General features: G+C 57.3%; 89 protein-coding genes (2 of these 89 running past the window's edge). 49 read left to right on the top strand and 40 right to left on the bottom strand.

The annotated features are described in order from the left end of the window. The 3 genes from OHL22_RS17635 to OHL22_RS17625 all read left to right on the top strand — a co-directional run. Nucleotides 1-401 carry the 3' portion of an aspartate carbamoyltransferase catalytic subunit gene (locus OHL22_RS17635; protein ID WP_263340215.1) on the top strand. The gene continues 622 nt to the left of window position 1, outside the view, so only the last 401 of its 1,023 coding nucleotides appear in the window; its start codon lies off the left edge, out of view; its stop codon occupies nt 399-401. Next, nucleotides 398-1,786 carry a dihydroorotase gene (locus OHL22_RS17630; protein WP_263340211.1) on the top strand — a complete coding sequence of 463 codons (1,389 nt, stop codon included), beginning with the start codon at nt 398-400 and terminating at the stop codon, nt 1,784-1,786. The genes OHL22_RS17635 and OHL22_RS17630 overlap by 4 nt, the downstream gene beginning before the upstream one ends. Nucleotides 1,787-1,905: 119 nt before the next feature. Beyond that, on the top strand, nt 1,906-3,585 hold the full coding sequence (locus OHL22_RS17625; protein ID WP_263340208.1) for a hypothetical protein: 1,680 nt from the start codon (nt 1,906-1,908) through the stop codon (nt 3,583-3,585). A 197-nt stretch (nt 3,586-3,782) separates the two neighbouring features. Here the strand turns inward: OHL22_RS17625 and OHL22_RS17620 are convergent, their stop codons facing one another. Next, on the bottom strand, nt 3,783-4,589 hold the full coding sequence (locus tag OHL22_RS17620) for a hypothetical protein (RefSeq protein ID WP_263340205.1): 807 nt from the start codon (nt 4,587-4,589) through the stop codon (nt 3,783-3,785). Nucleotides 4,590-4,651: 62 nt separating this feature from the next. Here OHL22_RS17620 and OHL22_RS17615 point away from each other — a divergent pair, with 62 nt between their 5' ends. The 5 genes from OHL22_RS17615 to OHL22_RS17595 all read left to right on the top strand — a co-directional run bounded on the left by OHL22_RS17615 (nt 4,652) and on the right by OHL22_RS17595 (nt 8,140). Further along, nucleotides 4,652-4,993 (top strand): hypothetical protein, encoded by a 342-nt coding sequence (locus OHL22_RS17615; RefSeq protein WP_263340202.1) that lies wholly within the window; start codon nt 4,652-4,654, stop codon nt 4,991-4,993. A gap of 149 nt (nt 4,994-5,142) precedes the next feature. Then, nucleotides 5,143-6,825 (top strand): D-alanyl-D-alanine carboxypeptidase/D-alanyl-D-alanine endopeptidase, encoded by a 1,683-nt coding sequence (gene dacB, locus OHL22_RS17610; RefSeq protein WP_263340200.1) that lies wholly within the window; start codon nt 5,143-5,145, stop codon nt 6,823-6,825. Between the two features lie 64 nt (nt 6,826-6,889). Further along, a complete protein-coding gene (locus tag OHL22_RS17605) occupies nt 6,890-7,261 on the top strand; it encodes a c-type cytochrome (protein WP_263340198.1) in 372 nt (123 codons plus the stop codon). Beyond that, nucleotides 7,258-7,632, top strand: coding sequence for a hypothetical protein (locus OHL22_RS17600; protein WP_263340196.1), 375 nt, complete (start codon nt 7,258-7,260; stop codon nt 7,630-7,632). Before OHL22_RS17605 ends, OHL22_RS17600 begins: the two co-directional genes overlap by 4 nt. Before the next feature lie 139 nt (nt 7,633-7,771). Next, entirely contained in the window at nt 7,772-8,140 is a 369-nt protein-coding gene (locus OHL22_RS17595; protein ID WP_263340194.1) for a hypothetical protein, read from the top strand. Between the two features lie 92 nt (nt 8,141-8,232). On the opposite strand, the gene OHL22_RS17590 is transcribed toward OHL22_RS17595, so the two are convergent. Next, a complete protein-coding gene (locus OHL22_RS17590; protein ID WP_263340191.1) occupies nt 8,233-10,791 on the bottom strand; it encodes an LPS-assembly protein LptD in 2,559 nt (852 codons plus the stop codon). Nucleotides 10,792-11,133: 342 nt separating this feature from the next. Between OHL22_RS17590 and OHL22_RS17585 the strand changes: the two genes are divergently transcribed. Further along, nucleotides 11,134-12,705: an RDD family protein gene (locus tag OHL22_RS17585; protein ID WP_263340188.1), complete on the top strand. Its 1,572-nt coding sequence runs from the start codon at nt 11,134-11,136 to the stop codon at nt 12,703-12,705. 71 nt (nt 12,706-12,776) lie between these two features. Here OHL22_RS17585 and OHL22_RS17580 read toward each other — a convergent pair whose 3' ends face one another. The 3 genes from OHL22_RS17580 to OHL22_RS17570 form a co-directional block, all read right to left on the bottom strand. After that, nucleotides 12,777-13,688: an ROK family protein gene (locus OHL22_RS17580; protein WP_263340186.1), complete on the bottom strand. Its 912-nt coding sequence runs from the start codon at nt 13,686-13,688 to the stop codon at nt 12,777-12,779. Nucleotides 13,689-13,782: 94 nt separating this feature from the next. After that, on the bottom strand, nt 13,783-15,180 hold the full coding sequence (gene sthA, locus OHL22_RS17575) for a Si-specific NAD(P)(+) transhydrogenase (protein WP_263340183.1): 1,398 nt from the start codon (nt 15,178-15,180) through the stop codon (nt 13,783-13,785). Between the two features lie 210 nt (nt 15,181-15,390). Next, a complete protein-coding gene (locus OHL22_RS17570) occupies nt 15,391-17,097 on the bottom strand; it encodes a methyl-accepting chemotaxis protein (RefSeq protein WP_263340181.1) in 1,707 nt (568 codons plus the stop codon). A gap of 9 nt (nt 17,098-17,106) precedes the next feature. Between OHL22_RS17570 and OHL22_RS17565 the strand changes: the two genes are divergently transcribed. The 5 genes from OHL22_RS17565 (at nt 17,107) to OHL22_RS25120 (ending at nt 19,489) form a co-directional block, all read left to right on the top strand. Further along, nucleotides 17,107-17,235 (top strand): hypothetical protein, encoded by a 129-nt coding sequence (locus tag OHL22_RS17565; RefSeq protein WP_263340179.1) that lies wholly within the window; start codon nt 17,107-17,109, stop codon nt 17,233-17,235. Between the two features lie 41 nt (nt 17,236-17,276). Beyond that, nucleotides 17,277-17,828, top strand: a complete 552-nt coding sequence (locus tag OHL22_RS17560) for a YceD family protein (protein ID WP_263340177.1) — start codon at nt 17,277-17,279, stop codon at nt 17,826-17,828. 160 nt (nt 17,829-17,988) lie between these two features. After that, nucleotides 17,989-18,180: a 50S ribosomal protein L32 gene (rpmF, locus tag OHL22_RS17555; RefSeq protein ID WP_263340174.1), complete on the top strand. Its 192-nt coding sequence runs from the start codon at nt 17,989-17,991 to the stop codon at nt 18,178-18,180. A 19-nt stretch (nt 18,181-18,199) separates the two neighbouring features. Beyond that, the gene (plsX, locus tag OHL22_RS17550; RefSeq protein ID WP_263340171.1) at nt 18,200-19,285 is read left to right on the top strand and encodes a phosphate acyltransferase PlsX; all 1,086 of its coding nucleotides are present in this window, start codon (nt 18,200-18,202) and stop codon (nt 19,283-19,285) included. 6 nt (nt 19,286-19,291) lie between these two features. Next, nucleotides 19,292-19,489, top strand: coding sequence for a Trm112 family protein (locus tag OHL22_RS25120; protein ID WP_377819697.1), 198 nt, complete (start codon nt 19,292-19,294; stop codon nt 19,487-19,489). Here OHL22_RS25120 and OHL22_RS17545 read toward each other — a convergent pair. From OHL22_RS17545 to OHL22_RS17490, 12 genes are all read right to left on the bottom strand, one after another. Next, nucleotides 19,481-19,879: a type II toxin-antitoxin system VapC family toxin gene (locus tag OHL22_RS17545; protein ID WP_263340539.1), complete on the bottom strand. Its 399-nt coding sequence runs from the start codon at nt 19,877-19,879 to the stop codon at nt 19,481-19,483. The genes OHL22_RS25120 and OHL22_RS17545 overlap by 9 nt on opposite strands. A gap of 17 nt (nt 19,880-19,896) precedes the next feature. Further along, nucleotides 19,897-20,211, bottom strand: coding sequence for an AbrB/MazE/SpoVT family DNA-binding domain-containing protein (locus OHL22_RS17540; protein ID WP_263340168.1), 315 nt, complete (start codon nt 20,209-20,211; stop codon nt 19,897-19,899). 64 nt (nt 20,212-20,275) lie between these two features. Beyond that, nucleotides 20,276-20,437: a hypothetical protein gene (locus OHL22_RS17535; protein WP_263340163.1), complete on the bottom strand. Its 162-nt coding sequence runs from the start codon at nt 20,435-20,437 to the stop codon at nt 20,276-20,278. Next, the gene (locus tag OHL22_RS17530) at nt 20,430-21,761 is read right to left on the bottom strand and encodes an ABC transporter permease (protein WP_263340160.1); all 1,332 of its coding nucleotides are present in this window, start codon (nt 21,759-21,761) and stop codon (nt 20,430-20,432) included. Before OHL22_RS17530 ends, OHL22_RS17535 begins: the two co-directional genes overlap by 8 nt. 158 nt (nt 21,762-21,919) lie before the next feature. Continuing rightward, nucleotides 21,920-24,112 (bottom strand): S9 family peptidase, encoded by a 2,193-nt coding sequence (locus OHL22_RS17525; protein WP_263340158.1) that lies wholly within the window; start codon nt 24,110-24,112, stop codon nt 21,920-21,922. Between the two features lie 168 nt (nt 24,113-24,280). Then, entirely contained in the window at nt 24,281-28,147 is a 3,867-nt protein-coding gene (locus tag OHL22_RS17520; RefSeq protein WP_263340155.1) for a TonB-dependent receptor, read from the bottom strand. Nucleotides 28,148-28,453: 306 nt separating this feature from the next. Beyond that, nucleotides 28,454-29,437, bottom strand: a complete 984-nt coding sequence (locus tag OHL22_RS17515) for a transglutaminase family protein (protein ID WP_263340152.1) — start codon at nt 29,435-29,437, stop codon at nt 28,454-28,456. Between the two features lie 20 nt (nt 29,438-29,457). Further along, nucleotides 29,458-29,751 carry a DUF1905 domain-containing protein gene (locus OHL22_RS17510; RefSeq protein WP_263340150.1) on the bottom strand — a complete coding sequence of 98 codons (294 nt, stop codon included), beginning with the start codon at nt 29,749-29,751 and terminating at the stop codon, nt 29,458-29,460. Nucleotides 29,752-29,782: 31 nt separating this feature from the next. Beyond that, nucleotides 29,783-30,745, bottom strand: a complete 963-nt coding sequence (locus OHL22_RS17505; protein WP_263340147.1) for an alpha-E domain-containing protein — start codon at nt 30,743-30,745, stop codon at nt 29,783-29,785. A 61-nt stretch (nt 30,746-30,806) separates the two neighbouring features. Next, nucleotides 30,807-32,285, bottom strand: coding sequence for a circularly permuted type 2 ATP-grasp protein (locus OHL22_RS17500; protein WP_263340536.1), 1,479 nt, complete (start codon nt 32,283-32,285; stop codon nt 30,807-30,809). A gap of 226 nt (nt 32,286-32,511) precedes the next feature. Beyond that, nucleotides 32,512-34,827 (bottom strand): GH92 family glycosyl hydrolase, encoded by a 2,316-nt coding sequence (locus tag OHL22_RS17495; RefSeq protein ID WP_263340145.1) that lies wholly within the window; start codon nt 34,825-34,827, stop codon nt 32,512-32,514. Between the two features lie 111 nt (nt 34,828-34,938). After that, nucleotides 34,939-36,369, bottom strand: a complete 1,431-nt coding sequence (locus tag OHL22_RS17490) for a glutamine synthetase family protein (protein WP_263340143.1) — start codon at nt 36,367-36,369, stop codon at nt 34,939-34,941. Between the two features lie 187 nt (nt 36,370-36,556). Between OHL22_RS17490 and OHL22_RS17485 the strand changes: the two genes are divergently transcribed. Beyond that, a complete protein-coding gene (locus tag OHL22_RS17485) occupies nt 36,557-38,515 on the top strand; it encodes a M61 family metallopeptidase (protein ID WP_263340141.1) in 1,959 nt (652 codons plus the stop codon). Nucleotides 38,516-38,619: 104 nt separating this feature from the next. Here OHL22_RS17485 and OHL22_RS17480 read toward each other — a convergent pair whose 3' ends face one another. Beyond that, entirely contained in the window at nt 38,620-39,654 is a 1,035-nt protein-coding gene (locus OHL22_RS17480) for a YncE family protein (RefSeq protein ID WP_263340138.1), read from the bottom strand. A gap of 474 nt (nt 39,655-40,128) precedes the next feature. Between OHL22_RS17480 and OHL22_RS17475 the strand changes: the two genes are divergently transcribed. Both OHL22_RS17475 and OHL22_RS17470 read left to right on the top strand, forming a co-directional pair. Next, a complete protein-coding gene (locus OHL22_RS17475) occupies nt 40,129-41,355 on the top strand; it encodes a protein kinase domain-containing protein (RefSeq protein ID WP_263340136.1) in 1,227 nt (408 codons plus the stop codon). A gap of 59 nt (nt 41,356-41,414) precedes the next feature. Then, nucleotides 41,415-43,361, top strand: coding sequence for a CocE/NonD family hydrolase (locus tag OHL22_RS17470; RefSeq protein WP_263340134.1), 1,947 nt, complete (start codon nt 41,415-41,417; stop codon nt 43,359-43,361). An 81-nt stretch (nt 43,362-43,442) separates the two neighbouring features. On the opposite strand, the gene OHL22_RS17465 is transcribed toward OHL22_RS17470, so the two are convergent. The 3 genes from OHL22_RS17465 to OHL22_RS17455 all read right to left on the bottom strand — a co-directional run bounded on the left by OHL22_RS17465 (nt 43,443) and on the right by OHL22_RS17455 (nt 46,544). Continuing rightward, complete coding sequence (locus tag OHL22_RS17465; RefSeq protein ID WP_263340131.1) at nt 43,443-43,979, bottom strand: TlpA family protein disulfide reductase; 537 nt, start codon at nt 43,977-43,979, stop codon at nt 43,443-43,445. A gap of 73 nt (nt 43,980-44,052) precedes the next feature. Then, nucleotides 44,053-45,186, bottom strand: coding sequence for a hypothetical protein (locus tag OHL22_RS17460; protein WP_263340129.1), 1,134 nt, complete (start codon nt 45,184-45,186; stop codon nt 44,053-44,055). Nucleotides 45,187-45,515: 329 nt separating this feature from the next. Further along, entirely contained in the window at nt 45,516-46,544 is a 1,029-nt protein-coding gene (locus OHL22_RS17455; protein WP_263340127.1) for an Ig-like domain-containing protein, read from the bottom strand. A 300-nt stretch (nt 46,545-46,844) separates the two neighbouring features. On the opposite strand from OHL22_RS17455, the gene ruvA reads away from it, so the two are divergent. The 5 genes from ruvA (at nt 46,845) to OHL22_RS17430 (ending at nt 50,026) form a co-directional block, all read left to right on the top strand. Beyond that, nucleotides 46,845-47,435, top strand: a complete 591-nt coding sequence (ruvA, locus tag OHL22_RS17450; RefSeq protein WP_263340124.1) for a Holliday junction branch migration protein RuvA — start codon at nt 46,845-46,847, stop codon at nt 47,433-47,435. Between the two features lie 320 nt (nt 47,436-47,755). Further along, on the top strand, nt 47,756-48,133 hold the full coding sequence (locus OHL22_RS17445) for a hypothetical protein (RefSeq protein WP_263340122.1): 378 nt from the start codon (nt 47,756-47,758) through the stop codon (nt 48,131-48,133). A gap of 36 nt (nt 48,134-48,169) precedes the next feature. Further along, nucleotides 48,170-48,964, top strand: a complete 795-nt coding sequence (locus OHL22_RS17440; RefSeq protein ID WP_263340119.1) for a DUF2461 domain-containing protein — start codon at nt 48,170-48,172, stop codon at nt 48,962-48,964. 260 nt (nt 48,965-49,224) lie between these two features. Beyond that, on the top strand, nt 49,225-49,521 hold the full coding sequence (locus OHL22_RS17435; protein ID WP_263340116.1) for an HU family DNA-binding protein: 297 nt from the start codon (nt 49,225-49,227) through the stop codon (nt 49,519-49,521). 100 nt (nt 49,522-49,621) lie between these two features. Next, complete coding sequence (locus OHL22_RS17430; protein WP_263340114.1) at nt 49,622-50,026, top strand: DUF4260 domain-containing protein; 405 nt, start codon at nt 49,622-49,624, stop codon at nt 50,024-50,026. Here the strand turns inward: OHL22_RS17430 and OHL22_RS17425 are convergent. Further along, nucleotides 49,995-51,095: an oxidoreductase gene (locus tag OHL22_RS17425; RefSeq protein ID WP_263340113.1), complete on the bottom strand. Its 1,101-nt coding sequence runs from the start codon at nt 51,093-51,095 to the stop codon at nt 49,995-49,997. The genes OHL22_RS17430 and OHL22_RS17425 overlap by 32 nt on opposite strands. A 208-nt stretch (nt 51,096-51,303) precedes the next feature. Here OHL22_RS17425 and OHL22_RS17420 point away from each other — a divergent pair, with 208 nt between their 5' ends. Then, nucleotides 51,304-51,684 (top strand): hypothetical protein, encoded by a 381-nt coding sequence (locus OHL22_RS17420; RefSeq protein WP_263340110.1) that lies wholly within the window; start codon nt 51,304-51,306, stop codon nt 51,682-51,684. Here the strand turns inward: OHL22_RS17420 and OHL22_RS17415 are convergent. Continuing rightward, a complete protein-coding gene (locus OHL22_RS17415) occupies nt 51,681-52,421 on the bottom strand; it encodes a methyltransferase family protein (RefSeq protein WP_263340107.1) in 741 nt (246 codons plus the stop codon). The genes OHL22_RS17420 and OHL22_RS17415 overlap by 4 nt on opposite strands. Before the next feature lie 61 nt (nt 52,422-52,482). Between OHL22_RS17415 and mnmE the strand changes: the two genes are divergently transcribed. From mnmE to OHL22_RS17395, 4 genes are all read left to right on the top strand, one after another. Then, the gene (gene mnmE / locus OHL22_RS17410; protein ID WP_263340103.1) at nt 52,483-53,940 is read left to right on the top strand and encodes a tRNA uridine-5-carboxymethylaminomethyl(34) synthesis GTPase MnmE; all 1,458 of its coding nucleotides are present in this window, start codon (nt 52,483-52,485) and stop codon (nt 53,938-53,940) included. Between the two features lie 98 nt (nt 53,941-54,038). Further along, nucleotides 54,039-54,938: a methylisocitrate lyase gene (gene prpB, locus OHL22_RS17405; RefSeq protein ID WP_263340101.1), complete on the top strand. Its 900-nt coding sequence runs from the start codon at nt 54,039-54,041 to the stop codon at nt 54,936-54,938. After that, complete coding sequence (gene prpC / locus OHL22_RS17400; RefSeq protein WP_263340098.1) at nt 54,938-56,092, top strand: bifunctional 2-methylcitrate synthase/citrate synthase; 1,155 nt, start codon at nt 54,938-54,940, stop codon at nt 56,090-56,092. Before prpB ends, prpC begins: the two co-directional genes overlap by 1 nt. Before the next feature lie 44 nt (nt 56,093-56,136). Then, the gene (locus OHL22_RS17395; protein ID WP_263340095.1) at nt 56,137-57,591 is read left to right on the top strand and encodes a bifunctional 2-methylcitrate dehydratase/aconitate hydratase; all 1,455 of its coding nucleotides are present in this window, start codon (nt 56,137-56,139) and stop codon (nt 57,589-57,591) included. 241 nt (nt 57,592-57,832) lie between these two features. Here OHL22_RS17395 and OHL22_RS17390 read toward each other — a convergent pair whose 3' ends face one another. Then, nucleotides 57,833-61,507: a TonB-dependent receptor gene (locus tag OHL22_RS17390; RefSeq protein WP_263340093.1), complete on the bottom strand. Its 3,675-nt coding sequence runs from the start codon at nt 61,505-61,507 to the stop codon at nt 57,833-57,835. Between the two features lie 195 nt (nt 61,508-61,702). Between OHL22_RS17390 and OHL22_RS17385 the strand changes: the two genes are divergently transcribed. From OHL22_RS17385 to OHL22_RS17375, 3 genes are read left to right on the top strand one after another with little or no spacing between them, the layout of a single operon-like run. Beyond that, nucleotides 61,703-62,812, top strand: coding sequence for a LacI family DNA-binding transcriptional regulator (locus OHL22_RS17385; protein ID WP_263340091.1), 1,110 nt, complete (start codon nt 61,703-61,705; stop codon nt 62,810-62,812). Nucleotides 62,813-62,829: 17 nt separating this feature from the next. After that, entirely contained in the window at nt 62,830-65,532 is a 2,703-nt protein-coding gene (locus OHL22_RS17380) for a glycoside hydrolase family 2 protein (RefSeq protein ID WP_263340089.1), read from the top strand. Between the two features lie 9 nt (nt 65,533-65,541). After that, on the top strand, nt 65,542-66,876 hold the full coding sequence (locus OHL22_RS17375; protein WP_263340087.1) for an APC family permease: 1,335 nt from the start codon (nt 65,542-65,544) through the stop codon (nt 66,874-66,876). Nucleotides 66,877-66,884: 8 nt separating this feature from the next. Here the strand turns inward: OHL22_RS17375 and OHL22_RS17370 are convergent, their stop codons facing one another. The 3 genes from OHL22_RS17370 to OHL22_RS17360 all read right to left on the bottom strand — a co-directional run bounded on the left by OHL22_RS17370 (nt 66,885) and on the right by OHL22_RS17360 (nt 69,853). Further along, nucleotides 66,885-68,264: an FAD-containing oxidoreductase gene (locus OHL22_RS17370; RefSeq protein ID WP_263340085.1), complete on the bottom strand. Its 1,380-nt coding sequence runs from the start codon at nt 68,262-68,264 to the stop codon at nt 66,885-66,887. Nucleotides 68,265-68,357: 93 nt separating this feature from the next. Continuing rightward, a complete protein-coding gene (locus tag OHL22_RS17365; RefSeq protein WP_263340083.1) occupies nt 68,358-68,834 on the bottom strand; it encodes a hypothetical protein in 477 nt (158 codons plus the stop codon). 119 nt (nt 68,835-68,953) lie between these two features. Then, complete coding sequence (locus OHL22_RS17360) at nt 68,954-69,853, bottom strand: Fpg/Nei family DNA glycosylase (protein ID WP_263340082.1); 900 nt, start codon at nt 69,851-69,853, stop codon at nt 68,954-68,956. Between the two features lie 106 nt (nt 69,854-69,959). On the opposite strand from OHL22_RS17360, the gene OHL22_RS17355 reads away from it, so the two are divergent. The 3 genes from OHL22_RS17355 to OHL22_RS17345 are packed head-to-tail and all read left to right on the top strand — an operon-like array spanning nt 69,960 to nt 72,910. Beyond that, nucleotides 69,960-71,030, top strand: coding sequence for a galactitol-1-phosphate 5-dehydrogenase (locus OHL22_RS17355; RefSeq protein WP_263340080.1), 1,071 nt, complete (start codon nt 69,960-69,962; stop codon nt 71,028-71,030). After that, nucleotides 71,027-71,818 carry an SDR family NAD(P)-dependent oxidoreductase gene (locus OHL22_RS17350; RefSeq protein ID WP_263340078.1) on the top strand — a complete coding sequence of 264 codons (792 nt, stop codon included), beginning with the start codon at nt 71,027-71,029 and terminating at the stop codon, nt 71,816-71,818. The genes OHL22_RS17355 and OHL22_RS17350 overlap by 4 nt, the downstream gene beginning before the upstream one ends. Before the next feature lie 39 nt (nt 71,819-71,857). Then, nucleotides 71,858-72,910 carry a ComEC/Rec2 family competence protein gene (locus tag OHL22_RS17345; RefSeq protein WP_263340075.1) on the top strand — a complete coding sequence of 351 codons (1,053 nt, stop codon included), beginning with the start codon at nt 71,858-71,860 and terminating at the stop codon, nt 72,908-72,910. A gap of 57 nt (nt 72,911-72,967) precedes the next feature. Here the strand turns inward: OHL22_RS17345 and OHL22_RS17340 are convergent, their stop codons facing one another. Then, complete coding sequence (locus OHL22_RS17340) at nt 72,968-74,263, bottom strand: MFS transporter (protein ID WP_263340073.1); 1,296 nt, start codon at nt 74,261-74,263, stop codon at nt 72,968-72,970. A 120-nt stretch (nt 74,264-74,383) separates the two neighbouring features. Here OHL22_RS17340 and OHL22_RS17335 point away from each other — a divergent pair, with 120 nt between their 5' ends. After that, nucleotides 74,384-74,644 (top strand): hypothetical protein, encoded by a 261-nt coding sequence (locus OHL22_RS17335; RefSeq protein WP_263340070.1) that lies wholly within the window; start codon nt 74,384-74,386, stop codon nt 74,642-74,644. A gap of 37 nt (nt 74,645-74,681) precedes the next feature. Here OHL22_RS17335 and OHL22_RS17330 read toward each other — a convergent pair whose 3' ends face one another. Next, entirely contained in the window at nt 74,682-75,281 is a 600-nt protein-coding gene (locus OHL22_RS17330; RefSeq protein ID WP_263340066.1) for an RNA polymerase sigma factor, read from the bottom strand. 380 nt (nt 75,282-75,661) lie between these two features. Between OHL22_RS17330 and OHL22_RS17325 the strand changes: the two genes are divergently transcribed. Together OHL22_RS17325 and OHL22_RS17320 are read left to right on the top strand one after the other, a co-directional pair. Continuing rightward, entirely contained in the window at nt 75,662-76,420 is a 759-nt protein-coding gene (locus OHL22_RS17325) for a response regulator transcription factor (RefSeq protein ID WP_263340065.1), read from the top strand. A 6-nt stretch (nt 76,421-76,426) separates the two neighbouring features. After that, nucleotides 76,427-77,887 carry an ATP-binding protein gene (locus OHL22_RS17320; protein WP_263340063.1) on the top strand — a complete coding sequence of 487 codons (1,461 nt, stop codon included), beginning with the start codon at nt 76,427-76,429 and terminating at the stop codon, nt 77,885-77,887. Between the two features lie 26 nt (nt 77,888-77,913). Here the strand turns inward: OHL22_RS17320 and OHL22_RS17315 are convergent, their stop codons facing one another. From OHL22_RS17315 to OHL22_RS17295, 5 genes are all read right to left on the bottom strand, one after another. Continuing rightward, nucleotides 77,914-78,801 (bottom strand): hydroxypyruvate isomerase family protein, encoded by an 888-nt coding sequence (locus OHL22_RS17315; protein WP_263340061.1) that lies wholly within the window; start codon nt 78,799-78,801, stop codon nt 77,914-77,916. Between the two features lie 149 nt (nt 78,802-78,950). Continuing rightward, nucleotides 78,951-80,882, bottom strand: a complete 1,932-nt coding sequence (locus OHL22_RS17310) for a S1 RNA-binding domain-containing protein (protein ID WP_263340058.1) — start codon at nt 80,880-80,882, stop codon at nt 78,951-78,953. A 72-nt stretch (nt 80,883-80,954) separates the two neighbouring features. Continuing rightward, nucleotides 80,955-82,088 (bottom strand): aromatic ring-hydroxylating oxygenase subunit alpha, encoded by a 1,134-nt coding sequence (locus tag OHL22_RS17305; protein WP_263340057.1) that lies wholly within the window; start codon nt 82,086-82,088, stop codon nt 80,955-80,957. 24 nt (nt 82,089-82,112) lie between these two features. Further along, nucleotides 82,113-83,600: an APC family permease gene (locus OHL22_RS17300; RefSeq protein ID WP_263340056.1), complete on the bottom strand. Its 1,488-nt coding sequence runs from the start codon at nt 83,598-83,600 to the stop codon at nt 82,113-82,115. A 39-nt stretch (nt 83,601-83,639) separates the two neighbouring features. Beyond that, nucleotides 83,640-85,280, bottom strand: coding sequence for a phytoene desaturase family protein (locus OHL22_RS17295; protein WP_263340054.1), 1,641 nt, complete (start codon nt 85,278-85,280; stop codon nt 83,640-83,642). Between the two features lie 193 nt (nt 85,281-85,473). On the opposite strand from OHL22_RS17295, the gene OHL22_RS17290 reads away from it, so the two are divergent. Next, nucleotides 85,474-86,049: a DNA-3-methyladenine glycosylase I gene (locus tag OHL22_RS17290; protein WP_263340051.1), complete on the top strand. Its 576-nt coding sequence runs from the start codon at nt 85,474-85,476 to the stop codon at nt 86,047-86,049. 30 nt (nt 86,050-86,079) lie between these two features. Here OHL22_RS17290 and OHL22_RS17285 read toward each other — a convergent pair whose 3' ends face one another. The 3 genes from OHL22_RS17285 to OHL22_RS17275 all read right to left on the bottom strand — a co-directional run bounded on the left by OHL22_RS17285 (nt 86,080) and on the right by OHL22_RS17275 (nt 88,849). Then, on the bottom strand, nt 86,080-86,925 hold the full coding sequence (locus OHL22_RS17285; RefSeq protein ID WP_263340048.1) for a zf-HC2 domain-containing protein: 846 nt from the start codon (nt 86,923-86,925) through the stop codon (nt 86,080-86,082). 1 nt (nt 86,926) lies between these two features. Then, complete coding sequence (locus tag OHL22_RS17280; RefSeq protein ID WP_263340046.1) at nt 86,927-87,502, bottom strand: RNA polymerase sigma factor; 576 nt, start codon at nt 87,500-87,502, stop codon at nt 86,927-86,929. Between the two features lie 105 nt (nt 87,503-87,607). Beyond that, the gene (locus tag OHL22_RS17275; RefSeq protein ID WP_263340043.1) at nt 87,608-88,849 is read right to left on the bottom strand and encodes an MFS transporter; all 1,242 of its coding nucleotides are present in this window, start codon (nt 88,847-88,849) and stop codon (nt 87,608-87,610) included. A gap of 98 nt (nt 88,850-88,947) precedes the next feature. Between OHL22_RS17275 and OHL22_RS17270 the strand changes: the two genes are divergently transcribed. Further along, on the top strand, nt 88,948-90,969 hold the full coding sequence (locus OHL22_RS17270; protein ID WP_263340040.1) for a hydantoinase/oxoprolinase family protein: 2,022 nt from the start codon (nt 88,948-88,950) through the stop codon (nt 90,967-90,969). Continuing rightward, nucleotides 90,966-92,561, top strand: a complete 1,596-nt coding sequence (locus OHL22_RS17265; protein WP_263340037.1) for a hydantoinase B/oxoprolinase family protein — start codon at nt 90,966-90,968, stop codon at nt 92,559-92,561. Before OHL22_RS17270 ends, OHL22_RS17265 begins: the two co-directional genes overlap by 4 nt. 49 nt (nt 92,562-92,610) lie before the next feature. Here the strand turns inward: OHL22_RS17265 and OHL22_RS17260 are convergent, their stop codons facing one another. The 3 genes from OHL22_RS17260 to OHL22_RS17250 all read right to left on the bottom strand — a co-directional run bounded on the left by OHL22_RS17260 (nt 92,611) and on the right by OHL22_RS17250 (nt 102,026). After that, nucleotides 92,611-95,439, bottom strand: a complete 2,829-nt coding sequence (locus OHL22_RS17260) for a beta-propeller fold lactonase family protein (protein ID WP_263340035.1) — start codon at nt 95,437-95,439, stop codon at nt 92,611-92,613. 245 nt (nt 95,440-95,684) lie between these two features. Beyond that, entirely contained in the window at nt 95,685-98,309 is a 2,625-nt protein-coding gene (locus OHL22_RS17255; RefSeq protein ID WP_263340032.1) for a M1 family metallopeptidase, read from the bottom strand. Between the two features lie 630 nt (nt 98,310-98,939). After that, on the bottom strand, nt 98,940-102,026 hold the full coding sequence (locus tag OHL22_RS17250; protein ID WP_263340030.1) for a bifunctional YncE family protein/alkaline phosphatase family protein: 3,087 nt from the start codon (nt 102,024-102,026) through the stop codon (nt 98,940-98,942). Between the two features lie 804 nt (nt 102,027-102,830). Here OHL22_RS17250 and OHL22_RS17245 point away from each other — a divergent pair. The 10 genes from OHL22_RS17245 to OHL22_RS17200 all read left to right on the top strand — a co-directional run. Next, the gene (locus OHL22_RS17245; protein ID WP_263340029.1) at nt 102,831-105,986 is read left to right on the top strand and encodes a TonB-dependent receptor; all 3,156 of its coding nucleotides are present in this window, start codon (nt 102,831-102,833) and stop codon (nt 105,984-105,986) included. An 80-nt stretch (nt 105,987-106,066) separates the two neighbouring features. Further along, nucleotides 106,067-106,597, top strand: a complete 531-nt coding sequence (locus OHL22_RS17240; protein ID WP_263340026.1) for a hypothetical protein — start codon at nt 106,067-106,069, stop codon at nt 106,595-106,597. Between the two features lie 17 nt (nt 106,598-106,614). Continuing rightward, nucleotides 106,615-107,289, top strand: coding sequence for a heavy metal response regulator transcription factor (locus tag OHL22_RS17235; protein ID WP_263340023.1), 675 nt, complete (start codon nt 106,615-106,617; stop codon nt 107,287-107,289). After that, nucleotides 107,267-108,718 (top strand): heavy metal sensor histidine kinase, encoded by a 1,452-nt coding sequence (locus tag OHL22_RS17230; protein WP_263340019.1) that lies wholly within the window; start codon nt 107,267-107,269, stop codon nt 108,716-108,718. The genes OHL22_RS17235 and OHL22_RS17230 overlap by 23 nt, the downstream gene beginning before the upstream one ends. Nucleotides 108,719-109,121: 403 nt before the next feature. Then, nucleotides 109,122-109,994, top strand: a complete 873-nt coding sequence (locus OHL22_RS17225) for an STAS domain-containing protein (RefSeq protein WP_263340017.1) — start codon at nt 109,122-109,124, stop codon at nt 109,992-109,994. Nucleotides 109,995-109,997: 3 nt separating this feature from the next. Continuing rightward, entirely contained in the window at nt 109,998-110,393 is a 396-nt protein-coding gene (locus tag OHL22_RS17220) for an STAS domain-containing protein (protein WP_263340014.1), read from the top strand. Next, a complete protein-coding gene (locus OHL22_RS17215; protein ID WP_263340012.1) occupies nt 110,377-110,778 on the top strand; it encodes an anti-sigma regulatory factor in 402 nt (133 codons plus the stop codon). The genes OHL22_RS17220 and OHL22_RS17215 overlap by 17 nt, the downstream gene beginning before the upstream one ends. A gap of 34 nt (nt 110,779-110,812) precedes the next feature. Beyond that, the gene (locus OHL22_RS17210; protein ID WP_263340010.1) at nt 110,813-111,790 is read left to right on the top strand and encodes an ATP-binding SpoIIE family protein phosphatase; all 978 of its coding nucleotides are present in this window, start codon (nt 110,813-110,815) and stop codon (nt 111,788-111,790) included. Next, nucleotides 111,787-113,922, top strand: a complete 2,136-nt coding sequence (locus tag OHL22_RS17205; protein WP_263340008.1) for an ATP-binding protein — start codon at nt 111,787-111,789, stop codon at nt 113,920-113,922. Before OHL22_RS17210 ends, OHL22_RS17205 begins: the two co-directional genes overlap by 4 nt. Continuing rightward, on the top strand, nt 113,891-115,343 hold the 5' portion of the coding sequence (locus tag OHL22_RS17200; RefSeq protein ID WP_263340006.1) for an ATP-binding response regulator. 62 nt of this gene lie beyond the right edge of the window; 1,453 of the gene's 1,515 nt are visible here — the first part of the coding sequence; the start codon lies at nt 113,891-113,893; the stop codon falls past the right edge of the window. Before OHL22_RS17205 ends, OHL22_RS17200 begins: the two co-directional genes overlap by 32 nt.

The following is a 115,343-nucleotide window of genomic DNA, read 5'->3' as shown; positions in this document are numbered from 1 at the left end:
TGCCGAAGCTAGGTGCTCGGGTGGTGCTGTGCGGGCCGAAAGAATTGCTGCCGGATCTGGCGACTGAAGCGGGACCGGGAGTTGAGATCGAGCGGGATTTTCATAAGGCTCTAGAGCAAGCGCAGGTGGTGATGATGCTGCGCATTCAGGCAGAGCGGCTGGCCGGCTTGCAGCTTGATCTTGAGGAGTACAAGGCAAAGTACCAGTTAACGGAGGCGCTGCTGGCGGCTCATGCGCCGAAGGCGCTGGTGATGCATCCGGGGCCGATCATTCGCGGGCTGGAGTTGACGGGCGAGGTGGCAGATGGGCCGCAGTCGGCGATTCTGGAGCAGGTACGGCATGGAGTGGCGATTCGGATGGCGCTGGTGGAACGGGCGCTCACGGCGGGGGTGAAGGCATGAGCGCGAGCACTATTCTGATTCGCGGTGGACATCTGATCGATCCGGCGGCTGGTGTGGAAAGCCGCAAGGACCTGGTGCTGCGGGATGGACGGGTCTCGGAAGTTACCGATCCGGGAAAGACGAGCCTTGAAAAGGTCAAGAACGGTAAAAGCAAAGCGGGTAACGGGACGAACGGCGGCGGATCAAATGGAGCCGAGACGTTCGAAGTCATCGACGCCACCGGACTGACCGTTGCGCCGGGATTGATCGATATTCATGTGCATCTGCGTGAACCGGGACAGGGGCATAAGGAGACGATTGCTACCGGAACTGCGGCGGCCGCTGCGGGTGGATTTACGGCTGTGGCGGCGATGCCGAACACTGTGCCAACAAACGATTCGCCGGAGATTACGCGGTGGATGCAGGCTCCAGAGCGTGGGGCATCGGTGCGGGTGTTTCCGATTGGGGCGGCAACGCGCGGGCTGAAGGGCGAGGTGCTGAATGATTTTCCGGCACTGAAGGCCGCGGGTGCAGTCGCGGTAACGGACGATGGACACCCGATCCTGAAGGACGGGACCATGCGCGAGGTGCTGATCCAGGCGACACGCGCGGGGCTGAGCGTGGTGCAGCATGCGGAGGATACACGCATGACGGGCGGTTGCAGCATGAATTACGGCCCGACAGCTTTCCGGCTGGGGCTGCGCGGCATGCCTCCAGCGGCGGAGTATGGGCTGGTGGAGCGCGATATCCGGCTGGTGACGGAGTTGTCGGCCAACGGCAAGGGACGTGGCGGGCATTCGCCGCATTTACACGTGGCGCATACCTCGACAGCTCAGGCTGTGGCAGCGGTGCGGCAGGCGCGGCGCAATGGGCTGCGAGTAACGTGCGAGGTGGCTCCGCATCATTTTCTGCTGACGGAAGAGCACGTGGCGGCGTACGACACGCATGCGAAGATGAATCCGCCGCTGCGGTCGGAGGCGGACCGGGATGCGATGATTCAGGGCATTCTGGATGGCGTGGTGGACGCGATTGCTACGGATCATGCGCCACATGCCGCATTTGAGAAGGAAGTGGAGTTTGAGCGGGCTCCGAATGGCATTACGGGCCTCGAAACCGCGCTGGGACTGAGCTTGAAGTGGCTGCATGGCGAATGGAAGCTGCCGCTGGGCCGGGTGCTGAGCCTGTTAAGCGCGCAGCCAGCGGCGCTGCTTGGTTTCCGCGGGCGCGGGACGCTGACGGTGGGCAGTTTTGCCGACGTGGTGATTTTCGATCCGAAAGCGGAGTGGGCTTTTCGCGCGAAGGATTCGAAATCGAAGTCGAAGAACACGCCGTTTGACGGGTGGACGATGCGCGGGAAGGTGCGGTGGACGATCAGCGAGGGACGGGTGGTCTTTCAAGGCAGCTAGAACCAGCGGAGAACGTTGAGCAGACCAGGTTGAGACGCGAAAGTCCGTGTGGGCGCAGCTTGCATGTGCTATAGTCGGACGCGTTTCCCAGAGGTTTGCATTCACTGGCGAGGTGTAGTTTGCCCGGCAACTCTCCAGCAAAGGTCCGGCTGCGTATCAGTTCGAGCGCCACGATGCGGATAGCGCCGTTTGTCTATCTGGCGGCGACGCTGGTGCTGACGACAATTGGCGTCTTCCAGATCTTTCAATTTGCGGCCCTATCGGACGAGGTAATTGCCAAGGCGCAGCAACCGGCTGCGCAAACAACAGCTTCGCAGGGCGCGAGTAGTGCGTCTGAGCCGACGGTCGGCGGCAATCGAAGCTACATTGTGAGGCGTACGACGCAGGGATCTCCGGTGCAAGTCAATGTCTCGCCGGCTGCGGCAAATGCGGCTGACGGCTCGAAGCCCCTTGACCTGAGCGCGTTGGAAACAAAGCTCAACGACTTTCGCTGGATCTTGACGCTGATTCTGGCTTCGGCGGGACTGTTTACGGTGGTGCAAGGAATCGCGGCGGGATTTAACGCGCAGAACTTTCAGAAGCAGGCGGAGAGCGCGATCAAGCAGCTTGAGCTGGAATCGACGCGAGCTCTGGAGAACCTGGAGACTAAGTCGAGCAAGGCGCTGACTGACTTTGAGACGACTTCTAACGAGAAGTCGCAGGATGCGCTTGCGCATCTGAACGAGGAATTTCAGTCGGCGATGAAAGATCTCGATCAGGAAGCAAACTCGCGGGTGCAACGGCTGGAGGAGCTTGAACAACAGGTTGTGACGCACTACCCGCTGTTTGAGAAGGATCGGGCGCATGCATTCAGCGCACTTCAAAACCGGATCGCGCGATTTTCACTGGTGAAGAATTCGGCGGATGGATTTGACCAGCGACGGAAATTCTATGAGCGAATCGATCTTGGCGAGCGGCAGGAGATACTTGCGGTCGACCGGGCGCTGGCGTATGAGATTGCCGGGCAGAACGATCCGCCGGCGGTTTTTGCCGACCAGGCGCGGCAGCTTGCGCAGTTCTACTGGTCAAAGTTCATCTATGAGAAGAGCCTGGGTTATGGATCGCTGGACGATCTGGAGCGGGCGGAGCATCTGCTGGAAATTGCCAGAAGAAAGACTGCGGCCGATAAGCAGTTCCAGCTTTTGAATGTGCTGGGCAATGTGCGCCTGGAACGACACAAGGCGAAGGTGGCTGCCGCCCGATTTCCGGCGGGACAGACACCTGCGGATGATGGGGACCTGGCAGGGGCGAAGACGGCGTTTGAGACGAGCATCGAGCAGCATCCGGACCAGATCCGCGGGTATCACAATCTGGCAGTGATCGGTGTGTATTACAACTACCTCACTGACGAGGCTGCGCTGACGGCGCAGCTCAGGAGGGCAGTACGGGTCCTGGAGCAGGGGCTTTCTCACCAGAACTGGGAGACGCAGCCAGTTCCTGAGTTTCGCTGCGGGACGCTGTACAACCTGGCTTGTGTGCATGCGCGACTGGCAGTACTAGACGCAGGCACGCGTAGGCAGGAGTGCGAAGCAGCGCTGGCCCGGTTGAGTGAAGCGGCCGAGCTGGGGTTTGTTCCGCAGGAAGATGTGGATGGCGATTACGACAAGGAATCGGGAGACATCTATCCGCTGCTGCACGGAAAGAAAATCAAAGCAGCGGATGGCGGAATGGTGACAGAGGAAATCTGCGACGCGGAGATGCGCGGTAAGATTCTGAATCTAAAGCGGAAACTATGTATGAATTCGCCCGCTCAGCAGTGAGCGGCGGGTTGGCAAAAGAGATCGCGAACGCGCATCCGCAACGGATGCGGTTCCAGCGGAATTATGTGTTCTGTACGCCCTGGATCATAGTTCGTCCCTTCTGAGTGCTCCCAGTATACGCCGAACCGGGAATATTGGGAGCAATTCCTATACCCCATTGGATGCGGATATCGGCTGCAGGGCGCAAAGCGTGAACTTTAGCCTTTGCGCCGGTAGAGGATCTGGAACTCGTAGCCATCGTTGGCCGGGAAAAGCGAGGCGACGTGACGCAGACGCTCCGCCAGTGCCGGTGCGGCGAGGAGCGGGTATTCGCGCTCGCGCAGGTCGTGGTAGTCAAAGTCGAGGGCCAGCGAGAGCATGTAGATAGCGAGAGTGTCGGAAAAGGCTGATTCTTCGTAGTTTTTGCGGGCGCGCTCGTCAGGCGGCGCCGGCTTGCCATCGCTGCTGGTGATGGGTTCGACAGCGCGGCGGCGGGCCTCCCAGGCGTCCTGGCTGGTTTCGCCACGGACGCCGGATTGGGCCTGCGACCAGGTGAGATCGGCGAAGCTTTCAGGGACGCCCACGGCATCGACGAAGTTGTGGGCGACGTTGATGAAGAATTCGAAGGCTAAACCGAAGCGGTCTTCGACGAGGCGCGTGGAGATGAATACGGCTTCGATAGAGCCGAGGGAGACGTTGCGATGGCAGACGGCGCGGTCGCCGAGTTCGACGGAATAGTTGGGCGCGGCGATGGAGTGGTCGCCCTCGACCATGATGAGGGGAACGAAATAGTAATAGCGCTTGCCGAGCGCCGGGGCCAGCGCGCCGGGTACTGCACCGACGAGACGCTCAAGCTCTGGCTGAGGAACGCGCACTTCGCCCCAGGCGGCGTAGTGGACGCCGTTTGGAGCCTGGAGAGCGGGGATATTGGCTGCTACCTTATCCGCTGACCAGGGACCTGGAGGGAGGACCTGGCTGGACGGATCCGCGGAAGACTGAGACGTGCTTTGTACTTGGGTGGACACAACTCCTTATACTAAAGCGGAGCGGCGGCTCGTGCGCGCTGTGCGCACGGCGGGAGGGTGGAATGACGAGTAAAGGCGCGACCTGGAACGAGGATGGACTGGCTGGGAATACCGGTGGCGGAAATTCCAAGCGATTTTTAGGCTTCCCGCTGGAGGGATTTGGCCTGTTTACCAGCCTGCTGCTGACGGTGAGCTCTGGAGTACTTACGTTTTGGTTGATGACCGGGGTGGGCATCTTCGGGCTGCTGATCTGGAACCAGATGCTGCATCACCATGTGAATTATGCGGATAGCTATTTGTATGTAGGATTGCCGTCGTCGATTATCGTTCTGGTGATTGCTGCCGCGATCTTCGGCACGCTTTGGGTGCGGGCTATGATGGCGCGCGCTCGTCACCAGTTCTAGTTCCCTTCCCCGAGAGCGGCGGGATCAAATCTGTGTAATACACTCGGCCCATGTCCTGCATGGGCTTTTGTATTTCTTCCCGTATGCGCGATTTCCGGTTTCGCGGTTTCCGACCTGTTCGATCAACGGCGTTATGGATTGCGGCTGGAGTGAGCTGCTTTGCCGGGCTGGCTCCAGTGCCGATTTATGCGGCGCATAAGCATGCACGCTCTGCGGCTCCCAGGATTGCCGAGGCGATCGATGCGGTGCTGGCCGAGCCTGCGCTGCAGCATGCGCATTTTGGCATCAGCGTGACTGCGATTGATGGGCAGAGGCTGTACGGGCTGAACGATGCGCAGCTTTTTATCCCGGCTTCCAATGCGAAGCTGCTGGCGACGGCAACGGCGTTTGCCATGCTGCCAGTGGACAGGCTGACGTGGACGACGAACCTGGTGACGAGCGGGACGGTGGATGCCACGGGCGTGCTGCATGGGGATCTGGTGCTGCTGGGTGCGGGCGATCCAACGATCAGCGGAAGGAAGTATCCGTATGCGGCGCCGGACCGGAACAAGCCAGTAACTTCAGCGGCAGAGACGCCGAAGCCCGATCCGCTGGCTGCACTGGAGGCGATGGCGGACCAGATCAAGGCGCAGGGGATCAAGAGCGTAGCGGGCGATATTGTGGGCGACGACACGTTCTTTTTGAGCGAGCCGTATGGGACTGGATGGAGCTGGGAAGACCTGATGTGGAGCGATGGCGCTCCGGCGTCGGCGTTGACGGTGAATGACAACACAGTGAAGCTGCAGATGCTGTCGCCTGTCGCGGAGACGCCCGTGAATGGTGCGGGTACTGGTGCGCAAGGAGCGGCTCCTGCAACGCCGGCTTCCACGGCGTTGGGTGCGCAGGCTTCCTGGGCTCCGGATACGCCGTATTACATGCTGCAGGGAACGATGGTGCTGGCGGCACCGGGAGTAAAGGCTGCTCCGGGTATGGGGCCGGGGATGGATCGAGCACTTGGATCGCGCGTGGTGCGGGTGTGGGGAACGGCACCAGCGGAGGGTTTTCGTGCTTCGATCGCGATAGACGATCCGGCGGAGTACGCGGCGCGGTCATTGCTGGCGATGCTGACGGCGCGTGGCATTACAGTGGCGGGCACGGCGCGGGCGCGGCATCGCTTTGAGACGACGGAGCCGCAGTTTGACGCAGCGCAGACAGCACAGCTTACGCCGCTGTCGTTGACGACTGTGGAGGCTCCGTTGGAGGGGCGCAGAGTGCTGGCAAGCCATGTGTCGATTCCCATGGCGGAAGATCTGACGATGACCGACAAGGTGAGCCAGAACCTGCATGCTGAGCTGCTGCTGAGGCTGTTGGGACGGCTGCTTGCGCCGGAGTCGGGTCCGCAAGCTCCGCATACGGCTGAAGAGGGCGGCAGTCTTGCGGGCGGGACATGGGTGGTGAGGCAGTTTTTGCGCGAGGCCGGTGTTGATCAGGATGATTTTTATTTCTTCGATGGATCAGGTATGAGCGCGAACGACCTGATTGCGCCACGGGCCTACACAACGCTGCTGACGTATGCGGCACGGCAGTCGTGGGGCGAAGCGTGGAAGGCGACTTTCCCCATTGCGGGTGTGGATGGGACGCTGGGGCATCGCTTTGAGAATTCGTCGCTCAAGGGGAGATTGTTTGCGAAGACGGGAACGTTGATGGAGGTGAATGCGCTCTCGGGGTATCTGACGGCGAAGAGTGGAAAGACTGTGGCGTTTTCGATCCTGGTGAATGGACATCTGCCGGGAAGTGAGGCTGAGATTCACGCGATTGACCGGATATGCGAGGCGATTGCGGCGGCGGAGTGACGGGTTGCGATGAGATGTGTACGAGTGGCGCAAGCTATCATCGAAACAGATGTTCTTGCAGACCATGCGAAGAAAAATTGGGACAGGCCTGATGGTCTGCGGGGTTGCTCTCAGCGTATTTGCAATGGCGGGGGCGCTATCGGGTTGCAAGCCTCTGCCGCCGTCGAAAGATCCGAAGCTGTTTACGCCAGAAGAGGCCAGAGGCGCACAGGTCTTTCAGACAAAATGTGCGCGATGCCACTATCCCACAACGACACGCGGGTTACACGGGCCGGGATTGCAGGCGATCACCAAGGTGAAGTCGATGCCCTCGGGAGCACCACCGACAGATGAACGGCTGACTGCAACGATTCTGCATGGGCACGGAATGATGGAGCCGGTACCGATGAAGGATGAGGACATGCCGTATCTGCTGGCCTATCTGCACACGTTATGAGTAAAGAGCTGGAAGACAAGAATCCGGAAACGATAGATAGCAGCGCGAAGAAGATTCCGCTGCCGGGCATGGTGGCGATCGCGCTCTACATGCTGGTGCTGGCAGCAACTGTTGCGTTTGGCGTTGTTGGTAAACATCTGCCGTGGATGATGATCGTCCTGATGCCCGTCTTTGTTGTTGCCGCTTTTGGGCTGCTTCGGCTGTTTCGCTGGGCATGGGCGCTGACGATCTCGGCATGCTTTCTGCTGATGACCTACAACGTGTGGCTGTTTCTGGAGCAGAAGCAAGCGGCAGGTGCGATCCAGGGGTTTCTGAATCTGCTGTTCTTCTTCTACCTGGTGCGCGAGGATGTGCGGTCGCGGCTGCGGTAGCTCCATAACTAAAGTAATTGCGTTCCTCATCTCTAAGTAGATTGTGAGCTATATACTCGTGCGTGCCCGATTGTGCAGTGAGGATTTTGCACGAACCGGAGCATAACTTCGGGGCATATCGATCTAAAGGAGAGTACTTATGGCGAGCGACGGAAAACCGCTTCCTTCTCAGACGGGTCCTTCGATTCACGAATCAGCATCTTTTCGCAGCTACGATCCAGGACAAACCGACTATAGGCCGCACTTTACTCGGTTCCTGTCATCCAGTCCCACTGGCTCAGATCGTTGTGCGGTTACGGTCGTCGGACAGATGAATAAGGAGATGGTGCGTAAAGGGGTGCCGATGAGCAAGGAGCACTATGATGCCGCGACCGATTCGCTATCGCGAGGCGACAAGCTCTGCGGATTTCTGCAGGCTGAAAACAGCCATGTACTAAAGAGCAACGGTACGGGTTTTGTATATAACGCCGGGAAGGGCTTTCATTTTGTTCTTTCCTATTTCAAGTAGTGGAGAGATATTTCGAGGTCTGCTGCATCGTGCGAGCTTGTTGCAGCAGACCTCGGCGATTGTGTCACGATCCGGCCCGCAAAGTGGAACGCTCAATACATCAGCTTGAGCATAGCCGGCGTGGGGAAAATGGAATTGGAACGATGAATGTCACCGGCGGTGCCGATACCGGCAAGAGTGAATCCCCACAGCCACTCGGGCTCGTCGCGTGATGAGCCCAGCTCAATGCGACGATAGCCGAACTGCAATCCGCAGCAGTTCCAGTTGTAGATAGCCTCTGCGCCGCCGTACTGGAGAGAGCTGCTGGTGAAGTTGTAGCTGCCGGTGAGGCCGACGCTGAGGCCTGGATCGGAAGGTTTACCGAAATACAGGAATGGCTGCACGAGCTGGGTCTGGATGACGGAGGCGGAGCTGCCGCTTTCATCGGCGGCGTTGAGCAGGGCGTGGCTGAGGCCGATGGTCGTGCGGCCAAAGCTGTATCCGGCAAAGAGATTGTCGGCGCTGAAGCGGCCAGCGATGGTGTCGTAGTCAAGATCCCACTCGATGCGGAGGTTATCGACGGCTTCAAAGCGCATGCGCGAAACTAGGGGAGCAATATTTCGCGGCCCGGTTAGGTAGGAGATACCGGTCAGATCGAGCGTGGAATCGAAGACGTTGCGGCGGTTGGGAATGAGGGCACCGCCGAAATTGGGATCGATGAAGAACTTCTGTGCGATCTGCCAGCTCGCCCATTCGCGGGCCTGCGGCTGGCAGGTTGGGGTTTCCGCACCGTCGTTGCGGACGCGGGCAGGCGGGCCGCCGACTTCCTCGCCGAGGGAGTCGAGATTGGGAACGGGCTGGTTGGCGGATGACTGCGAATCATTGTCTTCCGTGGCCTCGCAGGGTTTGGCCTGCGTATCGCGCATATAGAGACGTTGAACTAAGGAGAAGCCAGCTTCGTTTGTATTGGTCGCGATATCGGAAGTATCGAACTGCAGCACGTCTGGCGCATTGTGGATGCCGGTGACGTAGCGATAAAAGATGTCTGGCTCGATGACATGACGAAGCTGACGGTGCATGCCGGGCAAGTTGTAATCACGTTCAAGCGCCGGAGGACGGATATCGAGGGAGAATTCGACATCGGAGCGGTTAAGACCGTTATGCTGCACGGAAGGGATGCCGGAATTTGCGCCGGTGAGGTCCGGGGTCTGACTGCCGGAATATTCGGTCGACCGGACCGCAAATTCAGGCAGAACGTTCCAGTCGCCGAGGTGCAACGGCCACTCGATATGTGGATAGATGTCGACACGTCCCACGTTGCGGGCATGGAACTGCGGCTCGGCGCGGTCCATGTCGCCTACCGATGAAGAGAGGCCCCAGTAGAACGGATGTTGGGCGAGACCAACCGGCAGAGGACGGTCCACTGCATCGAAGCGGATCATCGGCAGGTGCAGGATGCGAGCTTCGGGGACATCAACCACCGGTGTATTGGAGTTAGCTGAGATGCCGGCAAAGGTCTGGAATCGCTCCATCACGAAAGCTGGCACGTAGCCGTTGTGGTTGTGCGTGAATTCAAGATCGCTCTGCACCTGAGAGCTGGTTGCCTGTGCCAGATTTTCATCGAAGGCAAGTCGATAGATGTAACTGGAGAGATATTCGACGGAGCCTGAGACGCGTGTTTCGGGGCCGAAATATTTGCGGCCAAAGACGAGGACATCGGCACCGCCCTGATTGACGAGCTGCGGGGTGGTCTGGCCCGGAAGCGTTTCGTGAATGCCGCGATCGATGAGGCCGTCCCAGCGTGCGGTGAAGGCGTCGAGGCCAGGACCGCGGTAGCGGAAATTGCCATTGGGTGCGTAGCCGCGCTTGCTCCAGTATTGAGCGCCCATGAGCATATCCATGCTGCGGTTGATCGCCCAGTAATATTGCTCGCCGAAGACGAGGCCTTTGACTCCGGAGTCTTCCGCGCCGTCGAACATGAGACCCGATTCGCGGCCGGTTTCATCGAGATTGCGTCGTAAAAAAGGCAGGTAGGCGAGCGGGACACGCCAGAACTCGAAAAAGGTGTTGCGCGTGGTGGCTTTGTTGTTCGCCACCTCAATGGAACGAGAGATCAACCGCCAGTCCGGATGGGGAAGACGGCAGGAAGTCATGGAGCCATCGACGATGCGATAGGCGTTTTCGCCTGTCTGAAGGAGGATGCGGCCAGTGAAGATGAAAGGATCGGGAGTGCTGTAGATGGTGGTGCGTCCCATGTGACGGACACCGAGGGTACCGGTGACGTCGTAGAAAGCGGCGGTGTTGTCGTGAACGTGAATTTCGCCGTGCGAGGCTGTGAGAACGATATCGCTGGAGCCTCCCTGCAACTGGAGGTGCCCCTCGGCGGTGACGGTGTCAGTGGAATGGTCGTACACGACCTTGTCGGCGTGCAAAACGTAATTTTTGTAGTAGACGACAACGTCGCCGTTGAGCGTGGATATTTCGCCGGCGTGGGTCTGCTCGCGGGCTTCCCAACGGATGGGCGTACCAGTCTGAGGAAGCGGTTCAGGACGAGCGATGGGTAGAAGCTGCTGGCTGGGATCGTCCGGCACCTGGGGTGAATTGGAAGCTGTTGACGCGGCCTGAGTTGCGGCCTCGGTCGAGGTACCCGCGACAGGTAACGTGTTAGTCAACACCTGCGCCTGACTCTGCTCATGACAGAGCATTAGCAGCGTGATACACAGGAAATAGCAAGAACGCTTCACCGAGTCCTAGCCCAGCATAGCAAAGCAGTTGGGTGGTACTTAGATGAGACGCAACTTGCACTGCTCTGGCTGCAAAGAAAAGCCGGCTCTCTCACACTGCGCTGCGGTCACGCGTGACCGAACTCGCATGATAAGGAGTGTTTTGGCCCATCCTGTTTTCTCTGTGATTTCTTCTCTTCGATGCCAGGAATGTCCGGGTGCCCGAGTAGAAGCGGGTGAGTACCGGCGAGCAGTAGCAGCGCATGCGCTGCCAAAGAAGGGAAACAGGTTTTGAGCAAATCGGCGACAGCCCACCAACAGCAAATCCAGCCGCACTTTGATGAGTTTGACGCGCAGGCCGCGAAAGCTCGTGGAGCGGAGCCTGCATGGAAGCAGGAAGTGAATCAGCGGCTGGCTGCGCACCGCAACCGCAAGCCTGAATCACAGGATGCGAACGCACAAACAAACAACGCGGCGCGACCGACGACAGGGCGCGCGGCGGAGGCTGCGGCGCGTGTTGCCGCGCGGTATGCGAAGGCCCCTAGCTATCAGCAGGTGCTGGCCGGCGCGGACGCAGCAGTGCGGGCTGCTGGTGCAGCGGCAGAAGCAGCGCGGAGCGCCCATGCGGCGGCGCAGGCAGTGCTCGCAGGGCTTGAATCCGTTGACACGCAGCCGCAGCAGGCTGCGGCATCGTCACGCTGGCAGGATCAGCCACCGGCCCAGCTTCGAATGGAACAGACTCGTGTGGAACAGGAAAGCCCACGGCTGACTCCATGGTCTGGAGCGCAATCCCGGTGGGAAGATGCCGTGCCGGTTGTCGAAGCAGTGCCTGAGCCGGTTGCGGACGTCTGGACAGATATGCGGGTGCAGCCCGACCCGGAGCTTAATTATCGACGGGAGGAACAGCACTACTACCGGCGGGGTAATGAGCCGGTTGAGAAGGAGCTGTTCACGGATGAGCCATTCGATGAATATAGGACGGGAGACGCGGTTTCGCATGCAACCATCGAGCCGGTGCAACATCTGCCGGCGAATCTGATCGAATTTCCTAGAGAACTGGTGGCAACGCGCAAGGCGCGACCGCGGCGCGCTGAGGGACCGCTGTACGATCCTGAACACGAAGATCCGCAGTTGAACATCTTTGACATTGAGCCACAGATGGAAGTTCCCGTGGTAGTAGTTGCGGAAGCAGTGGCACCACCAGAATGGGCTTCGATTGAGCTGGATCATCCCGAACAAGGGTATGAACAATTTGCGCACGTTGAGGCGCATCCAGGGTACGTCTACACGCGTATGCCGGAGATCAGCACGGCTTATGAACTTTCGGCTGGAGCAGCGGCGGTAGCGGTTGAGGAACTGCCGCTGACGCAGCAGAAGGCCGCTCGACCAGCAGAGAATGTTGCGCCCGAAAGCCGCATTCGAAACGCCGTAGTGGCTTTGCCTGAGTATGAGCTGATGGTGGCCAGCTGGAGCGACAGGCTGCTGGCGCTGATTGTCGATGGAGCGCTGGTGACGCTGGCGTTTCTGGCAGCATCGATGGTGGTGATCTCGGCCACAGCGCATCCTCCATCTGGGAAGTTTGCGATGATTGCGGCGATCTGCGGCTGGCTGGTCTTTGCGCAGGTTTATCAGCTTCTGTTTCTGAGCTATGCGGAAGAAGGTACGCCGGGGATGCGATATGCGCGCATTGCGCTGTGCACTTTTGAGGATGACAATCCGACACCGGCACAGATGCGGAAGCGGATTCCGGCGATGCTGACGAGCATATTGCCAGCGGGACTGGGCTTGATGTGGGCGCTATGGGATAAGGATCATCTCGGCTGGCACGACCGGATGACGAAGACCTATCAGCGCAAGTATTAAGTCGAAACCAGATCTACAAACAGAAGCGGCAGAGGCCAGGCCTCTGCCGCTTCTGTTTTGCGTGGAGTTCCTTACCAGCTTTGCGCGCGTAGAGCAGCGACGCCGGCGCCGAGGATGCTAATCGAATCATCGGGCGGAAGGACTTCGAGGGAATAGCTTAGCAGCGGGCTCATCCGGACCATGGGCTCAAGGAAGCTGCGCAGGATGGGCAGTTCAAGGAAGCGGATATTCAGGCCTGTGTAATAGAACTTGCCAGGCCCACCGAGATGAATCATCGATGCCGTGGCGGCTGCAAGAGCTCTGTGCCACAAATCGACGAATTCGCGGCAGCGAGCGTCACCCTGCTTAGCGAGGGTAAAGATTTCTTCGGGCTCGAGGTCGAGGAAGCGCAGGCGCATGGCGCGGTTGCCCATGATGCCTTCAAGATGGCCTGTACCGCCGCAGCCGCAGTAGCGTTCTTTGGGGTCGAGGGTGACGACAGTGTGCCCGCCCTCCCAGACGCCATCGGATTGAGGCCAGCGGCCGTAGCCGATGCCGTTGCCGAGAGTCCAGACGCGGATGAGGCGATCGAGGTGACCGCCCGTGCCTACAAGACCCGCGGCGACAGCGTCGGCGTCGTTCAAAACGTGTACCGATGCCTTGATGCCTTTGGACACAAGCACCTCACCGAGAGCCTCGGCCATGCGGACACCCTTGATTTGCTGCAGGTTGGGTGAGTCCTCAACCACTCCATTACGCACGATGCCCGGTACAGCCACGCCGATGGCGGACACTGGCTCGTTGGCTGCGGCAGCGAGAGGCGCGATTTCACTGGCCAGAACCTCATAAAGTTCACCGGCAGGCAAACCGATCAGAGCTTCAGATTCGAGGGGATCGGAGGGATAGCGCAGGATCTCGCCTTCTAACTTCTGTTGACCGAGCGAGCCGGTAAGGCGTCCGGCTACGATGTGTTCGGTCATCACTACGCCAATTGCTGTAGTCATCGGGGTCTCCGGTTCGATGCTGACGATAGTACCGCTTTGTATGTCGAATGAGCCAACGTCGAGAACGCTCCTGATGGACGCGCAGGGATTACGTCTACTGGTAGCGGTGCAGCCTGCCGAGTCCATTGAACGCTGCAACCTTGTAGCACTCGGCCAGCGTGGGATAGTTGAAGACGGTCTCGATGAAATAATCCACGGTACCGTCGAGAGTCATAACGGCCTGGCCGATGTGCACCAGCTCACTGGCTCCTTCGCCGATGATGTGCACGCCAAGCACCTTGCGTGTATCGCGATGGAAGATGAGCTTGAGGCGGCCGGTGGTATCGCCACGAATCTGGCCGCGAGCCACTTCACGGTAGTACGCCATTCCGACTTCGTAGGGAACATCCTCTTCGGTGAGCTGCTCTTCGGTTTTACCGATGAAGCTGATCTCCGGAATGGTGTAGATGCCGTAGGGGTAAAAGCTGGGATTCGAGACAGTGTGCATGTCCTCGAAGGCACGGGCGACGGAGATTCTTCCCTGCTCCATGGAAACAGAAGCGAGAGACGGAAAGCCGATGACATCGCCTACCGCGTAGATGTTAGGCACGGTGGTCTGGAAGTTTTCATCGACAGGAATGCGGCCGCGGGAGTCAGCCTGAAGGCCCGCATTCTCGAGCTTGAGATCGTCGACGTTGCCCTGACGGCCTACTGCGTATAACAGTGCGTCGCCTGAAACCTTCTTGTGGCTCTTGAGGTTGGCAACTACGGTCCCGTCGGGAAGCTCTTCAACGCTTTCGAGCTCCTCGCCAAGACGCATGGTCACGCGGCTGTCGCGCAGGTGATAGCTGAGCGTTTCGACGATCTCCTGATCGCAGAACTCGAGCAGCTTGCCGCGTTTTTCGATGACGGTACAGCGAACGCCGAGCACAGCAAACATGCAAGTGTATTCGACGCCAATGACGCCGCCGCCTACGATGATCAGGGTTCGCGGCAGTTTGGGCAGATCCATGATCTGGTCGCTGTTGATGATGGTGCGGCCGTTGATGGGAACCTGCGGCGAAGTTGCTGGGCGCGTACCGACGGCGATGACGATACGGCTGGCTTCGAGTGTGGTGTCGGTTTCAGGTCCCTCGACACGAATGCTCTCAGGGGTGAGGAAGTGAGCAATGCCGTGGATGACATCGATGCCGTTGCGTGACAACTGAGCTTCTGTGACGTCGATTTCGGTCTTGATGACGCCCTGAACCCTGAAGGCCAGGTCGGCCATGGTGATCTTTTCCTTGACCCGGTAATTCATGCCGTACACGTTCCGGTAGTTGTACCCGGAGAGATGCAGTACGGCCTCGCGCATGGTCTTGGATGGAATGGTTCCGGTGTTGACGCAGACGCCGCCGACAACGGAACGGGATTCGATGATGGCAACTTTTTTCTTGAGCTTGGAAGCGGCTACCGCGGCGCGCTGCCCGGAAGGTCCGGAGCCGATCACGATCAGGTCATACTTGGCGCTCATGCGTTCTTCTCCCAGCGATACGAGGATTGAGGCGCGTGGTGGCGGCTTTGCGCCTCAGTAACCCTCCACTCCCGGAGGCTAACACATGCAGGGCAGCTAGGAGTCAGGAGGCGAAACAGGATTTGCGCGTGTTTCACAGAATTCACATAGTTGAGGATGCAGCGCGCATGCAAACGGTTTCGCTCCTGGCTTCTGTTTTGACAAACCGGGTCAGGCTGTGCGGAGCGAATGGATTGGAGCAGCGCCGGACCGCATGCTGAGATTTGCGCCCGCCTGATTTTCCTGCGCGAGACGGAATTGACGGATGATGCCATCGAGTTCGTTGGCCAGAACCGAGAGCTGCTTGCATCCGTCGGCAGTTTCCTCGGCAGCATGCGAATTTTCGATGGCAAGTTGAGAGATGTGGGTGGCGGATTCGGAGATTTCTCCGGCGGCTGAGGTCTGTTCGGTGGCTGCGGTGGCAATGAGGTTGATCATGTGTTCCACATTGCGTGCCGAATCGATGATGGCTTCGAGGCTCTGGCGAGCGCGGCTGGTTTCGTTGATACCGCTATCAACCGCCGTATGGCTCTGCTCCATCATGTCGAGAGTGTGGCGCGTTTCGTCCTGAATGCTGCGGATGGTGCCGGAGATCTCTTCGGTGGCGCTGCGGGTGCGCTCGGCCAGGCGGCGCACTTCGCCGGCGACGACTGCGAAACCGCGGCCATGTTCGCCAGCGCGGGCAGCCTCGATGGCTGCGTTAAGGGCGAGCAGATTGGTTTGCTCGCTGATGTCCTGAATGACGGTGACTACTTTGCCGATCTCTTCAGAGCGCGCTGCAAGCTTGGTCATGCGCTCGGCAACGGAACTGGTGGCAGCGGAGATTTTCTCCATGGTGAGAGCCGCGGCCTGCATCACCTGTCCGCCCTCTGTGGCCTTTGTGGCGGAGGTGCGACTGGCCAGTGCGGCATTTTCCGCGTTGTGGCTGATCTCGCCAATGGTGGCGGTCATCTCCTGCGCTGCGGCTGCGATCTGATTCGTTTTGTCCGATTGGGATTGCGCATTGCCGTTGGCTTCGAGAGAACGGGCACTCATCTGAACGGTGGCTGCGGATAGATTCTGCGCTCCCTGGGCGACGGTGCCGAGAACCGAGCGCATGGCGGCAACGCTCGTATTCAACGCTGAGCAAAGACGGCCGATTTCGTCGGCAGCTTCGAAATCGACGGAAACGGTCAGGTCTCTTTCCGCCACCTGCTCCAGAGCCGCGGTTGCAGCGCGCAGAGGAGTGGCGATGATCCGTGTGAGGAAGAAGCCGATCATGGCGCACAACAGAGCGATGGCCGTGACGATCCCAACGGTAATCCATTGCGCTCTGGCGGACGACTCGACCGCGCTGTGAGCGCCTTCAGTTCCCAGTTTGGCATTCAGGTCAAAATCCGCATCGACGGCAGTGAGGACAGTCTGAAAAACGGCGGTTGCATTGTCAGAACCGATCGTGTCGAAGGCATCGCTTGCCTTGCCGGCCTGAAGCGAAGCGAGCCCCTTGTTGCTCATGGCCTCATATTGCGCGACGGCAGCCTCAAATTTCTCGAACGCTTCGCGCTCCGCAGGACTGCTCACCAGCCTGGCGTAGGCCTGAACATCTTCCTGATATTTCTGCAGCGCGGCGCTTCTGCTGGCGGTATTGCGGCTGGTGCATGCCGCATCCTGACAGAGCAGGAGATTGATGTCCTGGCGACGCCAGGTGTTCAGTTCCCCGCGGATGCCTGAGAGGGCGAGCACCGAGGGCATGGAATCGTCGCTGACGCCGGCGCATTTTGATTCCACATTGCGAAAGGTGGAGAAGATGAATGCTCCGAGGCAGAGGCACAGGCCGCAGATGGCGCCGAAGGTCAGAAGGAATTTGCGAGACACGGACAGGTTGCGAAAGGAGTTCATGGCGGCGAAATGGTTCCTCCGGAATTGATGAGCTTCCGCGCCGGAGCCGGTGGCGAACTGGCCGAAAGCCTGGACACAAGCGTCATCGGCAAGTGCGGCGCAAACTTGACGGCGCCCGGAGTATCGACGCAGTGTTAACCCGGATTGACGAGCCGGATTCCGCGCCGTAGGCTCATACCATGTTCTTTGCAATTCCAGATCTGGAACGGGAACCGATTCAGTTTTCGGTCGCGCTGCCGCCCAAGGCGATCGATTTCGGCGGCGAGGCGGAGCAAGTGGGGGATCTGACCTCCGAAGGACGCGCAGAGGTGCTGCACGAACACCGCGGCCCCAAGGAGATCGTCCCGGATATCCGGTTGAAAGGCAGCCTCAGAGGAACGTTCGAGGCGCCCTGCGCACGGTGCGTGGAACCGGTCCGGAACGAGGTTGCGGGCGACTTTGACTTGCTTTTCCGGCCTTCGGGGGTGGATGCGGAGGGTTCGGAGCACTCAATCTCCACGCCAGAGACAGAAATCGGGTATTATGAAAAGGATGGCCTGGCGCTGGAAGATGTGCTGAGGGAGCAGGTTTTGCTGTCTCTGCCGGCTCGTTCACTATGCCAGCCGGATTGCAAGGGGCTTTGCCCGCGCTGCGGACAGAATCGGAACGAGGTGGCCTGCTCGTGCGAGCAGGGACCTGACGACCCGCGATGGGAAGCATTGTCGGGGTTGGGCAGCCGGATCAAGCACTAAGAGTTCAGGAAAGAGACCCGGATGGGTCTCTTTTGAGTGTCGGCACCGGAGACGGAACTTCTTGCGAATCGGCAGGCTGCCACGTCAGGACGGAGATTAAGCACCGGATGGATTTCCGGCTGCGTGCGGCAGATAGCCGCAGGAAGAAAGGAATTGCATCATGCCTAATCCAAAACGGCGGCACTCAAAGCGCCGCACTGGAAATCGCCGCGCTCACGACTTTTTGACCGCTGGCTCTCTTTCGGTTTGCCCCAACTGCCAGGAAAAGAAGCTTCCGCATCGGGCGTGCCCCAAGTGTGGTGAGTACCGGGGCCGTGCGGTTCTGGAAAACACAACCGCGGCAGCCAGCTAACAGTTCCTTCTGAAAGCTCATGCAGCCAGTGCATAAGCACACCGCTTCCACGCTGATGGATATCGCCCTGGACGCCTTTGGCTCGGACAAGGCTCCGGAGCCGGAGATTCGTGGCGCCATTCAGGCATGCCGCGCGCTACCTGTGCGTGTGCACCTGGTGGGGCCGGAGCGCGAGCTTCGCGACCTGCTGGATGAGCATCTCGAAGACGAAGACTTGCCTATCGTCATTCACCACGCCTCGGAAAAGATCGGCATGGATGAGAAGGCTGCGCACGCTGTCCGGGCAAAAAAGGATAGCTCGATGCGCGTTGGGTTGAAGCTGGTTCGCGAGAAGAAAGTGGCAGGGTTCATCACCGCCGGCAATACGGGCGCAGCAATGGTGACGGCCAAGATGGTGCTGGGAGAATTGCCCGGCGTGGACCGCCCTGCCCTGACGGCGCGCATGCCCACTGTAACCGGATCGCCCTGCGTGCTGCTGGACGTAGGCGCAAACGTGGACTGCAAAGCGCATAACCTGGAGCAGTTTGCAGTGATGGGCGAGATCTTTGCCCGATCCATTCTGAGGATTCACAGACCTAAGGTTGGCCTGCTTTCCATCGGTGAGGAGGAGAGCAAGGGCAACGAACTCACCCGCGAGGCATTTCCACTGCTGAAGGCGCTGCCGATCCACTTCATCGGAAATGTGGAAGGGCGGGATATCTTCAATGGCGCGGCGGATGTCATTGTCTGCGACGGTTTTGTAGGCAATGTGGCGCTGAAGACGGGCGAAGGTATCGGCCGGCTCTTTCGCGATCTGCTTCGCGAGTCACTGACGACTACGGTGACGGCGCAGGTGGGCGCGATGCTGTCGCGGAAAGCCTTCAACGATTTCCGCCGACGGCTGGATTACAACGAATACGGTGGAGCACCGCTGCTGGGCGTGCGCGGTGTGTGCATCATCGGGCACGGCTCATCGAACGAGACTGCTATCTATAACAGCATTCGCGTGGCGATGGAGTTTGCCAAGGCTGGCATCAACACCAGCATCGAACAGGAGTTGGCGAATCGTCCGCAGCATCCGCCGAAGCCGCCGAAAGACCAGCATCCCGATGGTTCGGTGCAGTAGCTCTTCATGGACAATCAAAAGGCCGAAATACTGAACTCGGATTGGGATGAGCGGGTTTTGGAACTGCTTGTATGTCCGGTGTGCCGGGGAAGTCTCCATCCGGAGCCTGACACTTTGCGAATCTCCTGCATAGCTTGCGGACGGAAATATCCGTTAGAAGATGGCATTCCGGTACTGATTGTGGAGCGGGCTGCTTCAAAGTGAAACGATCCGGAGTCCCGGAAAGGCGGCTCCGTACAGGCGCTGATCCGCAGTCAAAAGCGAGTAGCCGCGCAAAGACGCGTGTGCGCCGATAAGGAAGTCGGTGACAATGCGACGAGGCAATCCGCCTCCGCTCGCTCGCCTTCGGCTGACGTACCCCTGATATGCTTCTCCAGCCAATTGCCAATCCGCGGAATCGAATTTCCACTCGATACTGATCTCAAGCTCATCAAACCAATCGATCAGCTCTTTGCTGCTTCTGCCCGGGAGTCCAAGCATTTCCGCAAATACCGCTCCACAGATGGATAGCGGTCCTTGCAAGGCAGCGTTCCTGAGAGCGTCAGCAGCCAATTGACTTGCTAACCTGTCTGTACTGCGCAGGGCGATCAGCATATTCGTATCAAGTGCGGTCATCTACGGTCCGTGCCAAAAATCTGGTCATCTATTTCGTCATGGCCGCGCATCTCACGGAGGTAACGAACGATGCCGTCGACGCTCTCATCCATCTCTGGAATTCCGACGCCGATGCCACGCATCCGCTCGAAGCGGTCTTCGTCTACCTGCCGCACCAAGCGAATACCATCGCCACTAGGCTCAAACACCAGCACATCCCCCGGTCCAGCTCCGAGAGAACGGCGGATCTCAACAGGAATCGTGATCTGACCTTTGCTAGTGATCTTGGCTCTGACGGCTTTGGATGGAACCGGTTTGGGAATAGACGCCATACGGCACTCCTTACCTTTTTCAGTATACGCCTTACCTGGAACTAGAGAAGCAATGTACCTGACATTAGCGCCGGATATAAAAAGGCCAGACAATCATGGCGGCTACGGCTCCGGCGATTAGTAAGCCCAATACAAGCAGCGCGTAGATGAGTAGCAGGTTTGGACCTTTAGACGGATCTTCCTCAGATTCCCGGTCCTGACCGCGAGGCGTGGATGAATCACTCATACTTGAGCGATTCTACCGGGTCCATCTGCGCAGCGCGGGTAGCGGGGACCGTGCCGAAGATGACACCGACGATAAGCGAGACGCCGAGCGCCGCGATGATAGACCAGGGTGAAATGGGAATTGCGTAGTCCGTAAAAAGACGGACGGAGAGCGGGAGCGTCAGACCCAGGATGGTACCGACAATTCCTCCGGCAAGCGAGATCATGATGGCTTCCGTTAAAAACTGCAGGCGGATCTCACGGGAGGTGGCTCCAAGCGCTTTACGGATGCCGATCTCGCGGATGCGGGAACGGACATTGGCGAGCATGATGTTCATGATGCCGACGCCGCCTACGGCAAGAGTCACCATGGCTACGGCAATAAGCACGGCGGTGAGGCCGTTGGCGATGAGGGCTGCCGTAGTCAGGAGCTCCTTCAGATCGGTCGTTTTGTAGACCGAGTTGGGCTTGTGGCGGCTTTTGACGATCTGGAGGATGGACTTGGAAGCATCGGGAACATCGGCCATGCTGCGCAGTGAGAAATAAATCTGCTTTACGTTATCGGTTCCGGTGAAGTAGCGAGCGACTGAGTACGGAATAAGAATCGTGTTATCAGTCAATTCAGACTGGCCGAAATCGTCAACGCTCTCTCTGAATGTGCCGATGATGGTGAACGGAATGCCGCTGATCTGGAAGTTCTGTCCCACGGCCGCGTCGGCACTGCCGAACATCTCGTGGGCGAATGGAAGAGTAACGACAGCGCATTTGATGTGGGCAGCTGCGTCGTTGTCATCGAAGAAGCGGCCTTGCGTGACAATGAGGTTGCGTACATTTTTGTAAGCCGGTTCAACGCCGAGTACGAGGGTATCCTTGACGACGCCGCCACCAAAGCTGATGCGGTCATGCGTTTCCAGTACTGGAGACGAGAACATGATGCTCGGTACCTGGGTATCGACCGCACGCTCGTCATCGCGTGTGAGGTAATCGTTGTAAACGGCGCTCTCAGTCCCGGTTGCGCCACCGCCTGCATATTCGACCTCGACCATGTTGGTGCCAATTTTTTCGATGAGCCCAAGGGCATAGTCGCGGCCGGTCATACCGATGGTGACAACGAGAATTACAGAAGCGGAACCGATGACCATTCCGAGTGCGGTGAGCGCGAAGCGGCCTTTGCTGGCGCGAAAGCTGTCGATCGCCAGCCGCATGGTCTCGCTGAACTTGATGGTGCGGCGAGCGCTGAGCAGGGTGCGGCGAAACGAATCCTGATGCGCCTCAGACTGCGCCCGGCGCTGGGCGGCCAGCCGTTCTTCCTGACTTACGACGCGTTCCTGTTCCGTCTCGATCATGCGGTCATACCGTTGGATGCAGCGAGCGAAGAGCCGCTTCCCAAAAACTGCTCAGACTTCCCCGCTGCCTCATCCAAGTTTCAGTGAACGGCGCGGTTTTCAGACCGCGCCTGTGGCTGGCGCGGCTTTCTCTAATCAGATTAACGGGTTATTCGACTCTATTGGGGATCATACTTATCGAGCCATTTGAGTTCTTCGCGCAATTTTATGTAACCATGCCAGGGATTGTTGGCAAGACTATGCCCTTCTCCTGGGAATACGAGGAAGCTATGAGGAATGCCAAGTTGCTCTAAGGCGCGTTCCAATGTGACCCCCTCAAGGTAGCTGACACGAACATCTGCGTTGCCTTGCACGATGTGCGTAGGTGTCTTGACGCGATTCATGCGGAAGAGTGCGGCCTCGGACTGGTATAGTTCGGGGGTTTCCCACGGTTTGCCGTTGAGATACCAGGCGTCGTCCCAGGTGACGTCGTCGTTGCCCCAGTTAGCGGCATGCTCTACGGCTCCGGCGCCGGTTACGGCGGCTTTGAAGCGTGTGGTCTCGGTGATGAGCCAGTTGGTCATATAACCGCCATAGCTGTATCCGCCGATGGCGAGTTTGTCAGGATCGGCATAGCCGTCTTTTACCAACGCATCGACTCCGGCGAGAATGTCTTCGCCGGGCTTTGAGACCAGATGTGGCGCGATCTGGAGCATGAAGTCGTCGCCGTATCCGGATGAGCCGCGATAGTTAGGACGGAAGACGAGCCAGCCGTGAGAAGCGGCAAGCGTGGCCCAGTCATACCAGTCGGCTCCGAAACGATTACCATCGGCATCGGCCGGGCCGCCATGGATAAACGTGAGCATGCGCAGGTGTTTCGCGTCCTTTTGTCCTGGAGGAAAGATCAGGACTCCTTCGGCCGGTGTGCCGTCTTTGGACTTCCAGGTGTAGGTCCGCCATTCGGGCTGGGCGCGTTGAGCAAAGATTGGGTTGAAATGCGTAAGCTGGGTAGCCTGATCTGGATGCAGTGCGTCGGTGGCTAGATATACCTGGCCTGGATGGTTGATCGAGGACTGGCGCACCAGAAGCGCAGTGCCGTTTTTTGGCGCCGAGAATCCGGCGTAGCTGCCTGCGATGCCTGGCAGTTTTGTCGTTTTTGCTCCGTCGATCTGGTAGATCTGCTGCTCCGTGCCTTTGAGACCGAGAGCGATGAGTTGTCCGCTGGGCAGGAGCTCAAAGTCTTCGAGAGAGCCGGTGAAATCGGCACCGAGACGCTCGATTTTGCCATCTGTGAGATTCAGGCGATAGAGCCTGCCCTCCACGTCGCGATAGCTGCCCTCGAGCGATCCGCCGGCGGCGTGCACGACGAAATAGATGGATTGGCTGTCTGAGGACCATTTGAGGCCGGCTTCGAGAGCCTGATTGTGGGTGATCTGGCGAGTTGCACCGCCATTTGTGGGAACCTCGAAGATTTCTATATCGGCGGGATCTTCCATCCGATGGCTTACCGACTGGGTCAGGAAAGCAACGTTGGCGCCGTCAGGCGAAGGGGCAATTTCCTGAATGGCAAGCCGGGTTGTGGAGAGGGTCTGCGCACCTTGCGGTAAGCGGGGCTCATCTTTTTTCGACTGACCGGTTTTAGAGGACTCACCGGATACGTGGGCAGGCGACAGAGCCGAGGCGTTGGCGAGAGAAATTGCAACGGGAAGCGATAAGAGCAAATCTCCGCGCTCCTGCTCGCGCCAGCGAATGACGTCCTTCCACTCCTCTTTTTTTGTTTCTTCCTGCTCATGCGTGAGCGGAGCCGTGACGGAAAAGTAGATCGTTTTTCCATCAGAGGACCAGGCAAAGGCATGCACATCAAGATTCTCGCGGAAAAGCGGCTGTGCTTCTCCACCGGCAGGTGAAATGAGCCAGATTCGGGTCGTCTTGTCGTCGGAGTGCGCGTCGCGCTGGCCGGTTGCTGAACGCGGACCAGCGTCCCCGCTGCCTTCGCTCCCATCGTCTCGGCCATCTCCGCCGCTCAAAGAACGGTCCGAAAGAAAGGCGATCCACTTGCCATCAGGGCTCCATTGAGCATCATCATCGCTGCCGGATTGCGTGAGCGGGCGCAGGCCATCGCGGGTGGTCCAAAGCCAAAGAGCGTGTCTAAAATTATTGTTCTTCCAGTCTGGAGACTCGGTTCCGATGACGGCCGCGGAACCATCGGGCGAGATGCGCGCGCCAGTGATATCGGTGGTGTTGAGGTATTCGTCGAGTGTGATGGGCGGTAGATTTACCTGGGCCTTGGACGGAATCGAGTGAAGGGCAGCAATGATGAGAAACGCGAATACCAAACGAGAGCAAAGAGAAGAGCCTGCAATGCGCTTCATGCGCGAAGATGTGTCCTTCCAAAAGAAGTGAGAAACGCCTTGCACCATTGTCCATCATGAGAACGGGATGGGCTGTGTTTTGACGTAAATTGCAAAATCAAAGGCTGTCAAAACAAAAACGCCGAAGGAGCCACAGCTCCTCCGGCGTTGACAAAGTACGCAACAAAGTTAGAAGTCGAAACGCAGACCGAACTGCATGCGACGGTAGGTTGTGAGTACACCCTGATAATTTCCGAGTGTACCGGAGGTCAAACCACTGCTGAGGTTGAGAGGGCTTACGTCAAAGCGGACATTGTTGCCCACGTTGTACACTTCAGCCGCAAATTTGAGGCGCATCTCTTCATGCAATGCCCAGGTTTTGGCCAATGCTGAATCGATATCAAAGTAACCATCCCCGCGGAAGTTATTGCGCTCGCCAGCTTCACCTGGATACGGCAAGCGGATGGGACTGCCTGTTGCAACCCCAGTGTTGATTGCGGCAGCGCTGTTTCCTGCGAAGACCTGCGGCACTCCATCCAGCAAGTGCTTGTGCGTTTGAACAGGAGCCGTCACCACACTGTACCCTTCCAACTGCCAGTTGGTCTGCCATCCCGGAGAAGTCAGAGAGAACGGCAACCCGCTGGCCCAGCGGTACAAACCGGAGAACTGCCAGCCGCCCACAACTGCGTCTATCAGACGGTTGCTATCACCCAGTAGCGCTTTGCCGCGGCCTACAGGCAACACATAAACCAGATCAGCCGTCACGAGGTTGCGCGTGTCGAAGTCAGCTACGGCTTTATTGAGCTTGGGATTCCAGGAGTTCTGAATGCCATCATTTCCGCCGTAGGAGTCATTCGAATATTCGTTGGAGCGCTCCGCACCCGAGCCCATATCAAGCGACTTGGAGAGCGTATAACTCACATCGACGGTGAGGCCATGACTCGATGGATGACGTAATGTGAACTGCAATGCGTTGTAAGAACTGTTGCCAATGGACGACCAGGCATAGAGAGACGAAAACTGCTGCTGCCAGAAGCGCGAGGTGGCCGGGCAGTTGTAGTTGACGCCGAATGTGCCGTTGTAGCAGTACTCGTCGAGATTGGCCAGCGCCGTAGTTTCGCCGGCTCCCATGCGGTTGGGGGCCCACTCATAGGTGTATACCGCCTGAGTTGCCGAGGCGTTTGGCGTGGGACATGGGTTGGGTGTAACTCCATCGGACTCAACGGCTGGATTGAAGCCTGCCATGTAGCTGAAGACATGCTCGAAGTAGGGGATTGCCGGAACATTCGCGCAGCCATTCTGACCGTTGGCATCGACCAATTTGGAAAGCTGGCTTGCTGCGGAGAAATAGTCGCCGCCCCCGTTGGGATCGACAAAATTAACAGGCTCTGCAAGATCAAGCTGCTGCATCAGATGCCGTCCCAGACGGCCTACGTATGCTTCCTCAAACAACCAGCCTCCGGGAAATTCATGCTGAATGGAGAAATCCAGTCCGTATGAATAAGGCGTCTTCAGGTGATTGTCGATGCCCCAGGTAATGGCAAAACCACAAGTAGAGCCAGATGGAGGAGCATACGGATACGGAATCGTTGAGTTCAGAGCACAGCTTCCGGCCAATGGCGGAATATCATGCCCTCCGGTAAACCGAGGAGAGTTCTGCGGAGTGTATTCTCCGGCAGGGCCCTCGATAGAGGTCGTCAACCCAAACGACCCCTGTTGATCGAAGGAATTGACGATGCCCTGGCCGAAGTGATCGAAGTACATACCGGCGCCGGCGCGAACCGTCGTACGCGGGTTAGGCGAATAAACAGCGGCTAAGCGAGGAGCAAAATTGGCCTTCTGCTTGGCCCAGTATCCAGGCGCGTGATTTTCTTTGCCGCTGGGCTGGAACTCCAGCGCGTCTTCGAAGACCTGGCCAGAGCTGGCGGCTTGTCCTCTTTGGACGAACCAGTCGTGGGTGTCGACCGTAGGAGAAACCTGCTGCCCATGTGTCTCATATGGAGCCTGCAGAATGGAGTGACGTACGCCAAAGGTCACGGTGAGATTCGGCTTGATCTGCCATGAATCCTGCGCGTAATACTCGAACTCATTTGCGCGGAAATGGCGCGTGATAAAGGTGCCATCCGGGAATAACGTGCCACTGGTTGGATCGGTTACGTCGTAGTTAAACTGCGCAGTCGTGGAGGGCACAGCTCCGATGAGGGTGTCGTAAGCGATTTCGTAGCTGTTCGCGAAACCCGAGCCAAGATCGGGAGGCGCTGGCGGAGCATTGGCCAGCCAGTATGGGTTGGAACTGGCGGTCGAGTAGGAATTGGAATCTGTGCCGCGATTGTTGGTAATGCCGCGCCAATTGCCTCCGAAGCTCAGGGTATGTCGTCCCTTCGTCCAGGTGAGGTTATCGACGATGTTGTTCACGGGCACGCTGACGATTTCCGACAGTGCATGAGAGGACGGCTGATCGATGAAGCGGAAGACAACCCAGTCTCCCTGTCCTGAGCCGACACCGCGGGTTGAGAATCCCTGACGGATGTAGGCGTAACGAGCATCGTTTACCAGATTCGGGCTGATTGTCCAGGTGTGACCGACAGCAAAGCCCTTTGTGTTGTCCTCCGAAGTGGAGGCGTTGGCCTGACCGGGAAGATTTTCCAGACCGCAGCTTGTAGCGGCAATGGTTCCGGCGCAGGAGCTGAAGCCGGTTTGCAGGTTGCCAGTGTCTTTCTGAAGGTTGCCGCGAAAGAAGATGTGCTGCTTAGGGGTCAGGTCGTAGTCGATCTTGCCAATGCTGGTGTTAAAGGTAACCGGAGCCGGCGAGGCAAAGGTATAGCCAGCGTTATTGATTCCATCACCCGCGGTTGGAGAGGTACCGTAAATTCCGGCTGCTGCAAGCGGCTGATAGTATGCGATCACATTCGGATTAGGACCGCAGGGAGCATTGTACGGATAAGGATTTGTGCTGGACTGGGAACCTGCGTTCGCCGGCGCGCAACCGGCATCCAGATTCGCTACCTGGGCAGCGCTCAGAATCTGCGTGTTGCCATTGACGTCCTGATATCCGAGTGCACCGCTATAAAACTGCTGGGTTGGCAGCGTACGGGTAATGACATCATCCACCGCCTGACGCTTGCCCTCGTAGTTAAAGAAGAAGAATAGCTTGTCTTTCTTGATCGGACCGCCGAGCGCCCCGCCGAAGGTGTTCAGAACATATTTCTGCGGCGTGTTGGGCTCGCCAAGGGTCAATTGCTCGTACTTGTTAAACCACTCATTCGCGACGGTATTAGTTGGCCGGTAGTATTCGTAAAGAGCACCGTGCAGCTTATTGGTACCGGTCTTGGTGACCAAGGCAACCTGAGCGCCCGAGCTGCGGCCTGAGTTTGCATTTCCATTGGAAGTGGTAACACGAAACTCCTCGGTTGAATCGAGTGTGGAGCGCAACACTCCAGTGAACGCCGTGCCATTAACCTGATCGTTGTCGTCCATGCCGTCGAGGGTGATATTGCCCTGATCGGAACGGCTGCCATTCACCGATCCGCTGCGGCTATCTTCGGTATCGTTCTCGGCTGGATTTCCGAGATACAGTACCCCTGGCTGAAGCGTGAGTAGAGAAATCGGATCGCGGCCCTCCATCGGGAGCGCCTGGATGGTCTCATTCCCGACCGAATCACCGAGAGTCGCGTCGGTGGTATTGAGGGTCTGTGCACTGGCCGAGACGTCAACGGTCACTGCACTCGATTGAATGGACAAACTGAAATCGATGGTCGCGGGCTGATCTACAAGCAGTTCTGCCGACTTCGATTGTGTCCCAAGCCCCTGAGCCGTTACGGTGATCACATACTTCGCGGGAGGAATCTGCGGAAACTGATAGATTCCCTCCTGATTCGTAACAGACGTGAGGGTCTTGCCGTTTGCATTATCGGCAATGGTGACGGTTGCGTTCGGAATCAGAGCTCCGCTCGGATCTTTCACCGTACCGCGAAGTGAGGTGCTCGCCTGGCCAAAGGCGAGACTGCAAGTGGTGAGGATGCAGAGAAGCATCACTCCCAAAGGGAATCGTTTCACGTCAATTCCTCCAAAAGCTTGTACTGCTTGTTACTTAAAGTGAAAGCGCCACCATCGTACAGGTGGTCTAGTGGGTGGACCCATGTGGGACTGATGCTTTATCGTGCCCACTTGGCTATTGCCTCAATTTTGCAGGAATTTCATTTCCTTTTCAACAGGTTTCGCTCTCGAAGCAATCCTTGCAGTTTAGTGACAAACTGACGAAGTGGTCAGTCAAAATAGCCCTTCAGCGGGTATTGGCTAAGCCAATCAGTTTTCGCAGATAGTAGAAAAGCAGACGCAGCGCACAGCCTCCTGGCAAATACGCTATTGCTGCTGTTGCATTTGCTGCGCATCGAGCACTGGAACCGCGCGTTCGGGGGCATATTGCGCACGTTCGACGAGCACAGACCAGTCATCCGGAATTGGCAGCTTGCGGTCGAGCGGAGGCGGTTCTTCGCTGGCCTGGACCTGCACCGCGACATACAATTCGCTCTCCGTACTGCCTCGAAAAATTCCATGCGTGGGTGGAACATCGGCATAATCACGTCCTATGGCGGTGCGAATATGCCGGTTGTGAGCCACCAGATCGTTCGTAGGATCAAAACCAATCCAGTTCACATAGGGCAGAAAGGCTTCGACCCATGCGTGTGAAACATCGGGAGTGGAACGATCCAGACTTTCCTGGCTGCGATAAAGGTAACCGCTGACATAGCGGGCTGGAATTCCGATGTGACGCAGGAGAGCGATCATCGTGTGCGCGAAATCCTGACAGACGCCTGCGTGATTGGCGATGGCCTCGTCGATGGGCGAATCAACACGGGTGGAGCGGGGAACATAGTCAAAATAATCGTAGAGACGCTTATTGAGCTCCTGAACGACAAGCAAGGGATCATCACGGCGGACGACTTCGAGCTTTGCCGCGAGATCGAGAAGAGCAGGAGTTGGCTTGGCAAAGATGCTGGGAAGAAGCATCTCGCCGTAATCGCCTTCGGCAATTAATGCATCCAGCGCACCCCACGCATCGGAAGATAAGAAGTTGGGAAGGTCCTGTTGCGGCTGCTGCTCAACGAGCGACTCTGCGACGATCATGAGCTGGTCGTGTTCGCCGGGGATATCGAAGTGGTGGACATTGTTGCCATATTGATCGCGATAGGTAAATGCCCTGCAACGCGGGCTGACGGAAAGCGAGAACGAGAGGCAGTGCTGGTTGGAGTCCGAGCGCGGATGCATGCGGACTTCCATAATGCTTTCGCTGACCGGCTGCTTGTAGCGGAAGCGGGTGAGATGGCGGATGGAGTAGAAGTTCATGCTTGCTCCCGAGAGTGTGTTCACGCCGCGCGATTTGGCTTGCGCTCTATCCGCTGTTCCAGAACTACCGTCACTAAATCCCCAGCTTTTTTGCCAATTTTCGCAAGTAGATCCGATTTCATCGGCAGTTTGTGCCGTCCGTCTCCAAGAGCCATGAATGAGCTTTCAAAGCGATGGCCATCGACCTTACCGCGGACCTTAACCAAACCGCGAGTCTGGAAGAACTCAACCGAATCCGCCCAAACCACATAGGTCCAGCCTCCCTTACTAGCGCTCTTTTCTAGTTGTGCTGTGAAGGTTTTGTCGAGCTTCATAAGAAGACCCTCCCGCAGAGATTGGATCAGCTTAAACGGCAAGCGCGGATTGAATCGAATAGTGGATGTAGTAGCGGTAGATGAGTTCGTGGATGCGGAGACACTGTTCGCGAATGGAATGCAGGAAGCGGCCCGGGCTGCCGTCGAGGATCTCTTCGATCGTGGTATAGCGCAGCATGGAGTGCAGCCGGCCTGCGGTGGCGAGCAGTTCCTCGGGTGGACGGCGGCCGCCCGTACGTTGAATGGCATCGAGGGACTGGCGTACACCATCGATCGAATAACGCAACGCATGGGGAAAGTCACGATTGAGAACGAGGAACTCGAGGATGCGGTCGGGGGTGAGATCGGCGGTGTAGACCTGACAGTAGGCTTCGAAAGAAGTGCAACATCGAAGCAGGCCAACAAGTTCTAGGTATTGGTATCCGGAGTGCTCACGCTCGGGAAGATTGAGCAAACTTTCCTGATAGACCTCAAGCAGCGTCGCTGTCGCGTAAGCGCGTTCGAGATAGCGGCCGAGGCGGATGAACTGCCATCCCTCGCCATGGATCATCGTAGTATCACTTACACCTTTGAAGAGATGAATGCCATCGATTATGGTGGCGAGAAAGTCGTTCATGTTGGAGCGGAACTGATTTTGCGCCTGCGGCGAGCGGATGTGATGATAGAGCCGATTGACGCGCTGCCATTGCTCGCTGGAGATTTCTTCGCGAACCTGGCGTGCGTTTTCGCGCGCTAAGTTGATACAGGATGTAACCGAAGACGGTTGGACAGGATCGAAGATGAGCGTGCGCGTCAGCTCATCGGGATCGCCTGTCCACGTCAGCCCCGGCGGATTGCCTAGCGCCGCGAGCAGACGCAGCCAGCGTGTTTCCGCGGTGGTTGATGAGGTGTCGAGAAGCAGACTAAGCGTTACATCGAGTTGGCGTACGGTGTTTTCGGAGCGCTCGAGGTAGCGGCTCATCCAATAAAGGCTATCGGCAACGCGGGAAAGCATTCTTACTCCTCCCATGGGTCGTCGAACTACGGCACTGCTCACTGCTGTACTCCACTGCTCTTTATTCGCTGAACTGCACTGCTTCGCCTTGCGATTCAAGTACCCAGGTATCTTTGCTGCCGCCGCCCTGCGATGAATTGACGACCAGAGAACCCTTTTCAAGTGCTACGCGTGTCAGGCCGCCGGGCACGATGTTTACTTTGTCTCCAAAAAGGATGTACGGACGCAGATCGACGTGGCGCGGCTCGATGTGGTTGCCGAAGAGGCAGGGGGCACGCGAGAAATCGAGCGTTGGCTGTGCGATGTAGTTGCGCGGATTGGCTTCTATAGCTGCGCGAAACTCTTCGCGCTGCTTTGCAGTCGATTGCGGACCGATAAGCATGCCGTATCCGCCGCTTTCGCCTACGGCTTTGACGACGAGCTTGTCGAGGTTGTCGAGCACATGCTGGCGCGATGCATCTTCGGTGAGCAGATAGGTTTCGACATTGTTCAGAATCGGATCTTCGTCTAGGTAGTACTTGATGATGCGCGGCACGTATGCGTACATGGCTTTGTCATCCGCAAGACCGGTGCCGAAGGCGTTGGTCACTGTGACGTTGCCGGCGCGATAGGCGTTGAAGAGGCCCGCGCAGCCGAGCGTCGAATCGGCGCGAAAGATGAGAGGGTCACTGAAATCATCGTCAACCCGGCGGTAAATGACGTCGACGCGCTTGAGCCCATCGGTGGTGCGCATGTAGACGATATTGTCGTGGGTGACGAGGTCGCGGCCTTCGACAAGATCGATTCCCATCTGGCGGGCAAGATATGTGTGTTCGAAATAAGCGGAGTTATAGACGCCGGGGGTGAGGAGGACGATGTTGGGCTCGGGGCGCCCTTCGGGAGCAAGCGAGCGCAGCGTGTTGAGCAGGAGCTGCGGGTAGTGCTCGATGGGTTTGACTCCATAACTATGAAAGAGCTTGGGAAAGGTGCGTTTCATGACGCGGCGGTTGGTGAGCATGTAGCTCACGCCCGAGGGCACGCGCAGATTGTCTTCTAGCACGACGTATTCGCCGGTGCGCAGGCGCAGCAGATCGCTGCCGACAACGGCGATGTAGACGCCGCGCGGGACATCGAGGCCGCGCATCTGGCGGCGGTAGTGCTTGCAGCTGTACACGAGGTCGCGGGGAATGATGCGGTCGCGGAGGATTTTCTCTTCGCTGTAGATGTCGCGCAGGAAATGATTGAGCGCGGTGATGCGTTGGGTAAGGCCGTGCTCGATGCGGTCCCACTCGTCGGCGGAGATGAGCCGGGGCAGCAGATCGTAGGGAAAGATGCGCTCGGTGCCTTCTTCGCGGCCATAGACGGTGAAGGTTATGCCTTGGGTGAGAAACGAGAGATCGGCAGACTGCTTGCGGCGTAGGAGCTCATCCGGTGGCAGGTTGGCGATGGTTTCCATCAGCGCGCGATAGTGAGGGCGGATGGCTCCATCTTGAGTGCGCATCTCGTCGTATGCGTCGTCGAGCAGATAGTCGCCGAAGAGGCTGCTCAGGTCACGTTCCATCCGCGCAGAGGTGCTATCCGCCTGATTGCGGGATGGAAGGTTGTCGAGAGATACGGGCTCCTGTGCACTCATCCGGTCGATGGCGAATCCTTTGGTGAGTTGTCGTAAATGGCGGCAGAAGCAGCGGGTTTCCGCTGCGGTTCACAATAGAGTACACCGACTTAGCGGAATCACCAGTGTTTCCGAGGCTTGATCTTTTTACTTCATGGAATGATTCAGCAAACTTCTAATGGGAGTCAGTATCAGAACTCGACGGCGGAGGTTGACCGGTGGCCCAGTTTGCGGGCTTTGGACCCATCTGAAAGACAATACGGCCGCCGGAGGTGATTTCTTCCTGCGTCAGCCATGCGCGTGTGAAGGGTTTGCCGTTGAGCATCGCGCTCTGAATGTATTGGTTCGCTGCGGAAGTGTCTTTCGCTTCGATGGTGAAGGTCTTGCCGTCCCCGACGTGCAACGTGACCTCGGGAACTGCCGGACTGCCGATGAGATATACATCCTGCCCGGCGTTGGGGTAGATGCCGATGAGGCCGAAGATGTACCAGGCGGAGATGGCGCCAGCGTCATCGTTGCCGGGGATGCCGTCCGGCTGCGGGCGATAGCGCGAGGCAAGGATATGGCGGACTTCGGCGGCGGTTTTGTCCTGACGGCCTGCCCAGATATAGAGATACGGCGTCAGGAAGCCGGGTTCATTGCCAGCATCGAAGCCATGTGGGGAACTGAAGAACTCGTCGAGGCGATGGATGAAGGCGTCTTTGCCGCCGCACTTCTCAATTAGGCCATGTACGTCCTGCGGAACATCGAGCGAGTAGGTGCGCGAGTTGTCTTCGTAGAAGTCGTCGCCTCCCCACGTGCCCTGCTGATCTGCGTTAAAGTTGGGTTTCCATGAGCCGTCGTGATTGCGCGGACGGATGAAGCCGTGAATACCAGCTTCGGAATAGCTTGCGTCCCAGAGGTTTTGCCAGTTGCCAGAGCGTTGGAGATATTTGCCATAGTCGGCTTCGCGGCCTAACCCTTTAGCCATTAACGCAAGTTCATAGTCGTTGGCGGCGTACTCCATGGTTTTGGAAGCCGGGCGATCAGAGCCCTGGATGCTGACGTACCCGATGCTCTTCCAGTCATCGATGCCGCCGCGGCCTTCGCGCATAGGCTCAGGTGGGGTGGCTTCGGCGTCCTTCTGCATGGCTTCGTATGCGGCGTTCCAGTCGATGCCGGGCAGGTGTTTAGCGTAAGCGTCGCCGAGCACCATTTCGGCGTTGCTGCCACCCTGCGTGTTGCCGGTGAAGTTGCCGCTGCGCCCATCGGGCAGCCAGCCTTCGTGGCGCCATGTGTCAATTAGCGAACGGACAATGTCGCGTTCGCGACCGGGAGCGATGAGCGTGAGTAGAGGATTGGTGGTGCGGAAGGTGTCCCAGAGGGTATAGAAGTCGTCATAGTACGGCTCCTGCGATTGCCACAGTGGGTTTTCACCAGTACGGTCTACGGGCATCAGCATCGCGTGATAGAGCGCGGTATAGAACATGGTGGCCTGCGCGTCAGTCGCACTGTGCAGATCGATGGCGCTCAGTTCCCTGCTCCACGTGGCGATGTTCCGCTCGCGTACCTGGGCGAAGTCGAAAGCTGGAATTTCTGTGAGTAGATTTTTGCGGGCCTGTTCCTCGCTTATGAACGAGATGCCGATCTTCAGCGTGACCTGTTGATTGGCATGGGTTGCAAACTGCAGCCATGCGCCGGTCTTTTCGAATTCGCCGCCTTTGGTCTGCTTTGAGCCGCTGCTCAGTTCATTTCCCTGCCATGTTCCGAAGGTTGCGGCGGGTGTATCGGTAACGGCGTCGAAATAGACGGTGTATGTGTTGGTCTGGCGATTCCAGCCTCCAGTAATCGTGGTTGAGCCTGCAACCTCTGTGGGCGAGACAATATGAGCCTCGGAGGCCGTTACGTGCTGCGACTCTTCGATTGGCTTCTCGCCTGATTGCGGAGCTGTATCGCATGCGTCGCCGGGATGACGCTGGCGCGTGAGGCAGTGGCTGGTATCGAAGAGGATGTTGGCTTTGCCGGTTTCGGGATAGGTGAAGCGGTAGATGGCCGCGCGAGTGGAAGAAGCGATCTCAGCGCGAACGTTGTAGCGCGCAAGTGTGACAGCGTAAGAGCCAAGCTCGATCTGTTCATCCTGACGCGGAGAGCTGTAGGCCGTTGATTGCACTTCTCCCACGGTTGGCTGGATGAGAATGTTGCCGTACTTCGGGCCGCCGCCAGTGCCGCTGACGTGGGTCTGGCTGAATCCGTTGATGTCGCCTTTCGCGGACCAGCCCGAATTCTCATTGTTACGGCCTACATCGGGGCCGGGCTTGACCATGCCGAAGGGCATGGCCGGTCCGGGGATTGTAGCTCCATCGCCGCCGGCAGCTATGCGTGGATCGACAAAGCGCGTGGCCTGCGCATGAACGGCAGATGCCTTAAACGAAAGGAGCAGGGTTGCAATCAATAAGGCGCGAAATATGGATGAGTGGTTAGAGACTCGCAACACGATTCCCAATTTATACATGGCAGCCTGTATACCGTGTGCGTCTTCAGCTATGCCACGCAATATCGGCACCAAAACAAGAAGGCCCGGCGCGAAGCCGGGCCTTCTTACACGTCATGACCAGAACGCAGTCTAGAACTCGTTCCAAAGGGCCTGGTTGTAGACCTCGTGATGATACTGCACTTCCGAGGGCTTGACGAAGGTGCCGAGCAGGCGCGGTGAGCGGTCTGCTGAACCCTTCTTCAGATCAACGAAACGGCCCTGCACATCGGCACCGAGAATCTTCGCGATCCACTCTGACTTTTCGAAGTCGCCGATGGCGCTGTAGATATTGTCGGGCAGGTAGCGCTGCGCCTGACGCAGGTTGTCGATGGAAGCGATCTCGCCGTCGATGCCGGTCTTGAAGAGCGAGTAGAGCACCAGATACGGATTCGCATCCGGAGCTACCGAGCGGCACTCAACGCGCATGGAGCGCGAGTTGCCGATGGGCACGCGGATCATCGAGCCGCGATCGGTTGCCGAAGCCTTGATCTGGTTCGGCGCTTCGAAGTGGGGATCAAGGCGGCGATAGCTGTTCACGCTGGGGTTCAGGATCAGGCAGATATCGAGCGCGTGCGAGAGAATGCGGTCGATGTACTCCCAACCGAAAGACGATAGCTGCTCCTGTCCTTTGGGATCCCAGAAGAGATTCGTCTTGTCCTTAGTGATGGACATGTTGGTGTGCATGCCGCTGCCGTTGACGCCGACCACTGGCTTAGGAAGGAACGATGCCGTGTAGCCCAGGTTATTGGCGATCTGGCGGGTGAGCAGCTTGTAGAGCTGAATCTGGTCGGCTGCAGCTACGACTTCGCCGTAGCTGTAGTTGATCTCGAACTGGCTGGGCGCGACTTCCGGGTGATCCTTTTCGTTCTGGAAGCCCATGGCGCGCTGCACTTCAGCTGCTGTGTCGATAAAGCGGCGCAGCGGATCGAGCGGCAGCGAATGGTAGTAACCACCGGTGTTTACGTAATCGAAACGGCCGGTCTGGGCGAACTTCTTCTCAGCGTCGACGCCGGCAAAAAGGAAGCCCTCGATTTCATTGGCGGCGTTAAGCGTGTAACCTTTTTCGGCGTAGAGCGAGTCAGAGTAATTCTTGAGTACACCGCGCAGATCGCCGGAGTAAGGCTCGCCGTTCTTGTCGATAACGATACCGAAAACCAGCACTTTGCCGGTGCCGAAAATATCCGCCGGCACCCAGTAAAAGGCGCTCCAGTCGATACCGAGACGCAGATCGCTTTCCTTCTGCGCGGTAAAGCCGCGAATCGAAGAACCGTCGAAGGTCAGATTGTCGTAGCTGGAGAGAAGGAACTTTTTGTCGTAGTCGAGCAGGTGCAGACGGCCTTCGAGGTCGCTGAAGAGCACGGTGACGGCTTTGATATGCGTCTGGTCCTTCAGATCCTTGAGCCGCTTTTCGCGAATTTCGTCCGCGGAAACACGATTCAGGCGGTCGGCCTTGATAGCCAGGTTCTTCTCTTCCAGCTCCTCGTAGCTCAGGGCTAGAAAATTCCGGTAATTGTCAGACACGTATCTCTCCCTTTTTGGCAAATTCTGAAATGTAGTCAGTGGCACAGCACGGCGGGGGGCTGCGAATGATTGTGAACATAGGGTAACGCGCCACACCCGGCCTCGCATAAGGAAAACGTAAGCCGGAGGCGCGGAGCGGGCCGGATGGCTGCTGTACCCTTATGTTTTCAGGAGAATTGCCCTCAAAATGCCGAAGCTGTTTCCCTTCCCCACCCAGGTGGCCTGGTTGCTGGCCGCTGCGGGTTTCGTTTCCAGTGCAAGTCTTGGTCTAGCCGCCCCCGCCAAAACCCCGATACAGATCACAGCCGATCTGAGCGACGCGCCCCGCAAGATCTACCACGCAGAGATTGACTTCCCGGTAACGGCAGGCCCGCTATCTCTTACGACTCCCGAGTGGATTCCCGGCAATCACATGCCGACCGGACCCGTATCTGAAATCGTTGGCGTGGTTTTCACTGCAAATGGCCAAAAGCTGCAATGGCGGCGCGATGACACGGACCTTTACCAGTTCCATGTGGAGATTCCCAAGGGTGTTACGACATTGCATGCGCATCTGGACTGCATTGCGACCACGCGCGTCTCGCAGAAACTGGCTGTGCTGGAGTGGGAGAGGCTGCTGATGTATCCGGCAGGCGTGCCGGTGCGGGATATTCCGATTCAGGCATCGCTGATTGTTCCGGCAGGCTGGGGTGTGGGCACGGCGCTTACCCCGGAGGGATCGGGTGCATGGCCAGTGCCTGCGACCGCGAACGACCGGCAGTCGGTAACGACAAAGTTTGCGGCAACCAACGTGGAGCAGCTTGAGGATTCTCCCATCATCACGGGCCAGTATTTTCACGAGTTTCCGCTGGCTCCGGAGATTACGCCGAAGCACTACATTGACGTTGCTTCAGATGCGCCGGAAGACTCGAATCTGCGCCCGGCAGCACTGGCCGAGATCAGCAATCTGGTGCGCGAAGCGAGCGTCGAATACGCCTCGCACCACTATCACGTCTATCACTTTCTGTTGACGCTCTCCGATGTTGCGGGCGGCGAAGGGTTGGAGCATGGGCAATCGTCCGACAACGGCGTGGCTGAAAAAGCATTTTCCGATGACAAGCGCATGCTGGCCGATGCGGATCTGCTGGCGCACGAGTTCACGCATAGCTGGAATGGCAAGTACCGCAGGCCGTTCAACCTGTATCAGAAGGACTTTGCCACCATGCAGCAGGGCTCGCTGCTGTGGGTATATGAGGGGCTTACGCAGTACCTGGGCAACGTAATGGCGGCCCGTGCCGGACTACGCAATCAGGATCAATACCGCGACATGCTGGCGATGACGGCGGCCGATCTCGACTACAAGACTGGCCGCTTGTGGCGTCCGACAGAAGATACCGCCGTCTCCGCAAGCATTCTGCGTGGCGGCAACCCGGCATGGGTCAACTGGCGGCGCAGCCAGGACTACTACGATGAAGGCGAACTGCTGTGGCTCGACGTCGACACACTGATCCGCCAACAGACAAATAATCAAAAGTCGATTGATGACTTTCTCAAGATATTTCTCGGGCTTGGAGGCAATACCGGCCCAGAGATCGTGACCTACAACCGCGAAGAGTTGATCAAGGACCTGAACGGGGTTGTGCCTTATGACTGGGCGAAGTTCCTGCATGAGCGGGTAGACCTAATTAATCCGCATGCGGATGTAGCTGGAATCGAGCGTGGCGGTTTCCGGCTGGTCTATCGCGACAAGCCGACTGAATCAGAAAACGCCGTCCGGGCTGATTTTCACGATGGACCGGATTTCTGGTACTCGGTGGGTGTAACGATCAGCGATAGCGGCGTGCTGCGTGATGTGCGCTGGAACGGACCGGCGGACAAGGCGCGGCTGGCTCCCGGATACAAGATCATCGCAGTGGATGGGCATATCTACTCGGCGGATGCGCTGAAGGACGCGATCAAGGCAGCCAAGGGCACGCAAGACCCGATTCACCTGATCGTGCAGGCCGACACTTTTGTTTCCAACTACGAAATCGGCTATCACGATGGGCTGCGCTACCCTGCGCTTGAGCGGGCAAACGGTACGACTGATTTTCTGGACGATATAACTAAGCCGCGCACCACTCCAGAGAAGGTCGCGGACAATAAAACCAGCGAAGACGACAACTAGAGAGCACGAAGAATAAGAGAGCAAAGAAACGGCTGCTTTCCGGGCTTCCAACCGGAAAGCAGCCGTTGGGTTTTTGCCGATAGAGATGCAGGACCAACTAGCGCTTATTCTGTGTTCAAAGTCCAGATGATGAGTGAGTTGGTGTTATCGTCTACGGCAGCGAAGATCGCCTTGTCATCGAGCGAACGTACGGCCATGCCAAAGGCACCCCCCGGTGCCGGATCCACCGACAGTTCTTTCACAAACTCGCCCTGATTGGTAAATTCGACGATTTCGCTGGGCTGGTTAGGGTCAGGATTGATGCCGTCATTGTTACTGACCAGGAGATGGCCGTTGGGCGCTTCGATCATTCCAAGCGGGCCATGCAGGTGCGTGTTATCGGTGTAAATCACCTGGCCCACCCCTGCGTTTGAGTTGCGCGATGCAGCGTCAGGAACGGCGAAGACCGCATTGTCGCCCGTTGACGCTACGTAGAGCAGATCATGCCTTTCGTCATAGACCAGGCCCGTAGGAGCTACAAACAGCGTGACGGGGTCGCCTCGGTTCACATAACCGGAGGCAATCACCTTTGCGTTCTCGAGCTTTAGTCCCCAGGAGTAGACGTGAAACTTCAGGCGTGTAACCGTACCATTGAGAGCATTCGTCACAAAAGCGATGGCAGATTCACCGTGATCGATTAACGCCATGTCCCAGGGATATTGAATCGTCGGATCGGTGATGGATTGAATGAGCTTCCCCTGATTGTTGATAACCAGGAGCGATCCGGCGGTTGCGGTTCCAGAGGTGCCGTCAGCGGTCGGTCCATTGCCCACCACGACAAAACCAGCATGCAGAGTTCCAAGAGCCGTAGTGAGGCCTAGAGGCGCGGTGCCTTGAAAGAACACCGAAACCGCGCCTTTCCTGGGCACACGGACGATCGTTGTGCCTGTGCCCTGTAAACCCTGGCCGTTGTTGAAGTTTGAGACGAGGACATCACCGGGATGCAGCGGTCCGGAGCCGGTTAAAAAATCCCTTGGCACGAACGCAACGCCATATGGATTGCCGTCGCCGTTGGGAGGGACAGTGGAGACGGTACGCACAGGGCTCGGCAGAAAGGCAGCGTCCGGATCGAACCGCTGACCTGAAGCTGCAGTAGCCACGCCAAAGAGTACGGATGCGGCGCAAAGACAAGAAAAAGTCCGGCGCCAGCGAAACATGTTCGCCGGTAAATTTCTCGGAAATACAGATACTTGCATGACGTCAGTCCTCGCGGTGAGGGCGGCTGCTGAGTTGAGACACCGCATGACCCATTTCTCAGCGGCAGACCGAAGGATCGCACGCTTTTTTGAACCTAGGATCGGCCCGCGATTGGCCAAAGACTCACATTTGCCGAAAGATGCTTCGATCCGCCGGGTGCGATGCTAATCTTCCGCAGCAGGGACACTGTCACCCGATTGTCATTTCTTTGTCAGTTTCTTGAATAAATCGCCCTTCTTTTTGTGCTGAATTACAGTCGCGGGCCGGTCATGCGGGCGAGATGCACTGAATTTCATGCAAAGTCCTTGGTTTGCACGGCCGCGGCTAACTGATATTTTGAGAGGAAAGCGCGAGAGCATTTAGAGGTGCCCCGTACCATGGGTTCCAGGCGTAAGACCGTTTTTCGGACGGCATTTGACACCTATACGGCCCAGGCCGAGCTCGGCAAAGGCCCCAGTGGTGCGGTTTTTGACGCAGTAGATGATTGCGGCCAGCCCTGCGCCGTCAAGCTGCTCAACCCTGCTTTGACCGGGCCCTCCGCATTAAAGCGCGCTGCCGATGAGCTACGCTTCTGCTCGCGCAGGCCGCATAAGAATATTTTGCCGATACTCGATCGTGGTCTCCATGGAACCAAGGGCGCTTTCTACGTGGCGCCACTTTACGCACGCTCTCTGCGTGAGGCGATAGACGAGGGCATTCCGCAGGAAAATGTATTGCGGTTGTTCGGACAGATTCTCGACGGAGTCGAAGCCGCGCATCTTTACGAAATCTGCCATGGCGACCTCAAGCCGGAAAACATTCTGCTCAGCGAGGATGCTCGCGACGTCGTTGTTGCCGATTTCGGGATGAAGCATTTTCTGCGCACAGAACGCCAGCCCGCGGACACGCCTCAAGCACAAGGCGCCAATCCTTTCCCCTACGTCGCACCGGAGGAGCCACACGAAGTCACCGGCAAAGCCGATGTGTTCGCGCTCGGAATTATGCTGCACGAGATGTTCACCCGCACCTCAGCCACCGGGCCAGGTGATCTGGAGATTGCTGATGTCGCGCCAGAGTTTGCCTATCTCGACTGGACGGTTAAACGGATGACGCATCCCGATCCGAAGCAGCGGCTGACGGTGACGGAAGTGAAGCGGGAGCTGATTGCACGAGGCAATGAGTTTCTGTGCCTGCAGCGCCTCAATGTGTTGAAGAACGAAATACTACTCGAAACGGAAGTAGACGACCCGCTGTTGCGCGATCCGGTTGGGTTACAGTCTGTAGATTTCCGCGCCGACACGCTCTATCTCACGCTCAATCAGGCGCCGCCGGCGGATTGGGTCGCGGCCTTTCATGGCTCAGGACGCCCATTTCATTTGAATGGATATGGCCCCGAGCGATTCGTTTTCATGGGCCGGCTGGCGCATCTGCGCGTCGCGCGGGGCGTCGATCCGCAGCAGTTGCTCGATCAGGCGAAAGCCTATGTGACCGCTGCAAATCAGGCCTATGCCGAGGGAGCACGGGCGCGGCATCGTGCCCACCTGGAACAAGAGCGCGAACTGAAGCGGGCGCAGATTGCCATGGAAGAACGCCGTCACGAAGTATTGTCGCGTCTGCGCCTGTAACTTCTGCCGCTTGCGCATCTGTGCGTTAGTCTAGGGTCTCAGGAGAATTGAGACCCCAGATGCGTCATAACATGATGCCCCGTAATCCAATGCTGCCGTTTGCCTGTTGCGCCATGCTGCTTGCCGCTGCATTGGCGCCCTGTCTTCATGCGCAATCATCCGATGACGCGCAGGAGAGTTTCGTCAAATCGCACTATACCAAGTACGAGTACCGCATCCCCATGCGTGACGGAAAGCGGCTCTTTACCTCCGTGTATGTGCCAAAAGCGAGTGCGTTTCCTGAAGATCGTGGGCCGTATCCGATCCTGATGGACCGAACCCCATACAGCGTCGGTCCGTATGGCGAAGACCAGTACAAGGAGCATCTCGGACCATCGGATGAGTTCGAGAAGGGCGGCTATATCTTCGTGTACCAGGACGTGCGAGGACGCTGGATGAGCGAAGGCAGCTTCGTCGAGATGACACCGCACATCGACGAAAAGAAGTCGCCGCAGGATGTGGATGATTCTTCGGACACGCACGACACGATCGACTACCTGCTCAAGCATGTAGCGAACAACAACGGCAAGGTTGGCATCTGGGGCATCTCCTATCCCGGCTTCTACACTTCGTCGAGCATCATCGACTCACATCCCGCGCTTGTTGCTGCAAGCCCGCAGGCACCGATGACGGATCTCTTCAAGGGAGACGATAGCTACCATGGCGGCGCATTCATGCTTTCGGCCAACTTCGGCTTCTACGTTTTCTTCTATCCGCAGACCGAACCGCAGCAGCCGAAGCACAACATCGAGTTCGACTTTGGCACACCCGATTCGTATGACTTCTATCTGCACGCCGGCAGCCTCTCCGATATGGAGAAGCAGTATCTCAAGGGCCGCAACTGGCTTTACAGCGACCAGATGAAGCATGACACCTATGACAACTACTGGAAGATACGCGACCTGTCGCAGCACATGAAGAATGTGAAGTGCGCAGTGCTGGTGGTTGGCGGATGGTATGACGCGGAAGATCTTGAGGGGCCATATCGGACGTCGAATGCAATCGCCAAATTCAATCCAGATACGCCGGTCACGCTGGTAGAAGGACCTTGGGTGCACGGTGGATGGGCGCGCAGCAAGGGCGACCGCCTCGGCGATATCGAGTTCAATGCCAATACGGCTGAATACTTTCGCCGCGATGTGCAGTTCCCTTTCTTTGAGCACTATCTCAAAGGCAAAGGCGAGGCCATGCCGCGCGCTGTTGTGTTTGAGACCGGAACAAACGTGTGGCACAACCTCGACAGTTGGCCGCCGAAGGACGCCGCGCCGAAGACACTCTACTTCCACGCAGACGGCAAGCTGAGCTTCGATCCGCCGACAGAAGCCTCCAGTTCCGACAGTTATCTCAGCGATCCTGCGCACCCGGTGCCCTTCGTCGGCTACACCACAGACACAGTGCCGCAGCGTTACATGGTCGATGATCAGCGCTTCGCCAGCTATCGTCCTGACGTGTTGGTGTACGAGAGCGATGTGCTGACGGAAGATGTGACGATCGCGGGACCAATTTCACCGAAGCTGACGATTGCATCCACTGCGACCGACTCAGACTTCGATGTGAAGCTCATCGACGTATATCCGAATGACACGCCCGACCCGCAGGAACAAAAGCAGGGCAAACGAGTGCTCGATACTCCCCCGCTACACATGGGCGGCTATCAAGAATTGGTGCGCGGCGAGCCATTCCGTGCGAAGTTCCGCAACAGCATGGAGAAGCCGGAAGCACTGACGCCGGGCAAGAAGACCGAGATCGACTTCACCATGCCCGATCTCTACCACACCTTCCGTGCTGGGCATCGCATCATGGTGCAGGTGCAATCAAGCTGGTTCCCGCTCGTTGACCGTAACCCGCAGACCTTCACCGATATCCCTTTTGCAAAGCCCGATCAGTTTGTGAAGGCGACGGAGACGGTGTATCACGAGAAAGATGCGGCTTCTGGTGTAGAGGTACTGGTTATGCCCAAACAATAAGAGCGACACTGCAAAAGCGTGTTGGGTCGCCAAGGAACAAAACCGCCGGAGATGATTCACATCTCCGGCGGTTTTGCTTTGCTAGTACCGCTTCACCGATGCGGGAGGTGGTGGACCCGTTTTTCCATTCAACAGCCACTCGATAGGAGCTTTCACATCTTCCTCATGCGCCTGCCCCATGATTCGCGCAATGATCTCGCCGTTCTCATCAAGAATGACTGTAGCGGGCAATACATTGCCAAGCTGCAGGCGATCGAGTGATCCGAGATCCGCACCTAACCATATTTCCATTGCTGGTTTCTGAACATCCAGGAATTGATCAATTTTTGCGCGGTTTTTCTTGTTGCCGGGATCTTCATCCGCGGAGACTGCTACGAAACGAACTTTCTTACCGGCATAATCTTGCGTCAGCTTTGAAAGCATAGGCATCTCTTCCCGGCAAGGTCCGCAAAAGGTAGCCCAGAAATTAACGACCACGATAGAGCCGCGGAGATCCGCGAACTTTACTTCGGTTCCAGTGAGGTTCTTGAACTCAAGATTGGGCGCCTTTTTGGCAAACGCATAAGAGGCCACGCTGACCACGCATAGTAATACAGCAACCCGAAAAACAATCTTCATCCTGCTTCTCCTGATGATGAGAAGCCCTGCCGTGCGGTAACGCACGACAGGGTAGTTGCATACAACGATGGCGTTAGAAGCGGTGCGTCAGGCTTGCCAGCCAAACATACTGCGCAAAAGCTGCATCGCCATGCGCGCCATACACCGAGTCCGGATAGCTCACGGTGCGGTCACGGCGAACGGCCTTGTACACGCCAGCGGTGAGAATCTCGTGACCATGCGTGTACTCGGCACCGGGGCCTAGTGTGACAGCATAGCCAGGGCGACGGAAGCCATCATTGCTGACTGGGAACAGGTTGTGCGCAGGCACGCCTTCATCACGCGGGCCGAACGTAGCTCCAAGTCCCTTGGCATGCGGCACCGGAAACTCAACACCTGCCTCAAGCAAATACTGATCCGAGATGGCAACGTAGTTGTTCAGGGGCTGTGTCGAACTGAGCGTGGCGCCCCGTTGCACACCGTTGGTGCCACCCTGCGTTGCAATGTAGTCGCCGTCAAAATAGAAAACCATGTTGCTGTTGATGCGCTGATAGCCCATCCATTGCATCACCAGGCCCCAACCGCCGTTACCGGGCTGAATAGAGTAGTCGACTGGTGCGGTAACTTCGACAGGAGACCCCGTGCCGGTCGTGTTGGTGTTGACGTTGTTCTGAACATCGTCATTACCGGTCGGAATCAGAATGCCAAGTCCGCCTGAGATGTTGTTGCGCGCAGCGTGCTGCGGATTACGCAGCCACGAATTGACGCCGATGATGGTATCGCCCACGCCGGTCGCCTGGTATTTGATTGGCGAATTAGCGCTCTTACGCGAAGCAAAGAGCCACGGCGCATCGATCTCGACGCTGACTCGCGGCGTGATCTGATAGGTAAGATTTGCGGTCACGAGATTGATGCGATTCTCGACCTCAGTGTGCTGCTGTTCGCGATACTCCTGGTACACATCGCCAACGTAATGCTGGTAGCTGAACTGGTGACGCTCGCCGATGCTGAGTTGATAGTGCCCTGGCTCAAGCACGCCGCCCTGGCCGGTGGGCAGTCCGCCTACCTCTGGCGAACGGGCGAGAATGCAGCCTTGCGCTGCCGCCTGCTGAATTGCGATTGAGCCGCATGCGGCAACAAGCGCAATGGTAAGTATCAAGCGCGGCGTAGATACAGCACGCCGGAACACACGGCCCCGAAGGCCTTGTGCAGGCAAAGATATTGGCATGGTATGACCTCTCTCAAAAGAAGAAATGACTATCTCGGATCATCGATTGCGCAGCAATACACGCACTGATTCGGTGGCGTCAGGGAAGAGCACACCGGTAATGCGCACACGATCGAAACTGCTGTTGTGACCCGGAGATAACCTTATGAGGTCTTTCGCACAAGCGCATCAAGCGAAACGTGGAGTGTTTATTCGAACCTTGGTTGGAGGCTGCCATCAACATTACAAAAAGAACACGGCCCGCACAGGCAGGCCGTCGTCGAAAATGCGCAAAGCAGGCCACGCCATTCTGGCGCGAAAAGCACCCGGTTGTTCGTTTATTGTTCCGCTTATTGAACCGTGAGTGTGAGGCTCACCGACTGCGTGGTCGCGGTCACGCCATTACTGGTCTGTGCCGTTACCAGCAGCGGATAGGTTCCCGGCTGTGTTCCAGTAAAGGTGGGCTGATGCTTCAGGTAGCTGTAGCGGGGATTGCACGCGGTCATTCCTAATGACCCGATGAGAAGCAGCACGACAAACAGGCCAGCGCGCATCCAGACCTTCCGCCTGCGGCCAATGAAGAAAGCAATACCTACACCTGGAATCAGGACGGCAAGAAAGACCGGCCGCGAATTGGAAATAGCCTGCGGCATACCAGACTCAGGATTGGTGTTTTGTCCAATCTGTGAACCCGTCGTAGTTTGCAGGACCATGTCGGCAGTCGCGGTAGTCGTACTCGCCGTAATTTCCAGATTCGCCGGGGTAAAGGTGCAGCCTACGCCAACGGGGAGCGTCGTACCGCCCGAGGTACTGGTCGTCCCTCCGGTTCCTGAACACGACAAGCTGATGAAACCGGTAAATCCATTTTGAGGCGTGATGGTCGCAACCAACGAACCGGCATCGCCGGGAGTTGCAACGGTAATGGTGGAGGGATTGATCGACAGCGAGAAGGTCGGCGCGGCTGTCGCATCGGCATGCACGGCGACCAGATCAGACTGAGACGCCGCGTGTGCCGTGTCTCCCGCATACGCGGCCTGCAAAGAGTGGTCGCCGGTCAGATTGTCGGCGCGGATTTCACCATGGCCTGAAGAATCAAGCACGGTTGCGGCGACTGCTTTGCCATGCTCTTCAAGCCGAACAATCCCGGTTGCGGGGGTGCCATCCTCCGCCGTAACTGCAACGTTATACGTGAGCAGGGTGTGATCTCCGCTGGCGTGGGCCTGCGCAGTCAGTGTGGTGTGGGTGGCAATCTGCGAGGCTTGCGCGAAAGCCGGAAGGGAAGCGCACTGAAAAGCGGCCAACGCCACCGAAGAAACGACGGCCCAGGCCGCAATCCTAGCTTTGCGCGCCCAGTGGCGCGAACCGATCCTGTGTGTCACCCGCACTCAACCTCAATCCCGAGAACTTGCTCCGCCGCACTCTCATCAGAACGCCGCGCTATGTTTGAGCCTTTGCATTCATTGTATCCGCCCGCCCCGGCAAGGGCGATCAGACAGGCTTTCCCGTCGCTCCGAGGCCGCCCTGCAACCAATGGGAGCCTTTCCGAGTGCGAGACGTACCTGACAGACGGAAAACTCGTCTCAAAGTAAGCGAAACCGAAGCTCGGGATCGGGCAATTTCGGGGCCGGCATACGGTTCATCCCGTATGCTTCCCTTATGCTTATGGATCAGGAACAGGCATGATCGCTCATCTTCGCGGAAAGCTGATTCACAAGCAGCCCGGCCAGGCCATCGTCGAGGCAGGCGGCGTGGGCTATGACGTAACCATCTCCGTACCCACTTTCACAGCCCTTCCCTCGGTCGGCGCCGAGGCGGCGCTGCATGTCCATACCCAGGTACGCGAAGACCAGATTGCACTTTTCGGCTTCCTGGAGCGCGACGAAAAACGGCTTTTTGAACGGCTGATTACCGTCACCGGTGTCGGCTCCAAGCTGGCCATTACACTGCTCAGCGGTCTCTCGCCGGAGCGGGCTGTCTCCGCCATCCGTGCGCAGGACCATACCTCGCTTACGCGAATTCCCGGCGTCGGCAAGAAACTCGCTGAGCGGCTGGTGCTGGAACTGAAGGACAAGCTGGACGATTTCGCGGCAGCTCCGGCTCCCGCCATAGCCAAGGGCGTTGCCGTCGAGGATGTGTTGAGCGCTCTCACTAACCTTGGGTACCAGCGCCAGGCGGCGGAAAAGGCTGTGCAGCACGCGGTCGAAAAGGATCCTGTGCTTGGAGCGGATTTCGATGCGCTCTTCCGGACTGCGTTGAAGGTGATTCGCTGATTATCGCTTCAACTGACTATTCTGCCTAAACAATGCTTCGCCGCCTCCTCAAACTCCTCAATGCACAAAGCGAACCGCTCTCGCTTCATTTGGAGATAGCTTCGCCTGAAAGAACACACCTTCTAGACGGAACTTCCACGAAGGCATTTAAGGAGCTTGATCGCTCTAACGTTCCACCGCCCGATCCTCCGCTGACACCGCTCCTGTTAGCCGCGCGCTGGATCAGTGATGGTTTATACGGAGAACAGATGCCCGCTCTTGCCGCGGATTTGCTCGAAGCGGGATACGAAACTCCAACCTTAATACGGCTCGCTGGAGAGATGAACGTCAACTCCACTGCCGATGTGGAACCGCTGGTCAGCAAAGCCTTCCAAGAACTGGGAGTGAGATGGCCTCTCTCTGAGGTCACAGCTAAACTCATCATCACGCGTCAGATCGCACGAGAAGTCATCGCTGGTCAGCGTGATCTTTTGCGCGCAGCGTCGGATATTAAAGTTTGGTTGTGGCGTTGGCTTCCAACCACATCGGACCTCGAGTTTCTCCTTGTTCTGAATGATGAGCCATCCTGGAACGACGAGTATCAGCGGTACATTCCCGCAATCGCCAATGATCAGCTCGAAACATTTGTTCGTCTCGCCTGCCTGACAGATGAACAAATTGCCTCGGAATCCCAGCGTTCTGCTAGCACGATGAAGTAAGCGGCAATCTCGCCATCCTGCTAAACTCCGTTTCGTATGCGTAGCGCAGCAAAAACCCCATCCGCACAGCCCTACTTCCGCAAAGAAGGCATAGCCTTTCTCAAAAACCTAGCCAAGTTCAACAACGGCGACCCCGTCGCCGCACGCGAGTGGTTCAACGCCAACAAAGCTGCCTATGAAGCCGAAGTCAAAGAACCAATGCTCGCCGCCATCCGCAAGGTGACGGACGCCATGATGGATTTTGCCCCCGAGCATGTTCGCCCAGCGGAAAAATCTCTCTTCCGCATCTACCGCGATACGCGCTTCTCCAACGACAAGCGCCCCTACAAAGACCACCTTGGCGCGTGGTGGACGCATACCGGCCTCGACAAAACCTCTGGCGCAGGCTACTACTTCCATGTCTCACCCAAAGATGTCGTGATCGCCGCGGGAGCTTACATGCCGGAGAAGGAACAACTCGCGGCCATCCGTCACTGGTTCCTCGATAACCATGAAGCGTTTCGCAAACTAATCAACAAAGCTGCCGTGCGCAAGGCCTTTCGCGAGTTCGAAAACAACGCGCTCACGCGTCCTCCCAAGGGCTTTCCCGCCGATCATCCGGCGATGGACCTGATCCGTGGAAAGCAATGGGGACTGGCCACGACGCTGCCCGCAACGGCTGCGCTTGAGCCCAAGTTCGCAGACGAAATTATCCGCCATTTCAAGCTTGCCGCGCCGATCATTGCTGCCTTGAATACGCCCATCGCGGCCAGTCTTGAAGAACGCGAGAAGCCGCGCAAAACGGTGCTTTTCGGGTTGCGGCAGGGTCCAAAAACCTTAAAAAACCGCTAAAAACAGACTTTTTCGGCACAAAACCCATAAAAACCTGTGGAAATATGGCTTTTCCCGTTGACTTTATACGTCTAAAAGAAGCAAGGTAGGCATCGTAGGTTTTCGCTTGAGGTTTTTCGAAACCCGCGTCAACACTGGCGAATTGCGTATAAGGAACTGGGTCCAAAGCGCAGCGCCCGCGGTGACAGATCGAGAATCCCGACAACGGAATCTGGCAACAGAATGACGCCTGAACAGGCAAACATTGGAGGAAACACTCAATGGCAACTGGATTGACCAAGACAGCTCTGATCCGCCAAATGGCTGAGAAGCTGGAACTGACCAACAAGCAGGTTGGCGCCTTCCTCGATCTCCTGTCGGAGACCGCGGTGAAGGAAACGAAGAAGAACGGCGTATTCATCATCCCCGGCATCGGCCGTCTGGTGAAAGCCGAGCGCAAGGCCCGCGTGGGCCGCAACCCGCAGACCGGCGCAGCCATCAAGATCAAGGCAAAGACCGTTGTGAAGTTCCGCGTCGCCAAGGCTGCCAAGGACGCGATCGCGCCCACCAAGAAGTAGTTCGATACATTGCAAGGAGGGGCGCACCTTCGGGTGCGCCCTTTATTTTGCCCCAACAGAGTTGAAGCCCTAAAGCTTCAGCAGAGCTGTCCAATACGCCATGACATCTCCTGATCAGCCGATACTGGAAAGTCCTGCCGCACGCCGGCCAGTGGTTACTTTGCTGCGCCTCGAAGGTCTGGCAGCAGTAGCGATCAGCGCGGCGCTATACGCGCATGCCGGCGCAAGCTGGTGGCTCTTTGCCGCGCTATGGCTTGTGCCGGATCTTTCGATGCTTGGCTATCTCGCCGGTCCCCGGCTCGGAGCCCTTTGCTACAACGCGATGCACACGTATCTATCACCGATCATGCTCGCAGCGGTTGCAATTCTGCTGCATAAGAACACACTGCTTCCTTATGCATTCCTGTGGTGCAACCACATCGGCGTCGATCGTTCCTTGGGATACGGCTTGAAATATCCCGCAGGCTTTGGCTTTACGCACCTCTCACGACTGGGGAAGCACTAGCTATCCACGCACTGCGCTCTTCTTCAGTCAGCGGAATCGGCATCACGCGCCCCTCGCGCCCCGCTGCAAATGTCGCCAGCAGAATCGCCATGATTGCGACACCGTGTTCTCCAGAGATGGGCGCAGGCTTGCCGTTGAGAATGGCGTCGCGCACGCCAGCGTAGTAAGGGCGCTGATCGCCGAGCGGCACTGCGATCTCTGTCTTCGCACCCGTAGCGCCATCAAAGAGCACTCCCGGATCGTTATCCACGCCATAACCGGGATCAGTGGGCAGCATGCCTGCGATCAACTGCGCTTCCTGCGGATCGCCACCATATTTGGCCCAACTGGCAACCGTACCGTGCAGAATTGAACGCGGGCCGCCGCCTGAGACCAGCAGCGACGCATGCAGAATGACACGCAGGGCCTTGTAGTTGAGCTGAATGTGCGCCCAGTCATCGGTCTGACCACCTTCGCGCAGAATCGCGAAGCTCGCCTGCACGGAATCCGGCATGCCAAACAGATGCAACGACTGATCTATCAAGTGTGGCCCCAGGTCAAACCACAGACCCGCGCCCGGCCCCGGCTCTTCGCGCCAGCGCTTACGAACGTTGGGCCGAAAGCGATCCATGTGGCACTCGTAGTGCGACACATGCCCCAGCCTGCCGGACTCAAGGATCTCGCGCGTCGCCAGCACCTCGCTATACCAACGACGATTCTGAAAGACCGACAACAGCCGCTTCTCTTCTTTGGCGACCTGCACCAGCGACCGCGCCTCGTCGAGCGTAACGGTAAACGGCTTGTCCACGACAACGTGCTTGCCTGCTCGCATGGCAGCAGTGGCCAGCGGCTCGTGGCTGTCATTGGGCGTAGCCACCACGACGAGATCGACATCTGGGTGCGAGGTCACTTCCGTAGGCGGGCAGATCGCGACTCCAGGCAGGTCGGCCTGCACCGTATCGCGGCGGCTTGAGCCAACCACCGTAAGCTCCAGTCCCGAAACAGTGCGAATCAGAGGCGCGTGAAATGTTTTGCCGGCATAGCCATAGCCGATCAGTCCAACCTGAATCGTCTTTTGATTCCCTTCCATACTCTCCTCAAGATATCGTGGCGTCGGGGCCACATTGTGGAGTCGGCGAAAGCTTCGTAGAAACCTCACGCCGACTTAAACGACATCTGTTGTTAAATTTTGCGACTTTAGCCAACGCTGCTGTCTCTATTGAGAAAACCCAGCTCTGCCGGCTGCCATGCATCGTTCGCCGGATTCCAGAGCCAGATTCCCAGAGGAGGATTTGTCCATGAAGATCCTTTCCATCATCGCCCGCATCCTGATCGGGCTTACCTTTCTCGTCTTCGGCCTGAATGGCTTCCTGCACTTCATCCCGGAGCCGCCGATGCCACCCGGCGCCGCCAAGAACTATGTTGAGGCGTTAAGCGCCACGCCCTATCTGCTCGTCGTCTCCGGCATCCAGGTGTTCACAGCGGTGCTCTTTCTCGTCAACCGGTTCGTGCCGCTGGCTCTCACATTCATCGCGCCGGTCATTGTGAATATCCTCATGTTCCATGGGTTCATGGCGCCCGCTGCCATTGGGCCCGGCATCTTTGTCACGGTCTGCTGGTTCATCATCTTCTTCCGGCATCGCGCGGCATTTAACGGCATCTTCGCCGCCAAGTCTTAAGCAACCGGCTGCGCGGGCGTATTGGCAGACGTCATCATCGCCCGCACCACCAGCGAAACGCCAAAGCTGATCAGGACGGCGCGTATAAGCAACTGGGCGTTGTATTGCCAGCTCAGCGCCGCAAAACTCACCAGCACGCCAATCGGGGTCAACTCAGAAAGCGCAGCGCGCACCCACTGCGGCCTCTGACCGCCTTTGGGCACACGGCTGCGCAACGCGGGAAAAAGACGCGGCACAGCTTTGCAGTAGTCAAGGTAGGGCTGGCCAAGCTGCGCGCTGAGAAAAGCCTCTTCGCCGAAGATCAAGCGCAGTACAAACAGGCCGATAAGCACCAGCGCCACCAGAGCGCCCGAGGGCGGCATCAGCATGACGATGGCTACGTTCATCAACATGCTGCCGATATAAAGTGGATTGCGCACGTGCCGGAAAGGGCCATCGGCCATGACAGCTCCAGCCTTCATCTCAGAGTTTGTCACGACACTGTGCCCCAGGTAGGCCGATGCCCAGACACGAAGAACTACTGCAATGGCCGCAGCCGCAATTGCAATGGCCGTTGCGACCTGAATCGCGCTGCTCGCTGGAATCCCAATGCGGCTTAGTTGAAACCCGAGCCACAGCCAAGCCGTGGTGCGGCTGCCAAGCTGAAACCACTCAATCCATGGCGCCCAGAAGCCGAGGAACAGGATGGCAACGCTGATCCATAGCCGCAAACGGAACTCGAGGTGAGTCGCCTTCATTTCGTTTCGTCTCGCATGTCTCCAGAGTAATTGCTGAAGGCCGATTGCCTACAATGACAGAGTGTCCGATCCCTTACTAAACAACAGCGCCGCCAGTGCAGCCGTTGACACCATCGCCGCCGTGTCTACACCACCGGGCCGTGGCGGCATCGGCATTGTCCGGCTGAGTGGCCCAGAGTCCACAACCATCGCAGAGCAGCTGGTGCGCCTGCGCGGACCGCTGGAGCACGCGCGAGCCCGCTTCGCCGAAGTGCTGGACCCAACTGCTGATGAAGATGACACTCAAAGCCGCATTGACGAAGCAGTCGTCACCTTCTTTGCCGCTCCCAACTCCTACACTGCTGAAGATCTGGTGGAGATCGCCTCGCATGGTTCGCCGGTTGTGCTCGACCTGTTGTTGCGGCAGGCGCTTACTCTGGGCGCGCGGCTGGCCGAGCCAGGGGAATTCACGCAACGCGCATTTATTGCGGGCAAGATCGATCTGACGCAGGCCGAGGCGGTACGTGACCTGATCGACGCACAGACACTCGCTCAGGCGCGTCTGGCTGCCAGCCAGATGGGCGGCGCGCTCAGCGCACGCGTCATGCCGTCGAAGCATGCATTGTTGGAACTGATCGCGTTGCTCGAAGCCGGTATCGACTTCGCCGAGGACGATGTGTCGGTTGCGCCGGAGCGGGAGATTCAGCGGCGCATTGGGGCGATCCGCCCACCGCTCACTGAGCTTGAGGCTACCTTCACCCACGGGCGCGTGCTGCACGACGGACTTACACTCGCCATCGTAGGCCGTCCCAACGCAGGCAAGAGCTCGGTCTTTAACGCTCTCGTCGAGCGCGACCGCGCCATCGTCACCGCCATCCCCGGCACTACACGCGATACTGTGAGCGAGCGCATCGCGCTCGGGGGCATTCCGCTGGAACTTGTGGACACAGCCGGTTTACGTGAAGCTGTGGACGAAGCCGAACGGCTGGGCATTGTGCGCAGCCGCCAGGCGCTCGCCGACGCGGCAATCGTGCTGGTCGTCATTGACGCCTCGGAGATTGGCCCGGCAGGTCATCTGCATGAGGAAGACCGCACGATTCTCAACAGTCTTGAAGGTCGCTCTGCATTGATTGCCTGGAACAAATGCGATCTCCTCGACCCCGACACAGAAGACACCTTGGCCGCCGGAATCGAATCATCCGAGCCCGCATTGCTGGCGCACGTTGATCTGCCCGTGATCCCGACCTCTGCAGTAACTGGTCAGGGCATAGCCGAGCTGCGCGAGGCCATCCTCAAACTCGCAACCGGCGGCGCAGCGGCAGAGCCCGGCATGCTCACCAGCCTGCGCCATCATCGCGCCGTCACCCAGGCCATCGAAGGACTCGACGCAGCCTCAGCCGCCGCCACAAACAACATCCCTCATGAGATGGTGCTGCTCGATCTCTACCGCGCACTATGGGCGCTTGATTCGCTCACCGGCCAGACCACACCGGATGACGTGCTAAACCTCATTTTCAGCACCTTTTGCATCGGAAAATAATATCGGGATCCATCCCGCCCCATTTGATTCCACTTCTTCTGAACGGCCCGCAGACATCGACCAGATGCAAAACGAAGCTGCTAAGATAGCAGGTTCTTATGGATACACGGCAAAACACAGAGACCGCTGGATTCAAGTTGCGTACCGCTGTAAGCGCAGAGCACCCGCTCCAGATCATCGGAGCCATCAACGCGTACCATGCCCGCATGGCAGAGCGCGTCGGCTATCGCGCCATCTATCTCGCTGGCGGCGGTGTAGCAGCCGGCTCGCTCGGCGTTCCCGATCTCGGCATCTCCGAGCTTGAAGACGTGCTCGTAGACGTGCGGCGCATCACTGCAGTCTGCTCACTGCCCCTGCTGGTCGATATCGACACCGGCTTCGGAGGAGCCTTCAACATTGCCCGCTCCATCCGCTCGCTGATTCGCGCAGGCGCCGGCGGCTGTCACATTGAAGATCAGGTACAGGCCAAGCGCTGCGGGCACAGGCCGGGCAAGGCCATCGTTTCTAGTGAAGAAATGGTGGACCGCATCAAGGCCGCTGTTGATGCAAGAACCGATGAGAGCTTCGTCATCATGGCGCGCACCGACGCATTGGCCAACGAGGGCCTCAACGCGGCGCTCGATCGCGCAGCCGCCTGCGTCGAGGCCGGCGCAGACATGGTCTTTCCCGAGGCCGTAACAGAGCTGAGCCAGTACAAAGCATTCGTGGATCGCACGCAGGTTCCAGTGCTAGCCAACATCACTGAGTTCGGAGCGACGCCGTTATTTACGCTCGACGAGCTGCGCAGCGTGGGCGTAGCCATAGCGCTCTATCCGCAGTCGGCGTTTCGAGCCATGAACGCCGCCGCGCTCAAGGTCTACCAGGCCGTTCGGCGGGATGGCACGCAAAAGAATGTGCTCGATACCATGCAGACCCGCGCAGAGCTATACGACTACCTCGGCTATTACGCATTCGAGCAGAAACTCGATGAGCTGTTCGCGCAGGAGAAGGAAAAATAATGGGAACGGAGCCGGTAGCAGGATTTAAACCCAAGAAGTCTGTAGCACTTTCCGGCGTTCCGGCTGGAAACACTGCGCTATGCACCGTAGGCCGCAGCGGCAACGATCTGCATTATCGCGGATATGACATTCTCGACCTCGCAGCGCGGTGCGAGTTCGAAGAGGTTGCCTACCTGCTTCTCTACGAGAGACTGCCAAACCGCGAGGATCTCGAAGCCTACAAGCGCCGTCTACGCTCCATGCGTGGTCTGCCGCAGTCCGTGCGAACAGCTCTCGAACAACTGCCAAAGACTGCGCATCCCATGGACGTACTGCGCGCAGGAGCCAGCGTGCTTGCAACGCTAGAACCGGAGCCGCAGCCCTATTCGGCCCAGTCAGGACGCGGCATCGCCGACCGCCTCATGGCTCTCTTCGGCTCCATGCTGCTCTACTGGTACTACTTTGCCAATTCCGGCCGGCGCATCGAAACTGCAACCGACGATGACTCCATCGGAGGACACTTCCTGCATCTTCTGCACGGCAAGCCACCCTCAGACGAGTGGGTCCGCGCCATGCACGTTTCGCTCATTCTCTATGCCGAGCACGAGTTCAACGCATCCACTTTTACCGCGCGCGTCATCGCAGGAACAGGCTCGGATATGTTTTCCGCTATCGCCGGCGCAATCGGCGCGCTCAAAGGGCCCAGACACGGAGGCGCCAATGAAGTGGCTCTGGAGATTCAGGAACGCTACACTTCACCGGACGAAGCAGAGAACGATATTCGCGCACGCGTAGCCGCAAAAGAGGTCATCATCGGCTTCGGTCATCCTGTTTACACCATCGCCGATCCGCGAAACGTGGTCATTAAGAAGGTCGCACACGATCTCTCCGAAGCGGCGCGAGACCTGAAGACCTACGACATTGCCGAGCGGATCGAAAGCGTCATGTGGGAGACCAAAAAGATGTTTCCCAACCTCGACTGGTTCTCAGCCGTCAGTTATTACATCATGGGTATACCAACCGCGATGTTTACGCCCATTTTCGCCATCGCGCGCACCAGTGGATGGGCTGCGCATGTGATGGAGCAGCGCGTGGACGGCAAAATCATCCGCCCCAGCGCCAACTACACCGGACCGGAAGACGTTCCCTTCGTGCCCATCGAGCAACGCAGCTAGGAATTTTTCAGCAACACCAACCCGTCATCAGACGAAAGAAATACATGTCCAGCCATATCTCCAACGTACGGCCTGAATTCGATCAGGTCATCCGCGACATCGCCGATTATGTTCTGGATTACACCATCCAGAGCAGTCTTGCCTACGAAACTGCGCGCTATTGCCTTCTCGACACGCTGGGCTGCGGCCTGCAGGCGCTCGATTTTCCCGCATGCACCAAGCTGCTTGGACCCGTCGTGCCGGGTCTTACGATGCACCTGGGCGCTCGCGTTCCCGGCACAAGCTTCGAGCTCGACCCCGTAACCGCCGCTTTCAACATTGGCACGATCATTCGCTGGCTCGACTTCAACGACACCTGGCTGGCAGCCGAGTGGGGCCATCCCAGCGACAACCTCGGCGGCATTCTCGCCGTGGCAGACTGGCTGACAAGAAACGATCATCCGCTCACCATGCGCGATGTGCTGACCGCAATGATCAAGGCCCACGAGATCCAGGGGTGCCTTGCGCTTGAGAATTCTTTCAACAAGGTAGGCCTCGATCACGTTGTGCTGGTCAAGGTTGCCTCCACTGCGGTGGTAGCCGGGCTTCTCGGGCTCACACGCGAGCAGACACACAGCGCAATCTCGCTCGCATGGGTTGATGGACAATCTCTCCGAACCTATCGCCACGCTCCCAATACGGGTTCGCGCAAAAGCTGGGCCGCCGGAGATGCCACGTCCAGGGCAGTCAGGCTGGCACTGATCGCAAAGACCGGCGAAATGGGTTATCCCAGCGTACTCACCGCAAAAGCGTGGGGATTTTATGATGTCTCCTTCAAAGGGCAGCCATTCCATTTTCAGCGCCCTTACAGCAGCTACGTAATGGAAAACGTGCTCTTCAAAATTTCATTTCCTGCCGAGTTCCACTCCCAGACCGCAGTAGAAGCGGCGATGAAACTGCACCAGCAGCTCGCCGCCATCGGAAAGACAGCAGCCGATATTGCGCGCGTCACCATCCGCACGCATGAGGCCTGCATCCGCATCATCGATAAGCAAGGACCGCTCAATAATCCCGCGGATCGAGACCACTGCATTCAGTACATGGTGGCGATTCCGCTCATCTTCGGCAGGCTCACCGCGGAAGATTATGAAGACGTGGTCGCAAAAGATGCCGTATGGGGCAGGCGGATTGACCAGCTGAGAGCACGCATCCATTGCGTCGAAGATCCGCAATACACGGCGGACTATTACAACCCGGAGAAGCGTTCTATCGCCAATGCCCTGACGGTGGAGCTGAACAATGGCGCCGTCCTTCCGGAGGTCTCCGTCGAATATCCTCTCGGCCATCGGCTGCGACGCGGGGATGGAATCCCTCTGCTCATGGAAAAATTCAGGAACAATCTCGCTCGCAGAATTCCCGAAGAGAACAGGCAGAAGATTCTGGCCCTGTCTTCGGACCAGACGCAACTGGAGGCAACATCCGTCAGCAACTACGTAAGTCTTTACAACGTAACTTCCTAGGATGTCCCGGAGTATCCGCTGCTCCACAGAGCCAAATATGTCTGTTGTGATATATCCAAATCAGGCTTTTAGCCCCGCATGCATAAAAGCGGATAAATCTACGCAATGCCAAGCCATGTAGCATCTGTGCGTTATTACTTTTCTGGCTTGACAAGCCTTCTTCTCGCCGCATGCTGGCGTCCCGAATGTTCCACGAGGAGCAATTGTGGAACATTCGCGCCGTGTGCAACCATCTGTCGGCTTAGAAGGTAAACCGGCCGCCAAACTGGAACTGACGCGGCGTGTTCACCGTGGTCTGGACCAGGCCGATGTTATCCGGAACCGTAAGGCTCGGTGTATTGGGGATACCGAGCTGCGCACGGTTGAAGATGTTGTAGGAAGAGACATCGATTCGAATCTCACGCTTCTCGCCTAACTCGAATTTTTTGTACAGCGAAATGTCTACGTCCTGCGCTCCCATGGTGCGAAGGCTGTCGATATACGCCGGTGCGGTGCCCGCAACAAACGGGCTCGACGGGAACGAGAAGCAGTTGAAATTGAACCACTGCGCTGCGGTATGTGGAGCACCCTGGCGCGGATCGCAGGTCATGTCGGCGCGCTGGTTGAAGTAAGAGATGTTCGCTCCCACGGTCGGCGCGGCGATCGGGATACCTGTGCTCAGATATACGATCGCATTGGCCGTCCATCCGCCGAGAACCTCATTGGCGGCGCCATTCAGCGGAAGAGCGCGCTGCTTGCCCACGGGCAGATCGTACGAGACTTCACCGGTGAATTGATACTTCACATCCTGCGGGCTGATGGAGTGCTCATAGTTCAGATTCCTCCAGTCTTGCGCCGCACCAAGATGCGCGCCGACAAAACCAAGCGGAGGATTGCCGTTATCGGTGATCAGCTTGGCCCAGGTAAAGCTGGCCAATGTCGTGAAGTGACTGGTCAGCTTTTTCTGCAGTTTGGTTTGCAGCGAGCTATAGTCCGAGTCGCCGCCTGGGTAGCCATGCACATTGACGCCGTTGCCGCCGCCGTAGCTGCCGTTGCCAAACTGCGGGAACTGCTGCAGCGATACCCACAGCGGCACAGTCGCCGTGCCATAGTTGGCGTTGGTGGAAGGCTGAATCGGAGCCCATGTGTTTGTCACCATCTGGCAGGCAGCGTTGGAAGGATCGACGCAGAGCGAATAGCCATACTGCGCGATAGTTCCGAGATCAAGCTGGTTGTAGTCGACCACTCCAAACGGAATGAAGAGGCCGCGGCTGCCGACATAGGCAGTGCTCAGGACGATCTGATGCGGAAATTCGTATTCCCAGCCGAAGTTGAAGTTGTATGTCGTCGGCGTGCGTTGTGAATGCAGCACAGTGTTGAGCGTGGTGCCGAGATTATTACCGAGGCCGGTGGGATTGGAAAGAAGCTGTACTACTCCGTTGGGGAATGGATTGCTGAGTGAATAGGGCCCGGCATAAAGACCTGAGGCGTTATTGGAAACAACCGGGCTGCCACCGGCTGCACCTACGCAGCCAGCAGTGCCGTTGTATACCGTGTTGCCATCGGCGTTGTAGCAGGTTGCGTTCCATGTGGTCTGCGAGGCGAAGCCATCGCTGTTGAGTCCGGCGCTGGCCACCATCTGCGTGCTGGGGCCGTAGTAGTAGCCAGCTCCACCGCGAACGATGAAATGCTCGGAAGGTTGCCACGAGAAGCCGAGACGCGGGCCAAAGTTGGTGAGATTAGAGTTATATGGCGACGGGCTTCCACTGGTTACATACTGCTCAGCGCCGGTGTATTGCACGCCACTCACGGTGTTGGTTGCAGTTTGATTCAGGAACTCAAGGCGATTGTGGCGCTCGGTGCGTCCACCGAAGATATCCCAGCGCAAACCAGCGGTGATGGTGATCTTCTTTGTTGGATGGTAGGTGTCTTCAATGAAAGCTGCGTAGTACGGGCTCTCTTCCGCTGCGAAAATATCCTTGGTAAAACTTGGATAGCCATCGGACTCGCTGCCCGGCGTCGTGCCCATGCCTAATAGGAACGAAGCAAAGTCGCTGCCGCCAACAAGATTCTGTGCGCCCGTAGCCTGGTCGGTTGCCGAGATATCGAAGCCGTATGCACCGGAGGCAGCGGGCGGCTGACCTACGTTGAGGAATCGCTTCATCCATTCGAAGCCTGCGCTGATCTCATGCTTACCGAAGATCTTGGTGATGGTTGCGTTAGCGTCGCTGTTTTCGCTGGCGTACTGGAAAGTGTTGTAATCAGCGGTACCACCGACACCGCTGCCGGAGTCATTGAACAATACGAATGGAAGCAGCTTGTAGACCTCTTGTGCTGCAAGATAGGACGGGAAACCAATGGAGGTGATATCGAAGCCTACCTGGCGCGGATCGCCGCCCTGGTTTTCATAATGGCGCGTAAAGCTGTAGCGAAGCTGCAGCACGGTTGTCGGGCTCAGCGTGAGATCGTCGGCTACAAGAATGTTGCGGCCGTTGGTGACGTTCTGCGCGTAGTTCAGATCCCACATATTGCCGAAGGCGTTGTATGTGGAATTAAAGAGGCGATCGAAGGAGAAGCGGCCGAAGATGCGCTGTTTCTCGCTTTGATTCCAATCGATGCGCGCATCGAAACGTTGCGCTGTGGTTGGATCGAGACCGGGTGCAAAGAAGTTGTTCGTGATGTCATCAGAAGCCGTGTCGCAATCCGCACCCGGAATATTGCTCATGTTACACTTCGGCATCTCAGATAGAAACTTCTGCGCGATGGGGCTGATGTTGGTGATCTTGTTGTCTGCGAATGCCTGGCGTGTGCCGTCAGCGTTATCAGGTTGCGTGGGATCGTAGATGGTGAAAGGGTCAGCGGAAAAATCACCATTGCGCTCGGGTGTGGTTGGCACGGTAAACAGATTGGATCCGTCGTACAGCTCCTGCTGTGTTGCCTCATAGTCGCCAAAGAAGAAGAGCTTTCCACGCTTGATAGGACCACCGATGGATCCACCTTCCTGATAACGATGAAAGGATGGTGGTGTGTTGGCGAGGCCCTGACTTATCTGGCTCTGCTTGTTGAAGTATTCGTTAGATGCAAGCACGTCCGGACGGAAGACTCCGAAGGCGTCGCCATGGAATGCGTCTGTGCCGGATTTACTCACGAGGCTGATGACGCCTGCTCCTCCGCTCAGATAAGAGGCCGGTGTGTTCTGTGTTTCGACACGCACTTCGTCGACTGCGTCTTCGGGAATATCGAGTGCGGGAATGATGGCTGCGGCGTTATTTTCGGCAATGCCCACAGGGCTGCCATCAACCATGTAGTAAACAGATCCGACGATGGCTCCGTTGATGGTGTAAGAGGAAACATCGACGCCAGGACGGCCACTGGAGATGTTGGTGATGGCAAACGAGCTGGATGAATTAGGAGCGCCGTTGGCGGGTGTTACGCCTGCGCTGAGCTGAACAAGATCGTAGACGTTGCGTGTGAGTAACGGCACGCGATCGATGGTGTCGGCGGAGATGAGCTGGCCTACGGTGGAGTTGCTGGTTTCAGCAAGATCGGTGGTCTCGTTTACGGTAACGATTTCACTGGCGCTGCCGACACGAAGAGAGATATTCACTTCGATAGTCTGATCGACGATGACGCTTACATGCTCCCGCACAACGCCTTGAAATCCATTTGCAGTTGCTTTGACTTCATAATCGCCAGGCGAGAGAGATATGAAGGAATACAGGCCGGCTGCGGTTGTGACGGTGGTTTGCGTTATTCCAGTAGCGTGATTGAGCAGCGTCACGGAGGCGTTTGGAATGACGGCTCCGGAAGGATCGCTGATGAGTCCGTTGATGCTGCCGCGACCTGCCTGAGCCATTAGGAGGTGTGGCAAGCAGCCGATGAGAACGAGGATGGATAACAGGCATCTAAGCGTGCCGAAATAAGAATTTTTTATCATGGAGGCCTCCAATCCTTGACATTCAAACGTTTGAATATTAGAACTGCAAATCTAGGAGCAAACAATCTGAATGTCAAGGGAAAAGTCTGACGGTATGTTTCGCGGATCATACTCTGCACGTTTCCGAGGATTTTTCTAAGGTAGCTATTTGAAATCGCTAATGAACACGGGGATGTAGCAGGAGAGAGGAGCGCCATGGGCCAACGGAGATCCGGACACGTAACGTTGCTGGATGTGGCGCGGGCCTGCGGCTTCTCGGTATCGACGGTTTCAATTGTGCTGAGCGAAGCGCCGCTCTCGCAGAATGTGGCAGCGAGCACGCGCGAGCAGATCCGCACGATGGCGCAACAGCTTGGTTATCATCCCGATGCGTATGCGCGGTCGTTGCGAAGCAGGCGCAGTCAGACGATTGCTGTGCTTGCGTACGATCTTTCCGACCCTTTCTGCATCCCGATTGTGCGTGGTATTCAGGCGGGGCTGCATCCAGCGGGATACCTGCCGCTGCTGATGGACACACAGACGCAGCGCAGGCTTTTTGACACTTATCTGAAGATGGTTTTAGAGCGGCGCGCCGAAGGCGTCATTGTCATTGCAAGCTGGATCTTTGAAGAAACCAATCTGCTGGCCGACATCGAAAAGAATCATGTGCCGATTGTGATTCTGGGCCGTGATTTGACTGGACGAAACGTGAGTTCGGTTCTCGTGGATAACGAAGCCGGCGGCATGCTGGCGATGCGGCATCTGATCGATCTTGGACATCGCCGTATTGGCGTAATCCGTGGACCGCAGGAGTTGTTTGACAGTGAGCCGCGATGGGTTGGGCTGCAGAAAGTGGCGGCTGAAGCCGGAGTACGCATTGATCCGAGGCTGGTGTTTCAATTGCCGAACCTGGTCGATCCGATGTCAGGCTTTGAAGGAGGCCTGAATTTTGCGAAGCAGATGCTGGCTACGGGACTTCCTTTCACCGCTGTGCTGGCATTTGACGACCTGACCGCGTTGGGCGCTGTGCGCGGACTGACAGACTCGGGAGTGCGAGTGCCTGCAGACTGCTCGGTGCTGGGCTTTGATGATGTGTTGCCTGCGGTTGTCGCTACGCCGGGAATGACAACGATACGGCAGCCATTGAAAGAGATGGGACTACTTGCGGCGGAGGGAGTGCTGAAGGCGATTCAAGCGCGCGAAAAAGGCACTCGATTTGCGGCAGAACTGCATACGGTTATGCCGGAGCTGATTGTTCGTATGTCGACAGCACGACCGGTTATTCGCAATCGAAAACGCTCCGCAGAAACGAGAGAAGAAGGATGAAGAAGCAGGAGAATCACATGATTGACCATCAATTGAAACGATTGAATAGGACGCTGCCTTCGTTGCGGATTTGCACGGAAGCGGTGATTGCTTTCGCTCTTTGCTGCATTGCTACATCGCTCAGCGCGGAGACTTCAACTGCGCTGCAGAATGGATGGCGTCTGCAGTCTGCCTGCAAGATACAGGCTACAGGGGAAGCGATTACGTCGAAGAGCTTTGCTACAGATGGATGGATTGAGACTTCGGTGCCGAGTACGGTGCTGGCGGCGCAGGTGAAGGCCGGTGTGGTGCCCGATCCGTACTACGGTGACAATCTGCGGCATCTCGATGGTGTCTCGTATCCAGTCGGACATAACTTCTCTAATCTGCCGATGCCCGATGACAGTCCGTACAAATGCGGATGGTGGTATCGCACGGAATTTGCCGTGCCCGCCGCGACGGAGCATGAGGCGAGGACGTGGCTGCATTTTGGCGGCATCAACTACCGCGCTGAAATCTGGGTGAACGGGCATCGCGTTGCTGATGAGACGACAGTCGCCGGGGCATATCGCACCTATGACTTCGACGTGACGGAGTGGGTGAAGCGCGGCGAGAAGAATGTACTGGCGGTGGAGACGTTTGCACCAACAGAGAAGGATCTCGGCATCAACTGGGTCGATTGGAATCCGTGCCCGCCGGATAAAGACATGGGGCTTTGGGGTGGTGTAGACCTGGTGACCACCGGTGCGGTGACGGTGCGATCGCCGCTGGCTGTTACGCACTTTACAGACGACTCACTGACGACGGCCGAGCTCACCGTGTATGCGGAACTGCATAACTCAACGAATGAAGCGGTGAAGGGAGTAGTGTCAGGAACGGCCGCGGGCGCGAAGTTTGAGCAGGCAGTAGAGTTGGCTCCGCATGAGGACCGCACGGTGGTGTTTACACCAGAGAAGTTTGCGACGCTGAAGGTTCACGGTCCGAAGATTTGGTGGCCGTATCAGATGGGCGAGCCTCATCTGGAGAAGCTGACGGTGAGCTTCGCGGCACAGGGCAAGCAGACGGATGAACAGAGTGTTGACTTTGGCATTCGTGAGATTACGGCTGAGCACACGGTGGATGGATACGAGCTATTTCGCGTGAATCACAAGCGGATTCTGGTGCGCGGTGCGGGATGGTCGCAGGATATGCTGCTGCGCACGGAAGATCACCGGCTGCGTGATCAGCTTGAGCTGGTGAAGGCGATGAATCTGAATACGATTCGCCTTGAAGGCAAGCTGGAGGTTGAGGAGTTCTTTCATCTTGCGGATCAGCAGGGCATTCTCGTGATGCTGGGGTGGTGTTGCTGCGATCACTGGGAGCACTGGAAGGATTGGAAGCCGGAGGATCTGACGATTGCCACGGCTTCGCTACATTCACAGATGCTGCGGTTGAGGCAGCATCCGAGTTTGCTGGTGTGGCTGAATGGCAGCGATAATCCTCCACCGGCAAATGTGGAGAGTGCGTATCTGCAAGTAGAAAAGGAGACGCACTGGCCTAATCCGATTTTGTCTTCCGCCTCGGGAACGCCGACTACCGTAACAGGCGCGAGTGGCGTGAAGATGATGGGGCCGTATGACTACGTGGCGCCGAGCTACTGGTATGTGGATAAGCACAATGGCGGTGCGTATGGATTCAACACGGAGACAAGCCCTGGACCTGCGATTCCGTCACTGGCGAGCCGCAAGAAGTTTCTGACCGATCCGGAAGCATGGCCTCCGACGGCGGACTGGGAGCTGCATAATGGCGGCGGCGGTTTTGCGACGCTAAAGGTTTTCGATGGAGCGATGGAAGCCGTTTATGGCAAGCCGCAGTCGGCGGCGGAGTATGAGCGTATTGCGCAGACGATGGAGTACGACTCGGAACGCGCGATGTTCGAGGCGTATGGGAAGAACAAGTACACATCGACCGGTGTGATTCAGTGGATGCTGAATAACGCGTGGCCGTCGATGATCTGGCATTTGTATGACTACTATCTCGATGCCGGCGCGGGATACTTTGCAGCGAAGAAGGCGTGTGAGCCGGTACATATTCAGTATTCATACGACGACGAGTCGGTTGTGGTGGTGAACAGCACTTATGCAACGGTAGAGGGCCTGCATGCGAGTGTGGATGTGCACGATTTGAACTGGAAAGAGCTTTACTCGGCACAGCGCGATCTTACGGCAGGCGTGGACAGCTCTCAGCGTGTTTTTGAAATTCCTGACAAATTGTTTAAGGATGCAGAGCGTACTTTTTTCATCGATCTGAAGCTGACGGATGCTAATGGGAAGATGGTAAGCCGGAACTTTTATTGGGTGCCGGCAGTGTTGACATCGTTTGACTGGAACGAGACGAACTATACGCATACACCGGCGTATCGGCATGAGGATTTGACAGCGCTGGCGCATCTGCCGGCGGCGAATGTGACGGCTACAGCTGAGACTGTGAGCACGGCGAAGGGGCGCGAAGTTCGCGTGCACTTGAATAACGGTTCGGGCAATCTGGCGTTCCAAGTGCACGCGGCGATTCGGACGGCATCGGATGATCTGGTTGCTCCGGTTTTCTGGTCGGACAATTGGATTGAGCTGACGCCTGGAGAATCTACGGTGCAGACGGCGTTGTTGCCCGAGAATGCTCCAGCCGATGTGAAGGTGATTGTAGATGGATGGAATGTTGCATCCGCTACGCTGACACCCACTGCAGCGATGGCGGCTAAATAAGAGGCGCTGATGGCAACCGAGACCACGCAGAGCACGACCATTGGGCTGAAGCGCAGTTTGCGCTTCCGGGATCTGGTGCTGTACGGGATCATTCTGATACAGCCGACGGCGCCGATGCCGAGCTTTGGCGTGATCTATAACGAGGCGCATGGGCATGCTGTAACGGCCATACTACTGGCGATGGTGGCGATGCTGTTCACCTCGGTCAGCTATGGCCGCATGGCGCGTGCGTATCCGCATGGCGGCTCTGCGTTTTTATATGTGGGGAAGGAAATTCATCCGAGCCTGGGTTATCTGACGGGTTGGTGCCTGGTCATGGATTATGTGTTGAATCCGCTGATATGCACGATCTGGTGCAGCCGGGCTGCGATGAATTTTTTGCCGCAGGTGCCGTATATTGCGTGGGCCGTATTCTTTGCGATTCTCTTTACGATGCTGAACTGCAATGGGGTGGAGACATCGGCGCGCATCAATGCGGTGATGGCGGCGGTGCTGGGACTGGTGATTGTGGTGGTGTTGTTTGCAGCGGTGCGATGGCTGCTGCACATGACGAATCAGGGAGCGGAATTCTGGATAAGGCCGTTTTATGATCCAGCGACTTTCAATACTTCGGGGTTGCTGCGAGGTACGTCGATTGCGGTGCTGACGTATATCGGATTTGATGGCATATCGACGCTGACGGATGAGGCGAAGGACCCGGCGCGGAGTGTGCCGCGGGCGATTGTGCTGACGTGCTTCATCACTGGCGTGCTGGCGAGCATTGAGGTGTATGCGGCGCAGTTGACGTGGCCGCTGGGCAAGGCGTTTCCGGACCTCGACACGGCGTATGTGTATGTCTCGGAGCATATCGGTGGGCCGGTGTTGTTTCTGATTGTGAATGCTGCGCTGCTGCTGGCTAACATGGGATCGGGGATGGCTTCACAGCTTGGCGCGGCACGATTGCTGTATGCGATGGGACAGGATGGGGCGCTGCCGAAGAAGTTCTTTGGCGCGGTGCATCCGAAGAATCAGATTCCGCGCAACAACGTGTTGTTGATTGGGGCGATCTGTCTGGTGGGTGCGCTGGTATTCAGCTATCAGCTTGGAACGGAGTTGCTGAACTATGGCGCGCTGCTGGCTTTTATGGGCGTAAATCTCTCTTCGATGCTGCGCGGGTGGCGCAGCGGGCGCATGGCGCAGTGGTTTCCGATGCTGCTGTCGCTCGGTGGACTCGTAACATGCGCGCTGCTGTGGGTCAGCCTTGGCACGCTGGCGCGATATGTTGGGACCGCGTGGGCGCTGACCGGTATCTTGTTGTGGCTGGCGCGACGACGGTTTACTGCGCTACCGAATGAAGCCGTGTAGCGAGTACTTCAGGCCAGAGGTTTGAGGTCGCCGAGAACTGTTGGGATAAGTTCCGATACCGTCGGGTGAATGTGCACGGCGCGTTGCAGTGTGGTGTAAGGCTGACGCGAGTACATGATGTCGAGGATGCAGTGGATGGCTTCGTCGCCGCCCGTGCCGAGGATCGATGCGCCGAGGATGTGCTTGGTTTCGGCGTCGACGAGGATCTTCATGAAGCCTAGGCTTTCGCCCTTCTCGACGGCGCGGCCAACTTTGGTCATGGGACGCGTGCCGATGAGAACGGGACGGCCGGTATTGCGGACTTCGGTTTCGGTCATTCCAACGCGGCCCAATGGCGGATCGGTGTAGAGGTTGTAGGCGGTGATGCGATCGCTGACGCGACGCGGATCGTTGTCGAGCAGATTTGCTGCGACGATTTCGAAGTCGTTATAGGAGGTGTGAGTGAAACCGCCCTTTCCGTTACAGTCGCCCATGGCCCAGATATGCGGAACGCTGGTGCGAAGCTGGTCATCGACCTGAATATAACCGTGTTCGTCGATAGCGACACCAGCGGCTTTGAGGCCGAGATCGTCGGTGTTGGGAATGCGACCCACGGCGAGGAGAACATGGGAGCCATGAACTTCAGGCGCGCCGTCATCGCAGGTGACATGGACGCAGATGCCATCGCTGGTTTTGGCGAAGGCGATGCATTCTGAGTTGCAGCGAACATGGATGCCTTCGGCTTCGAGAATTTGTTGGATGCCTTCTGAGATGTCAGGATCTTCGCGTCCGGTTAAACGTGGTCCCATTTCGACGATAGTGACTTCGCTGCCGAAGCGGCGGAACATCTGTCCGAACTCGAGACCAATATAGCTGCCGCCGACTACAACCAGGTGGCGTGGCAGCTCGCGCAGTTGCATCATGGATGAATTGGTAAGAAAGCTGATTTCCTTGATGCCTGGCATATCGGGTACGCGCGCACGGCCGCCGACATTGATGAAGATGCGGTCCGCGGAAATGGTCTGATCGGCGAGCTGAACCTCATGATCCGAGAGAAAACGAGCTTGTTCGTGAAAGACGGTGCAGTTCTCCATGCCGCGCAGCCACTTTTCAATGCCGACACGAGATTTGGCGGAGATGGCTTCTTTGCGATCCTGGACCGCATTGAGATCGACTTTGACTGGGCCGGGAATCTGAACGCCGAACTCTGCTGCCCGCTGTGCCATGCGGGCGGCGTAGGCGCTTGCGACCATGGCTTTGGTGGGGATGCAGCCGGTGTTGACGCAGGTGCCGCCGAAGAGATTACGCTCGATCATGGCGATGCGCTGGCCTGCGGCGGTAAGGCGTCCAGCGAGGGATGGGCCGGCCTGGCCTGCCCCGATGATGATGGCGTCAAAGTGTTGGCTCATAATTCTCTCTGGCTAGAGAGATGCTTGGCTGGGCGGCTCTGTTGCGTGGGAACGGGGCTGCGGACAGAAAAATCACGCAGCCCCCTGTCCTGGTTAGAAGTGATGGTGCTTGAGGCGGTCAATGATGTGATCGACGAGATGGTTTGCTCGCTCGATGTGATCGAGTGCGCGATGCTTGAGTCCGCGAGCATAGCCATCGTCTTCTGACTGATTGACATCGCGCCATGCCGCGTTACCTGCTTCGCGTGCATTGCGGAAACGGTTCTCGGGCAGGATCCGCGCGTCGATGGGCGGATGGAAGGATAGAGGCTTGCCATCGTCGATGGATGCCCGGCGGATCTCTTGCATGGCTGCATCAATCTCATTGATCGCCTGTTGCTGTTCATCGTCGATATGCTCGTCGGGCGTAAGGCGGTCAAGGTAACCGCGCATCAGACGCAGATCACTCAGAGCACGGAGATATTCAGGGTGACGGCCAGGCATCTGCGCTTGGGCATGTGCCGTGGATGCTCCAAGGGTGACTGCCGCTGCGAGCGCCATCACCGCAAAAATAGTCTTACGGACTTTCATGGATAGCTTTCCTCCAGTTGTTGCTGGTGTTGCCAGTGCGTGCCGGACAGTATCGCACGCCCGGTGATGAATGGAACACCCAGAATGATGAAAAGGTTGCGGTGGAGACTGCAGCGAAATCACCGGCGCTTGAGAGCTTCGAGCTCGTCGAGGGTGCGGGGCCAGTCTGATTTCATAAGGCGCGAGAGACTTCGATCGGCGAGGAGCTTGCCGTTGGTCTGGCAGCGGGCGCAGTAGTCGGTTTCATTATCGGCGTAGCGGATACGCTGGATCTTTTCACCGCAGCGCGGACATGGCTGCTCAAATTTGCCGTGGACGGCCATCTCGGGCCGAAAAGCCGTGACCTTTTCCGGAAAAGACTTCGCTGCTTCGGCGTTGAGACGGTCGATCCAGAGCTGAAGCGTGGAACGCGTGGCGTTATAAAGGCGCTCGGATTCTTCCGGCGTGAGCTTTTGCGTGAGCGTAACTGGCGAGAGCTGTGCAGCGTGAAGGATCTCATCGGAATAGGCGTTGCCGATGCCGCTGAAGATGCGCGGATCGGTAAGAGCCCGCTTGAGGGTGCGATTTTCAGTCCGCAGAGCGTTGCGAAATGCATCAAGGTCGCTTTCGAAGACTTCGACGCCGCCGGGATTCATCTGATCGAGCGCGGCTTCGCCCTGCACGATATGGAGTGAGGCGCGGCGTTTCGAACCGGCCTCCGTAAGAACCAACGAGCCGTTGGGAAAATCGAAGGAGGCCAGCTGATTGCGTCCGCCGATCTTCGCTGGGGCGGCCTTCCAGTGGAGGCGGCCCGCGATCATAAGGTGCAGGACAAGCCACAGATCGTCTTCGACGCCGATGGCGATGCGTTTGCCAACGCGACGAATCTCACGGACGAGTTTGTCTTCCGTAGCGGAAACGGGAGGGCGCGCTGTACGCAGGAGGGATGGCCCGTTGATGCGAACAGCCTCAAGACGCTGGCCGAGGATGCGCGACTCGATGGCAGAGATGTAAGCCGTGATATCGGGCAACTCGGGCATGGGTATCATCCTTGACGATTGCGCCGGGAAATGCAACCTGTCCTGTTGGGTGAAGAGTCCGCGCTACCGCAGGTTGTAGACTGGCTTGCGAGGTCGGGTGCGGACGATGAAGGCGTTACTTCTGTCGGAATACAGCAAACTGGATGTGGCGGATTTGCCGCGGCCTGCGGCGGGCGCGGGCGAGGTACTGGTGCAGGTGGCGGCCTGCGGCATCTGCGGGAGCGATGTGCATGGCTATGACGGATCGTCGGGACGGCGGATTCCTCCGTTGGTGATGGGGCATGAAGCGGCGGGTATTGTGGCTGGCGTAGGTGAGGGAGTGTCACGGTTTGCGCCCGGCGATCGCGTGACCTTTGATTCGACGGTCTACTGCGGTTCATGTGAATTTTGCGCTCAGGGGCTGGTGAATCTCTGTGATCAGCGGCAGGTGATTGGGGTTTCGACTCCGGATTTTCGCCGGGCTGGAGCTTTTGCGGAATTCGTAACGGTGCCGGAGCACATTGTCTACAAGCTGCCTGAGGCGATGGGCTTCAGTGAGGCGGCAATGCTGGAGGCTGTTTCGGTTGCTCTGCATGCCGTAAACGTAACGGAGCTGAAGGGCGGCGAGACGGCGCTGGTATTGGGCGCGGGCATGATCGGATTGCTGACGCTGCAGGCGGCAAAGGCGCTGGGATGCAGACGCGTGTTTGTGGCGGATGTGGACGCGACGCGACTGAAGCTGGCGAGCGATCTGGGCGCCGACGCAACGATTCTGGCATCGGGTGATGCGATGGTGCAGGAAGTGTTGAAGCTGACGAATGGGCGCGGCGTGGATGTGGTGATGGAGGCAGTGGGGCGCGATGAAACGGTCGCGGCTAGCATTGATGCGGTGCGCAAGGGCGGGACGGTAACGCTGATCGGCAACATTACTCCGCAGGTAACGCTGCCGCTGCAGAAGGTAGTTTCGCGGCAGATACGGCTGCAGGGATCGTGCGCTTCGTGCGGAGAATATCCGCAAGCGATGGAGTTGATTTCGAATGGCAAGATTCGCGTGGCGCCACTGATTACGGCGGTGGCTTCGCTGCACGATGGAGCTCGGTGGTTTGAGCGGCTGCACTCGCGCGAGCCGAACCTGATGAAGATTGTGCTTGATCCGCGGATGGATGCGGCGACAAACGTGAGCGGCGGTGGGCAATGACGAAGTCGATCTTTGATTTGAGCGGGCAGACCGCAGTTATCACCGGAGCGAGCCGGGGGTTGGGCCAGTATTTTGGGCGTGCCTTGGCACAGGCTGGAGCGGACCTGATTGTGACCAGCCGCCACGCCGATGCGCTTGCGCCTTTCGTTACCGAGATTGAGGCGATGGGACGCAGGGCCCTGCCGCTGGAGCTGGATGTACGAGACCATGACAGCATCGTGCGCTTTGGCGCGGCTGTCGAGAAGGCTAGCGATCAGGTTCATATTCTTGTGAACAATGCAGGCTGCAATGTGCGCAAGCCGGCGCTGGATGTGCAGTGGGAAGACTGGAACCTGGTGCTGGATACGAACTTGCGTGGGAGCTTCTTTGTGGCCCAGCAGATTGCCAGAGGGATGGTGCAGCACGGGTATGGGCGCATCATCAATATCGGGTCAGTGACGAGTGTGGCGGGGTTTGCAGGGCTTGGCCCGTATTGCGCGAGTCGTGGTGGGATCAAACAGTTGACGATGAGCCTGGCCGATGACTGGGGCAAATATGGCGTAACCGTGAATTGTCTTGCGCCGGGCTGGTTTAAGACAGATCAGAACAAGATTCTGTATGAAGATCGCGAGTGGGTGGAGTATCTGATGGATCGTATTCCGCTGAAGCGACATGGCGAACCGCATGATCTGGACGGTGCGATTGTGTTTCTGGCATCGGAAGCGAGCCGGTATGTGACAGGCCAGACGCTGCTGGTGGATGGCGGTGTTTCAACAGGCGCGACGCGGGCTACGGCGCGAAAGGTTTAGCAGATTCAATAAACGAGTTCAATATGCGAGGCGAAGAAAATGAACAGGATGCGATGTGCGCGTTTTTGTGTGGCGCTGCTGGCTGCGGCGGCGATGGGAGTTTCGGTCTGTCAGGCGCAGGTGGCGACAACGGACCGGCTTCGGATTTTCTTCATAGATGTCGAAGGTGGGCAATCGACACTGTTTGTGACGCCTGAGGGTCACTCCCTATTGATCGATGCGGGCTGGCCGGGAAATAAGAGGCGTGATGCCAACCGCATTGTTGCGGCGGCGCACCAGGCAGGATTGACGAAGATCGACTATGTGCTGATTACGCATTATCACGTGGATCATGCGGGTGGTATTCCGGCGCTGGTGGAGCGGATTCCGGTAGGAACATTTATCGACCATGGACCGAATCGTGAGTTCGATAAGGGCATTACGGAGAAAGACTACTCGGATTATCAGAAGGTGCTGGATTCGGGGATGTATCAGAACATTCATCCCAAACCGGGCGATGTGCTGCCGATTGAGGGGTTGAAGGCGACGGTGATCAGCTCGGATGGAAATCTAATTGAGAACGCGTTGCCTGGCGGTGGCGAACCGAACCAGTATTGCAAGGAGTCCGAGACGCGGGCGGCGGATCAGACGGAGAATTCACGGTCGCTGGGGATCGAGATTCAGTTTGGCAAGCTGAAGATTCTGGATTTAGGCGATCTGACCTGGGATAAGGAGATGCAGTTGATGTGCCCGGACAACAGGCTCGGGCATGTGGACATTCTGATTGTGTCGCATCATGGGTGGTACCAGAGTTCGAGTCCTGCGCTGGTGGATGCGATTCATCCGCGAGTGGCTATTATGGACAATGGCGCGAAGAAGGGTGGATCAACGCCGACGCTGAAGACGATCAAGGCGATTCCGGGGCTTGAGACGCTGTGGCAGCTGCATTACTCCGAAGAGGGTGGTCCGGAGAACAACACGGACCGTCAGTACATCGCTAATGTCGAAGGCGAGGATACCGGGCTTGGACTGGAGCTGGATGCGATGAAGGATGGCAGCTTTGCGGTGATCAATTCGCGTACGGGTGCGGCTAAGGCTTATCCGGCGAAGTAAGAAATCAGACTCGGTTACGAAGATGGCGGCTTGTTTGCAGGCCGCCGTTTTCTTTTGCTACGCAGTTTCCGGGAACATGGGCTCGATACGGCCGAGCAGAAATGCGTAAGCTGCAACGCCGATTGCGAGATAGATGCCGGCGAGTGCGAATGGCCATGCGAAGGAATGCAGCCGCTGGACAAAATAGCCCGTGATGATGGGCGCGGCGATGCCTGAGACCTGATTGGAAAAGTTGATGATGCCGCCGACGCTGCCTACGGAGCTGCGCGGCGCGATGAGCGACGGCACCGACCAACCGATGGGCGAGGCAGCAGAGAGTCCGCTGATGGAGAGGGTGATCCAGAGGAGCGCAGAGATGTGGCTGGTGGGATGGGCTGCGCCGAGAATGCCGACGCCACAGGCCATGCCGCCGATGAGGATGGCGCGACGCACGCGGCTTGGGTTCCAGCCGCGCTGGATGAGGTAGTCGGCGAGCAGACCGCCGACGAGAAGATCGGAAACAGTCGCTACCAGCCATGGAAAGCCTGTGTAGAGAAACGCGTGCGTTAGATCCATGTGGAGTTGGATCGACAGGTAGCCCGGCAGCCAGGTCAGAAGCAGGTAGAAGACCCAGTTGTAAGAGCCCATGCCGAGGACCATGGCGATGACTTTGGGCTGACGAAGGAGAGTCCAGAGCGGGAGCGGGGTGGCCTGGTCGGATTCCGACAGAGTATGCGCCGTGGCGCTCGACTCGATGTAGGCGCGTTCCTGCGGCGTGAGCTCGCGGTCGTCATGCGGGTCGCGATAAATGGCGTTGAAGAGAACGAGAAAGAGCAGGCTGATGAGGCCAGTGGCGGCGAAGCTCCAGCGCCAGCCGATACGCAGGAGAAGAAAACCGAGAATTGGAACGCCGATAGCGGAGGAGAATTTGGCAGCCGAATCGAAAAGTGCGGTGGCAAAGCTGCGCTCATGTTTTGGGAACCAGCGGCCGACGGCTTTGGCATTGGCAGGGAAGGTTGGCGATTCGCCGATGCCGAGCAGGAAGCGCGCACCGAAGAGTGCGGTGATGCTGGTGGAGATTGACGCGGCGAAGGAAGCGAGGCTCCAGAGGAAGATGCTGACGCGGCCCACGCGCCGAATGCCGAACTTGTCGAGCACGATGCCGATGGGAAGTTGGCAGAGGGCGTAGGTGAAGTTGTAGGCGCTCGATAGATAACCGAAGGTGATGCTGGAAATGCCAAATGCGGTGAAGAGGGCGGCTTGCGATACGGAGAGATTGACGCGGTCGAAGTAGTTGACCAGCACGCCGAGACCGAGCAGCCAGCCGATGCGCCAGCGCCGTCGTGGGACCGGTTGAAGAGAGTCGAGGGGCATCCGTGCTCTGAATCGAGTGGCGCTGATCGGACCTTCTCATCGTACACGCTGACGTGGAAATGTGAATCTGCATGCAGACTCGAGCGGTTTCAACGCTAATGCAGGTGAGGAGAAAGAATGATGAGCGGCGTGAATGACTGGTTGAGCACGGAAGCCTTTGATGTAGAAGAGACGGAAACGTATCACAAGGATGCCGCAGGTGTGCCGTTTGGGCGGATGCATGCTGAGTGGCTGCAATTTAAGGCAAAGCAACAGCCGGGGGATCTGCTGTGCAGCTTCAGTACTCCGCGTGACTATTGGCAGCACTGCGCCGGACGCGCGGGTTATGCGTGGGTTCGTAACGGTGAGATTGTGGAAGAGTTTGTAACGCTGATGAATTGATGCGCCGTAGGGGACGGTCCACGGCGAATCTGGCTTTTTATGCGGCGCCGAGGGCGGGACGCATTGGGCTGAGCAGTGCGGCGAGCTGAGCGCGGCCGCGGTTGGTGCGCGACTTGACGGTACCTTCAGGGATGCGCAGACGGTGCGCAATCTCCTGATTGTCGAATCCGTGGACGAAGCGCATGGTGACGACATCGCGCATTTCCGGTGAGATCTTCCTGACGGCGTTGGTGACGATGCCGGTGATCTCACTGGTAACCGCCATATCGTGTGGCGTTGGCCGAGTGTCGGGAATGCGCTGCGCCATCGGTAACGCGCCATCGTCCTGGCGCTTGTCGCTGATGGTGTCGATGGACTCGGTGAGACGATCCTGCCCGGTGCGGCGGTAGCGATCGACGCGCTGATTGCGGGTTACGGTTGCGATCCAGCCTTTGAGCTCGCCACGAGAGGGATCATAGCTGCCGAGATTCATCCAGATTTTCAAGAAGGCATCCTGTACCAAATCTTCAGCGTCCTGTGTGGAACCGCAGAAGAGATAGCAGATGCTGTAGACCAGACCTCGATATTCTTCGACTAATTTGGCCCAGGCGTCATCGTCGCCTTTGAGGCACATTTGCACCAGTTCACCCTGGCTCATTGAGGCTCTCCTTGCCGGCTCCCCAGAAGTCCGGCGGGTTAGAGAAAAAAGGAGCGATTCGGGCACATGAGACTCGCTTGTTGGCATATCTGGACTGGCTGGCTTCTAGGCCATTCCAGCCGTATCGCCCCAGGCTCGACGCAACGTATTCTGAACTACCTCGTCGTTGCCTGAAGCTATGACACCATCGGGCTTAAAGGTGTGCAGTCATAAAGAGTCACGAATCGTAAAGAAGTGTCAAAACTGGGAAATTGCGGCGTTACAATTCATTACCGCGAGCGAGCCACGATTGGAGTACAACGAGAGTTGTGCCTCCGTTCGATTCCAACCGAAATATATCAACGGAGCAGTAAACGGATTTAGCACAGGGGTTTTGAGCTTTGGAACCTGTTTTGCTGGTGGATGACGATATCGAGCTTTGTTCCATGCTGGAGGACTATCTGGCGCGGCATGGGTTTGCTGTCACCACCGAGCACCATGGCGAACTTGGATTGCATCGGGCGCTAACGGGCGAATTTGCGATTGTGCTGCTGGATGTCATGCTGCCGGGACTGGATGGTTTTGAGGTGCTGCGGCGCCTGCGGACCAGTTCGCAGGTGAACGTGCTGCTACTGACGGCTCGCGGCGACGATGTGGACCGGATCGTTGGCCTTGAGATCGGCGCGGATGACTATCTGCCCAAGCCGTTTAATCCGCGCGAGTTGCTGGCGCGGGTGCGGGCGATACTACGGCGCAGCGCGGCAGCAAAACCAGCCAAAGGCGCGAAGAACGCGATCAAACATTTATCCGTGGGTGGAATTGAGCTCGACACCGGTGCGCGTACTGTCACCTGCAATGGTGTTGAGCTGGATCTGACAAACGTGGAGTTTGAGCTTCTGGGCGCACTGATGGAAGCTCCGGGGCAGATTTTGACCCGTGAGCATCTGACCGAAGTGGTGCTGGAGCGGCGGTTTAACCCTTTTGACCGCAGCCTTGACATGCACATAAGCCGGTTGCGGCGAAAGATGGATGATGCCGCCGACATGGGCGACCAGATCAAGACGATCCGCTCGGCGGGATATCAGCTGGCTGTGCCAATTGCCCACTCTGTCTCATCCGATACGCCGGGTGCGCAACACTTTACCGGACGGGAAAGCTAACGGGCCATGCGCAGCACGTTTGTAAAGATTTTTCTCTCGTTCTGGCTTACGGAATTCCTTATCCTGCTCTGCACCATCTTTATTCTGTCGCGTGAGTTCGAGTCGAATGAAGCGGTGTACACGTCGACTTTCGCGATGATGATCTCGAATGCGCGTCTGGAGATGAACGCATACGAGACAGGCGGTTGCAAAGCGGTGGCAGGCGTGCCAAAGGTCTTTCCGCTTGAAGAACAGGGCAAAGTCAGCGCCGCGGATCAGCCGGCGATGCTGTTTGATGCGGATGGAAAGCCACTGTGCGACCAGCTTGCTCCTGGACAGTATGCAGAGCAATTAACAAAGATCAAGAAAGATGGATACCTGGTAGCAGAGCGGGAAGGCCCCGGTTATCTGCAAGGCATCACCGTCAAGGATGCACAGGGCCGCAAGTTTCTTTATCTAATGCGGGGTGCGTATCCAAGAGAGATTTACATTCCATACCGCGAGGAGCTGCCGCGAATCCTGATCGGCCTTATTGTTTCGGTGTTTGTGACATTCGGCATCACGATGGTGATCACGCGGCCTATTAGCTCTCTGCGCGAGGCGGCGCGACAGCTTGCAGCCGGCAATCTACGCGCCCGCGCCAAGCTGCCCAAGGGTAAGCCTAATCAGAAGACCGGAGACGAGTTGTGGGGCCTAGTCTACGACTTCAACGAAATGGCCGACCGCATGGAATCGCTGGTGGATGCGCAGATGCTGCTGCTGCGCGATGTTTCGCATGAGCTGCGCTCGCCATTGGCGCGACTGAGCGTGGCACTCGAGTTGGCACGTGAAGAAGCCGGAGCAGGCAAGCAGGCAAAGATCAGGCCAGGGCTGTCAGACCAGATGGACCGCATTGAACGCGAGACAGAGCGGTTGAATTCGCTGATTGGGCAACTTCTAAGCCTGTCGCATCTGGAGTCGTCTACACGGTTGCCAGATCGCATGCGTGTTTCGCTGCGTTGTGTCGTAACGGATCTGCTGCCGGATATGGACTATGAAGCACAGCGGCGCAACTGCGGCGTGAAGTTCCTGGAAAATGGGAAAAACGGAACGAATGGGCATGTCTCAGCCGATGTGCTCGGCAGTCCTGAGTTGCTCGGGCGAGCCGTGGAAAATGTGATCCGAAATGCGATCGCGTATACGGCAGAAGGCACAGCAGTTGAGATTCGGCTATATGAGGAGACTCGCCTCGGGAATTGCTTTGCGGTATTGCAGGTGCGCGATCATGGGCCAGGCGTACCGGATGCCGCGCTGAAATCGATCTTCCGGCCGTTTTACCGGCTCGATCTTTCACGGCAGCGCTCGACGGGCGGCTATGGCGTAGGGCTGGCGATCACCGAACGCGCAGTGCGGCTGCATGGTGGTTCTGTAACAGCACGTAATGCAGTTGAGGGAAGCGGATTGATTGTAGAGATGCGGCTGCCCGCTGCCGAAGCAACGGGCGCCTGAGTTAGAGATTGGCCGGAAGCGGGATGCTACACATCACAAAGATCAACAGCCTGACGCAGTGACGTAAGCGGATCGCGCGTAGGCACGAATTCATGCGCGACATATCCCTGATATCCCGTCGCGACAATTCCCTTCATCACGCCGACCCAGTTGATCTCCTGCGTGTCGTCAAGCTCATGACGGCCAGGAACGCCGCCGGTATGGAAGTGGCCGATGTATTCGTGGTTAGCCTGAATGGTGGCGATCATGTCCCCTTCCATGATCTGCATGTGGTAAATGTCGTAGAGCAGTTTGATGTTCTTCGATCCGACCTCGCCCATGACGGTGACGCCCCAGTTGGTGTGATCGGCCATATAGTCGGAGTGATTGACCTTGCTGTTAAGCAGCTCAAGACAGAGTGTGACGCCGTTGTCTTCGATGATGGACTTGACGCGTTTCAGACCGATGATGGTATTGCGTGCGCCTTCCCAGTCGAGCATGCCGTTGCGGTTGCCGGAGAAAGTAATGACGTTGGGAACGCCAGCTTTCACAGCAACGGGTACATTCTTGCGCAGAGCGGCTTCAAGTGAGGCGTGATTTTCCAAACGATTGAACGCCTTAGGAATGGTGCCTGCATCGACATAGCCCATGGTGCATTTGAGGCCATAGCGGGGTGGCACATCCCACTCATCAGCTCCGAGGAGATCGATGCCCACCAGGCCTATCTCAACACCAGCCTTACAAAGATCGTCGAGCGCGATCTTCTGGTAGCACCAGCGGGAAACTGACTGCTTGATATTGCCTTTGCGCTTGACTGGAGTAGCGGCTCCGTCTGCAAGCGGCTCTGCGCCACTGGAGCTGGTTGAATTGAGCACAGTGGCCGCACCGAAGGCGGCCGCTCCCTGCAGGACTTGCCGGCGATTCAGACTGCTCATGAGTCCCCTTTTCCAGACAGAACTCCGTCCGGATTGAAATCGTTTACCGAGCAAGTGTAATGCAGCCGATGAGGACTACGCCCTCCTTCATTTTCTGAATTTGCATATCGCACTCGGAGAATGAAGAAAGGCGTGGTTGAATCGGGGTACTACGCGATGAGTTCGAGCGTAATGACTTTGCTTTCCAGATCGATACGGCTGATGCGGAAATTACGCACCTGCCCGGTTTCGGCAGGTTGAGTTTTGCCCGCGGATTTCGAAGCGGTGCTGGAGGAGCCAGTCTTCCACTTCGACTGGAGCAACGAACTCAGCGCGGATAGATCAGCTTTGCCCGTGGTCGCCGCCTCCGGCGCTGGCTCCGGTGCTGGGGCAGTGGCAGGCAGCTTGCAGGTGGCCAGGATGCCTTCGCCGACCTCGACCTGCGCAACGCCGTCATGAATCGCGGCGATGCGGCCCGTGACTTTGTCGCCAGCTTTGTGCTCAGCTAGAAATTCGTCGAGGCCGGTCGGGATCGCTTGCTTGATGCTGAGCTTAAGCTGGCGCTTTTCACGGTCAATACCGAGGACTACTGCCGCGACCTGCTGGCCGACATGCACTGCGTCGCTGGGATGATTGAGGCGCCGGTCCGGAACAATTTCACTGATGTGGACGAGGCCTTCGACGCCTTCGGCAACCTTTACGAATGCACCGAACTTCATGATGCTTGCTACTGGGCCTTCAACGATGGCTCCTGGAAACAGGCGCTTGGACGCCTCTTCCCACGGATCGCCCAGAGCCTGCTTGAGACCGAGCGAGATGCGGCGTGCGGGCACATCGATACCGAGGATAACGGCTTCGACGGCGTCACCGGCTTTCACTACTTCTGTCGCTTTATGGATGCGTTTGGACCAGGACATCTCGGAGAGATGGACGAGGCCTTCGACGCCAGGCTCGATCTCTACGAACGCGCCGAAATCAGCAATGCGGCTCACAATGCCTCGGACTTTTTCACCTGTCTTGTACTTCTCGGGCACGGCGTCCCAGGGATGCGCCTGAAGCTGCTTGAGGCCGAGGGCGATGCGGTGGGTTTCGGGGTCGATCTTGAGGATTTTGACTTCGATCTTCTGGCCAACGGTGAGAACGTCGTCCACCTTTGAGACGCGATGCCAGGAGAGATCGCCGATGTGGAGTAGGCCATCGATGCCGCCGAGATCGACGAATGCGCCGTAGTCCATGATGGTGCGGACGGTGCCATCGAGAACCGCGCCTTCCTGCACTTCAGAGTAGCGACGGTCTTTGTCTGCGAGAGCTTCTTCCTCTAGCACGACACGGCGATCGACGACCACGTCTTCATCGGCAACATCGAGCTTGGTGATGCGGCAGCGGATTTCTTCGCCGACGAGCTTTTCCATTTCGGCCGCGTCGCGCGTGCCGCTGCGGGACGCGGGCAGAAAGGCGCGAACGCCGACATCGACATGCAGACCGCCTTTGACAACGCCCGTGACGGTGCCAACAATCGTGGCTTTTTGTTCAAAGGCGCGTTCGAGGCCGGTCCAGTCTTTTGGAACCGCGGTGCGGAAGAGACTGAGCGCATAGTAGCCGCTCTCGTCGCGGCCTTTTACGGAGACCTGCAGCGCGTCACCCGGCTTTATTGACTCAGGGCCTTTGGGAAACGCGGTGAGCGGCAGGATGCCTTCGAGCTTGAATCCGATATCGACCAGGACGGAATCATCTGTTACGGCGACAACTGTGCCGCGGATCTGGCCTGTGCCTTCGCGGCGTTGATGGGTGCGCTGGAACTCGGAATAAATGTCGGCGAAGGATTCTTCGGGGACTGCCGGTACTGTCTCGACAACTGGCTCGGGATCGGCCTGTGGCTTATGTACAGCCTCCGAAGTGGGCGCCGCTTCGGGAATGGATGGTGCTTCCGGCGCGGCAGGCTCCCTGAGGTAAATAGCCTCTTCGGCTTGCTGCTCAGCTTCCTGTTCGACTTCGGCTGCCATGCTGGCGTCAACCTTGGGATCGATGGGAGCGGGTGCGGATTCTGTGGGGGCTTCGGTAGCGAGAACGGGCTGTGTTTCGGGTGCGGTAGATTCGGACATGAACGATAAGGCCTCTGGAAGCGTCTTTGACCGCTGTCCGCGCGGCGGAGTGCGGCAAAAAACAGCACTCCGTTATGATCGCATGCTGAGCGGGGTGAGCGCAGAGGCGGCAGATTTCAGATCGCGTGCGAGCAGGCGGTGGAAGAGGTGTTCGCCGGCTTCGCGGCGCACGGAAAGGCGGCCTGCGCCGTAAGCCCGCGAGGCGAGGCCGCGCTGTACGGATTCGCAGATGGCTACGTCTTCGTCCTGCACGGTGTCGCTGGTGGCAATGCTGGCGAGATTGTGTCCTTCGCGCTCGGGTGAGACATCACTAAAGTAGAAATCGAAGAGCACGCGGCAACGGTTTGGACCGAGGGGCAGGACGAGGTTGGTGTCCATTACGCCCTCGTAGACGTTGATCATGAAATTGGGATAAAGCCAGAAGTACCAGGCGCGGTCACCGATACGCGTGGCAGCAACCTGAGCGTCGTCACCTGTGACCATCGGGCTGGACTGAAGACAGAAGCGCTCGCCGTTTTCGATAGTGTAGTGGGTGTAGTCGAGAACGCTGTTCAGGCCCTTGTGCAGATGCGGAACGTGGTAGCCGCCATCGAGGTAATTGTCGACGTAGACCTTCCAGTTGCAGTTGAGTGTATAGCTCTTTGTGGAGTGATAGTGCAGGTTGCTGAGTTGCAACGGATCGATACGGGGAATGATGTCGCCAAGAAGCTGCCACAGCGGTTGCGGGTTGGAAGCAAGGTTCACGAAGACGAAGTGCTCCCAGAGATCGACGGCAATGGGGGCAAGACCATTGCTGTTGCGGTCAAAGTTACAGACCCCGGCAAACTCGGGCATGCCTTTGAGCGAGCCGTCAAGACCGTAGTTCCATCCATGGTAAGGACAGCGGAAGAATTGCGCGCGGCCCTGCGGACATGTGGCTACGGCCGCAGCGTGATGGCGGCAGACGTTGTAGAAGGCTCGGAGCTGGCTGTCTGCACCGCGCACAACGAGCAGCGGTTCGCCGACGAGATCGAGCGTGAAGTAATCGCCGGGGCTTGCGACCTGATCCGCGCGACCGGCGACGATCCAATTGCTACCGAAGACATGATTTCGTTCAAGCGCTTCGATTCGTGTGTCGAGATACCACGGCGCTGGGATGGTGCTGGCCTCGGCGAGCGGAGCCATTTCGTCGTAAAGCGCGAGCAGTGCAGGGACCGATGTATCCATAAGAGGCGTCAATCCGATCCATCGTTATTCGAGTGAATCTGACAGTAAGGATTTTGTGGCGGATGTGGATGTTTGTAATACAAGAGTGCGAGCCTGACGACGCTTGCCGAGATAGTAAAGCAGGCCGCCGATGGCGAGCAGGATGATGGTGAGGCCGATAGTCTTGAACATGGCGAGCGGCTTGTTGGGTTCATCGTCCGAGGGCAAAATCGATAGGCCGATGGTGATGACGGTGCTGAGCAGGCCTATCCACGCGAGGACGACCGCAACAGGTTTGCCACCCGGAACGCGAATTACTTCAGGTCCCATCGGCTCGCGTTGCAAGCGAAGAGTAGATGCAAACAGGAACAGATAGGGGATGAAGTAGGTTATGACGCTCATGCTGACCATCACGTCGTAGGCGCCCTTGACGCTGGTCGCGGCCTGGCTGAGAAAGGCGAAGAGCATACCGGCGAGTCCGTAAAAGAAGACGGCGACGTAGGGCGTGTCCCATTTGGGATGGACTCGTCCGAAGGCTGCTGGCAGGTAATTATCAATGCCGGCGACGAAGGGAAGACGCGCCGTGGCTGTGAGATATGCGCCGGCGGCTCCGAGACAGCTAAGTGTAACCATGAGCGCAATAACGACGACCAGCCAGGGAATGCCGAGATTCTGGCATAACTGTGCCGTCGCGGTCATGAAACCGCCGAGCCCGTTGATTTGCTCGCTGGGCATGGCGACGAGCATGGACAGCGTACCGAGAATGTATCCGATAGTGATGAGGACACCCGCAAAGATAAGGGCGCGCGGTATGGTGCGGCGGCTATCTTTGATCTCGTCGCCCATGCAGGATGCGGATTCAACTCCGGCGAATGCGTAAAAGATTGTGGACCAGAAGATCGCGTTCTTCACGCTGAGATGCGGCGACATCAAGGGCAACGTGAAATGTGTCGCGCTGCCCGAACGGCGAAAGGAAAGCACTCCGAGGACGATCAATACTGTGAGCGGAATGACCGAGCCGATAGCGCCTGCGTTGTTGAGCCATTTGCCGGGTTTGACGCCGATGATGTTGAGAAATGTGATCAGCCCGAGCGCCGTGAGTGAGAAGACCATGAAGTACCCGCTCTGGTCGGCGAGCGCTTTACCGTGGGGACCGGCTGCGAAGAGAGCGCTACCTGCGGCGAAATAAAGAATAGCCGGGAAGTACGGTAGATTGCTCATCCAGTAAGTCCATGCAGCCATAAATCCAGAGAAGTCTCCGAAGGCACGCTGCGCCCAGACGTAGAGCCCACCCTCCTGGGGATATCGAGAGGAAAGCTCCAGCACGCTCGCCGCCAACGGGACGAAAAAGAAGGCCCACGCCCAGATCCAAACAATGATGGAACTCGGTCCGGAGGCAGCCGCCGTGGCGATCCAGCGCAAGCTGAGGCCGCTGGCAAGGTAGAAGAGCGTTAAGTCCACGAGGCCTAGCTCGCGCTTCATCTGCGGTGCGGATGGTGCGTTGCCGGACTGCGGAATTGGTGCTGTGCTCACGCTCGCCGCCTTGTTGTGAATCTTGGATATGAATTCTGTCTAGCTGACTGCTCCTGTATCTTTGAGTACGGCCATGGCGGCATTGCGGCCATTCACGGCGATGACGCTGCCGCCAGGGTGCGTGCATGCTCCGCAGAGATAGACGCCGGGCATGGACGTTCGGGCACTGAGGCGCTTACTCCACATGTACTGCGGCAGGATCTCGCCTTGGAAAATGTGGCCGCCGGTGAGTCCAACTTTCTCTTCAATGTCCGGCGGGCCAAGCACCTGTGCATCGGCTACAGCATCGGGAATGTTGCTGCAGAAGCGGCCCAGAGAGGCAAGAGCAACGTCGCGTGCGGCATTGCGATGGTCATTCCATGTGCCGCTGGCAAAGGTATACGGAACGTATTGCGCGAAGACGCTCATGGTATGTTTGCCGGAGGGAGCGACACCTCTGTCATGAACGCTCTGGAAATAGAGTTCGCACCAGAGATGCTCAGGTAGTTTGCCGGCTTTGGCTGCGGCGAAGCTGTCTTTCCACTCCTGTTTCGTCAATGGAGCGTTGATTTGACCGTAGTGGTGTGGCTCATTCATGCCGGGACGAGCAATGAAATTGGGCAGCTCATTGAGCAGAACGTTGAGTTTCACAGTGCAACCCTGGATCGGAACGGATTCGACATGTGTTTTCCAGGCGGGGTCGGCCTGTGAGTCGAGCAAACGCAGTGTCACACGAGGATCAGCGTTGGAGATAACAATGGGCGCGGAGATCTTTTCCCCTCCAGCAAGAAGAACGCCTTCGCTGGGAAGAATCTGTGCTACTGAAACACCCGCGGCAACAGCGGCTCCGGCTTCGCGCGCGGCGTCGCACAGGTAGAAAGAGACCATGCCCATGCCGCCTTTGACGTACCCCCACATGCCGGGCATGCCGCCGAGGCGGCCTGAAGAGTGATGAAAGCGTACCGAGGCTGTACCTTTATCAAACGGGCTGGCGTTGGTGCCGATGACACCTTGGCCCAGATACGCAACCTGTAGCTGCTCATCCTGTAGGTAGTGCTCGACGAACTCAGCCATGGACCAGTCGAAGAGAACGGCGCGCGCCTCCTCATCGTCACCGAGGCGCTCTTCGATCTGCTCGCGGGTGGGTGGTTCGCCCAGCCAGAGATCGCGCGACCAGTCTCCATTGACCGGAGTGGGACGCAGAGCATCGCGCAGCCGCCGCACGACTGCGCACATGGCGCGGAAACCTTCGAGATCGTGCGGAGAGAATCGCTCGACTTCCGCGTCGCACTTCTCATCGTCATCCCATAGCTGGATGCTGCGGCCATCGAGAAATGGAATGAACATGCCGTTGACAGCGGGTGTCCAGTGAAAGCCGCGTGCCGGCAGGCCGAGCTCATCGATGACGAGCGGGTGCAATAGCCCTGCAAGATATGCACAGGGAGACATTTTTACACCGGGAAACGGCTCTTCTACGGTACAGGCGCCTCCGATGCGCTCGCGCGATTCCAGCACGAGTACACGCTTGCCGGCGCGGGCCAAGTATGCAGCGCACGCAAGACCGTTGTGGCCGGCTCCGACGACAACAGCGTCCCACGAGCGAGAGGCCAGTTCGGCAATGGGAGCAGGAAGACCGATGCGGCCAAGGGAATCGACTGCAGAACGGAATGGGCTGGAGAAGGATGGGTTCAAGGAAGACAAGAAAAACGGTTCTCCGATGCGGATCCAATTGCCGAACCCGTGGCCGGGAAGAACGCGATTCAAGGTGCGGCTTGGTCATCACTATACGGGGCGCTGGCGCGATGGGTCCACGGATTTCTTATGATGAGTAGGCAGCGAAAACAAATCAAATTAAGCACGGCGGGACAACAACGCTGGCTACCTGGGGTGATAAATGACAACCAAAATCCGGTGCAAATGGGCGGAGAGCGATCCGCTGCTGCGCGAGTATCACGATACAGAGTGGGGCATACCTGAGTATGACAGCCGCATGCTTTGGGAGATGCTGATGCTGGAAGGATTCCAGGCTGGTCTCTCATGGCTAACGATTCTCCGCAAGCGTGACGGGTTCCGCAAGGCATTTCGGAACTTCGATCCGAAAGCTGTAGCAAAGCTTACTGAATTAGATATCGAACGATTGCTTTCGGATGAAGGAATCATTCGTTCGCGGGCAAAGATTGAGGCAACGATTACAGGAGCGAACATCTTCCTCGAAATCGAGAAGAGCGGTGAGAGTTTTTCGCAGTGGGTATGGAAACTGGCGGGCGGGAAGCCGGTTCGGAATGAGACCGGTGAGGTTCCGGCGAAGACGCCACTGTCAGAGTCGATCTCTGCGGCCTTGAAGAAGCGAGGATTCAAGTTTGTTGGACCCACGATCGTGTACGCATGGATGCAGGCGGTTGGCATGGTGAATGATCACAGTGCCGACTGTTTCCGGCGCAATGTGCGAGGAACTAAAACCGCCAAATAATAGCTGCCGCAATCGGTGAATGAGCAGCGGTCACCGAATCAGATGCTTCAGGGCAGCAGGCGGATCGTTTTCGGTGCGCAGCCCGCTTGATTGCAGCGGCTTGTCCGTATGGAAATACTTCTTATAGGCGACGATCCAATTGCTGGCGATGGCGCGCTGAGCCTCGCCAAGATCTATCTGACGTGCGCAGACCATGTTGTGCAAGCGATCTTCGAGCTGGTCTTTTACATAGGAATTCCACTCAGTGTTGCCATGCGGCTCAGGCCAAAGATTGCGCACATCTTCCGCCCCGCCGAGGCCGGGTGTGATCAGGTAATCGACCTCGAATTCAGCAGCGGGTGCGCCCTTGATTCCGTATTCGCGGAAGACCCTTTGCTGCAGATCGGCGGGCACATCCGCTACGACATCTGCCGAAGTACTGCATAGTTGCTCGATGGCTACCAGGTGAGTTGAGCCCGGTGTATAGACAGGGTCCGGCAGCGATTGCGCGTAGACCGGCGCATTTGTTACGTGATGACGATAGAGCCCGATGGCAGCCGCGCCTAGAATCGCCAGCACCGATGCGTATGCTGCGATTCTCATCAACGCATACTGCGTCGCGGCCTGCCCGGCGCTTTGCCGATCCAACTCGGTAATTCTGGCTCTGAGCATGGCGCGCGGGCCGGATGGATCTGTGCCCGGATTGAGTTTCGCAATCTGGTGATGCTCCAGACCAGTCAGCATAGAGTCCAGCGCGATCATTCTCTGACGGCAGCGCTCGCATCGGTTTACGTGCCGGCGGACACGGTGACGCCGCCAGACGGAAAGCTCGCCGTCCGCGTAGAGCAGGAGCTGTTCGTCAGAGCAATGTGCCGGTACAGGTTTCGAAACGCTCATCTTACTGTCCATCAACACGGGTGAGCCGCCTCAGCGTACGTGTCAACGATGCTGAAACAGACCCGAGAGAGATTCCCAGAATGCGCGCAATTTCACGATAACGCAAGCCCTCCGCGCGCAGCATCAGGCAGAGCCGGTCCTGCTCGGGCAGCGCGTCGACGACTGAGACCAACCGCTCTCTGCGGCGCGTGGAGAGCAGATGTTCTTCAGGATTAAGGCGATGATCATGTGCTGCCAAGGCATTGTCCGCATCGGCGTATTGATATCTTGCAGAACCGTCACGCCGGTGCTTGAGGGCGAGGTTGTGCGCAACCCGAAAGATCCAGCCAGGAAGGTTTTTCCGCGATTTTCCCAGGCGCAGGTGGCAGAAAAGCGCCAGGAACACTTCCTGTACAAGTTCTTCTGCATCGTTGTTCGAGATTCCAAAAGCGGAGACATAAGCCAGGAGCCGGCTTCGGTAGGAGTCGAAGAGCGCGACGACCTCGCGTTCGAGATCATGGTTCTCTCCACCGTGTTTCGTGCCCACGACCAGCGGTAGCGGCTGAATCTGCGTCGCGTCCGATGGCACACCAGGCATCTGAAAAAATACGCTCCTCTTTGCATGGTACGCGTGCTCGACTCGAAATGGCCAATCCAGCGAAGAAGCGAAATTACAGAAAAATGTGAAACTGGAGCTTCTCAACTAAACGTCGGCTTGAGCAACGAGATCGGTGGGCGGCTGGATTGCCGTCGCAATGAGCGCCGCAACAACGAAGGCAATCGATGTAAGGCATAGCGCAAGGCCAAGACCGACACGTTCAGATATGCCTCCTATGAGATAGGGCGCAGCGGCGCTTACCAGACGTCCGCTGTTATAGACGAAGCCCATGGCGGTGCCCCGTAATCGGGTCGGAAACAGTTCGCTCGACAGAATGCTAAAGCCGCTGTAATAGCCCGTTCCGAAAAAACCGACCAGTGGACCGATGATAAGCAGCGCATGCGGATTGCTCACCAGCGCGAATGCGGGAGTCAGCAATGCGGCAATGATGAGATAGCCGATATAGGTGCGCTTCGCTCCGAATGTGCCTGCAATGTATCCAAAGAGCACATAGCCAAGAAATGTGCCGGTCTGCATGACGATGGTCCAGGTAGAGGTTTGCAGCACATCGAGGCCATGGCCTCCCTGCGCAACCGGCATCGAGAGAAAACGCGGCGCCCAGGTGAACAGTCCCCACCAGGCGAAGAGGGTCGCGGCGTTCATGGTGGCGCAGACCAGCGTGCTGCAACTGTACCGGCCGCGAAATAGCTCCCCGATTGGAACACCGACCCGAACGCTGGCCTGACGTTCGCGCCGCCAGGATTCCGGCTCAGGAAGCCCGCGACGTACCAGCAGCGCAATAAGCGCCGGGAAAATGCCTGCAAAAAATACGGCACGCCAGCCGAAACGGGGCATGACGAGCGCGACTACTCCCGCACCCAGCGCATAACCAATGGCCCAGGAGCTCTGCACCCACGCCAGAGCTTTCGCTCGATGCTGTGCCGGCCAGGTTTCGGCTACCAGTGCGGCGCCGGATGCCCATTCGCCGCCCATGCCGAGTCCGAGGATGAGGCGGCAGAACAGCAACTGCAACGGCGTCTGTGAAAGGCCGCACAGGCCGGTGGCGACCGAATAAATAAGCACGCTCCACGTAAGGGCGCGGGCACGTCCAAAGCGGTCGGCAAACCAGCCAAAGGCCATGCCTCCAATCGCAGCCGAGACCAGCGTGGCGGACATCATGGCGCCGCTCATGGCTGAGGAGAGATGCATGCTCCGTTGCACTTCGCCCAGTACGAGCGCGTAAAGCATCACGTCCATGCTGTCGAGCATCCAGCCTAGCGATGCGGCGACGAGCGTATGCTTTTGCGCGGTGGTAGCGCGGAAGAACCATCCGAAGATTGCGTCCAAGCGCCTCTCCTGGTGAGCGAAAACGATGGTTGGTGCTTTAGAGTCGAAGTGCGAGCCTATAACAGGCGCGTGACTCCACCATACGGGATCAGAGCACTTTGCGCGTAGCGATTGATAGCGGGGGAACATTTACCGATTGTGTGTATCTCGCAGACGGCGAACTACGGGTCGTGAAAGTGTTTTCGACACCTGCTGATCCGTCGCGAGGGGTGTTGGATGGTTTGAGCCAGATTGTTGCACGGGAAAAATACACCGGCGCTCTGGATGTACGCCACGGAACGACGGTCGGAACCAATGCGATGCTGGAGCGCAAGGGAGCTCGTGTTGCTTTTGTGACGACCAAAGGGCTGGAAGATACGATTGCCATCGGACGCCAGACGCGGCAGCGGCTCTACGACTGGTTCGCTCCGCTGCCAGAATGTCTCGTACCACGAGAGCTGCGCTTTGGCGTACCGGAACGTGTGAGCGCGGAAGGTGCAATGCTGCGTGAGCCAACGGAAGAAGAACTGCAGGCTCTGCTGGAGAGTGTGCGTGCAAGCGGTGCGGAGGCTGTCGCGATATCGCTATTGTTTTCTTTTACGCAGCCAATAACTGAGCAACGTGTTGAGGCATCTCTGCACAATCTTGGTGTGCCGGTGTCGGTTTCGCATCGCATCCTGCCGGAGTTTCGCGAATACGAACGAGCCGCGACGACAGTGGTGAATGCGTATCTTGCTCCCCGCATGCAGAGTTATCTCGAGCGGCTTGAGCGCGAAGTTACGGCAAAACATCCTGAGAGCCGCGTGGATGTGATGCAGTCTTCGGGCGGTATATTGCCGGCGCGGGTCGCCGCCGAGCAGCCGGTGCGAACGGTACTTTCCGGGCCTGCGGGCGGCGTGATCGGCGCAATAACGCTGGCGCGATGGGCCGGCTTCGAGCGCATCATCGGCTTTGACATGGGTGGCACATCGACCGATGTCTTTCTGGCTGATGCAGCACAGGGTGGTGCGCGGTTGACACGCGAATCTATAGTCGCCGGTATGCCGATCAGCGTGCCCATGCTCGATATTCACACAGTGGGATCTGGAGGCGGATCGATTGCGCGGTTTGATGCGGGCGGCATGCTGCGTGTAGGACCTGAATCGGCTGGGGCCGATCCAGGACCGATCTGTTTTGGAAAAGGCGACAAACCCACCGTCACGGACGCGAACTACATTCTTGGAAGAATGGATGCAGACAGTTTTCTTGGAGGCAGCGTTACGCTGCATGACGAACGCGCACGAGTGATGATGCAGGAGCACAAAGGACCGCTGACGAGCGTTGAGGAGTTCGCAGCCGGCATCTTGCGAGTCGTCGAAACCAACATGGAGAAAGCTATCCGCGTGATCTCAGTGGAGCGGGGTCTCGATCCACGCGAGTTTGCGTTGGTGGCTTTTGGCGGTGGCGGGCCTCTGCATGCGTGTGCATTGGCGCGTGCGCTTGGAATCGGCACCGTGTTGGTTCCAGCATTGCCCGGCGCGCTTTCGGCGGTTGGAATCTTGCTGGCGGATGCGGTGCGGGATTATTCGAGAACCGTGATGCTGGCCAGCGACGATGCAGACGGTTTGCAGGGAATCTTTACGGAACTAGAGAAACACGCGAGGCACGAACTGCGCGCAGAATATGGCGAGAGTGTGCGCGAAGAGCGGGTATCTCTTTTGCGTACACTTGATGTTCGTTATCGAGGGCAAGGATATGAGCTGAATGTGGCCTTCGATCCTTCCCTGCCCGCAAAAGCTCTCGACAACTTTCATGATCTGCATGCGAAAAGCTATGGATTTAGCCATCGCGAAAGGCCAGTCGAGATTGTGAATGTGCGTCTGCGGATTGCTGTAGCCGCGGAGCCATATGCTCCAAAGCTAGCTTCTGAATCTCCAAACGATGGAAGTGACGCTTGTACAGGCGAACGCAGCGTTTGGTTCGATGGTGTCGCGCTGTCTTCCAGTGTGTACGCGCGCGACAGACTGCGTGCTGAAGCACGATTCCACGGGCCAGCGTTGATCACTGAATACACGTCGGCGACATTGTTACCTCCTGGATCAGGCGCGCATGTGGATACGTTCGGCAACCTGATTGTCACCGTGGGAGAAATGCAGGCATGACAAGGCTAACTGTCGATCCGATTGATCTGGCGATCTTTCAAAGCGCAGTTCACTCCATCGCCGAGGAGATGGGCGCTGCGCTGCGGCGTACCGCGCTCTCACCCAATATCAAGGAGCGGCGCGACTATTCCTGCGCAGTCTTCGATGGTAGAGGCCGCGTGATTGCGATGGGCGACCACATGCCTGTTCATCTGGGATCGATGCCGATGTCGGTGCTGGCGGCAATTGATGCAATCAAGCTGGGGCGCGGAGATATTGCGGTACTGAATGATCCGTATGCAGGAGGCACGCATCTACCGGACATCACGATGGTGATGCCGGTGTTTCATGACGCAGAGCAAGAGCCGCTGTTTTATGTAGCCAATCGCGCACACCACGCCGATGTCGGCGGCACCTATCCAGGATCCATGGGGCCTGCGCGCGAGATTTTTCAAGAAGGCATTCGCATTCCTCCCGTTCGCATCGTCCGCGGCGGCCAGGTAGATCGCGAGATGCTCGATCTGATCCTGTTCAACGTCCGTACACCACAGGAACGCGAAGGCGATCTGGATGCACAGATCGGCGCGTGCCGTGTTGGGCAGGACCGGCTGCTGGAGCTCGCTGCCAAATATGAGCCAATGAAGCTTTGTGCGCTCGTTGATGAGCTGCTTGACTATTCTGAGCGGCTGGTGCGCGCGGAGTTGCGAAAGATGCCCGCTGGCGAGTTCTGCGCGGAGGATTGGCTGGATGAGGACGGAGTAACGGACAATCCATGCCGCATCGCTGTGAAGCTGACGATTGATCCAGCGGAGGCCGCAATTACTGCGGACTTTGATGGCTCCGCGACGCAAGTCAACGGCAGCATCAATGCAGTCCGGGCTATTACGCTCTCAGCATGTTTCTATATACTGCGATGTCTGATTGCCGAGGATGCTCCTGCTACCGCGGGAATCTTGCGTCCGCTCACGCTTGTCACTCGACCCGGAACAATCGTTGATGCGCATCCTCCCGCGCCTGTTGCTGGAGGCAATGTCGAAACATCGCAGCGGATTGTGGATGTGCTGATGCGGGCGCTGGCGCTGGCTGTTCCGGATCGTGTGCCGGCAGCAAGCGCCGGAACGATGAGCAATCTGACGATCGGCGGCATCGATCCTCGCTCTGTGCGCCCTTTTACTTACTACGAAACAACGGCTGGCGGAATGGGCGCGCGCAATGGCATTGATGGCATCTCGGGCGTACAAACGCATATGACCAACTCGCTCAACACTCCGATTGAAGCGCTGGAATACGCATATCCATTTCGTGTGCGGCGTTATGGCTATCGTGAGGGATCGGGTGGTAATGGTGCATACCGCGGCGGCGATGGGCTGGTGCGTGAGATCGAGCTGCTTGCCGATGCGCAGGTAACGCTACTGGCTGATCGTCGCAAATTCCGGCCCTATGGACTCGCCGGCGGTGATGATGGAGTAGCGGGCAAAGCAACGCTGTTGAGAAACAATCTGAGCAACAGTTTAGCCTCGGAGGAACTGCCAGGAAAGTGCAGTCGGCAAGCGAAAGCAGGCGATGTGCTCAGGCTGGAAACTCCAGGCGGCGGCGGATGGGGAAAGGCATGAGCATGTTTCCACCACACCGCCGCAGCTGAATCACCCTGTTGCGCGCAGCTTAATCGTCATCGTCGTCATGACGCTGCTTATGACGCTGCAGCAGTTGAGCGGGAACAGGAGCATTTCCCATCGCATCGCGCCACAGGATGACATTGAGCTTTTGCGCATCGGCATGATCGGCATGGCGGAAATCCATCTTCATGCTGGCTTGCGCGCCGGGCGCATTCTTTGGATTAGCGGTATAGATGAGGCCGTTGGTGTCGTTGGATCGATCGGCCTCATACGGTGGTTGATCGCCGGGACCAGTGAACAGTGACGCAATGACAGGGCTGAGCGCGTCGTTATTATTCATTGGAGGAACGCCGAGCAGAGCCTCCATTGTATGCAGTACGCTCACTGTGGTGTAGAAGTGGCTGTCGACGAACGCTCCACTGTTAGGACCGTGCGGCGCATATTTGCTGATGACATATACGGTGCTGCGGTGAGCCTCGACATGATCTCCGCCATCCTGCGCGTCGTCTTCCAGAATGAAGAATGCAGTATCGTCCCAGAACGGTGAGTGCGAGATGTCTTCTACGGCGCGGCCTACCGCGAGATCGTTATCGGCAACCGATGCCCTGGGTGTTGGACTTCCCGGACGAGTACCTGCCGTGTGATCGTCACCGAGGCGCAGCAAAACGAAATTCGGCATGGTGTCTTTGCCTTGCACACGATCTGCGACCCACTGCTTGAGATGATGTTCAAAGATGTTGACGCGAATCTGATCGGGAATCATGAGATCGAAGTCTGGCGCTTCCGGTGCAAAGTGTCCGACGAGCTCTGGCTTTGTAGGAGTATTGGTTGCGATTAGCGGAATCGCCCATGGCCATTTGTTTACGCCGCCACCCCAGTTTGCTGGTATCTCTTCTCCAGGCTTAATCTCGGGGCGTGCGCAATTCTCGCCGGCGAGCATGGGCCCCTGTTGAGGATTGAGTGTCGCTGCCTTCTTTACGTCAGTGCAGAAGACCGTGGCGATGAATTCGCCGAAGTGATAGTAGGTCTTGCCATGCGTTGCTAGATCACCCCAGAGGTATCCGCTGCGTGGCTCGTTGACGTCAGGAATCTTTTCGAGCAGCGGTGTTCCATTCGCGACGACTCCCTCGTAGTCGTAAGTGCGCTGACCGCCTCGATACGACTGCTGCCAGGTCTTTTCGAGATAGTCGGTGCCGATACCGGCTGTTGACCACACATGGCCGTCGCCGGAAACCTCACCTGAGTCGTAGAAGTTATCGAGCACGCCAAATTGCAGCACGAGCTTATGCTGGTTCGGGGTGATGGACTCGCCGTACATTGTCAGCTTCGAGTCACCGTTGCCTACCGGATGACCATTCTGTTCAAGATCGCCAAGAATTTGATCGTAGGTGCGATTTTCCTTGATGATGTAGATCACGTGCTTGATGTGGCTCTGGCTGCCATCGGCAAAAGTGATTTGCTGTTGCGCTGACTTCATACGGTTGGACTCAAGTACAACCGATGTCCAGTTGCGAAGATTCTGATCGATATCGGCAGTATCGATGGAGGCAAGCGACCCGTAGAGCAATGTGCCGATGTAGGTGGATTTGCGTGTTACGCGCTTACCCGCTCTGTTGGTCATTTCCATTGGCACATTGTTTGGACCAGTACCATGACCTTTCGCAGTCGCAACGTACAGCTTGCCGCTGACAACCGCCATCGACATCGGCATCCACTCCGTTGGGATGAAGCCGATGGGTTCGGAGAATTTTTCAGGTTCCTTGCCATTTAGTTTCTTTCCGTCGAGGACAGCGACGGCATCGGTAATGGCATCAGCCACATAGAGACGGCTTCCATCACTGCTGATCGCCAGAGCCTCAGGTTCCGCGCCAAAGTAGTTCTGACCCGGCAGGCGCGTACTGAAATAGCCCTTGACGCTGAACTGTCCGGCACCGATATTGACCGCCGCGACGGCGTCGCGATTGGCGAGCGCAACATACATCGTGCGTCCGTCTGGTGTGATCTCAAGCGCGCATGGGTGCGTGCCGGGAGCGACGGCGCTCTCTGGCTTCAAAAGAGTCAGTTTGTGCGCAACCGCACCGGTGGTCAGGTCCAGCTCGACTACCTCCGAGGCGTTCCATAGTGCAACGAAGGCGCGGCGCTCATCCTTTGTCACAGCCAGCGCGATGGGATAGGTTCCCGGCACTGCATCGCTTTCGGAAAGATCGAAGCGCTTTTCGAGTTTGCCGCTCACTGCATCGAGGATCAACACATCGTCGGAGAGATTGTCGGCAACGAGCAACTTTTCTGCGCCGGGCTTACCAAGCACAGCTATAGCAGCGGGAAATGGAATGCCTTCGCTGCTTTCCGAATCACCATTGAGCTTCGTTTTGCGGCCAGTTGCAAGAGGCTCAAGGGGCAGATGCAACAGGCTCGCCGGCGCTACTCGTCCTTGATTGAAGTTGTAGACAATGATGCCGCTGCCTGTATCGTCCTGGCCTTTTCCCTCTGGATCGGATATGGAACCGATGCTCGCATAGATATGCTTGCCATCATGACTGAACGCGAGGCCGGAATAGAGCGTTTGCTTGGCGTTGACAAGCGTGCGATCGTCAGGAAAATCGGAAAGTGTTCCTGTCTGAGTATCGAGAACTGAGAGCGATTGCTCCAGGTTCGACTCACGTGTACCGTAGCCAGCATTGATCGTCACCACATAGCGGCCATCGGGCGAGACTGCCATAGACATGGGCAGGCTGTTGATACGTTGAGGATGGCCGGGAATCTCGCCAATGAGAGCTTTGCTGGTCGGCAGATCGATATGTTGTGTAGTTTGGCCGCTCAGCGCCTCTGCGTTCAGCGCGAGAAGAGTGATGAAACACGCAGTCGAGAATCTCATATACCATACCTAGCAAATTGGGCTGGCTTTCACTTTACAAAAGGATGAACGCAAGAGAATCTCGAGCGCTGTCAAAGGTTTTTGCCGTCATTAGGGAAGCTCTCGCAATGCCAAACGTGGCTACCCAATTCATCCGACCCTGCACGGAAGAATACGCCGTGAGACATTCATGAGGACAACAAAATTTGCTGCGTGCGTGGGTTTGATTTCGTTTGGCGTCATTGGATGAGTACACGGCATCGACATCAATCGGGAAACTTCTGTTGAATGCGCGCTGTGCGCTCCAACTCATCCACTGCTTCAAGAACTTTGAGCCGCAGATCGGCATCGATGGCACGACTCTGCAGCCACTGATGCACCTGCAACTGCGCTGCGTTGCTGGCGACAAGTGTGTTTTGTCCATCCATAAAAGTGCTTAGCCACGCGCCGAGGAAGAAGATCTTGCGGTGCTGCTTGATCTCTTCAAGACTATCCAATGCTTTCGCCAGATACGGCTGCGTAAGAGCTGACTGATTCCATGCGTTAAACGGACGGAGGCTTTGCGTGATCCAGTCTTCCTGAATAGACGCGTCGTGCAGATACTGTTCGAAGTAACGTGCCTTCACCGCGGCGCCGGGTACACCCGACGCCACAGCGTACGCATATTTCTGGCCTTCTCCGCTATGATCCTTCTCCTTTTCAGTCGAATAGATGGATTGCGCATCGGGATCATTCATGAGCAGCAGGTGGCCGATGATATTCCAACGATCCAGCGGCTTCAAAGGCATGCCCGGAATTGTTATCTGCCCTTGGAGCAGTTTTTTCAGCGTGTCGAGGGCCTGCGGGGTCTCGGCAATGTTCGTAAAGGCTCGAAAACTGACAATGCGTAAAGCCAGATCCGGTGCATGCAGCATGCGATCGGCGACAACATTTTCAATGTTCGGCACTGTGGATTTGCGAGCCTCTTCCGACAAGTAAGAATGAAGCACGGTTGTGATTCTGGCGCTTTGTACACGTGTCATGGCTTCATCCGGCTCATGAGGCAATGCGGCCATCGCGTGATCTACAAAGCTGCGCGGAGATGACTGGGCCAGGTGCACATTGTCCCAAAGCGCACCCCACAGCATGCTTCGCAGCAGCGGATCCTGTTGGGTAACAGGTGTATCGACGATTTCGGTTGCTGCAGCCTTTTCGCTTTTCTCGTCCAGCAGGAAACGGCCGTACGCCTGATCGCCAGCATTTGCAAAGATAAACACAGGGCACGGTTGGCCAACAGCCTCTGTGATCGATGTTGTTGGCGTATTCCAGTCGACTCTGATCTGCTTGTTATTCGATTGCGCAGCGGACTTGAAATGCAGATCGACGAGATTGCTGATTGGCCACGTATAGCCATCCGGCAAAACATCCTGCTGTGAAAGCGTGAGCGTTGAAAGCTTTCCCCCCTCGCATGACCACGCAACGTTGACCTCGGGCATGCCACGATGCTGAATCCACGCCTGAGCCCATGACTCAAGATCGGCAGCGTTGTTGGAATGAAGTGATGATCCGGCCTGCTCCAGCGCTTTGATCAGATCATTCCACTCCGCATTCGCATAGGCATGCTGCTTCAGGTACAAGCGCAAACCGTTGCGAAAGACTTCGGAGCCCACGTGAAACTCAAGCTGCTTGAGAACTGCGGGCGCCTTCTGATAAACGATCGCTCCATAGGCCGACTTCGCATCCTTCAAGTTGGGAATGCTCTGATAGATCGGCGTCGTGCCCAGAGTTTCATCGATACCATAGGCAGCCGGCTTGATGTCCTGGTAGAAGTGTTTCCACGGATCGGACGCCGGCTCAAGATCCGCCAAAGCCTTGTAGGCCATGTACTGCGCAAAACCCTCTTTGAGCCATAGATCGTCGAACCAGCGCATCGTAACCAGATCGCCGAACCATTGGTGGCAGGTCTCATGCAGAATCAGCGTATTGCGCCGGAAATAATCACTTGGCGTGGGAGCCGTGCGGAAGAGAACGCTGTCCTCATTGAGAAATGTCTCTCCGGCATGTTCCATTCCACCGAAGGGGAAGCCGGGAATGAGCACCAGATCGTATTTCGGAAACGGAAAAGGTTGAGCGAAAAAACTGGAAAGATAGCCGACACCACGCGCGGCGATGCTCTGCACTTGCGGCGCTTCCTGCTCGGCACGCTGCAGTTGCGATTTGCGCACATAGATAGTGGGACCTGCGGCAATCTTCGCCGGAATCGCGGCAAAAGGACCGGCAGCGAATGCAAACAAGTAGGTGCTGATCTTGCGTGAAGCATCGAAACGGGTATGAGCGCCATCGATTCGGCGAGCCGTCGTATTGCCGATCACGGTCCACCCGTCGGGGTGTTCGACCGAAAGCGTAAATTGCGCTTTCAGGTCCGGCTGATCGAAGCAAGGAAAGGCCATACTGGCATCCATGGGAACAAAGAGCGTATAGAAATACTCGCTGCCATCGTCCTTGTCCTCATAGCGTGTGATCGCTTTGCCCGCCGGCGCTGCGTTGCTGCTGAACTCTGCTTTCAATATGTTGTGCCCAGCTTGCGCCGGTAGGTGCAGATGCCCGTGGTCAAGCTGCGTCGAAATCGGCTGACCGTTAAAGACCGCCGAGTGGAGTGCGCCGTCGCGATAATCGATCAACAGATCGCCGGCGGACTCACTATCGAATTCAACCGTAGCGGTCCCGGCCACTGTGTCCGCATGTTCTTTGAGCGTGAAGACGAGATCGTACCGGATGTTCGAGATTCGCTGAGCTCGCTCTTTCGCCAGAGACCTCGAAACTCCGGGTTCGGCTTGCGCAAAAATCAGTGCAGGCACAGTCAATAAAAACACTGTAACGAAGAGAATACGAATGCAAGTTTGGTTGGGCATAGGCCTTTCCAGCATCTTACAGAGCAAACCCGGACGCCAATAGAAGTGTGCGTTGAAGACGCCAGACACCATCACCGAAAGACAGGCGACAGCGGTTTGAGAAGGGAAGAAGAAAATCTGACGGAGAAAGGGATTCTAGTCCTGCATATATTCGTCCATGCTTACGCGAAAACAGAGTGCAGGGTCCGGTGACTGCCGTTGCGATTCTCCTTCGTCACCAGCAAGCCAGGGAAATCGCGAAAACCCAGCGCCCCTGCCTCATCCATGAAACCTCAAAGCCACATCTGCAACTCAGAGGTTCTTGATGGTAGAAGCTAGTCGTCGCGTTTCGGTTGCACAGAAGTTCTTCTGCTCACATGATTGCGCTACGATTTCACGAATGCTCGACCCGTCGCATCTATAAGCTTTTATATTCAATATTATAGAGTCATATATTTGCAAACCTAATATAGGTCAAAAGCTCCATTACCTCACCAGCTTGATCTGTTGTTGCAACCGCCTACTCATTTTCTGTCACGTCTCTACGAGATACTGCCGACGGCCTGAAGCCGGAACCGTTTTGAGATTTGAAGCATAGACAAAGGCCCTCCCCGTGTGACAGGAGAGGGCCTTTGCGGTTGGGACGATGAATTAGTCGTCCAGGTCAGCGTGAGCAGGGGCCTTGCGGTTGAAGTCGCTCGCCGGGCGAACCTTCTTCTCGCCGGGGAACGGGACCACAAATCCCGTGGCTTCGTACCAGTTGTAGTGGCGAACGGTGTCCGGATCCTCGGAGTCGGGAACATGATATTTGCTGCCGAAGATCTGTGCCTTCTTCTTCAGCCAGCCCGCCTGCAGAGCCAGGACCTTGGGGTCACTGGTCGGAAGCTTCAGTTTGGCGACGGTGCCGTCATCCAAAGCGATGTCATTCTGCACATGGTTCCAAGGCAGGAAGTTCTCCTTGGGTGGGTTGTTGGTGAAGATCTCGTACATCGGCGAAGCCACAAGATCGTTCTGGTTCATGGGCTTCAGACCGAGAATCTGCTCGATCGTGCGGGTAAAGTTGACCTGCGTGTAGAAGGTGTGGTCGGCGACTGCACCAGCACCGCTGCCGTCGGAGCTAACCTGCTGCTTGACGTAGGGGCTGAAGACATAGCCGGGGCTGCGGTGACCGTCTACGTGGTCAACACCGTCCTGCGCGTCGTCTTCCTCGACGAAGATCGCTGATGAGTCCCAGATGGAGCTGTGGCTGATAGCATCGACAAAGCGTCCGAGGGCCAGGTCGTTATCGGCCTCCATGGCTTGCGCGGCCGGTGGGCCGCCGGTGTGGTCAGAGCTGATCCACATGAACGATAACTGGGGTACCGTACCCTGCCTGACGTCTTTCTGGAAATCCTGATACCAGACATCGAAGCGGTACTGGTCGGGAATGCCCAGATCGAACTGCGGATATTCCTGGACTGTGTAATTCATCACGTTCGGGAGCGGAGAGTACGAACCGACCGTCTTCTGATAATTCAGAGTCTTCTCACCCGTGGCTCCTGGTGCTGCGCAGTCACTCGGTTGTGGCAACGCGTACTTTGAGTTTGAGCCGAACGTCGCCTCATCGAAGCACTGGGAATCGCGATAGAACTGTTGCCAGCTCGGCTCGCAGCTTCCGGTGTATTCCGTCGCAGTGCAACCCGGCACTTTGAAGGTGTTCTCTTCGACGTACTCGCCGTAGATCTTCATGTTGAGGTGTTCTGCCGCGGCGACATCGAAAAGGTGACCCTTCTTCTGATACGCAATCGCATCGCCACCGTTGGAAGGATAGTCGCGGTCCCAGTCCGGCGACTGGATGTCGTCGGAATAGGGCGCCATGGCTTGGAGAATCCAGTTGTGACCGTCAGCCGACTGCCGGCTCGGGTCATAGAAGTTGTCAAAGAGTGGGAAGCGTTCGACCAGCGCGTGTGCGTTGGGCGAGACGTTGCCGTAGATTCCGGACGAACCGAAAACTGCCAGGGAGGGGTCGCCATTGCCTGCGGCCACATCACCCAGCATCTGATCGTAGGTGCGGTTTTCGCGAATGATCACGAAGACGTGCTTGATCTTCGAGGGTTCGCCGATCTTCGCCGGGATTGCAACCGGCCTGGCCCATCGGTCGCCTTTTCCGGCTGCCTCGATGTTCCGCTCCAGATCCCAGTGGTTGTTCTGGAAGACTTGCCTTGTCATCGCTTCCAGAGCCCCGCGATTGGGCACGGGAACGATGCTGACGACACCAAGGTCCTGGTGGGTGTTCAGGGCGGCCGGTGAGCCGTGTGAGGTCGTGGTTGAATTTTCAGGCGGAGTATTCTGGAAGCCCGTGGTGCCGATGCCCTTGTCATTGCCGACGAGCAGCGAATTGTCCGGGGTATCCAGCACAACCGAGCTAGGCGCATAGCCGACCGGGATCATGCCGATGACGGGGTTCTGGTTTCCCCAGCTTTCGCGCAGATCCACCACGGCGATGGCATTGGCGTTGTAAAGAGCGACATAGGCGATGTTGTTCTTGTCGTCAACAGCGATCGAGTTCGGGCCTGCGCCGTAAGCGGATTTGTGTTCGCCGGGTACGCCGATAGGCAGTCCGAGATCGATCTTCCGTTCTTCCCGGTTGGCGCCCGTGTCGATTACGGAGATGCTGTCGCTATAGGCATTCGCGACCAGGAGCTTTCTGCCCCAGAAGGCCATGCCGGTCGGGTGAAGGCCGGTTTCGATGTTGCCGGTAACCGTAAACGAGGACAGATCAACCACGGAGACCGTGCCGGTCAACGCGGAACCTTCTGGATAGCTGGCCACGATCGGGGTGCCGTCGGAATATAGCTGGAAGTCCTTTCCCTTAGCGATCCGTCCGGCTTCGTTGGAGACGTAAGCGGTCCTGCCATCTGGAGAGATCACGACGCTGTGAGGGACGTTGCCGACGCGGATGAACTTGGTCAACGTATTGGTGCTTAGATTGATCATGCCCAGTTCGTCGCTGGCATCGAGCACGACATAGGCGGTCAAGTTATCCGGCGAGACCGCAAGGCCCAGTGGATAGGAAGTAGTACCGGAGTAAGGAATACCGCAGGGAATTGCATCGCTGCCCGTGGTTCCAACCGGACCAGAGATCTTAACGCCGGTCGCCGGCATGGTGACGGTCTGCGTGCAATTGGCGCTGTTCAATACCGGCTCATTCCCGAATCCGGGGAGGTTGACGGTGGTGGCATCCAGCGGAAGGCTAATGTGAGCGACGTTGGATGTGATCATGCCCGAGTTCGGATCAACGGCAACGTAGGCAACGTAGCCGTTGTCCTGGCTGAACAGCAGGTGCAGGCCATCGGACGTATAGATGATGCCTGTGGCGCTGCCCGTTTTAGAGCCGTTGTATGCGAAGTTCTGCACGACGGCGCCGGTCTTGGTGTTAAAGATGGTGACGGCCTGAGGGGCACCCATTTGAAGGACGGCAGCGGTGTGCGTCGTGGCATTCGGGTTGAGCGCGACAGCCTTGGCGCGTGTGGTGACGCCGAGATAGACCTGGGTGCCAGCGGGGGTGAGGATTGTGCCGTCACTCACGACCCACGGATGAGGCAGAGTTGACGGGTAATTCGGGCCATGCGACCCGCTCAGATTCTCGCCGGGAGTGTAGGTCGGGAACTGCGCGGACTGAGCGAGCGCCGGAACACTCAACCCAGCCGCCAGCAAGCCGACGAACATAGGCTTGATTCGAGAATGATTTCGGGACATCTGTTCTTCTCCTCTTTCGGTTACTTGCATCGCGCGACCTGGAGACGGCTATGCAGCTTATAGTCGTTCCAGAAAATGGGGATTCATGGATTGAGCGGAGAGGTTGGGCAGGTCAATTCAACGACGAATTAGTTCCAGGGATTGTGCAGAGTCACCGTCGACCGTTGACTTATGCAAGTGGTTGATCTGAAGCGCGCATGAATATTTGAATGCGCCGCGTTCCATTTCCTGCTGCGGCCCAGCTTGCCTGTCGACAACGCCGGATTGTTGAGTCTTCAAAATGAGAACCATCAAACGGGAAGATGCCTTTTCGATTGCGAGACGTGGCCAGCTACAAAGCAACGCCAACGGCCCGAGTCTACGGGCGCGAAAAAGACGCTAGCATGACGCGAAAATGACGGTTTTGTAATCTGGAATGGGTGAGTGCATGTGCTTTTCTTGCGCCAATTCCTCGCACAGCTTTTCTACTGGCGCGATTTAAGCGACATGGTCGTCGTCTGGAGGATTTTCATCCGATCAATAGCGAATTCCACAAGGATCAGCTTTTGATGAAGCCTTAACTAAGGAGCGACTTAGATGTAACAAGAATTAATTACGAAAGTGTCATGTAACGCCTTCGAGGTGCCCTTCCCAAATCGTGCTAACGCCTGGATGTCACTGAGCGCGATCAAACTACGCAACACGCAAGGATTGAAAGCCCGCTGCTGTTCCCTGCCAGCAGCTTGGCCGCAACACTTGTGTTTCGAAATTTCACATATCTTCAGCAACCAGATTGCGATTCCAATGCGCGCAACGAGCTGCGGCATGATGCGGAATCTTTCCGACCGCTCGATAACGCTGGTTGACTTTGGGGAATCCATGCAACGCCTGAATAAGAGTTGTGTCACGATTCGATGTATTCGCGCCTCAATCGGATTTGCTGTTTTGTTTTCGCTCGCCAGTCTCTGCGCCGCGCAGGTGGATCGCAGCGGATTAACCGGCAGGGTCACCGATCCATCTGGCAGCCTGCTCCCGCAGGCCCATGTCACGGTTGTCGAAAACGCAACCGGCTTGCGACGCGAGTCCAGTTCGGATGCCAGCGGATTCTACAGTGTTCTCCAATTGCCGGTGGGAACTTATACCGTCATCATCGAACACCCAGGCTTCGAGAGCGTGGAGTTTCTTGATGTTCAACAGGTCATCGGGAGGACGCGCACCCTTGATGCGACGTTGCCGGTTGCGGGAGACGAACGACATGTGGAGGTTTCGGTCGCGTCAACGCTGCTGGACCGCAACACCGCTGCGGTGACAGGCCTGATCGAAAATACCCAGGCTGACCAGCTGCCGCTGAACGGCCGCGACTGGTCGAACCTTACGGCCTTCGTTCCCGGCGCCATTGACACCGGCGGCGGAAATCAGCGATCGGTCCGGTTCGCTGGACGGGGTCTCGACGACAGCAACTTCACCTATGACGGTGTTGACGCTACCAACGTCGTCAATCAGACGCAGCGGCCCTGGGTACGTCTTGCGATTCCCCTGGACGCGATTACGGAATTCCGTGTCGATACTCTAACGGCAACCGCGGAGGAAGGCGCGACGGGCGGCGCTCAACTCGACGTTACCTCGCGATCGGGTACAAACCATTTTCATGGACGCCTTTTTGAGTATCTGCGCAACGACGTATTTGACGCGCCTGAACCTGAATGGGCCTCCAACGGCGAAGCTCAGCAGCCGCTCCGTCTCAATCAGTTCGGCGGATCGCTGAATGGACCGATCGTCCGCGACAAGACTTTCTTCTTTCTCGCCTCGGAAGCCTACCGGCAACTCTGGGGCTATCCAGTGAGCGGCGATGTGCCGAGTGCGGCTCTCATTGCAACAGTCCCCAGTTCGTCGCCGGTCTACGGCATCATGCACGCCTTTCCCGGAGCAGGTCCAAGGACGATTCTGGCGCCAACCAGCGATCCAAACATTGACCTGCTCACTTGCTCATGCACGCAGGTAGCCAATGAAGCCTCTGCGATGCTGCGGCTCGATCATCATTTTTCTGCCAAGACCACCGGCTTCATGCGCTTCAACTACGACCGTGCTGTGGATACGCAGCCGCTTTCGGCTGCCGCGACAGACCTGCAACAGAGGGTGTCCACGCCGGTCAATGGCGCGCTTGAATTGCTGCACATCTTCAGTCCTAGTATGGCAAATGAGGCCAAGTTTGGATTCAATCGCGCCACCTCCAACAGCTACAACTACAGTGACACCGGCAGCATTTATCAGATAGCGATTGCCACAGGTCCTGGGCCTGGATTTGTCACAGAGAACTACAGCTACAACAGCATCTATGTGGGCAACACATTTTCAGGCATCGACAACTTCACCTGGATTCACGGCAGACACACCCTCAAGGCTGGCGCGGAAATCCGCCACATTCAATTGAATCAAAACTACGGCGAACACGGAAAAGTTACGTTTTCAACGGTGGAGCAACTGGCTGCCAATCAGGTGAAAAACGCAAGCCTCACCGGTGCTCTGCCAATCAACGATATGCGCAAAAACGATATCATTGGCTACGTTCAGGACGAGTTCAAGATGCGGCCAAATCTTACCCTGAACCTTGGCCTGCGGTACACGGTCTTCCAGATATTCAATGAGGCGAACGGGAAAGCTAATCCCTTCGATTTCGCCACTTGCGGAGCGCAAGGATTCTGCGGCGTGGGCGCCAGCTTCGGCAATCAGAACTACGGCGATATTGATCCGCGTGTAGGAGTGATCTGGTCGCCAGACAAAAGCGGAAAGACAATTGTTCGCGCTGGATTTGGAACGTATCACGAAGATGGTCAGCTGGACGATCAGAACCTTCCCGCCAAGAACGAAATACCCTCCTACTCGGTAAAAAGCACGAACAGCTTGCAGGTAACTTATCCGGTCGATCCGTACTTCACCGGTCCTGGAACCCTCTCACCGAATGCCGAACAACGAGATCGCAAAGACACGTATGTGGAGCAGTGGGATTTCTCCGTGCAGCGTGAGCTGCCAGCGAACTTCGTGGGCACTATCTCTTACCTGGGAAGCCATGGCGTGCATCTGCTGGAAACAAACGTCGTGAACCTGATCGATCCAGCTACGGGCGTTGTGCAATATCCAGCCTTTGCTCCGGCCATCGGCTGGCGCGGCTCGATCGGCATGAGCTCGTACAACGGTCTCTCCGTTGCGTTGCGGCGTCCGTTCTCAAACGGACTTCTGGTGACAGCAAACTACGCTTATACGCACGAGATCGACAATGGCTCTAACGGCAGCGGCGATGGCGATGAAATTTCGCCGCAGAATCCGCTGTGCCTGGCCTGCGATCGAGCCAGTGGTGCGTGGGACGCACGTCATGTGATCAATGGCAACGCGGTCTATCAGCTCCCCTTCGGTTTGAACAAACCAATGTTGAATGACCGCGGCATTGCCAGCGCTATCGCAGGCAACTGGGAGGTGACCACAACGGCGCTGGCTCGCACCGGCTTCCCGGTGAATGTACTGCTGCCCTCCAGCTACACCGCGCCGGACGGGGCATCTGGCACCGAGCGTCCCGATCTGGTTCCGGGCGTTTCCCTCACTCCACCCGGAGGCAAGAGTGTCGGACAGTGGCTCAACCCAGCAGCCTTCGCTTATCCAGCCGGAGAATTCGGCACCGCGCCGCGTAACTTCCTTCGCGGGCCGGGAACATGGCAGATCGACTTAGGAACTGGCAAGACTATTCCGATCAGAGAGAGCTCTCAGGTGCAGTTCCGTGCGGAGTTCTTCAACATATTCAATCACCCACAGTTGGGCCAGCCGCAGGCTACGTGCGACGTGTCATCCTCAGCTCCAACGGGCTGTTCGGCGGGGTTTGGCACCATCATCAACACTGTGAACTTGAACACAGCCATCGTCTCGCCTATCACTCCGGTTGGCTCGGGAACGCCGCGCGAGATTCAGTTCGCTTTGCGATTTGATTTCTGATGTCAACCGGTCAACGGCTCAGCTAGCGGAGAGCGTGACCGTCTTGAGGATAAATCGAAAGGATGGCTCGAAAGCTGCGAATGAGAAAGACGAAGACATACACGTTGCGCCATGTGCGGTTCCGCTCCGTGCGGATGTTCCTGCAGATCCTGCTGCTTGCAACGGCAGCAGCCGTAGCGTGCGCGCAGGCAACGCCGGAGTTCACGGGCCTGTGGAAGCAAGACAACGATCGATGCCAGCCGAAGCGCAATGGCGACGTCACGCTACGGATCGAACATCACGGCGCCGATCTTATGGTGGAAACATCGATCTCACATAATTCTTCGAATTCGCGGCATGCGATGCAGAAGTACACGACCGATGGCAAAGTCTCGGCATCTACTGGAGCCGATGGGGATATGTTCTACACCTCGGTCGTATGGAAGGATTCCAGCCTTGTCTTCTCGATCGAGGAACACGAAGACGGCCGCATTCTTCCCTCGAAAGAGAGATGGTCGCTTAGTGAAGATGGCGCAACACTCCAGAAGGTCCGCGAGCGCCCGAATAGCGAAAGACAAATCCTTTTCTTTCGCCGAATCCCAATAACCAGTTCCAGCGGCAACCCGGATTAGTTGAGGTAAAGAGGCAAATGAAGATCCTGGTGATCGAGGATGAAGTCAAGACCGCCAAGTTTCTCAAGAAGGGGCTCAGTGAGGGCGGTTATGTCATCGACGTAGCTGCCGACGGCCTGGAGGGCCTGCACCTTGCTCAGGAAGTCGATTTCGACCTCGTCATTCTCGACGTGATGCTTCCAAAGTTGGATGGCTGGCAAGTGCTTGCGCGTCTGCGCGCGACCGAACAGAAAACGCTGGTCCTCATGCTTACAGCGCGCGACGCTGTACTCGAACGTGTACGAGGGTTTGAGCTGGGAGCTGACGATTACCTGGTAAAGCCATTCGCATTCTCTGAACTCCTGGCGCGGGTCCGCTCGCTGTTGCGCCGCTCAACGTCGCGCCCACAGGAGATTCTGCGCATGGCCGACCTGGAGATTGATCTGATGCGCCACCGTGCGACGCGTGCCGGCCAAAGACTCGACCTCACTTCGAAAGAGTTCCTGTTGTTGACCCTGCTGGCGCGACGCGCGGGCGAGGTGCTGTCTCGCACACTGATCGCCGAGTCAGTCTGGGATATGAACTTCGATAGCGATACGAACGTCGTGGATGTGAATGTCCGCAGGCTGCGCAGCAAAATGGATGATCCCTTCCCCGTTAAACTAATTCACACTGTGCGCGGCGCCGGCTATGTCTTCGAAGCAGAGCCGTAGCTCACGGGCTGCGTTGCGCCCACGCAGGACCCTGGCGTTCCGGCTCTCGGCTACCTACGCATTGGTAGGCCTGCTGCTGGTATTTCTGGCCACGGCGAGTCTCTACATCGTTCTGCGGACCGAACTGGACCGAAGCACAGAGCTGTTCCTCGCCGACAAGCTGCACGTGCTGGGCACCATGCTGCGGGAACGGCCGGACGACGAGGATGCGCTGCACGAAGAGATCGAACTCGAGTCAGCGGCCCGCCGGTACCAGCGGTTCTACATTCGTCTTCTCGATGAACATGGCCAGCCAATCATGACAACTCCCGGCATGGCCGAACAGTTGGATATTGCCGAGCTCTCAAGCAGAACTCGCGGCCATGCCGGGCATCCGATTGCGATGGCTGGCAGACATGAGCAACCATTCCGCGTCACAACCGCTATGCTTGCCGTCGGCACGCCGCCGACCCACAGCGACGCGGTTCAAATCGCCATAGACATCTCGCAGGAAGAGGAGTTGCTGGCGCGCTATAGGCTGTGGTTCTGGGGCATTCTACTGACGACTTCGGCTCTCTTCCCGCTTGTGGGATACGGAATTGCGCGGCGTGGCATTCGGCCCGTCGAAGAGATCGCCGCAACTGCCCGAAGAATCACGTCCACGAACCTGCGTGAACGGATCGAGTCGGAAGGCTATCCGTCGGAACTTGCGTCGCTGGCCGGGACTTTCAATGAAATGCTGGAGCGGCTTGAAGAATCCTTCGAGCGCATCTCACGATTCTCGGCCGACATCGCGCACGATCTGCGCACGCCGGTCAACAACATCCGCGGAGAAGTAGAAGTAGCTCTCGCCCGCTCACGGACAGCCGACGAATACCGCGACGTGCTGGAGTCTTCACTGGAGGAAGCAGTCCGGCTTTCCGAACTGGTCGGCGATCTCTTGTTCCTGGCCCGCGCGGAGAGCCCATTCTCCGAGTTGCATCGCGAGGGTGTGAACATCGGTGAGTTGTTGACCAAAGTCCGCGACTACTACGAAGCTCTTGCAAGCGACGCAGGAATATCGCTTCTCGTCAGCGATGGGGCACAGCAGCTCAACGTGGAGCTGGATCGTTCACTGATGCTGCGGGCGGTGAGCAACCTGGTCTCGAATGCCATTGCTCATACGCAGCATGGAGGAACCGTGACGCTGGCGGCTACGGACGAGGGGGCCACGATCCGCATTGAGGTCTTCGACACCGGCATTGGCATTCCTGTCGAAGCGCTGCCCAGAGTATTCGATCGTTTCTTCCGCGTCGATCCATCGCGCTCCAAGACATCGGGCGGCTCAGGGTTGGGCCTGGCGATCGTGCAGAGCATTTTGACGCTTCACGGCGGCAGCGTGGAAATTATCAGTCAGCTCAACCATGGAACTTGCGTCAAGCTGCGCATGCCGGCCCTCGCAACGCAGTGACAAAAATTGGATTCGGAGCGTCACGCGCATGGTACGTGCGCGGTCATGGCTAGCGGAAAGATTGAACGCTCGGTTACAGCACAGAAATATTTGTGCACTCACGAATCGTGTCAGTGATTGTCTTGCGCAAATCCATCATCGCGTTATGAAATACGGCGGCAGAAGATGTCTCTGCGTGAGGTCGCACCGATTCGTAAAAAATGTTGATTTTCACCTAGGTTCGGTGCCCTCTTCGATATTTTTCGAACGAGACTCCCTCCCGCCGGTGGGCGCTGCACATCTATTCCTTTACATAATTGGAGTGCTTGCGAGACTGATTCGTTGACGATTGTCAGAATACGAACTGACCCATGCCGCTGGCATGCAGTAAGATTAGCCACACAATCTGTGAGGGCAAATCCTAATGAGCTCAGTTCATGAAGTACTCCAGAAAAACGAAGGCGCCATTCTTTCTGGGTGGCTGGCCGAGATGGCGGCTAGCACACGGCGCAGCGATTTGATGGGAGACACCGAATTGCGGCAGCAGGCCGCCGAATTGTTGCGGCTGTTTGCACATGCAGCCCGGAACAGTTCCGATACAACCTCCGAAGCATTTTCGGCTACCCGCGAATATTTGAGAGAAATTGCCAAATCCCGCCTGGATCAAGGTTTTACGCCAAGCGAGACGGCCATGTTCATTCTTTCCCTGAAACAACCTGTTTTCAACTCCATGCGCGATGAGCTCGAGTCCGATCCCACGCAACTGGTCGCAGAAATCTGGACGGTTGGAAACGCGCTCGACAAACTGGCAATTCAGACCGTCGACAGCGCCGTCGAGTTCCGGGATCAGGTAATCGTCCGGCAGCAACAGGAGATGCTTGAGTTATCTACGCCGGTAGTCAAGCTCTGGGATGGCGTACTTGCGCTTCCGCTGATTGGAACCCTCGACAGTGCCCGAACCCAGGTTGTGATGGAGTCACTGCTTTCCGCGATTGTCGAAACCAACAGCCAGATTGCGATTATCGATATTACCGGTGTGCCGACAGTCGATACGCTCGTAGCGCAACACCTGATCAAGACCATCACGGCGGCTCGTCTGATGGGCGCGGAATGCTATCTCAGCGGTATCCGCCCGGCGATCGCGCAGACAATCGTACACCTGGGCATCGACCTGGCCGATATCCAGACCAAGGCCAAGTTGGCCGACGCTTTTGGCTTGGCTCTGAGCAGGTTGGGTAAATCGATCGTGACCGCAAAGCCAGCAACCAACATCACTTCCAAACCGAAGGACGCGTAAACGATGGACAGGATACCCATCCTCAAAATGGGAGACTGCCTGCTGGTGACCATTCAGGTCGACATGCACGACCAGCTGGCAGTTTCTCTCCAAGAGGATCTGACGGCTCAGATTGCCAAATACGCCTCGCGGGGCGTCCTGATCGACATTTCGACGCTGGAGATTGTCGATTCTTTCATAGGACGCATGCTTGCCAATATTGCCGCGATGTCTCGGGTGCTGGACGCTCAGACGGTGTTGACCGGGATGCAGCCGGCAGTCGCCATTACCCTCGTGGAGCTGGGCATGTCGTTGTCCGGAATCAAGACGGCATTGAACGTCGAACGAGGCATGGAACTGTTGCGACAGTACATCCAAGAAGAAAACGAGTACCGGGAGCCTGATGGTTCTGAAGAGTGATGTGCATCCCATCAAGAGTGCCGACGACGTGGTCCGGGTACGTCAGGTTGCGCGTCAATGGGCTGCCGAATTGAAATTCAGCCTGGTAGATCAGACCAAACTCGTGACGGCCACCAGCGAACTGGCAAGAAATACTCTGGAACACGGCAAAGGTGGCACAATGAGGGTGGAACAGGTGGAGAACGGACCTCGTCGAGGAGTCCGACTCACCTTCGAGGACAACGGTCCGGGCATACCGAACATCGAGAGAGCCCTTCAGGATGGTTACACTACCGGCGGTGGACTAGGGCTTGGCTTGAGCGGAAGCAAACGGCTGGTGAACGAGTTCGAGATCAAGAGCGAGGCCGGACGGGGCACCACCGTTACGATCATTCGCTGGAAATAGCGGCAATTTGCTCCAAACGCATAGATCCATCGCAATGACTGATCGTAGTTCCGTTGGGGAAGCCCGCCGGATCGCGATGGTAGCAGCCCAATCGCTGGGTTTTTCGGAATCGCGCCGCAGCGACATTGGCATCGTGGCCACCGAAGCCGCTAATAACATCATCCTGCACGCCCGCTCCGGCGAATTTCTTATTTGCCCATCTCAGAGCAAGGACGGTGCGTACCTGGATCTGCTTGCGCTGGATCATGGGCCTGGAATTCATAACATCCCACGGGCTCTGGAAGACGGTTTTTCGACCGTTGGAACCGCGGGGCAGGGATTGGGAGCGATCCAGAGACTCTCTGACGACTTTTCGTTGTATTCTTTACCCGACCGCGGCACTGTTTTTTGGAGCCGTTTCCGTGAGACTGCCTCGCTTGATCCACGGCCCTATGGCGCGGTAAGCATTCCTATGAAAGGGGAGAGTGCTTGTGGCGATGCGTTCCTCACGCTTCCCAGCAAGTCGAGATCGCTCTATATGGTGGTAGATGGCCTGGGCCATGGGCAATACGCAGCTGAGGCGGCTGAAGAAGCCGTATCGACGGTGCGTGCCTATGCCGAGGAATCAGTGACTGAGATTATTACGAGAACCCACGATGCCTTGAAAAAGACGCGCGGTGCGGCCATGACCGTAGTCAGTGTGGATCACGAGCGGCAAGTCCTAACTTGTTCGGGAGTGGGGAATATCAGCTCATCGATCCTCGGTGGAACGGTGTCGCGAAACATGGTTACGCAGAATGGGACGCTGGGTGCGGTCTTACCCCACATCCATGAATATTCCTACCCGGTCGATGACCGCTCCATGCTGCTGATGTGTTCGGATGGCATTACCTCCAAGTACACAGTAAGCAACTACCCAGGTCTGCAGAGCCGGCATCCTCAGCTCATAACTGGAGTGCTTTACAGAGATTTCAGCCGGCACCGCGACGATGCGACGGTACTGCTTGCGCCGCTGGGAGGTGATCGAGGATGACACATACACTCCACTCACTGAATCTTGGCAGCGAGCAGGATGTTGTCAGCGCGCGGCAACGCGCCCGTTCTGTCGCCGAGGTTTTGGGGTTCGACCACCACGATCAGATTCGTCTCGCTACCGCGACCTCTGAGATCGCACGCAACGCCTTCCGGTATGCCCGTGGCGGAACGGTTTCCTTCGAAGTTGATCCGGAAACGGGAGTCCTCAAGGTTGTGGTGACGGATAAAGGGGGCGGCATTCCTCACCTGAAACAAGTCATGGCGGGCTCTTACAAATCCTCTACCGGCATGGGTATGGGCATCGTGGGCACAAAGCGCCTGATGGATGAGTTTTCGATCGAATCCGGCCCTTCTGGAACCTGCGTACGGTTTGGAAAGCTTCTGCCCACACAAAGCCGCCCTGTAGACGCAGCCACATTGCAACGGGTTGCGACCCTGATGGCGCGCCGCCATCCGGCGACGCCCCTGGACGAGTTGCAGGTGCAGAACCGCGAGCTCATGAAGACACTCGATGAGCTTCAGGAACGCAAGGAAGAGTTGGGCCGTATCAACGCCGAGTTGCAGGACACCAATCGTGGCGTGGTTGCTCTCTATGCAGAACTCGATGAGCGGGCAGACTACTTGCGCCGCGCCTCTGAGCTGAAGAGCAGTTTTCTCTCCAACATGTCGCATGAGTTCCGCACACCGCTCAACTCGATGCTAGCGCTGACCCGCATGTTGCTCGACCGAATGGATGGGGAGCTGACTTCGGAGCAGGAACAGCAGCTTCGTTTCATTCAGCAATCAGCGAAAGAGCTCTCTGAGATGGTCAATGACTTGCTCGATCTGGCCAAGGTGGAAGCGGGCCGGCTGGACGTGAAGCCAAAGACCTTTGAAGTAGCTGAACTGTTTGGCGCCCTGCGGGGCATGCTTAAGCCGCTCTTGGCCGATAACTCCATCAATCTGGTGTTTGAACCGGCCGATAGTCTGCCTCCGCTTTTCACTGACGAGCAGAAAGTTTCGCAAGTACTTCGCAACTTCATGTCGAATGCGATCAAATTTACGCCTCGTGGTGAGGTTCGTGTCGCGGCGAGTCGGCGCGGCGAGTTGATCGAATTCTCGGTCACCGACACCGGGATCGGTATATCTGAGAGCGACCAGCGGATCATTTTCGAAGAATTTGCACAGGTCGAAAACAGCATGCAGCGCCGCGTCAAGGGGACCGGGCTAGGATTACCCCTTTCGCGCAAACTCGCGGAGTTGCTTGGTGGCATCGTAGAGGTGGAAAGCACTATCGGTGTCGGTTCGTGTTTCCGGTTGATCATACCCTCGACCTTTCCAGGAGCGGTCCCGGCAGTAGATCTGCCCATGCCCGAACTCGATCCGAAACGTAAGCTGATCTTGATCGTCGAGGACAATCCCGAGACAGCCTTCGTCTATTCGCGTTATCTCGCCAATGCAGGTTTTCAAACCTATTCGATACCTGCTTTGGAGGATGCCCGGAAGATATTGTCCAAAGTCACACCGGCGGCCGTGATTCTGGATGTCCTGTTACGCTCTGAGACTTCCTGGGATTTCCTCCGTGAATTGAAGAGCGACGTGCACTCATTGCCGGTCCTGGTCATGAGCGTGGTTGCGGACGAACGCCGGGTCTATGGCCTGGGAGCGGACGCTTTCCTGACAAAACCATTTGTTCCAGAACAAATGATTGGCGAAATCATCAGACTCACTTCCGTTTCCGGCCGAACACGCATCCTAATGATTGACGACAATGAGGTTTCGCGTTATTTGCTTCGCGAAAATATCGCCGAGGGGCAATACGAGATATTTGAGGCGAGAAGTGGTCGCGAAGGGTTGCGCCTAGCCGACGAAATCAAGCCATCACTCATTTTCTTGGATTACTATATGCCTGATCTGAACGGAATAGAGGTATTGCGTGATCTGAGAAACTCGCCAGATCTGGCAAGAACCCCGGTTATCGTTCATTCGACCAAGACCTTCGATGAATTGGAACTTCAATTCTTTCGGGATCATTCCGTCTCGATTTTCTCAAAACAGGCTCTCACACATCCCGATTCTGCGGCCCGTTTGAGGGAGCTTATGGATACCCTCGCTGCCCATGCCGGAATCGAAAATAACGCCAATGCGTGATCTCGCCTATCGCGGGCGCGTCTTGATCATTGATGATCAGGATGCTACCCGCTATGTCTTCCGTCGGATTCTTACCAAGGCGGGCTTTCAGGTGGAAGAAGCGGCAACTGGCGCCGAGGGTCTCTCCAAATCTCTGGATGGCCCGGATCTAATCATCTCCGATGTCAATTTGCCTGACATGCTTGGTTATGATCTAAGCCGGCGAATTAAATCCAATCCGGTAACCTCCAGCATTCCCTTACTGCAGATTTCCGCCACCTTCATCTCAGAGGAGAGTAAGGTGCAGGCGCTAGAAGGGGGTGCTGATTCCTATCTGGTGCAGCCTGTAGAACCGACCTTCCTGGTAGCTCAGGTACAAGCTCTTATCCGGATGCGTAAAGCAGAGATCTCGTCCCGACTTTCGGCTATCGAATGGCAAACAACTTTCAATGCGCTGAATGACGGGCTGGCCCTCATCGATCCGGCCGGCGTAATTTTGCGCACGAACCAGTCGTTCTTGCGCCTCCTGGACTTGAAACACTCGGATGCCGAAGGGAAAAAACTCTTTGAGATTTTCGATTCGAAATTCGGACTACCGCTCACCGATTTTCTGGCGTTCAGAAGCGCGGGGCAATCGCCTGAGCTTTCTTATGGCAGCCGTTGGTTCCGGGTTCTATACGACCGCATTCCGGAAGAGCCTTTTCGAGAAGATGCATTCATTCTCCTGCTCACAGAGGTAACTCAGCAGAGAAAATTGCAGGAGACGCTCAAAATGACAGAGCGCTTGGCAGCCACAGGGCGTCTCGCGCATGTCATCGCACACGAGATCAACAATCCATTGGAGGCTCTTGCCAACCTGATCTTCCTCGTGCAGCAGAGTCCCGTGCTAGATCGTGGGAACCGCGAACTTATGAATCAAGCGCTGATCCAACTTGAGCGGATTAGTGAAATTACGAAGCAAATACTCATCTACCATCGCGAATCGAAACAGCCAGTCCTTGCAGATGGCACAGATCTCCTGCAAGGAGTGCTCGCCATGTTTCGCCCGCAGATGATGGTCAATCATGTTGAGCTGATTACGCATTTCAAATCTTCCCGTCCGGTCTGGGTGCATCCGGGAGAAATGCGCCAGGCTTTCGGTAATCTGGTGTCCAACGCTCTCGATGCTATCGGAGAAGATGGTGGAACGCTAAGGGTCAGCTGCATCGACACCACGGATCTTTTGACGAAACGCAAAGGCGTGCGATTTGTGTTCAGTGATTCAGGCAGCGGCATTCCTCAAGAGTCTCTATTGCACATTTTTGACGCGTTTTATACGACCAAAGATCTGAAAGGTTCCGGTATTGGGTTATGGCTCACTTCGGAAGTAATTAATAAACACCGGGGAAGGGTTCGTGTGCGATCCCGCACGAGCGGACCTTTTCGTGGCGCTCTCTTCGACA

Source organism: Acidicapsa dinghuensis, from assembly GCF_025685685.1.
Taxonomy (GTDB): domain Bacteria; phylum Acidobacteriota; class Terriglobia; order Terriglobales; family Acidobacteriaceae; genus Acidicapsa; species Acidicapsa dinghuensis.
The sequence above is the reverse complement of the archived record's forward strand: the minus strand, read 5'-3'. Positions and strand labels throughout refer to the sequence as shown.

Bases quoted from the DNA above. Each gene is read 5' to 3' on its own strand.
- OHL22_RS17445 (WP_263340122.1), top strand. From the start codon at position 47,756: ATGAACGTCAACTCCACTGCCGATGTGGAACCGCTGGTCAGCAAAGCC.
- ruvA (WP_263340124.1), top strand. From the start codon at position 46,845: ATGATCGCTCATCTTCGCGGAAAGCTGATTCACAAGCAGCCCGGCCAG.
- OHL22_RS17440 (WP_263340119.1), top strand. From the start codon at position 48,170: ATGCGTAGCGCAGCAAAAACCCCATCCGCACAGCCCTACTTCCGCAAA.
- OHL22_RS17535 (WP_263340163.1), bottom strand. From the start codon at position 20,437: ATGAGTGATTCATCCACGCCTCGCGGTCAGGACCGGGAATCTGAGGAA.
- prpB (WP_263340101.1), top strand. From the start codon at position 54,039: ATGGATACACGGCAAAACACAGAGACCGCTGGATTCAAGTTGCGTACC.
- OHL22_RS17370 (WP_263340085.1), bottom strand. From the start codon at position 68,264: ATGAGCCAACACTTTGACGCCATCATCATCGGGGCAGGCCAGGCCGGC.
- OHL22_RS25120 (WP_377819697.1), top strand. From the start codon at position 19,292: ATGGACAATCAAAAGGCCGAAATACTGAACTCGGATTGGGATGAGCGG.
- OHL22_RS17510 (WP_263340150.1), bottom strand. From the start codon at position 29,751: ATGAAGCTCGACAAAACCTTCACAGCACAACTAGAAAAGAGCGCTAGT.
- OHL22_RS17465 (WP_263340131.1), bottom strand. From the start codon at position 43,979: ATGAAGATTGTTTTTCGGGTTGCTGTATTACTATGCGTGGTCAGCGTG.
- OHL22_RS17475 (WP_263340136.1), top strand. From the start codon at position 40,129: ATGGGTTCCAGGCGTAAGACCGTTTTTCGGACGGCATTTGACACCTAT.
- OHL22_RS17240 (WP_263340026.1), top strand. From the start codon at position 106,067: ATGAGAAAGACGAAGACATACACGTTGCGCCATGTGCGGTTCCGCTCC.
- OHL22_RS17210 (WP_263340010.1), top strand. From the start codon at position 110,813: ATGACTGATCGTAGTTCCGTTGGGGAAGCCCGCCGGATCGCGATGGTA.
- OHL22_RS17350 (WP_263340078.1), top strand. From the start codon at position 71,027: ATGACGAAGTCGATCTTTGATTTGAGCGGGCAGACCGCAGTTATCACC.
- OHL22_RS17420 (WP_263340110.1), top strand. From the start codon at position 51,304: ATGAAGATCCTTTCCATCATCGCCCGCATCCTGATCGGGCTTACCTTT.
- OHL22_RS17390 (WP_263340093.1), bottom strand. From the start codon at position 61,507: ATGATAAAAAATTCTTATTTCGGCACGCTTAGATGCCTGTTATCCATC.
- plsX (WP_263340171.1), top strand. From the start codon at position 18,200: ATGCAGCCAGTGCATAAGCACACCGCTTCCACGCTGATGGATATCGCC.
- OHL22_RS17580 (WP_263340186.1), bottom strand. From the start codon at position 13,688: ATGACTACAGCAATTGGCGTAGTGATGACCGAACACATCGTAGCCGGA.
- OHL22_RS17310 (WP_263340058.1), bottom strand. From the start codon at position 80,882: ATGTCCGAATCTACCGCACCCGAAACACAGCCCGTTCTCGCTACCGAA.
- OHL22_RS17500 (WP_263340536.1), bottom strand. From the start codon at position 32,285: ATGGAACGTGACCTGAGCAGCCTCTTCGGCGACTATCTGCTCGACGAC.
- OHL22_RS17600 (WP_263340196.1), top strand. From the start codon at position 7,258: ATGAGTAAAGAGCTGGAAGACAAGAATCCGGAAACGATAGATAGCAGC.
- OHL22_RS17245 (WP_263340029.1), top strand. From the start codon at position 102,831: ATGATGCGGAATCTTTCCGACCGCTCGATAACGCTGGTTGACTTTGGG.
- OHL22_RS17335 (WP_263340070.1), top strand. From the start codon at position 74,384: ATGAGCGGCGTGAATGACTGGTTGAGCACGGAAGCCTTTGATGTAGAA.
- OHL22_RS17375 (WP_263340087.1), top strand. From the start codon at position 65,542: ATGGCAACCGAGACCACGCAGAGCACGACCATTGGGCTGAAGCGCAGT.
- OHL22_RS17290 (WP_263340051.1), top strand. From the start codon at position 85,474: ATGACAACCAAAATCCGGTGCAAATGGGCGGAGAGCGATCCGCTGCTG.
- OHL22_RS17385 (WP_263340091.1), top strand. From the start codon at position 61,703: ATGGGCCAACGGAGATCCGGACACGTAACGTTGCTGGATGTGGCGCGG.
- OHL22_RS17380 (WP_263340089.1), top strand. From the start codon at position 62,830: ATGATTGACCATCAATTGAAACGATTGAATAGGACGCTGCCTTCGTTG.
- OHL22_RS17395 (WP_263340095.1), top strand. From the start codon at position 56,137: ATGTCCAGCCATATCTCCAACGTACGGCCTGAATTCGATCAGGTCATC.
- OHL22_RS17505 (WP_263340147.1), bottom strand. From the start codon at position 30,745: ATGCTTTCCCGCGTTGCCGATAGCCTTTATTGGATGAGCCGCTACCTC.
- OHL22_RS17595 (WP_263340194.1), top strand. From the start codon at position 7,772: ATGGCGAGCGACGGAAAACCGCTTCCTTCTCAGACGGGTCCTTCGATT.
- rpmF (WP_263340174.1), top strand. From the start codon at position 17,989: ATGCCTAATCCAAAACGGCGGCACTCAAAGCGCCGCACTGGAAATCGC.
- OHL22_RS17435 (WP_263340116.1), top strand. From the start codon at position 49,225: ATGGCAACTGGATTGACCAAGACAGCTCTGATCCGCCAAATGGCTGAG.
- OHL22_RS17255 (WP_263340032.1), bottom strand. From the start codon at position 98,309: ATGCCCAACCAAACTTGCATTCGTATTCTCTTCGTTACAGTGTTTTTA.
- OHL22_RS17340 (WP_263340073.1), bottom strand. From the start codon at position 74,263: ATGCCCCTCGACTCTCTTCAACCGGTCCCACGACGGCGCTGGCGCATC.
- OHL22_RS17280 (WP_263340046.1), bottom strand. From the start codon at position 87,502: ATGCCTGGTGTGCCATCGGACGCGACGCAGATTCAGCCGCTACCGCTG.
- OHL22_RS17530 (WP_263340160.1), bottom strand. From the start codon at position 21,761: ATGATCGAGACGGAACAGGAACGCGTCGTAAGTCAGGAAGAACGGCTG.
- OHL22_RS17515 (WP_263340152.1), bottom strand. From the start codon at position 29,437: ATGAACTTCTACTCCATCCGCCATCTCACCCGCTTCCGCTACAAGCAG.
- OHL22_RS17250 (WP_263340030.1), bottom strand. From the start codon at position 102,026: ATGTCCCGAAATCATTCTCGAATCAAGCCTATGTTCGTCGGCTTGCTG.
- OHL22_RS17525 (WP_263340158.1), bottom strand. From the start codon at position 24,112: ATGAAGCGCATTGCAGGCTCTTCTCTTTGCTCTCGTTTGGTATTCGCG.
- OHL22_RS17615 (WP_263340202.1), top strand. From the start codon at position 4,652: ATGACGAGTAAAGGCGCGACCTGGAACGAGGATGGACTGGCTGGGAAT.
- OHL22_RS17570 (WP_263340181.1), bottom strand. From the start codon at position 17,097: ATGAACTCCTTTCGCAACCTGTCCGTGTCTCGCAAATTCCTTCTGACC.
- OHL22_RS17205 (WP_263340008.1), top strand. From the start codon at position 111,787: ATGACACATACACTCCACTCACTGAATCTTGGCAGCGAGCAGGATGTT.
- OHL22_RS17315 (WP_263340061.1), bottom strand. From the start codon at position 78,801: ATGAGCAGTCTGAATCGCCGGCAAGTCCTGCAGGGAGCGGCCGCCTTC.
- OHL22_RS17415 (WP_263340107.1), bottom strand. From the start codon at position 52,421: ATGAAGGCGACTCACCTCGAGTTCCGTTTGCGGCTATGGATCAGCGTT.
- OHL22_RS17345 (WP_263340075.1), top strand. From the start codon at position 71,858: ATGAACAGGATGCGATGTGCGCGTTTTTGTGTGGCGCTGCTGGCTGCG.
- OHL22_RS17430 (WP_263340114.1), top strand. From the start codon at position 49,622: ATGACATCTCCTGATCAGCCGATACTGGAAAGTCCTGCCGCACGCCGG.
- OHL22_RS17235 (WP_263340023.1), top strand. From the start codon at position 106,615: ATGAAGATCCTGGTGATCGAGGATGAAGTCAAGACCGCCAAGTTTCTC.
- OHL22_RS17470 (WP_263340134.1), top strand. From the start codon at position 41,415: ATGCGTCATAACATGATGCCCCGTAATCCAATGCTGCCGTTTGCCTGT.
- OHL22_RS17215 (WP_263340012.1), top strand. From the start codon at position 110,377: ATGGTTCTGAAGAGTGATGTGCATCCCATCAAGAGTGCCGACGACGTG.
- OHL22_RS17360 (WP_263340082.1), bottom strand. From the start codon at position 69,853: ATGCCCGAGTTGCCCGATATCACGGCTTACATCTCTGCCATCGAGTCG.
- OHL22_RS17230 (WP_263340019.1), top strand. From the start codon at position 107,267: ATGTCTTCGAAGCAGAGCCGTAGCTCACGGGCTGCGTTGCGCCCACGC.
- OHL22_RS17265 (WP_263340037.1), top strand. From the start codon at position 90,966: ATGACAAGGCTAACTGTCGATCCGATTGATCTGGCGATCTTTCAAAGC.
- OHL22_RS17495 (WP_263340145.1), bottom strand. From the start codon at position 34,827: ATGTATAAATTGGGAATCGTGTTGCGAGTCTCTAACCACTCATCCATA.
- prpC (WP_263340098.1), top strand. From the start codon at position 54,938: ATGGGAACGGAGCCGGTAGCAGGATTTAAACCCAAGAAGTCTGTAGCA.
- OHL22_RS17260 (WP_263340035.1), bottom strand. From the start codon at position 95,439: ATGAGATTCTCGACTGCGTGTTTCATCACTCTTCTCGCGCTGAACGCA.
- OHL22_RS17565 (WP_263340179.1), top strand. From the start codon at position 17,107: ATGGTTCCTCCGGAATTGATGAGCTTCCGCGCCGGAGCCGGTGGCGAA.
- OHL22_RS17220 (WP_263340014.1), top strand. From the start codon at position 109,998: ATGGACAGGATACCCATCCTCAAAATGGGAGACTGCCTGCTGGTGACC.
- OHL22_RS17225 (WP_263340017.1), top strand. From the start codon at position 109,122: ATGAGCTCAGTTCATGAAGTACTCCAGAAAAACGAAGGCGCCATTCTT.
- OHL22_RS17540 (WP_263340168.1), bottom strand. From the start codon at position 20,211: ATGGCGTCTATTCCCAAACCGGTTCCATCCAAAGCCGTCAGAGCCAAG.
- OHL22_RS17365 (WP_263340083.1), bottom strand. From the start codon at position 68,834: ATGAAAGTCCGTAAGACTATTTTTGCGGTGATGGCGCTCGCAGCGGCA.
- OHL22_RS17320 (WP_263340063.1), top strand. From the start codon at position 76,427: ATGCGCAGCACGTTTGTAAAGATTTTTCTCTCGTTCTGGCTTACGGAA.
- sthA (WP_263340183.1), bottom strand. From the start codon at position 15,180: ATGAGCGCCAAGTATGACCTGATCGTGATCGGCTCCGGACCTTCCGGG.
- OHL22_RS17560 (WP_263340177.1), top strand. From the start codon at position 17,277: ATGTTCTTTGCAATTCCAGATCTGGAACGGGAACCGATTCAGTTTTCG.
- OHL22_RS17460 (WP_263340129.1), bottom strand. From the start codon at position 45,186: ATGCCAATATCTTTGCCTGCACAAGGCCTTCGGGGCCGTGTGTTCCGG.
- OHL22_RS17545 (WP_263340539.1), bottom strand. From the start codon at position 19,879: ATGCTGATCGCCCTGCGCAGTACAGACAGGTTAGCAAGTCAATTGGCT.
- OHL22_RS17330 (WP_263340066.1), bottom strand. From the start codon at position 75,281: ATGAGCCAGGGTGAACTGGTGCAAATGTGCCTCAAAGGCGACGATGAC.
- OHL22_RS17630 (WP_263340211.1), top strand. From the start codon at position 398: ATGAGCGCGAGCACTATTCTGATTCGCGGTGGACATCTGATCGATCCG.
- OHL22_RS17425 (WP_263340113.1), bottom strand. From the start codon at position 51,095: ATGGAAGGGAATCAAAAGACGATTCAGGTTGGACTGATCGGCTATGGC.
- OHL22_RS17485 (WP_263340141.1), top strand. From the start codon at position 36,557: ATGCCGAAGCTGTTTCCCTTCCCCACCCAGGTGGCCTGGTTGCTGGCC.
- OHL22_RS17605 (WP_263340198.1), top strand. From the start codon at position 6,890: ATGCGAAGAAAAATTGGGACAGGCCTGATGGTCTGCGGGGTTGCTCTC.
- OHL22_RS17355 (WP_263340080.1), top strand. From the start codon at position 69,960: ATGAAGGCGTTACTTCTGTCGGAATACAGCAAACTGGATGTGGCGGAT.
- OHL22_RS17285 (WP_263340048.1), bottom strand. From the start codon at position 86,925: ATGAGCGTTTCGAAACCTGTACCGGCACATTGCTCTGACGAACAGCTC.
- OHL22_RS17305 (WP_263340057.1), bottom strand. From the start codon at position 82,088: ATGGATACATCGGTCCCTGCACTGCTCGCGCTTTACGACGAAATGGCT.